Genomic DNA, 114644 nt, shown 5'->3' with positions numbered 1-114644 from the left:
ATCCACAACGGCAACCTGTATGTGCAAGCGGCGGCCGGCGTCGTCGCGGATTCGGTGCCCGAATCCGAATGGCAAGAGACCGAGAACAAGGCGCGCGCGGTGCTGCGTGCGGCCGAACAGGTCCAGGACGGCCTCGATAGCGACTTCTGACCGGAGACTGACCATGCTGCTCATGATCGACAACTACGACTCGTTCACCTACAACCTGGTCCAGTACTTCGGCGAACTGGGCGAGGACGTGCGCACGTACCGCAACGACGAAATCACGCTCGACGAGATCGCGCGCCTGAATCCCGACACGATCTGCCTGTCGCCCGGCCCGAGCAACCCGCAGCATGCGGGCATCACGCTCGACGTACTGCGCGAATTCGCGGACAAGAAGCCGATCCTCGGCGTGTGCCTCGGCCATCAGGCGATCGGCGAAGCATTCGGTGGCCGCGTCGTACGCGCGACGACCATCATGCACGGCAAGGTGAGCCGGATCGAAACCGACTGCCGCGGCGTGTTCGCCGACCTGCCGAAGCATTTCGACGTCACGCGCTACCACTCGCTCGCGATCGAGCGCGAATCGCTGCCCGACTGCCTTGAGATTTCCGCATGGACCGACGACGGCGAAATCATGGGCGTGCGCCACAAGACGCTGCCGATCGAAGGCGTGCAGTTCCACCCGGAATCGATCCTGTCGGAGCACGGCCACGCGCTGCTCGAGAATTTCCTGAAGCAGGCGCGCGCCGCGACTGCGCACGCCGCCTGACGGGAGCTGCACGATGACGATTACCCCGCAGGAAGCGCTGCAGCGCACGATCGAACACCGCGAAATCTTCCACGACGAGATGCTGCACCTGATGCGGCTCATCATGCGCGGCGACATGTCGCCCGTGATGGCCGCCGCGATCATCACCGGGCTGCGCGTGAAGAAGGAGACGATCGGCGAGATCGCCGCCGCCGCGACCGTGATGCGCGAATTCGCGAACCACGTCGAGGTGCAGGACAACTCGAACTTCGTCGACATCGTCGGCACCGGCGGCGACGGCTCGCACACCTTCAACATCTCGACCGCGTCGATGTTCGTCACGGCGGCGGCCGGCGCGAAGGTCGCGAAGCACGGCAACCGCGGCGTATCGAGCAAGTCCGGCAGCGCCGACGTGCTCGAAGCGCTCGGCGTGAACATCGACCTGCAATCCGACCAGGTTGCCGCGTCGATCGCCGAAACGGGCATGGGCTTCATGTTCGCGCCGAACCATCATCCGGCGATGAAGAACATTGCGGCCGTGCGCCGCGAGCTCGGCGTGCGCACGATCTTCAACATCCTCGGCCCGCTGACCAATCCGGCCGGCGCGCCGAACCAGTTGATGGGCGTGTTCCACCCCGACCTCGTCGGCATCCAGGTGCGCGTGATGCAGCGCCTCGGCGCGCAGCACGTGCTCGTCGTCTACGGCAAGGACGGGATGGACGAGGTGTCGCTCGGCGCCGCGACGCTCGTCGGCGAATTGCGCGACGGCAAGGTGCACGAATACGAGGTCCATCCGGAGGACTTCGGCCTGCAGATGGTGTCGAACCGCACGCTGAAGGTGGAAAATGCCGACGAATCGCGCACGATGCTGCTCGGCGCGCTGGACAACCAGCCGGGTGTCGCGCGCGAGATCGTCACGCTGAATTCGGGCACCGCGCTCTATGCGGCGAACGTCGCCGAATCGATCGCGGACGGCATCCAGCTCGCACGCGAAGCGATCGCGAGCGGCAAGGCCCGCGCGAAAGTCGACGAACTCGTGCGCTTCACGCAGCAGTTCAAGCGCTGACTCCCCTTACGAATCAAGCAGGAACCCACATGAGCGACATTCTCGACCGAATCATTGCCGTCAAGCGCGAAGAAGTCGCGGCGGCCCTGCGCAGCACGCCGCTCGAGGCGCTGAAACTGGAAGCATCCGCACGCGACCTGCGCGACTTCGTCGGCGCGCTGCGCGCGAAGCACGCGGCAGGCAACGCGGCCGTGATCGCCGAAATCAAGAAAGCGAGCCCGTCGAAGGGCGTGCTGCGCGAGCATTTCGTGCCGGCCGACATCGCGCGCTCGTATGCGACGCACGGCGCCGCGTGCCTGTCGGTACTGACCGACGAGCAGTTCTTCCAGGGCGGCGTGCGCTATCTCGAGGAAGCGCGCGCGGCCTGCACGCTACCCGTGCTGCGCAAGGACTTCATAGTCGACGCATATCAGATCGTCGAAGCGCGCGCGATGGGCGCCGACGCGATCCTGCTGATCGCCGCCGCGCTCGACACGCCGCTGATGCAGGATCTCGAAGCGTATGCGCACTCGCTCGGCCTCGCGGTGCTGGTCGAAGTGCACGACCGCCACGAGATGGAACAGGCGCTGACGCTCAAGACGCCGCTGCTCGGCATCAACAACCGCAACCTGCGCACGTTCGAGACGTCGATCCAGACCACGCTCGACATGCTCGACATGATCCCGGCGGACCGCATCGTCGTGACCGAATCGGGGATCCTATCGCGCACCGACGTCGACACGATGCGCGCGGCGAACGTGAACACGTTCCTCGTCGGCGAAGCGTTCATGCGCGCCGAGCAGCCGGGCGAGGAACTCGCGCGGATGTTCTTCTGATGGCGATCGAACAGGAAATCAAGCTCGCGCTGCCGGCCGGCCAGGCCGATGCCGCGCGGAGCTTCTTCGAGACGCTGACCGGCGAACCCGGTCACGACATCACGCTCGCGAACGTCTATTACGACACGCCCGATCTCGCGCTGGCCCGCTCGAAGAGCGCGGTGCGCGTGCGCCGCGCGCCGCAAGGCTGGCTGCAGACGTTCAAGACGGTCGGCAGCGCGGAAGGCGGGCTGCATCGCCGCCACGAATGGGAACTGCCCGTGGCCGGCGACGCGCTCGAAATCGATGCGCTCGTCGCGGCCTGCGACGTGCCGGAAGCCGCCGCCGCACTGAGCGATGCGGCCGGTGCACTGTACGCGCTGTTCCGCACGGATTTTTCGCGTACGCTGTGGCGCATCGCAATCGGCGGCGCGACCGTCGAAGCCGCTGTGGACCTCGGCGAAATCGTCGTCCAGGCGGAAAACGAAACGCGCCGCGAACCGATCAGCGAAATCGAACTCGAACTGATCGACGGCCCGGAAGCGGCGCTCGCGACGCTCGCCGCCGAACTGCAGCAAGCGCTGCCGGGCCTCGTTCCCGAAAACATCAGCAAGGCGCAGCGCGGCTACCGGCTGCGCGCGCAATAAACTCGCATCACGCATGGCAACCCGCAAGACTTCCCGCGCGCCGCAACAAGCGTCGCTGTTCGACGATCCCGTGCCGGAAACGGCACCGGCCGATACTCCGTCCCCGGCTTCCGCGCCGCCCGCCGCCAAGCGCAAGCCCGCGAAGAAGGCTGACGCGCCGGCTCCGTCCGCCACGCCACAGCCCGTTGCCGCCGACGTCCCGCACCTCGCCGCGCAATTCGATGCGCTGCCGACCGTCTGGCGCGACGTGCTGAAGCCCTTTACCGACAGCGACGCGTACGCGCCGCTGTGCCGCTTCGTCGACGACGAGCGCGCGGCCGGCAAGACGGTCTACCCGACCGACGTCTTTCGCGCGCTGCGCCTGACGAGCCCGGACGACGTGAAGGTCGTGATCCTCGGCCAGGATCCGTACCACGGCGACGATCGCGGCACGCCGCAGGCGCACGGCCTCGCATTCTCGGTGCCGCCGGCCGTCCGCACGCCGCCGTCGCTGCGCAACATCTTCAAGGAAATCGCCGCGAACTTCGGTCACGACACGCCGCGTCACGGCTGTCTCGACACGTGGGCGCGTCAGGGCGTGCTGCTGCTCAACACCGTGCTGACGGTCGAGCGCGGCGCGGCCGCGAGCCACGCGAAGCGCGGCTGGGAGCAATGCACGGACACGCTGATCCGCGAACTCGCCGGCCGCCATCGCGGGCTCGTGTTCATGCTGTGGGGCGCGCACGCGCAGGCGAAGCGCGCGCTGTTCGATGCGAGCGCGCATTGCGTGCTCGAAGCGCCGCATCCGTCACCGCTGTCCGCGCACCGCGGCTTCCTCGGCTGCCGTCATTTCGCGCTCGCGAACGACTATCTCGTCGAAGCAAGCCGCGAGCCGATCGACTGGCGCCTGCCGGAAGTGGCCGAAACGCTCGCGTAACGGCCGCGCCGGTTCACTTGCCGGCCTGAATGCAAAAACGCCGCGCCCCTTCCGGGACGCGGCGTTTTTTATCGAACGATGCAGCAGGTGCGGCGCACCTGCGTCAACCTTACGCGGCGGCGATCGCTTCGCGGGCGCTGGCGAGCGCGGCGTTCTGCGCATCCGGCCCGAGGTTCAGGCCTTCCGCGAAGATGAAGCTCACGTCGGTCATGCCGACGAAGCCGAGGAACGTGCGCAGGTACGGCGTCTGGCTGTCGTTCGGCGTGCCGGCGTACTTGCCGCCGCGGGCCGTCACGACGTGAACCTTCTTGCCCTTGATCAGGCCTTCCGGACCGTTCTCGGTGTAGCGGAACGTGACGCCTGCACGTGCGATCCAGTCGAAGTACGTCTTCAGTTGCGACGAGATGCCGAAGTTGTACATCGGCGCGCCGATCACGATGATGTCGGCGGCTTGCAGCTCGGCGATCAGCGCGTCGCTCTTCGCGACGATCGCATTCTGCTCCGCGGTGCGCTTGTCGGCCGGCGTGAAGAACGCGCCGAGCACCGATTCGTCGAGGTGCGGCAGCGCATCGGCCAGCAGGTCGCGAACCACGACGTTCGCGCCGGGGTTCGATTGTTGCAGCTTTGCCGTCAGTTCGTTGGCCAGCAGCGTGGATTGCGCACCTTGCGAACGCGCGGCGGAATTGATTTGCAGAATGGTCGTCATGTCATGCTCCGGTTGGGTTGCGCTTCGGTAGCGCGAGTGACGCCATTGTGCGTGGCCGCATGACCGCGAAAAAGCGGGTTCAGGGCGACGGATTGTTGCAGCAGCAGAACAATCCAGGATCGCGCCCCGATTCCCGCGACCGCGTGTTCAGCCCTTCAGCCAGGCTTCCCGGGCCTTGGAAAGCACAGCCGGCTTCGCTGCCGCCGTCAGCCGGTAGCGCGTGACTTCCGGGCCATCGAGCTTCAGTTTCGCGGTGCGCAGCTCGTCACGGCGGAAAGCGTGAAGCTCGACCTTGTCGCCCGGCCGGTAGCGCGCGAGCAGCGCGTCGAGGTTCGTGCCCGTGACGCGCAGCCCGTCGAGCGCGATCAGCGTGTCCCCGGCCGACAGCCCCGCGCGATGCGCGGCGCCGCCTTCGTAGACCGCCGCGAACGTGCAATCCGCACCGCCGCGCAGGCGCGCGCCGATCGTCGGCTTCGCGGCTGCGCCGGTCGCGACATCGGGTGCGAGCGTCACGCCGAACGGCTCGAGCAGCTCGCCGAGCGGCAGGTCGCGCGTGCCGTGCACGGCATCGGCGAACAGGCGGCCGAGCGCGACGCCGGTCGCTTCCTCGATCAGCGCCTCGACTTCGTTTTCCGCGACGCCCGCCTGCTTGCCGCGGTAGAAATCGCGGCCGTAGCGTTGCCACAGCAGGCGCATCACGTCGTCGAGCGACTTCCGGTTGCGCGTCTGCGCGCGGATCGCGAGATCGAACGCGAGCGCGACGAGCGAACCCTTCGTGTAGTAGCTGACGATCGCGTTGGTCGCGTTCTCGTCCTGGCGGTAGTACTTGATCCACGCGTCGAACGAGCTTTCCGCGACGCTCTGCTTGAGCCGGCCCGTGCCGCGCAGCACGCCGCCGATCGTGCGGCCGAGCGCCGCGAAATATTCGTCCTGCGACATCAGCCCGCTGCGCACGAGCATCAGGTCGTCGTAATAGGACGTGAAACCTTCGAACAGCCACAGCAGCGACGTGTAGTTCTCGCGCGCCAGGTCGTACGGCACGAACGCGGCCGGCTTGATGCGCTTCACGTTCCACGTGTGGAAGTATTCGTGGCTGCAGAGGCCGAGATACGTGCGGTAGCCTTCCGTCGTTTCGGGCCGCCCCTTCACCGGTAGGTCGGTGCGGTTGCAGATCAGCGCGGTCGACGCACGATGCTCGAGGCCGCCGTAGCCGTCGCTGACCGCGAGCGTCATGAACACGTAGCGGTCCATCGGCGCCTTCTTCGATTTCGGCTCGAACAACGCGATCTGCGCTTCGCACACGCGCTTCAGGTCGGTACGCAGCCGCTCCATGTCGAGCTGCGTCACGCGCCCCGCGATCACGATGTCGTGCGGCACGCCGTGCGCGTCGAACGTCGCGAGCGCGAATTCGCCGATCGTCACCGGATGGTCGGCGAGCTCGTCGTAGTTCGCTGCGCGATACGCGCCGAAACCGTAGCGCTTCGTGCCGCGCGCCTCGGGCAGCGCGGTGCCGACGCGCCATGCGCGGAACGCCGGGCCGGCCGGTTTCGCGATGTCCACTTCGCACGGTGCATCCTCGCGGCCGGCGACGCTCAGGAACACGGCCGTCGCGTTGAAAAAGCCGCCCGCTTCGTCGAGATACGCGGAGCGCACCGACAGGTCCCACGCATACACGTCGTAGCGCAGCGTCAGCGCGCCGGTCACGGGCGCGGCCTGCCACGTGTGCTTGTCGGTCTTCGCGATCCGCACCTTGCGGCCCGCGTCGTTGAACGCGCCGAGCGTCACGATGTTGCGCGCGAACTCGCGCACGAGGTAGCTGCCCGGAATCCACACGGGCAGCGAGAAGCGCTGGCCTTCGGGATCAGGATCGGCGACCGTCACCGTCACTTCGAACAGGTGCGCGGCAAGATCTTTCGGGGCAATCGAATAGCGGATCGGCTGGGTCATCGTGGCAATCGGTCGGTCGAATACGGCGGCGAAAACGAAGAGAGGCGCCGGCAGATCATGCGGGCGCCCCTCGCTGGCCGGGCCATGCGGCCCGGCGTGTCGGTCGGTTACTTGCTCGAGGCGAGCGCCTGATTGAGCTGGTCGGCCGAGACAGCGCCCGGCAGGCGGCGGCCGTCCGGCAGGAAGATCGTCGGCGTGCCCGTGACGTTCATCCCGCGGCCGAGCGCGAGGTTCTTGTCGAGCGCGGTGGTGTCGCAGGTGCCGGCGCCGGACGGCGCGCGATGGTCGAGCATCCAGCTCTGCCACGTTTTCGCGCGGTCGGTCGCGCACCAGATCGCCTTCGACTTCGCGGTCGAATCCGGCGACAGCACCGGGTACAGGAACGTGTAGACGGTCACGTTGTCGATCGACTGCAGCGTCGTCTCGAGTTTCTTGCAGTACGGGCAGTTCGGATCGGAGAACACTGCGATCTTGCGTGCGCCGTTGCCCTTCACGACCTTGATCGCATTCGCGAACGGCAGGCTCGCGAAGTCGATCTTGTTGATCTCGGACAGGCGTGCGTCGGTCAGGTTCTTGTGCGTCTTGGTGTCGACGAGATCGCCGAGCAGCACGTAGTCGCCCGCCGCGTCGCTATAGATGATCTGCGAGCCGAGGTTCACTTCGTACAGGCCCGCGACCGGCGATTTCGACACGCTCTTGATCGGCGCGTCGTTGCCGAGACGGGCCTGCAGCGTGGCTTTCAGCTTGTCGGTGGTTTGGTCGGCCTGCGCGGTGCAGCCCAGCGTCGCCATCGTGACGGCCAGCGCCAGCGACGCGATGCGGATCGTTTTTTTCATCGAAATCTTCCTTCAGCTCAATCGGAGTGCACGGCACAGTGTACGCCGTAACGGAACCGAGTCCGACCGGCGATACGGCCGAAGGTTCGCTCAACCGAGCGCGGAGGACACGAGCCAGCGCTTCACGAACGGCTGCGCACCGACGAAAGCCATGCCCGCATTGCGTACCGCCTTCGCGAGCGGGCCCGGCACCGCGAACAGCCGCTGCAGGCCGTCGGTCGCGACCATCAGCGCGCGGATGTCCTCGCGGCGCGAACGCTCGTAGCGGCGCAGCAGCACCGTATCGCCGAGGTTGCGGAAGCTTTCCTTGCCTGCGATCGCATCGGCGAGCGCCGCGACGTCGCGCAGCCCGAGGTTCATCCCCTGCCCCGCGAGCGGGTGAATCAGGTGCGCGGCATCGCCGACGAGCGCGACGCGCGGCGCGATCAACTTGTCGACCGTCTGCAGCGCCAGCGGGAAGCCGGCGGCCGGCGTCACGCATTCGAGCGTGCCGACCTGGCCGTGCGACACGCGCTCGACCTCGGCCGCGAGCTGCGCCGGATCGAGCGCGAGCAATTCGTCCGCATGCGCGGTGTGCGCGGACCAGACCAGCGACACGTGGCCGTCCGGCAGCGGCAGCAGCGCGACGATCTCGCCTTCGTGGAACCACTGGTAGGCCGTCTCGCGATGCGGCAGCGACGCCTTGAAGTTCGCGACGACGCCCGTCTGCCGGTAATCGCGCCGTTCGACCTTGGCCCCCATTTGGGAGCGCACCCACGAATGCGCGCCGTCCGCGCCGACGATCAGGTCGGCTTCGAGCACCTGCCCCGACGACAGCGTCAGCACGGCCGCATCGGTGCGCACGTCGAAGCCCTGTGCGCGCGCATCGAACCACGTGAGGTTCGGCTGGAACCGCAGCGCGGCGTCGAGCGCGCTTTCGACCAGCGACGATTCGGCGATCCACGCAAGCTGCGGCACGGAGGCCTGGTATGCGGAGAAATGCAGTTCCGCGTGCGCGTCGCCGTACACGCGCATGTCGTAGACCGGCGCGAGCCGGCCGTGGTCGAGCGCCTGCCAGACCCGCAGCCGCTCGAGCAACGCCTGCGAACTGGAGGACAGCGCGTACACGCGCGTGTCGAACGCGAGATCGGCGGGGCGCGGCGTGGCCGGCTGGGCGAGCAAGGCTGTCTTGTAGCCGGACTGGGTCAGTGCGAGCGCGGCCGTCTTGCCGACGAGCCCGCCGCCGACCACGGCGACGTCGAAGGTATGGTGGGCAGTCATGGCGGGCATTATAGCCGCGGGGCCAAACCCTTACGCGGCCGGACTTTGCGGGAAATCAGCAGAATCGCGCGCGGACACGGCGGCGCGGCGGCCCGCCGCATCGGCCGTTCGGCACAAGCCCGGAAACCGGGGCGTCGGCACGGTACAATAGCGTCTTTGACCGTCGGCCCGCCGCGCCCCGCGCGCCAGCCGCCCTTTTTTCCCGCGCCGCCGTGCCCTGTCCGGCCGCGCCGCCCCACCCGTCCGAAGGATTCCATGAGTCTCAAATGCGGCATCGTCGGCTTGCCCAACGTCGGCAAGTCCACCCTGTTCAATGCGCTGACCAAGGCCGGCATCGCCGCCGAGAACTACCCGTTCTGCACGATCGAGCCGAACGTCGGCATCGTCGAAGTGCCTGATACGCGCCTGAAAGCGCTCTCCGAGATCGTCAAGCCCGAGCGTGTCGTGCCGGCCGTCGTCGAATTCGTCGACATCGCCGGCCTCGTCGCAGGCGCGAGCAAGGGTGAAGGCCTCGGCAACCAGTTCCTCGCGAACATCCGCGAAACCGACGCGATCACGCACGTCGTGCGCTGCTTCGAGGACGAGAACGTCATCCACGTCGCCGGCAAGGTCAGCCCGATCGACGACATCGAAGTGATCAACACCGAACTCGCGCTCGCCGACCTCGGCACCGTCGAGAAGGCGCTCACGCGCTATTCGAAGGCGGCGAAGTCGGGCAACGACAAGGAAGCGGGCAAGCTCGTCGCGGTGCTCGACAAGGTGCGCGCACAACTCGACCAGGGCAAGGCCGTGCGCGGCCTCGCGCTGTCGGACGACGAAGAGGCGCTGCTCAAGCCGTTCTGCCTGATCACCGCGAAGCCCACGATGTACGTGGCCAACGTGAAGGACGACGGCTTCCAGAACAACCCGCACCTCGATGCGGTGCGCAAGTATGCGGAAAGCGAGAACGCGCCGGTGGTCGCCGTGTGCGCGGCGATCGAAGCGGAAATCGCCGATCTCGACGATGCCGACAAGGAAGCGTTCCTTGCCGACATGGGCATGGAAGAGCCGGGCCTCGACCGCGTGATCCGCGCAGGCTTCAAGCTGCTCGGCCTGCAGACGTATTTCACCGCGGGCGTGAAGGAAGTGCGCGCGTGGACGATCCATATCGGCGATACGGCGCCGCAAGCGGCCGGCGTGATCCACACCGATTTCGAGCGCGGCTTCATCCGCGCGCAGACGATCGCGTTCGACGACTACGTCACGTACAAGGGCGAGCAAGGCGCGAAGGAAGCCGGGAAGATGCGCGCGGAAGGGAAGGAATATGTCGTGCACGACGGCGACGTGATGAACTTCCTGTTCAACGTCTGATATCTGCATCGGCGCGGTGCCGTGCGATCCGCACGGCACCGCGCAACGCGTGCTCCGGCACGAAAAAATGGCCCGACCGGCAAACGCCGTCGGGCCATTTATCATGGCGGGATCGCCCCGCCGGCCGGCGGCGAACGCTTCGCGCCCGCCGCCGCTTCGTTACTTCGTCACGTCGCCGACACGCGCCGCCCCGCACTCGCCTGCGCATCGCGGCCGCGCTTGTTCAGCCACGCAGCAAACACCACGATCAACGCCAGCACGGCCGTCGCGCCCACCTCCATCCGGTGCTCCTCGCTGACGAACATCACGGTCAGCGTGCCGCAGATGAACAGGATCACCGCCCACGTGAGCCACGGGAACAGCCACATCCGCAGCGTCAGGTCGGCGCCGGTCGATTCGAGCGTCCGGCGCATCCGCAGCTGCGAGATCGCGATCACCAGATACACGAGCAGCGCGATCGCGCCCGACGTCGCGAGCAGGAAGCCAAACACCTGTTCCGGCATCAGGTAGTTCGCGATCACGGTCACGAAGCCGAACGCGGTCGACGCGAGCACGGCCGCGCGCGGCGTGCCGGTCGAATCGGTGCGATGCAGGAACGCGGGCGCGTCCTTGCGCCTGGACAGCGAGAACAGCATCCGCGAAGCCGTGTAGAGCGCCGAATTCAGGCAGCTCGCGACCGACACGAGCACGATCACGTCGATGATCGCCTTCGCGTTCGGGATGCCGATCAGCTCCATCGCACGTTGATACGAACCGTGCTTCGGCAGCAGCGGGTCGTTCCACGGCACGATGGCCGCGACGATCAGGATCGAGCCGAGATAGAACAGCGTGATACGCCAGATCACCGAGTTGGTCGCACGCACGATCTGGCGTTGCGGGTTGTCCGATTCGGCGGCCGCGATCGTCACGATCTCGGTGCCGAGGAACGAGAACATCGTCGTCAGCATCGCCGCGAGCACCGCGCCGGCGCCGTTCGGCATGAAGCCTTGATGCGCAAACAGGTTCGACACGCCCGATACGGCCGGCGCGGGGATGATCCCGACGATCGCCGCGCCGCCGATGCACAGGAACACGACGATCGCGACGACCTTGATCAGCGCGAACCAGAATTCGAATTCGCCGTAGTTCTTGACGGAAAAGAGGTTGGTGATGGTCAGCAGCAGCGTGATGCCGAGCGCGAAGATCCAGGTCGCGACGCCGGGGAACCATGCATTGAGGATGGTCGCGGCGGCCGTCGCCTCGATCGGGATCACGAGCACCCAGAACCACCAGTACAGCCAGCCGATCGTGAAGCCGGCCCAGTGGCCGATCGCGCGATCGGCATAGGTCGAGAACGATCCGCTGTCCGGATGCGCGACGGCCATCTCGCCGAGCATGCGCATCACCAGTACGACCAGCACGCCCGCGATCGCATACGCGAGTATCGATGCCGGGCCGGCTTCCGCGATCGCGTGACCGGACCCGACGAACAAGCCTGCGCCGATGACGCCGGCAATCGACATCATCGTCACGTGACGCTGCTTCAGGCCGGTGCCGAGGCCTGTGTTGCTTCCACTCATCTGTCTCTCTCCAAAAAACGGTTCCGGCATGACCGGGTGTCGCGTGAAGGCGGCGCGGGGAGTTGTCGTTCTTGAACCGGGCCGGGCGCGGCGCCTGCATCGCATGCAGGCCCGAGGCCGGACCGGGGGCCGTTCCGGGGTGGCGCGCCGCGCAGTCTGCGAAGCTGCGGGAGCGATGCGGCGCACGAGGCGCCGGCGCATCGCGTGCGCTCTTTCCGTCGGCTTTCGTCAGCCGCCTTCGAAGCGGAGGAGTGTAAGCATCAAACGGTTCGTCACTAAGAACCAATTGAAGAATTTCGATGGAACCACTTGTTGCATCGATGCAAATCGATGCAACGCTTGATCCGGTTCGACACCTGCCCGCGAGCCGTTACGGGCCACCCGGCATCGCGCCGGATGCCGGATCGCTACTTCACGTCACCCGCCGCTTCGTCCCGCCATTTGGCCGGCACGATGGCGCGCCATTCTCGCAGAAGCAGGTTTTTCACGGCGTCGGGATGCGCGGCCGACAGGCGCACCAGCACGATCGGCCAGCCCACGTAGTGATCGGTCACGTAATACACGTCGGGTTCCGATTCGATCAGCCACGCACGCTCGTCGGAGCCGACGCCCTTCACGACCAGCGTGTCGCCGTCCTCGCGCAGCCGCGCGAGCATCTTGCCTTTCACCTTGAGCGCGGGCGTGCCGTACGACGTGCCCTCCTCCACGCCGCGCCACGCCAGTGCGATCTCCCGGACTTCGTCGAATGTCACGATGCCTCCCCGACCGTTCGTCGATGGTTGACGGTCCGGCTACCGTAACCGAAATCGCTCGGCGCACCCAGCCGGGTGCGCCTATCCGCCGGACGCGCTGAACGTATATGCGCTGCCGAACCCGACGAACGTGACGGCGAACGCGGCCGCAACCACGTACCAGCCATAGAAGAGGCGCGATGCGCCCGGGCGGTTCATGACGGTGCTCCTCTCAGATCGCACCGGCCGCCGGGCGGCGTCCGGATTGCCTCGTGGATATAGTTGAACTATGTTGATCGCATCGGCCGCCGAAACGCAGCCACGCAGAATACGATCCGATGCGAGAACGGTACTCGCGCGTACACGTCGCCTCAAACGATATTTCGTCGGCCTTTCGCTTTAGAAAAACTCAATGAATCGTTCCCGCCTGCCGCCGCTGAACGCGCTGCGTGCATTCGAAGCAGCCGCTCGACACCTGTCGGTGAAATCGGCGGCCGAGGAGTTGTCGGTCACGCCCGGCGCGGTGAGCCAGATGATCCGCACGCTCGAGACGCATCTCGGCGTGCAGCTGTTCGAGCGCGTCAACCGCGGCATCCTGCTCACGGCCGCCGGCCGCGACTACCTGCCGCCCGTGCGCAACGCGTTCCGGCAGATCGCCGATGCGTCGCAGCGCGTGTCGGGCGCCGCCGACAGCGGCGTGCTGACGGTGAGCGTCACGCCGTTCTTCGCGTCCGCATGGCTCGTCCCGCGCCTCGCGCAGTTCCGGCACGCGTGCCCGGACGTCGACCTGCAGGTCGTCACGAGCCACGCGCTCGCGGATTTCTCGCGCGACGGCGTCGACGTCGCGATCCGCCACGGCCTCGGGCGCTACATCGGGCTGTGCAGCGAGCGCCTGCTGACGGTGGAAATCGTCGCGCTCGCGTCGCCCGAGCTCGTCGCGCGGCTCGGCATGCCGGCGACGCCCGCCGATCTCGTCGGCTGGCCGCACCTGCACGACGCCGAGCGCAAGGGCTGGCACATCTGGTTCGGCGCGCAGCGGATCGACGATTTCGGGCCGCCGCGCGGCCCCGCGTTCGATGATTCGGGCCTGCTGCTGCAGGCGATCGTCGCCGGCCAGGGCGCCGGGCTGCTGCCGGCCGCGATGGTGCGCGGCGAGCTGGCCAGCGGCCGGCTCGTGCAGCTCGCCGACGTCGCGTGGCTCGACGATTTCGCGTACTACCTCGTCTATCCGCCGCACCACGCCGAACGGCCGAAGGTCGCCGCATTCCGCCGCTGGATTCTCGACGCCGCGCAGGCCGACGGCGCGGCGTCGATGTCGGGCGCGGCGTAACGCCGCTTCGCTGCGCCAGCGACGATCCAGAACCGATCGGCTAACATGCGGCGCGGGCGAGCGGCCCGCCATCGACAACAACATACCGAACGAGAGAGACCATGCCTGCCCTGCTGCGCCGCGCGACGCGCATCGCAACCCTGTCGGCCGCGCTCTTCGCCGCGTGCGCCACCCTGCCCCATCCGGCGTACGCCTACCGCGCGCCGCCCGGCTACGGCAACGAAGCCGATCTCGACCGCCACGACACGTATCGCAACCGCGACGGCGAATCCGTGCACGCACCCGCGCATTCGAAATCGGGCCGCGTGCCCGAAGGCGCGAGCGCGCGCTGCCGCGACGGCGCGTACAGCTTCAGCCGCCACCGCCGCGGCACGTGCTCGGGACACGGCGGCGTCGCCGCGTGGCTGTGAGCGCGGCGTGCCCGAATGCCGATGCGCCGCGCCAGCGGCACGCGGCGGCGAAGTACAATACGCGCTCGCGCCGCCGACACGCGGCGACAGCCGCCGCGCCCCGCGCGGCACGCTCCGTACCGAATCACCCGACGCCGCCCCGCCAGCGCGCTGCGCGGCAGTCTCAACCACTTCTGACTTTCACACCGAAATGGCCCAATACGTTTTCACGATGAACCGGGTCGGCAAGATCGTGCCGCCCAAGCGCCAGATCCTGAAGGACATCTCGCTGTCGTTCTTTCCCGGCGCGAAGATCGGCGTGCTCGGCCTGAACGGCTCGGGCAAGTCGACGCTGATCCGCATCATGGCGGGCGTCGACAAGGACATCGAAGGCGAAGCGACGCCGATGCCGAACCTGAACATCGGCTACCTGCCGCAGGAACCGCAGCTCGACCCGACGAAGACCGTGCGCGAAGCCGTCGAGGACGGTCTCGGCGACCTGTTCCAGGCCAACAAGAAGCTCGAGGAAATCTACGCGGCGTACGCCGAGCCGGACGCCGATTTCGACGCGCTCGCGGCCGAACAGGCGAAGTACGAAGCGATCCTCGCATCGAGCGACGGCGGCAGCCCCGAGCAGCAGCTCGAAGTGGCCGCCGACGCGCTGCGCCTGCCGGCGTGGGACGCGAAGATCGAGCACCTGTCGGGCGGCGAAAAGCGCCGCGTCGCGCTGTGCAAGCTGCTGCTCGAAAAGCCGGACATGCTGCTGCTCGACGAACCGACCAACCACCTCGACGCCGAATCGGTCGACTGGCTCGAACAGTTCCTCGTGCGCTTCCCGGGCACCGTCGTCGCCGTCACGCACGATCGCTACTTCCTCGACAACGCAGCCGAGTGGATTCTCGAACTCGACCGCGGCCACGGCATTCCGTGGAAGGGCAACTACAGCAGCTGGCTCGACCAGAAGGAAGAGCGCCTGAAGCAGGAAGAAGCGTCGGAATCGGCGCGCCAGAAGGCGATCAAGAAGGAACTGGAGTGGGTGCGCCAGAACCCGAAGGGCCGCCAGGCGAAGTCGAAGGCGCGTATCGCACGCTTCGAGGAGCTGAACAGCCAGGAATACCAGAAGCGCAACGAAACGCAGGAAATCTTCATTCCGGTGGGCGACCGCCTCGGCAATGAAGTGATCGAGTTCAAGAACGTCAGCAAGGCGTTCGGCGACCGCCTGCTGATCGACAACCTGAATCTGAAGATCCCGGCCGGCGCGATCGTCGGCATCATCGGCCCGAACGGCGCCGGCAAGTCGACGCTGTTCCGGATGCTGACGGGCAAGGAGCAACCGGATTCGGGCGAAGTCGTGATGGGCCCGACGGTGAAGCTCGCGTACGTCGACCAGAGCCGCGATGCGCTCGACGGCACGAAGACGGTGTTCGAGGAAATCTCGGGCGGCGCCGACGTGCTGACGGTCGGCAAGTACGAGACGCCGTCGCGCGCGTACATCGGCCGCTTCAACTTCAAGGGCGGCGACCAGCAGAAGATCGTCGGCAACCTGTCCGGCGGCGAACGCGGCCGCCTGCACCTCGCGAAGACGCTGATCTCCGGCGGCAACGTGCTGCTGCTCGACGAACCGTCGAACGACCTCGACGTCGAAACGCTGCGCGCGCTGGAAGACGCGCTGCTCGAATTCGCCGGCTCGGTGATGGTGATCTCGCACGATCGCTGGTTCCTCGACCGGATCGCGACGCACATCCTCGCGTTCGAAGGCGATTCGCAGGTCACGTTCTTCGACGGCAACTACCAGGAGTACGAAGCCGACAAGCGCGCGCGCCTCGGCGAAGAAGCCGCGAAGCCGAAGCGGCTGCGCTACAAGCCGATCAGCCGCTGAAGCGGCGCGGCCCGGGCGCCCGGCACTTGCGGCAACGCGGGGCCGGCGCCGAAGGTGGCCGCCGCCCTTTCGGACCGGCAAAACGAAAAAGCGGGCCTTTTTGGCCCGCTTTTTTTATCTGCCGGCGATTCGCGCGCTGCCTACGCGAGCGCGCCCAGCTCGCGCAGCCGCGCCTCGGTCGCCGCCGCACTCGTGTGATGAATGCCGTGCCAGCCGAGCGCCGTCGCGGCCGCGGCGTTCTTCGCGTTGTCGTCGATGAACACCAGCTCGTGCGGCGCGATGCCCGGCAGGTGCGGATCGATCCGCGCGTGCATCTCGTGGTAGATCGCCGGATCGGGCTTGATGAGCTTCACGCGGCCCGACACGACGATGTCCTTGAAGCGCCGCAGGACCGGGAAGTTGTCCCACGCATACGGAAACGTCTGCGCAGACCAGTTCGTCAGCCCGAACAGCGGCATCCCCTGCGCGTCCAGCCGGTCGACGAGCGCGGCACCCTCGTCGATCACGCCGCCGATCATCTCGTGCCAGCGCGCATAGAACGCGCGGATCAGCGGCTCGTGCTCCGGAAACTTCGCGACGAGCTCGGCCGTGCCCTCTTCGATCGTCTGCCCGCCGTCCTGGCGGACCACCCAGTCCATCGCGCAGACGTTCGTGAGGAACCAGCGACGCTCGGCGTCGTCGGGAATCAGTTGCCGGTAAAGGTAATCGGGGCTCCAGTCGATCAGCACGCCGCCGAAATCGAATACCACTGCCTTGATCGTCATGCGAACTCCGTGGCGAGCACGTCGGCGAGCGGACGCGGTGTCACCGCGTTGCCCGACAGCGAATTGTTTTTCCACACGAAGTGGTGATGCGCGACGATCTGCTCGGCCGACAGGTGCGCGCGCTCGTTCGTCGTGTGCAGGTCGGACACGACGGTCGTCCGGTAGCCGAGCAGCGCCGCACGGCGCGCGGCCGAATCGACGCAGAATTCGGTCGCATAACCGCAGATCAGCACCGAACGGACGCCCTCGCGATCGAGCAGCGCCGCGAGCGGCGTATCGTGGAACGAATCGCTCACCTGCTTGCGCACGCGCCAGTCGTCGCTTCCGACGACCAGCCCCGCATGCAGCGCCCAGCCCGGCGTACCGGGCACGATGTCGTCGTCCGCGTCGCCGTCGTGCTGCACGAAGCACACGGGCGCGTTCGCCGCGCGCGCCGCCGCCGTCAGCCGGTTGATGCCCGACACGACATCGTCGAGCCGGTAGGCGGGCTGCGCCCGCTCCACCAGCCCGCGCTGCATGTCGACCACGATCACTGCTGTGTCCGCCATCGGTTGCCCTCTCCGTTGTTGTCCGGCCGTCGTCCGGCCGTTGCCGCGCGTTGCGTCAGATCGGTTGCGTGCGCATATCGAGCCACGCCTTCGCGTCACCGCTCAGGTGCCGGCCGACGCGCTCGCGCACCGTCGCGTGATACGTGTTCAGCCACGCGCGCTCTTCGTCATGCAGCATTTCGATCAGCACGCAGCGCGTGTCGATCGGGCACAGCGTCAGCGTCTCGAACGCGAGGAAATCGCCGAACTCGGTCTGCCCGGCCGCGCGGTTCACGACCAGGTTCTCGATCCGGATGCCCCACTGGCCGGGGCGGTACACGCCCGGCTCGATCGACGTGATCATGCCCTCTTCCATCGCCGTGTACGGCTCGGCCGGCGCGTAGTGCGAGATGACCTGCGGGCCTTCGTGCACGTTCAGGAAATAGCCGACGCCATGCCCCGTGCCGTGGCCGTAGTCGAGCCCGGCCGCCCACATCGGCGCACGCGCGATCGCATCGAGCATCGGCGAGCGGATGCCGCGCGGGAAACGGGCACGCGACAGCGCCATCATCGATTTCAGCACGATCGTGAAATCGCGGCGCTGCAGGTCGCTGACGGTGCCGACCGGCACGACGCGCGTGATGTCGGTCGTGCCCGTCATGTACTGGCCGCCCGAATCGATCAGCAGCAGGCCGTCGCCGGCGATCGTCGCGTGCGACTCGGGCGTCGCGTGATAGTGCGGCATCGCGCCGTTCGCGTTGAAGCCGGCGATCGTCGCGAAGCTCGGCGACACGTAACCGGGGCGCCGTGCGCGCGCGGCCGTGAGCTTCTCCTCGATCGTCAGTTCGGTGATCGTCTCGCGGTTCACGGCCTTTTCGAACCAGGCGAAGAATTCGGCGAGCGCAGCGCCGTCGTGCTCCATCGTCACGCGCACGTGCTCGATCTCGGTGGACGTCTTGCGCGACTTCGCGAACGTCGACGGATTCACGGCCTCGACGAGTTTCACGCCGGCCGGCACGGCCTCGAGCGTGCCGAACGTCACGCGGCGCGGGTCGACCAGCAGCGTCGCGCCATCGGGCAGCGCGGCAAGCGATGCGCGCGCGGCGTCGTAGGCGCGGACGTCGACGCCGTCCTTCGCGAGCGACGCGGCCAGCGCCGGCGACACCTTGCCGTCGGCGACGAACAAGGTCGCGCGATCGGCGCCGATCATTGCGTGCGCAACGAATACCGGATTGAAGTTGACGTCGGCGCCGCGCAGGTTGAAGAGCCACGCGAGATCGTCGAGCGTCGACACGAAATGCCACTGCGCGCCCTGCGCGTGCATCGCGCGGCGCACTTCGGCCAGCTTGCTCGCGCGCGTCGTGTCGGCCTGCGGCGCCGCATGTTCGAACACCGCGTCGCCGGGCAACCCCGGCCGCTCGGGCCAGATCGCGTCGAGCAGGTCGAGATCCGTGCGCAGCGCGATGCCGCGCGCGCTCAGCGCGGCCGTCAGCCCGCGTGCGGCCGCAACGCCGAGCACGGCGCCGTCGACGCCGACCGTCGCGCCCGCCGCCACGTTCTGCGCGAGCCAGTCGACGTGCGGCGCGCTCTGCTGCCCGCCCGTCATCTTCATCAGCTGCACGCCCGTGCCGGCCAGCTCGGCGTCGGCCTGCACCCAGTAGCGGCTATCGACCCACAACCCCGCGAAATCCGCGGTCACGACCAGCGTGCCGACCGAGCCCGTGAAACCGGACAGCCAGCGGCGGGCCTGCCAGCGTTCGGGCAGGTACTCGGACAGATGGGGATCGGCGGACGGCACGAGATAGGCGGCCAGGTCCTCGCGGGCCATGGCACCGCGCAGCAGCGCAAGGCGGGCCGGCACCGGCGAGACTTCGGGAAGACGGGCATTCATGATTTCACCTGAGAGCATTCAGCGACGGGCCGACCACGCGACCGTCACGGCTACGGCGAGGAACGCGACGCCGGTGCAGACCGGCCATTCGAGCGTCTCGCCATCGTAAAACAGTCCCGAGAGATTGCCGGCCATTCGGGCGGCGGCCGCGCCCGCGATGCCGACGAGCACCGCGATCCACCACGCCGGCCGGCCCGTGCGCCGCATCGGATGCAGCCATCGGCCGAACAGCCCGACGGCCGCTCCCAGGACAAGGATTCCAAACCAGTTCATTCGACGCCTTCTACAAATTCAGATTCGTCCCATAGGCGTGAACGTTGCCAGCGGCTAGCATCGATTCATCCATCGAACCCGAGACCAGCCGGGCGCCGCGAACATTCGAGTGTAGGGGCCGACTCGACGTTATGGCAAGCGGGCACCGGCTGCTGTTTTGAAGAAACTCTCATGCGAATCGCTCTGATCGATCCGGAGGCGCGTCATGCCGCACTCCTGAACCGCCTGCTCTTCGCAGGCGGTCATGTGTGCCACGCGTTTCCGTCCAGCGCGGCATTCTTCGAATGGCTCGCCACCGACACCTGCGACATGCTGATCACCGGCAACTGGGCCGGCGACCAGCCGGCCGAAGAGGTCATTCCGCGTGCGCAGACGATCCTGCCCGGGCTGCCGGCCATCGCCGTGATGCAATTGCCGCGCGAAAGCGAAATCGTATCGTGCCTGCACGCAGGCGCCGACGATTGCCTCGTGCGCCCCGTGAGCGGGCCCGAACTGCTCGCGCGCGTCAACGCGCTGAGCCGGCGCGCCGGCGTGCGCCGGCCGCCCACCCGCTCGCGCGAAATGTATGGCGAATACGCATTCGACGCCACGCACTGCCTCGTGCGCTTCGGCGAAGCGACCGTTTCGCTCACGCCCAAGGAGTTCCGCTTCGCGCAATTGCTGTTCGCGAACCTGTCGCGGCCCGTGTCGCGCGCCCATATCCTCGAAACGGTATGGGCCCGCCGCCGCGACATGAAGTCGCGCACGCTCGACACGCACGCGTCACGGCTGCGCAGCAAGTTACAGCTGCTTCCGGAGCGCGGCTACCGGCTGTTGCCGCTCTACGGCTACGGCTATCAGCTCGATCGCGTGCCGGTCGAGCCCCCAAATTCCCGGCCCCGCCACGCTGATGCCCGGTATGCGGCGAGTGAGGAAATCGCTGAAACGCTATAATATGGGGCTAAACGATAGCCCTCGATATGCAACTCCTCACGATCGGAATCAATCATCACACTGCGCCTGTCGCCTTGCGCGAACGCGTGGCGTTTCCGCTCGAGCAGATCAAGCCGGCTCTCGTCACGTTCAAGAACGTGTTTCTCGGGCCCCAGGCGCCCAATACGCCCGAAGCGGCGATCCTCTCCACCTGCAACCGCACCGAACTGTATTGCGCGACCGATGATCGCGCGGCGCGCGAAGGCGCGGTCCGCTGGCTGTCGGAGTATCACCGGATTCCGGTCGACGAGCTCGCACCTCACGTGTATGCGCTGCCGCAGTCGGAAGCGGTCCGGCATGCATTCCGCGTGGCATCCGGCCTCGATTCGATGGTGCTCGGCGAAACCCAGATTCTGGGCCAGATGAAGGACGCCGTTCGTACCGCGACGGAAGCCGGCGCGCTCGGCACCTATCTGAACCAGTTGTTCCAGCGCACGTTCGCGGTGGCGAAGGAAGTGCGCGGCACGACCGAGATCGGCACGCAGTCGGTGTCGATGGCTGCCGCCGCGGTGCGCCTCGCGCAGCGCATCTTCGAAAAGGTGTCAGATCAGCGCGTGCTGTTCATCGGCGCCGGCGAGATGATCGAGCTGTGTGCGACGCACTTCGCCGCGCAAGGCCCGCGCGAACTCGTCGTTGCGAACCGCACGGCCGAACGCGGCCAGCGGCTCGCCGAACGCTTCAACGGCCGTGCAATGCCGCTCGCGGATCTGCCGACCCGCATGCAGGAATTCGACATCATCGTGTCCTGCACGGCGTCGACGCTGCCGATCATCGGCCTCGGCGCGGTCGAGCGCGCGGTGAAGGCGCGCCGCCACCGGCCGATCTTCATGGTCGACCTCGCGGTGCCGCGTGACATCGAGCCCGAAGTCGGCAAGCTGAAGGACGTGTTCCTGTACACCGTCGACGATCTCGGCGCGATCGTGCGCGAAGGCAACGCATCGCGCCAGGCGGCGGTTGCGCAAGCCGAAGCGATCATCGAGACGCGCGTGCAGAATTTCATGCAATGGCTCGACACTCGCAGCGTCGTGCCCGTGATCCGTCACATGCATACGCAGGCCGACGCGCTGCGCCGCGCCGAAGTCGACAAGGCGCAGAAGCTGCTCGCGCGCGGCGACGATCCGGCCGCCGTGCTCGAAGCGCTGTCGCAGGCGCTGACCAACAAGCTGATCCACGGCCCGACGAGCGCGCTCAACCGCGTGAACGGCGCCGATCGCGATTCGCTGATCGACCTGATGCGCGGCTTCTACCAGCACGCACCGCGCTCGAACGACCAATCCGGCCACTAGCGCCGGCCGGTCGCCCCTGCCGCCGGCCGCGCGCCGGCCTATCCTTTCCGAATACCCTTGCCCGGGAGCGCCGCTCCACACCATGAAGACGAGCATGCAACGCAAGCTCGACCAGCTGTCCACACGGCTGGCCGAACTGAACGACCTGCTGAGCCGCGAAAACGTCACGGCCGATCTCGACCAGTACCGCAAGCTGACGCGCGAACACGCGGAACTCGGCCCGGTGGTCGAGCAATACGCGCTGTGGCGCCAGTCGCGCAACGACGAAACCGCCGCGCAGGAGCTGCTCGCCGATCTGTCGATGCGCGACTTCGCGGAAGACGAGATCCGCAGCGCGCGCGAGAGCATGGCCCGTCTCGAGGTCGAGCTGCAGAAGATGCTGCTGCCGAAGGATCCGAACGACGACCGCAACATCTTCCTCGAAATCCGCGCGGGCACGGGCGGTGACGAATCGGCGCTGTTCGCGGGCGACCTGCTGCGCATGTACCTGCGCTTCGCGGAACGCCAGCGCTGGCAGGTCGAGATGATGTCGGAGAGCGCGTCGGACCTCGGCGGCTACAAGGAAGTGATCGTGCGGATCGCGGGCCAGGGCGCGTACTCGCGCCTGAAGTTCGAATCGGGCGGCCATCGCGTGCAGCGCGTGCCCGCGACCGAGACGCAGGGGCGCATCCATACGTCCGCGTGCACGGTCGCGGTGATGCCGGAAGCCGACGAGATCGGCGAAATCGAGATCAATCCGGCCGACTTGCGGATCGACACGTTCCGCGCGTCCGGCGCCGGCGGCCAGCACATCAACAAGACGGATTCGGCGGTGCGCGTCACGCACATCCCGACCGGAATCGTCGTCGAATGCCAGGACGACCGTTCGCAGCACAAGAACAAGGATCGCGCGCTGAAGGTGCTCGCCGCGCGCATCAAGGACAAGCAGTATCACGAGCAGCACGCGAAGGAAGCCGCGACGCGCAAGAGCCTGATCGGCTCCGGCGACCGCTCGGAGCGGATCCGCACGTACAACTTCCCGCAGGGCCGGATGACCGACCACCGGATCAACCTGACGCTGTACCGGCTCGAGGCGATCATGGACGGCGATCTCGACGAACTGATCGGCGTGCTCGTCACTGAACACCAGGCCGAACTGCTCGCGTCGCTCGGCGAAACCGACTGAGGTCGCGATGCCCGACATCACCGCCGACGAACTGCTGCGTGCGTCGCCGCTCGACGCGGTCGATGCGCGCATCCTGCTCGCGCATGTGCTCGGCTGGACCCGCACGCAACTGATCACGCGCGGCGACGCACCGCTCGACGCCGCCGCGGTCGAACGCTACCGCGCGCTCGAAGCGCGCCGCGTGGCCGGCGAACCGGTCGCGCAGCTCGTCGGGATGCGCGAATTCTTCGGCCGGCCGTTCGACGTGACGCCCGACGTGCTGATCCCGCGCCCCGAAACCGAACTGCTCGTCGAAGCCGCGCTCGATGCGATCGACGGGCTGCCGCAGCCGGCCGTGCTCGATCTCGGCACCGGCAGCGGCGCGATCGCCGTGTCGATCGCCGCCGAGCGTCCCGATGCGCGCGTGTGGGCGCTCGACCGTTCGCCGGCCGCACTCGCGGTCGCGCAGCGCAATGCCGACAAGCTGCTCGACGCGCACCGCCCCGGCGGCCCGCTGCACTGGCTGCAAAGCGACTGGTACGCGGCACTCGATCCGGCACTCGCGTTCGACACGATCGTCAGCAACCCGCCGTACATCGCGCAGCACGATCCGCACCTCGCGCAGGGCGACCTGCGTTTCGAGCCGCGCGGCGCGCTCACCGACGATGCCGACGGCCTCAGCGCGATCCGCACGATCGTCGCGGGCGCCGGCACGTATCTGAAACCGGGCGGCACGCTCTGGATCGAGCACGGCTACGACCAGGCCGAAGCCGTGCGCGCCTTGCTCCTGTCGCACGGCTTCGTCGCGGTCGAATCGCTCGCCGATCTGGCCGCGATCGAACGCACGACCGGCGGCCGCCTGCCGGGCTGATGCCCGGCCCGCCCGGTTGAAATCCGCTATCATTTCGATCTAACGCCCCGCAAACACGCAAGGTCAGTCATGGACACCCAACAACGTATCAAGCAAATCGTCGACGAAAACCAGGTCGTGCTCTTCATGAAGGGTAACGCGCAATTCCCGATGTGCGGCTTCTCGGGCCGCGCCGTGCAGGTGCTGAAGGCCTGCGGCGTCGACCAGTTCAAGACGGTCAACGTGCTCGAGGACGACGAAATCCGCCAGGGCATCAAGGCATTCTCGAACTGGCCGACCATCCCGCAGCTCTACTTCAAGGGCGAATTCATCGGCGGCTCGGACATCATGATGGAGATGTACCAGTCGGGCGAACTGCAACAACTGTTCGCCGCCGCGTAACCGCCCCTTCCGATGGCATCTCCCAGCGCGCCGCCACGCCGGCTGATCGTCGCGATCACCGGCGCCACCGGCGCGATCTACGGTGTGCGGCTGCTCGACCTGCTGCGCGCCGCCGGCGGCGTCGAAACGCATCTGCTGATTTCGAACGCCGGCTGGCTCAACATCCAGCATGAACTGAAGCTGCCGAAAGCCGACGTCGAAAGCCGTGCGGACGTCGTGCATTCGGTGCGCGACGTCGGCGCGACGATCGCGTCCGGCTCGTTCGCGACCGACGGCATGGTGATCGCACCATGCTCGATGAAGACGCTTGCGAGCGTCGCTCACGGGCTGTCCGACAACCTGATCACGCGCGCAGCCGACGTCACGCTGAAGGAACGCCGCCGCCTCGTGCTGATGGTGCGCGAAACGCCGTTCAACCTCGCGCATTTGCGCAACATGACCGCCGTGACCGAAATGGGCGGCATCGTCTTTCCGCCGCTGCCCGCGTTCTACGCGATGCCCAAGACGATCGAGGAACTGGTCGACCAGACCGTCACGCGCGTACTCGACCTGTTCGCGCTCAGCGCACCGCTGACGACACCGTGGCAAGGCATCCGGCACGCGCAATAGCGCCGCCCGACACAGCGCCGTTCTTCACGCATCTTCGCCGATCAACGCGGCAATTCATTCGATTTCACCCAGACAGGCGGCTTCCCGCTTAGGCACTCGTCGCATCGCCGCGATTATCAACAACCAAGCGTCAATCAAATTCCGTAACGCGGATTTATCAATACCCGGTGCGCGCCTATAGTCACAGACAAACCCTTTTCGCAGGCCACCACCATGAACCGCTTGCCTTCGCTCTACCTGTCCCACGGCGCCCCGACGCTGCCGATCGACCCGACGCTGCCGTCCGGTGCGTTCACGCACCTCGGCGCCGAATTGCCGCGCCCGCGCGCGGTGCTGATGCTGTCCGCGCACTGGGGCACGCAACAGCCGGTCGCGAGCATCGCCGCGCATCCGGAGACGATCCACGATTTCTACGGCTTTCCGCGCGCGCTGTACGAGATCCGCTATCCGGCGCCGGGCGCCCCCGACGTGGCCGAGCGCGCGGCCGCGCTGCTGGACGCGGCCGGCATCGCGACCGCGACGACCGAACATGGCCTCGACCACGGCGCGTGGGTGCCGATGCTGCTGATGTTCCCGGAGGCCGACGTGCCGGTCGCGCAGTTGTCGATCCAGCCGCGCGCGGATGCGGCCCATCACTTCGCGCTCGGCCGCGCGCTGCGGCCGCTGCGCGACGAAGGCGTGATGGTGATCGGTTCGGGCCAGATCACGCACAACCTGCGCGCGGCCGATTTCGGCGCGGCGCCCGAAGATGCGGACCCGCGCGTCGCGGAATTCACCGACTGGTTCGAGGCGAAGCTCGCTGCCCGCGACGTCGACGCGCTGCTCGACTACCGCCGGCAGGCGCCGCATGCTGCGCTGATGCACCCGACCGACGAGCATCTGCTGCCGGTGTTCACAGCGCTCGGCGCGGCGGACGACGATTACCGGCTCGGCATCCAGTCGCTCGGCACTTACCAGCGCGTGCTTGCGATGACGAACTACGTGTTCGCGAGCGCGGCGGCCTGAGCGCCGCGCGATAACCGCCTGCCACAAACAAAAAGCCCGCCCGAGCAACGCTCGGGCGGGCTTTTTTTGCTGCTCCCTGCCGCCGCCGAATCCGGCAGCAGGTCAGGCGTCAGGCACCGACCCCTTCGAGGATCTCGTCGTGCGACTCGCGCTCGTCGAGATACTTGGTCCGGTAGCCCGTATTCACGCCCCAGAAGTAGAACACCAGCGCGATCGCCGCGACGACCAGCATGTCCCAGCCGTACGGCAGGTAGCCGTGACCGCCGAATTCCTTGCTGCCGATCAGCGACAGCACGGCCATCGTCGGCAGGTACGCGACCAGCCACCATGCGGCCTTCAGGTCCTCGCCCCAGCCGGTCCAGCCCGACTTCGCCTGGAAGAAGAAGTACACCGGCAGCGCGACAACCATCAGCAGGATGATTTCGCCCGTCAGCGGCCACTTCGCCCAGTACAGGATCAGCGATGCGCAGACGAACGCGAACGGCGCGATCAGCTTCATCAGCGGAATCGACAGCGGACGCTCGATGTCGGTCGCCGCACGGCGCAGCGCCATCAGGCTGATCGGGCCGGTCAGGTACGAGATCACCGTCGCAACCGAGATCACCGCCGCGAGCGAGCTCCAGCCGCGGAAGAAGAACAGGAAGATGAACGACACGAGCAGGTTGAACCACATCGCCTGGCGCGGCACACCGTAGATCGGGTGCACGTTGCCGAACATCTTCGGCATCGTGTTGTTGCGCTCCATCGCGTAGATCATCCGCGTGGTCGTCGCCATGTAGGTCGTGCCGGTGCCGCTCGGGCTGATGAACGCGTCGACGTACAGCAGGATCGCGAGCCAGTTCAGGTTCAGCGCGATCGCGAGTTCCGCGAACGGCGACGAGAAGTTGAAGTGCGCCCAGCCCTTCGCAACGTCGGCCGGATTCACCGAGCCGATGTAGGCCATCTGCAGCAGCACGTAGATCACGAGCGCGATCAGGATCGACGAGATCACCGCGAACGGCACGCTGCGCGACGGATTGCGCGCTTCACCCGCGAGGTTCACCGGACTCTGGAAGCCGTTGAACGCGAACACGATGCCGCTCGTCGCGACCGCGGTCAGCACGGCCGACCAGCCGTACGGCGCGAAGCTCGCATTGGATGCGGTGCCGAGGTTCTCCGAGTGGAAGCTCGTCAGCATCAGGCCGAGGATCGTGAGGCCCGGGATCAGGAACTTGAAGATCGTGATCGCGGTGTTCGCACGCGCAAAGGCTTTCACGCCCCAGTAGTTCAGCATGAAGTAGATGACGACCAGCACCGCCGACAGCAACAGGCCGGGTGTCGTCAACTCGCCGTTCACGAACAAGGCGTGCGCCCACGGATACGGCCACGTGCTCATGTACTGGATCGACGCTTCGGCCTCGATCGGGATCACGGAGACGATCGCGATCCAGTTGACCCATGCGCTGATGAAGCCCACCAGCGAACCGTGCGAGTAGCGCGCGTAACGCACCATGCCGCCCGACTCCGGGAACATCGCGCCCAGTTCGGCGTACGTCAGGGCAATCGCAAGAATCACGACAGCGCCGATGATCCAGGCGCAGATCGCCGCCGGACCAGCGATCTTCGCGGCCTTCCAGGCGCCGAACAGCCAGCCCGAGCCGATAATCGAACCCAGCCCCGTCAGCATCAATGCAAACGGGCCGATGTTCCGTTGAATAGAACTCTTCACATCCTCTCCTGTGTCTCAAAAAGCATGGTCGGCCTGCGGTCCGGGATCGGCTCGGACAGCACCGCGCACGCATTCTTGGGGGGACGCGCCACCCGATCAGGGCAACCCGTCCACGCGGCGCGTAGTTTAACGGTTGCACCTCGAACGTGGCGCCAAAATCGTTCAGCCCCTACAAAAAATTCGCATCGCTTGCAAGCTTTGTAAACCCGATCTCCGCAATAACCCTGAGTGCATGGAAATACGGTTGACCACACGATCGATTAGCCGTATAAAGGACTTCGCAGGATTTCAAGCGGCGAGTGAATTGGTTCTTTCGTAGTTCGCCCATCAACGGTACTCCGGTTGGTCCTATTACCCCTTCCTTGATTTTCCGCACCCCATGGGCTTCGGCCCCGTTTTATCTTTTTAGGAACAAGTAACATGGCAACCGGTACCGTCAAGTGGTTCAATGACGCAAAGGGCTTCGGCTTCATCACCCCGGAAGGCGGCGGCGACGATCTGTTCGCGCACTTCTCGGAAATCCGCGTCGAAGGCTTCAAGACGCTGCAAGAAAACCAGAAGGTTGAATTCGAAGTGAAGACGGGCCCGAAGGGTCTGCAAGCTGCGAACATCCGTCCGGTCTAAGCTTGGCGCGATAATTCGTGTAAAAAAGCCCCGCTTCGGCGGGGCTTTTTGTTTTTATGCGCCAATTCGGCGCGATGGCAATACAACCGTTCAGCCAAATAACCGCTGCGCGTGAATGCCCAGTCCCGTCGCAACGCTCGCAAGGCGGTCGCCGAATACCGGCTGCGCATCCGGGAATGCGCCCGCGAGCGCACCCGACAGGAATGCGAGACCCGTCGAGCCGCCGGTGAAATACAGTGCGCCGACATCGCGCGGCGCGATGCCCGCGAGCCGCACCGTCTCGCGCGCGGCGTCGACGATGCGCGCGGTGTCGTCGCGGCTCGCATCGACGAGGCGATCGGCATCGAACGCGATCAGCAGATCTTCTTCCACGTCGTTCAGGTCGATCATCGTCTCCCCGCCAGCCGCCACGCCGATCTTCGCTTCTTCCGCGCGCGCCATCAGCGCATGCCCGAGCCGCTGCTCGACCACATTCGTGAGCCGGTCGTACTGCCGCACATCCTGGTAAAGGTGCTTCATCAGCGTCAACTCGCCGACCCGCTTCGGCGTGTAGACCGTGTTGATCAGGTGCCAGGTCGCGAGATCGAAGTAGATCTTGTTCGGCAGTTCGCGCCCTTCGGGATCGAGCGAACGGTAGCCGAACGCGGGCAGGATCGCGGCCAGTTCGACACGCCGGTCGTAGTCGGTGCCCGCGACGTGCACGCCGTGGTGGGCCAGCACGTCGTCCTTGCGCTCGAGCCGCGCCATCCGCTCAGGGCCAACGCGCACCAGCGAAAAGTCGGACGTGCCGCCGCCGATGTCGGCCACGAGCACGAGGCGTTCGGCCTGCTGGCGCGATTCGTAGTCGAACGCGGCTGCGATCGGTTCGTACTGGAATTGAACGTCCGCGAAACCGACCGATTGCGCGGCGGCCTCGAGCTGATCCTGCGCGAGACGGTCGGCGCGCGGATCGTCGTCGACGAAGAACACGGGCCGGCCGAGCACCGCACGGCCGATCGGCGCGCCCGCGCGGGCCTCCGCCTTGCGCTTCAGGTGCGTCAGGAAGCGCGCGATGATTTCGGTGTACGCGATCGCACTGCCGTCGCCGAGATCGGTCGTCGTTTCCGCGAGCGGCGAGCCGAGAATGCTCTTCATCGAGCGCATCAGCCGGCCGTCGAAACCGTCGATATAGGATGCCAGCGCCGCACGGCCGTATTCGACCGTCTCTTCGTCGTTGTTGAAGAAGATCGCGGTGGGCAGCGTCAGGTGGTCGCCCTCGACGGGCGCGAGGCGCATGCCATCGCCGTCGGGCAGCGCCACGGCGGAATTGGACGTGCCGAAATCGATCGCGCAGTAAGTCATGGGAAATTGCCGCAGCAGGGCCGGCGCGAAAACGGAAAGGACGGGCTTTTTAACATGAAGCCCGCGGGATCACAACCGGGGCCGGCCATCGGTGCCGCGCAACGGGCGCCGCTGGTAACGGCGCGCGGGTTCGCGCGCCGGGAGCAAGCGGCCGGGATGCGCGACGCAGCCCGCCCGCCGGACAGGGTCAGGCTGCCGCGTCGAAGCTCTTCTTCCACGCGCCCGCATACACGACTTCGCCGATCGCATGGCGCGTGCGCGGCGCCTTCTCGCGATCGCGCAGCACCGGATCGAGCTTGTCGACGTTGCCGTAGTGGCCGATCGAGATGATCGACAGAATCGCGACGTCGGCCGGGATCGCGAACGCGTCGCGGAACGCCTTCGCGTCGAAACCGCTCATCTGGTGCGCGGCGAGGCCCAGCGCGTGCGCCTGCAGCACCAGCGACATTGCGGCGGCGCCCGCATCGTACAGCGCGGTCGGCGCCGGCTCGCCCTTCGGCGTGAGCGTGTGCGCGGTCGCCGCGATCAGCACCGGCGCCGGCGCATTCCAGCCCTGGTTGAACGGCACCAGCGTCGCGAACGCGCGTTTGAATGCGTCGTCGTCCTGCGTGCGATCGAACACGATGAAGCGCCACGGCTGCGCGTTGTAGGCCGACGGTGCCCAGCGCGCGGCTTCGAGCACCGCGTGCAGATCGCCGGCGCTGACGGGCTCATCCGAATACGCGCGCGGGCTCCAGCGGCCCGCGATCAGATCGTGAATCGAAACAGTGGTGGGAGCAGGTTTGACGGACATGCGGTTCCTCGCTGACATCGATGAAGGGGCGCGAACGCCCGGCGAACCGCAAGCATACCCGCTTGAGCGTTTGCGCGCCCGATCCTCCCGCGCTATGCAAATCGCCATCCGTGCATTGGCCGGCCGCACGCCGCGCGGCCGGCCGGGGCGCCGCGTTCAGGCCGCCTGCGCGGTCGCGCGCGACGGGCCGCGGTTGATCCGCAGCACGATCAGCGCGCCGACGATGCACAGCCCGCCCGAGATCATCGACGCGATCGTATAGGTTCCGAGACTCGCGCGCAACAGCCCCGCGCCGAGCGCCGCGAACGCCGCACCGAGCTGGTGGCCGGCCACGATCCAGCCGAACACCACCGGCGCCGCAGCCTTGCCGAACACGTCGGTCGCGAGCCGCACGGTCGGCGGCACGGTCGCGATCCAGTCGAGGCCGTAGAACATCGCGAACAGCGGCAGCCCGAAGAAATCGATCCCGAACGCGTGCGGCAGGTAGATCAGCGACAGTCCGCGCAGCCCGTAATACCAGAACAGCAGCACGCGGTTGTCGTAGCGATCGGACAACCAGCCCGACAGCGTCGTGCCGAACAGGTCGAACACCCCCATCGCCGCGAGCAGCGACGCGCCCTGCACTTCGGTCATCCCGTAGTCGCTGCACATCGCGATCAGGTGTGTGCCGACATAACCGTTGGTGCTTGCGCCGCAGATGAAGAAACTGAAGAACAGCAGCCAGAAGTCGCGTGAGCGGCTCGCCATCAGCAGCGTGCGGAACGCGACCGCGAGCGGGTTCTCCTTCGTCGCCTCGGGCGCGGGCGGCGCATCGGCCGGCTCGCCGTACGGGCGCAACTGCACGTCGGCCGGCCGCTCGGGCAGCAGGAACGCCACGAGCGGAATCACGATCGCGGCCGCCACTGCGACGACCAGCACGACCGGCCGCCAGCCGTGGTGCTGCGCGATCGCCGCGAGCATCGGCAGGAACACGAGCTGGCCGGTGGCGGTGCTCGCGGTCAGGATGCCCATGATCAGCCCGCGCCGCGCGTGGAACCAGCGCGTGACGAAGGTGGCCGACAGCGTCAGCGCGACGACGCCCGTCGAGCAGCCGACCATCAGGCCCCAGATCAGCACCATCTGCCAGCTCTGCGTCATCATCGACGACAGCGCGACGCCCGCACTCATCGTCACGAGCGCGGTGAGGATCGTCGGGCGCAGCCCGAAGCGCTGCATCGCGGCGGCCGCGAACGGGCCCGTCAATCCGTACAGCGCGATGTTCACCGAGATCGCCAGCGAAATCGTCGCGCGGCTCCAGCCGAGCTCGCGCTCCAGCGGCACCATCAGCACGCTCGGCGTCGCGCGTGTGCCGGCCGCCGCCAGCAGGATCAGGAATACCACCGCCGCCGCGAGCCATCCGTAGTGGAAGCGCCCGCCGATTCGTGTCACCGCCCAATTCATCTTCGTGTTCTCCAGTTGACGGACCCGGCGCCATCGCGCCCGCGCCGCCCCACCCAGTCAGGCCACCTCCGCCGCACGCTGCGTCGGCTGACCCGGGCCGACGCTTGGCATTTGTCTGTTGATCCGGACGGCATTGTTACCGATCGGTCACAACTGTGTTGCGATCGTAGTTACCAGTCGGTAACATGTCAAGCAATTCATCACGCAGTCGAGGGTCATCATGTCCGGCATCGAAGTCGCCAAACCGCTTGCGCGCCGCACGCGCCGGCCGATCGACGGCGCGACCGCGCAGGAGCACCTGCTGCGCGCCGCCGAGGAGCTGTTTTACAAGGAGGGGGTTCGCACGGTCGGCATCGAGGCGGTCGTGGAACGCGCGGGCGTCAACAAGATGAGCCTGTATCGCCAGTTCTCGTCGAAGGACGAGCTGATCCTCGCGTACCTGGAGCGGATGGACGCGTGCTTCTTCGAGCGTCTCGACACGAGCGCCGCCAAGCATCCGGGCCAGCCGAAGGCGCAACTGATCCAGTATTTCGTCGATCTGGCCGAGCGCGCGACGCAGAAGGACTATCGCGGCTGCCCGTTCGTCAACGTCGCCGCGGAATTCCCGGATGCATCGCACCCGGCGCGCGAGCGCGTCGCGCAGAACAAGGAACAGTTGATGAAGCGGCTCGTCGCGCTATGCGAAGGCGCCGGCGCGCGGCAGCCGCAGGCGCTCGCCGATGCGCTCGCGCTGGTGGTCGAAGGGATCTACGCGGCGAGCCAGACCTATCGGCACGGCGAAACGCCAATCGGCATCGCGCCCGCGCTCGTCACGCAGTTGATCGAAGCCGCATGCGCATGACGGGCCGCGCGCGTCCGCACCCGGCGCGCCCGCTACAATGCGGCCCTCACCGCTCTTCCGCCTGGCTGGTTTCCCGATGACCGATACCCGACCCGAATCGCACGACGACATCCTCGCCGCCACGCGGCACTGGCTCGCGCGCGCGGTGATCGGGCTCAATCTGTGCCCGTTCGCGAAAAGCGTCTACGTGAAGGAGCAGGTGCGCTACGCGATCAGCGAAGCGACGACGCTGGAAGACGCGCTCGCCGAGCTCGAAACCGAGTTGCGCGCGCTCGACGCGGCGGACCCGCAGCAAGTCGACACGACGCTCCTGATCTTCCCGCACGCGTTCGCCGATTTCGTCGACTACAACGATGCGCTGTTCTTTGCCGACCGGCTCGTCCGGCAGTTGAAGCTCGACGGCGTGCTGCAGATCGCGAGCTTCCATCCGCAATACCGGTTCGAAGGCAGCGAAGCGGACGACATCGAGAACTACACGAACCGCGCGCCGTACCCGATCCTGCACCTGCTGCGCGAGGACAGCATCGCGCGCGCGGTCGACGCGTTCCCGGACGCGTCCGCGATCTACGAAAAGAATCAGGAAACGCTGCGCCGCCTCGGCCACGACGGCTGGCGCGAATGGATGCGCCGGCCGGGCGACGACGTCTGACGCGCCGCGCGGCGCGCCGGCCGCCCGCGCGTCAGCCTTCGGCGGGCTCGACGGCTTCGCCGCCCGCCGCCGCGGCTTCCGGCACGAAGAAGCGCGCATTGAGTTCGGCAAGCCCGAACATCCCGAGGATCTCGTTCAGCCGCTCGCCGGGCCGCCGGCGCGGCAGGTTCTTGTACTGCGCGATGATCAGCTCGTTCTTCATCGAATGCTCCCAGCCGACCAGTTCGGTCACGCTGACCTGGTAGCCGTGCGCTTCGAGCTGCAGGCAGCGCAGCACGTTGGTGATCTGGCTGCCGAATTCGCGCGTATGCAGCGGATGCCGCCACACCTCGGTCAGCGCGCTCGCGAGCGACTTGCCCTTGTTCTTGCGCAGCACGCCCGCGACTTCCGCCTGGCAGCACGGCACGAGCACGATGTGCTGCGCGCGCTTCGCGAGCGCGAAGCGGATCGCGTCGTCGGTCGCCGTGTCGCACGCGTGCAGCGCGGTGACGACATCGACCGTTTCGGGCAGCTTCGGCGACGTGATCGAATCCGCGACCGACAGATTCAGGAACGACATGCCGCCGAACCCGAGGCGCGCGGCGAGCTCGGCCGAGCGCGTGACGAGCTCTTCGCGCGTCTCGATCCCGTACACGTGCGACGCGAACGCCGGCGTGCCGTGCCCTGCCTGCTGCTTGAAGAACAGGTCGTACAGGATGAAGCCGAGATACGACTTGCCCGCGCCGTGATCGGCGAGCGTCACGCCGCCCTTGTCGGCCTGCACGCCGGCGAGCAGCGGCTCGATGAACTGGAACAGGTGATAGACCTGTTTCAGCTTGCGGCGGCTGTCCTGGTTCAGCTTCCCGTCGCGGGTGAGGATGTGCAGTTCCTTCAGCAGCTCGATGGACTGCTCCGGACGGATTTCGTAGGTCTTGTTCGACATCGTGAAGCGGCGCCGGGCCACGGTCGGTCGACCACGGCCCGGCGGCGGGAATTCGTGAGGAATGGCGACAGTTTACCGAAAATACGCGGTCAGGCTCGTGCGCCGAGCCGCCAGAGCGACGTAACCTCGGCGCGACGGGCCGCATGCAGCGGATCGTCGGCATCCGCGGACTTCGGGTGGGCCGGGCGGATGTCGTCGCGGCCGAGCACGACGAGGCCTGCCTCGTCGATCCACTGCAGCAGCGTATCGCGCGGCCGCAGGCCGAGATGTTCGGCGAAATCGGACAGGATCAGCCAGCCCTCACCGCCCGGCTCGAGATGTGCAGCGAGCCCCGCGAGGAAGCCGCGCAGCATGCGGCTGTCGGGGTCGTAAACCGCGTATTCGATCGGCGCGCTCGGCCGGGCCGGCACCCACGGCGGGTTGCAGACCACGAGCGGCGCACGACCGGCCGGAAACAGGTCGGCCTCGACGACGTCGACGCGATCGGCATGACCGAGCCGCGCGAGGTTCTCGCGCGCGCAGGCCAGCGCACGCGCATCCTGGTCGGTCGCGACGACGCGCTCGACGCCGCGCGACGCGAGCACGGCCGCCAGCACGCCGGTACCCGTGCCGATGTCGAACGCCAGCGAAGTCGTCGGCAGCGGCGCGTGCGCGACGAGTTCGACGTATTCGCCGCGCACGGGCGAAAACACGCCGTAGTGCGGATGGATCGGCGCGCCGCCGAGCGCCGGGATCGGCACGCCCTTCTTGCGCCATTCGTGCGCGCCGACGAGGCCGAGCAGTTCGCGCAACGACACGACCGACGGCGCGCCGCCGGGCCCGTACGCCTCCTCGCACGCGGCACGCACGTCGGGCGCGCGGCGCAGCGGAATCGTGTAGTCGGCGTCGAGCGGAATCAGCAGCATGCCGAGCGTGCGGGCGCGCTGCGACTGTGCGAGACGATGCAGGTTGAACGCGTCGACGCCGGCCGCGGCTTTCGCCTTCTTCGGCTTGCGCTCGACACGGCGCGCCATCGCCTGCACGAGCTGGCGCGCATTCTGGAAGTCGCCCTGCCAGACGAGCGCGGTGCCCTCGCAGGCAAGGCGGTAGGCCGCGTCGGCGGTGAGCTGGTCGTCGGCGGGCACCGCGCGTTTGGGCGGCTGCACACCGGCTTCGGAGCGCCAGCGCACGGCATGATCGGCGCCGTCGGCGTCGGTCCAGTGGAAAACGGGGAAATCGGTCACGCGAACTCGGTTACGGTTGGCTTCAACGGGCGGCGAGAATTCACCGCGCGGCCCACACCATACCGCGCTTTGCCCGACCCGGCAAAACAGGCGCCGCGACGCCCGCCCGAAGGCGTTCGCCGCGGCGCAACCATCAGTCGATCACGCGAGATCGAAGGTTTCCGCGCCGGGCGCATCGCGCTTGACGGCGGCAATACCGTTCTCGCGACCTTGCACCTGCTGGTACGTTTCGCTCGTGCCGATGACCTGATGGTTTGCCGCTTTCAGGTTGAACATGTGCTCGCCGTTGTGTGCGCTCTTGCGCTCGTAACGCTCATCCAGCGGCGCATTTTCACGGACGGACGCAATCCCGTTTTTCGCGCCGCCTTTCTCGTCGTAGCGCTGGCTCGCGAGGATGATCTCGCCGTTCGCCGACTTCAGGTGGAAGAAGTACTGACCGTTGGTGGCTTTCTTGATCTCGAATTTTGCTGCCATGTGGTTGCTCTCCTAAAAGGACGTCCGACCCTCGGACACGGATCAGTGTAGGAGCCGCACCGGCAAAAATCGACCTCGCGCCAGGATGAAGGTTGAAGACCGTCAAATGGTCAATTTTTGGTGACATTTGAGCGACGTTGTCCCGAGCAGCGCGCTCTAGCCGCCCCACCCCGGCATCGTCGGCATGCGCAGCGTGCCGGCATCGTTGAAGCGTACGGTGCCGAGCACGCCGCCCGCGAGCCGGCCGCGCAGCGCATACGGCAGCTCGCCGTTCGCCGCCGCGCCGGGCAGCTTCCACGCCTGCCGTGCGGCCGCGAATGCCGATACGGACACCGGCACGTCGAGCACGGCTTCGCCGAAACGCGGCACGGTGCCCGAGCGATCGCTGACGCCGCTCGCGAACGGCGTGCCGTTCAGGTCGAGCGCGACCGAGATGCCGTCGTATTCGATCGGCGCATCGTTCGGGTTCTGCACGCGCAGCTTCAGGCTGAAACGCATCTCGAGCCCCTGCCCGACGAGCGGGTCGAGCCCGGCGACCGTCACGCTCACGGGGTCGCGCGTCAACCCCGCGCAACCGCCGAGCAGAAGCACGGCGACGAACAGCGGCAGCACGGCGCGCAGCGGCGCGATACGGAACAGGGTTCGTGGCATGGGAAGGCCTCCTGGCGGCAATCGGTGAGCGGGTCGTCGCTGCATTGTACCGAGCACGCCCGCGCACGCCGGATTTCGTAGTTTTCGCATGCCGGCAAGATCGTTAATAGATTAAAACTACGAAATCATCAGCTAAACGGAAAGCGAATTAATGACTCCCAGCATTCAATGAAGCGCGCAGAAATCAATAGGCGCACTTTCTAAATTTTTCGTTTCCTTTACCTAAAACCATCAAGTATATTTACGCATCCTTCGAGCAGGCCGACAAACCTTGATGCCGCATGACGGCGATTTTACGGAATGGCGACACGCCTTCCTTCCGTCCTGCGGACTGGCCCGGCCAGCCCCGTAGGTCGTCGGTTCAAAGGGATTGCGCGCCCGTGCAGGGCGTGCGGCCCCGTGTCGTGCGCGCGAATTCAACCCAGTACAACACGCGCCCGTCCATTTTGAACCGGCAAGTTAACCGACATCCGGAAATCCAGAGGGGGCAGTAAACCATGATTACCTTCACGTAGTCGGCCGCCGTCTTTTCGAATAATCCGTCATTAGCATTTTCATCGCCATTGATTAACGGCGAGGGGATTGCTTTTGCCGGCGTTTTCGCAGCACTGAACGATTCTTTCTACAATCGAGGTTTCAGTCATGTCGATCAACATTCGCAAGATGCGTTATCTGCCGCTCGTTGCCGCACTCGCGCTAGCCGGGTGCGGCGGCGACGATGGCGGCGTGGGCTCGGCTTCCGCGCTCAGCTCCGCCGGCGCGCCGCAACCGGGCTCTTCGCCCGCCGTCACCGCGCCGCCGAGCGCATCCAACGTCGACAAGAGCGTATCGCCTGTCGAGCTGCCGGACACCGTGGTGCCCGTGAACTACCGGCTGTGGTTCCGCCCGAACGAAGCGCTGAACGCGTTCGATGGCCGCGCCGACGTCGAGATCAAGGTGTTGAAGCCGGTCAACAACATCGTGATCGCCGGCCACCGGATCAAGTTCACGAATGGCCGCATCACGCTGCAGCCGGGCAACATCCAGTTGATCGCGACGCCGCAGGACAAGGGCGACTTCTACCAGCTGCGCCCCGTCAGCGGCTCGATCTCGCCGGGCAACTATTCGCTGCACATGGAATGGTCGGGCATCATCAACTTCAAGTCGTATGACGATCCCGTCAAGAAGACGGGCGGCAGCTGCGGCGACGATCCGTATCCGGGCTGCTCGGCCGCGGAAGGCATCTTCCGCGTCGACCTGAAGAGCACCGACGGCACGACGAGCGGCGCGATCCTCACGCAGGGCGAAACCAACCTGTCGCGCCAGTGGTTCCCCGGCTGGGACGAACCGGCGTTCCGCCCGACCTATGAAGTGACGGCCGAAGTGCCGCAGAGCTGGCGCGTCGTGTCGAACGCGGCCGAGAAGCCGTCGACCAGCATCGGCGGCGGCTACAAGCTCGTGCAGTTCGAGAAGACCCCGCCGATGTCGTCGTACCTGCTGTTCTTCGGCGGCGGCCTGTTCGACACGTACGAGGACGACTTCACGAGCCCGCTGCCGGGCGGCAAGGGCGGCCTGCACCTGCGCGTGTTCACGCCGCCGGGCATGAGCGACTGGGCGAAGCCGGCGATGGACCGCACCAAGCAGGCGCTCGACTTCTACTACCGCTACACGGGCATTGCGCTGCCGCTCACGAAGTTCGACACGGTGGCTGCAAACGACGCGTTCAAGGACCAGAAGGACCTGAACTTCGGCGGGATGGAGAACTGGGGGTCGATCCTCGAGTTCGCCGACGACATCCTGCCGCAGCCGGGCCAGCCGATGTCGCACTACGGCAACGAGGTGCTGACGCACGAAGTCGCGCATCAGTGGTTCGGCGATCTCGTCACGACCGACTGGTGGGACAACGTGTGGCTCAACGAGTCGTTCGCGACATTCTTCGAGACGAAGACGACGATCCAGTTCTTCCCCAACGAGTTCAGCTGGCTCGACCAGGTGAAGAACAAGTACCGCGTGATCAATCGCGACATCGGCCCGAACGCGTTCCCGGTCGCGCCGAACTTCAACGGCTGGGCGTCGAACGACTTCGTGCTGAGCGCGAGCGCGTTCACGTACGACAAGGGCGGCCACGTGCTGAAGACGCTCGAGAACTATCTCGGCGAGCAGACTTTGCGTAAGGGCCTGCAGCAATACCTGGTCGACTATTCGTTCGGCAACGGCACGCCGAAGCGCCTGTGGGATGCGCTGTCGAAGGAAAGCGGTCAGGCGATCGGCGCGATCGGCGACAGCTACGTGCGCCAGACCGGCGTGCCGCTGATCTCGCTCGACACGCAGTGCGACCTGACGAAGAACCAGACGGTCGTCACGCTGAAGCAGCAGCCGTTCCCGAACAAGAACGCGTATCCGGGCCTGCAGTGGACGGTACCGATCACGCTCGCGTACGGCCAGGGTCTCGCGAAACGCACGACGCTCGCGCTGAAGGACACGCAGACGCAAACGCGGATCGACGGCTGCACGGGCGTGGTCGCCGACCCGAGCGGGCTCGACTATTACGTCGTGAACTACAGCGACGCGGCATGGAGCGGGCTGCTCACGCAGGTCAACCGCTCGACCGATCCGGTGCTGCTGTCGAACCTGCAGAGCGAGGCCGCGCTGCTCGTCGCGAACAACCTCGCGCCGGCTTCGCGCTCGACGTCGATCGGCTCGGTCGCTTCGCCGGCCGCGATGAAGCTGCGCCAGACGCCGACCTTCGGCGGCATCGAGCTGACGACGAAGGAACGTCCGGCACTGCACTATCAAGGCGTATTCAAGCCGCGCAAGGTACTTACGCAGTAACGGTGCTCACCCGGCCGGCGCCGCACAGCCTGCGACGCCGGCCGGCGTACCGGTGTCTCCGACCTTTGACGGGCCTCGCTTGCGAGGCCCTTTTTTATTTCGGCACGCTGCGCGCCGCGCGCCGCGCGCCGCCGTTGCCTGCCGCCATCACGCCCACGCGGCGTCCCACGCCGGCTGCGCGAACCACGTCGCCAGGAACGCGACGAGCCGCGATGCGCGCGCGCTGCCGCGCGCCTGCTGGCGCAACACGTGGATCGTCGCCTGCTCGGGCGCCGCCGCGTATTGCGGCAGCACCGCGCGCAGCCGCCCGTCGCGCAGCGCGTCCCCCGCGAGCCAGGTCGGCAGGTGCGCGAGCCCGAGCCCGTCGATCGCGGCTTCGAGCAACGCTTCCGAATGATTGCTGCGAAACCGGGGCTGCGCCGGCACGTGGCGGCGCCCGTCGAAACGCCACGCGCCCGGCGGCGGCGCGCCATGCCACGCGAGACAGTCGTGCCCGGCCAGCGCGTCGGGCGATTCGGGCTCGCCGCGCCGCGTGAGGTAAGCCGCGCTCGCGCACAGCACGCGCCGCTGCGGCGCCAGCACGGTCGCGACGAAGCGCGTGTCCTCCAGCGGGCCGATGCGCACCGCGAGATCGACGTCGGCGCCGAGCCGCGCGCCCTGCAGGTCGACCATGCTGTCGGTCAGCATCAGATCGACCTGCAGCGCCGGATGACGCTGCATGAACGCGGCCAGCGCGGCCATCAGGTGCAGCCGCCCGAACGGCGCCGGACAGTCGACGCGCAACAGCCCGCTCGGCTCGTCGTGCTGGCTGTGCAGGTCTTCCTGCAAGCCGCGCAGCTCCGCCAGCATCCGCATCGCGCGCTCGTACAGCAACTGCCCGGCCTCGGTCGGCCGCAGCGCATGGGTGGTGCGATGCAGGAGACGGATGCCGAGCTGCGCCTCGAGCCGGTCGATGCGCCGCGTGACCGACGATGCGGCAACGCCCAGCCGGCGCGCGGCCGCCGAGAAGCTCTGCTGGTCGACCACGTCGACGAACAGCGCCAGATGCGGGGAAAGGAAGTCGTCCATTCGGGGGCCTCGGGTTTTGCTGTGCATGAATCGCAAAACAATCATCCGCCTTTGCGCGTTTCCGCGTCAAACCGGGCCGACTAGACTGCGTTCATCCTTTTCACGCGTTGCACGCGCCGCCCGCCGGGCCGCGCGGCCACCATCCGCCACGGAGATCATCATGCGCAGCATCCGCTTCGACGCCCCCGCCGCCGACATCGAGTCGCTCGACGCGCGCGTCAGGGAAATCGACCCGCCGGTACCGGCCAACGACCAGATGCTGATCGAGGTGCGCGCGGCCGGTGTCAACCCGAGCGACGTGAAAGCCGCGCTCGGCCGCATGCCGCACGCGGTATGGCCGCGCACGCCCGGCCGCGACTGGGCCGGCATCGTCCGAAACGGTCCGGCCGAATGGATCGGCGCGCCCGTGTGGGGATCGGGCGGCGATCTCGGCGTGGGACGCAACGGCTCGCACGCCGAATGGCTCGTGCTCGATGCCGCGCAGGTGCGCCGCAAGCCGGCCGTGCTGACGCTCGACGAAGCCGCCGGCGTCGGCGTGCCGTTTGTTACCGCCTACGAGGGCTTGCGGCGGGCAGGCATGCCGGCCGCCGGCGACGTCGTACTCGTGTTCGGCGCGAACGGCAAGGTCGGCCAGGCCGCGATCCAGCTCGCGACCGCGCGCGGCGCGACGGTGATCGGCGTCGAGCGCCGGCCCGGCGGCTATCGCGGCCACGCGTCGGGCGACGTGAGGATGATCGACGCGTCGAGCGGGCCGGTCGCCGACGCCGTGCGTGCGGCGACCGGCGGCCACGGCGCGGACATCGTCTACAACACGGTCGGCAGCCCGTATTTCGAAGCGGCGAACGCGTCGATGGCGATCGGCGCGCGGCAGATCTTCATCTCGACGATCGACCGCAGCGTGCCGTTCGACATCTTCGCGTTCTATCGCGGCCAGCATACGTATGTGGGCGTCGACTCGATCCAGCTCGCCGGCGCCGCGGTCGCGCAGATCCTCGACACGCTCGCGCCCGGCTTCGGCAACGGTACGCTGCGCCCGTTTCCGATCGGCGACGACTACGTGTACCCGCTCGAACGCGCGCAGGATGCATACCGCGCGGTGCTGGCCGGCGCGCGCGAGCGCGTCATCCTCAAGCCCTGACGCCGGGCCGCACGGGAGACTGCCATGATGGATTACGTGATGTCGCTCGCGGTGGGACTCGGCGTGGGCGTGCTGTACGCGCTGCTGCACGTGCGCTCGCCGGCTCCGCCGCTCGTCGCGCTCGTCGGCCTGCTCGGAATGGTGATCGGCGAGCGCGCGATCGCGCTGCTGCGCTGAGGCGGCGCGGGCGGCCCGTCAGCGGGCCGGGCCGCCGCGCCGGCGGAGCCAGTACGCGTATGCGCCGATCGCGACGAGCATCAGCGCATCGACCGCGCCGAGCATCGGCAGCGGATCGCTCCATTTGTCCATGTTGACGGTGCGCGCGTAGTACGGCGGCCCGTCGCCGTAGGCTTCGCTGACGTTGACGACGTTGAACGCAACGACGAGCGCCAGCACCACGAGCAGCACCGCGCCGACCAGGATGCGCCGTACCCGCATGTCAGTACCGCACCGTCAGCGGAATGAAGCAGTCCGGCGAATCGGCGATCGCCGAATCGATCTCCTTGACGAAGTTTTCCATCCCCGCATGCAGGTTGATGCAGCCTGCCGACCCGGGATGCGTGCCGCCGTGGATGAAGAATCCGCCGCGGCCGAAAGTCTGCGTGCCCGGCAGCACGTGGATCGTGAGCCGGTGATCGCCCCCCACCCGTCGCGCGGCGTCACGTTGTACCAGTGGTTGGTCCATACCTGCGACGGCTGGACCCAGTAATTGCCGGCCGGAATCGGGCCGCCGGCACCCTTTTGCTGGCGCTCGGCGGAATAGTCGAACCGCCCGTTGGCGTCCGGCTGCCCGGACACGGCGGGGTAGACCCTGCTCAGTCCGCCGGATACGGTCAGCACGCGGCCGTCGAAACGCAGCGTGATCGTCGAGCGGCCGCACATCGGCACGCTCGGCATGCCGCGTTCCGCGGCGTATCGGTTGGTCATGACGTTTGCCCTCGGTTTGTTTTTTTGCGGATTGTAGGCATCCGGACGAATGCCGTCCAGCTTGCGCCGCACAACCCGCGCGCCCGCGCTAGCGGTCGTTGCGGCGGCGGAACGCCCACCACGCGGCGAGCGCCGTGAAGCTCGCGACGAGCACCACCATCAGCCAGAAGCCGTGCTTGTTCTCCGCAAGCGGCACGCCGCCGACGTTCATCCCGAAGAAGCCGGCGACGATGTTGATCGGCAGCGCGATCACGGTCACGAGCGTCAGCGTGAACAGCGTGCGGTTGTTCTGCTCGTCGAGACGCGAACCGATCTCTTCCTGCAACAGCTTGATCCGCTCGTTGAGCCCCGACAGATCGGCGAGCACCAGCGAGAACTCTTCGGTCGATTCGCGCAGCTCCTTGCACGTCCTCCGCGTGCAGCCACGCGGGCGGCTTCGCGAGCAGCCGGAAGATCGAACCGGGCTCGGGCGCGAGCATGCGCTGCAGGCGCGTCAGCGTGCGGCGCATCGCGCCGAGCTCGATGCGGCTCGACGTGAGCCGCTGCGACAGGAAGCGATCCTCGATACGGTCGACGTCGACGCTCGTGCGCCGCATGATCTGGATCAGCAGGTCGGCCTGGTCGCGCAGCAGGTGCACGAGCAATTCCGCGGGCGACCGGAACTGCTCGCCGTCGCGCACGCATGCGCGCAGCGTGTCGACCGAGCGCAGCGGCTTGAGCCGCGCGGTGACCATGATGCGCCGCTCGCAATGGACGAACAGCGTCGCGATTTCCGACGGCGTCAGCTCGAGGTTGAACATCACGTCGTTGACGACCGCGCGCAACGCGCCGTCTTCCTGCTCGATGCGCGTCGAGCGCGAACCTTCGTGCAGGAATTCGAAGAAGCTGTCCGGCAGCCCGAGATGCGTGCGCATCCAGCGCTCGCTCGCGCCGTGCGCGAGGTTGAAGTGCAGCCAGACGAAATCGTCCGACGCAGTCGCCTCACGCTCGCGGCACGCGTGCAGCCATGCGGCGGCCGCATCGGCATCGAGCACCGCGCCGGACCCGCCGGGAACGAAGCGGAATCCGCACACCATGCCGGACGTATCGGCGCCGTAAGTCTGTACGATCAGGTCCATCGTGTCGAAGGTCGTGCGGCGCGCGGCGCGCCGCACATCGCGGGTCGCGGGCCCGCGCCGGGAAAAGAAAGGAGACGTATGCCCGACGGGCGTGACGCGCTCGTGACAGCGTCACGCGGCATCATACCGGCAGCGCCGGCGCCCCAAAAGCAACGCGCCGCCCGGTGGGCGGCGCAGGTATGGCATCGCGGCATGCGCGAGACGGGTTACTGCCGCGTTTCCGACTGCGCGGCGCTCGGGCATGCGGGGTCCTTGCCCCAATGGCCGTCGCATACGCGCCAGCGGCACAGCTGATCCTCGAAGAAGCCGCGCTCCGCACACGCCTTCACGCGCGATGCCAGCGAGCCGGTCGCCGCCGTCTTGGTCGGCACGGCCTGTGCATTCTGCGCGGCGAGTTTCTTGTCGGCCGGCTTCGTGCGCGCGACGAGCGCCGCGAGCAGATCGGCATCCGGATCGTCCTTGCCGCCCGCCTTCGCGCTCGCGGTGCGAGTCGACGCCGCGTCGCGGCGCTTCTTCGCCTGCGCGAGCTCGGCTTCCTGTTCCTTGCGATGCTTGCGGGCTTCGGCCTTCGTCTCCGCCTTCGTGTCAGCCTTGCCGTGCGCCGCGATCTTCGCACTCTTCGCGGTGTCGGCCTTCGCGGTTTTCGTCGTCGCGGCGGCAGCAGCCGTGGCGGCGGCGGCAGCGCCAGCCGTGGCGGCACCCGATGCGTCGTCGGCGCCGCCGGCGAGCGCGCGCGACAGGCGGCTGTTGTCGGCGCCGGACGCGGACGATGCGGACGCAACGGTCTGGGAGGCCGCATCGTCGTTGACGATCGTGGCCGGTTGCGCGGCGGACGCGCCATTCTGCGCGACCTGCGCGGCGGCATCGCTGGCCGGTGCGGCCTTGGCCGGCGCGGTGGCTGCGGGCGCCGCGGCCACCACGGCGGCCGGTTCACCCGCCTGCTGCTGCCAGCGCCACGCGCCCCAGCCGCCGACGGCGACCACCAGTGCAACGACGGCCGCGATCGGCGCCTTCAGCGAACGGCGCGGCGGTTCGGCCGGCGGCGTGACACGTCCTTCCAGATTCGCGAGAATGCGCGACTGCTGAGCTCCTCCGTCGCCTGCCGGTTTCGTATCGGACAGCAGGCTGGGCGGAGTTTTCGAATTTGAATTTTCCGGCGCACTCATTCAGCGTCTCATTGAATCCTGGTTTAATTCACCGCGATAATATAGCCCGGCCTCTCGAAGCAGCCTGATTCTAAGAGCAAGCATTGCAAAACACAATCAATTCCAATTTCCGGGGATTTCTTTGATTGCCGTCGCACTCGTCGCCTATTTCGCCCTTGCCGTAGCAGTTGCGGCACTGTTGCTTTTACCGGGTATCCGCGCGACCGTTTTCGAATCCGTCGCCCAGTTTCACGGCCGTCTTACACGCCGTGCGAACGATCGCGCCGCACGCACGCGGAGTCAGATTGTTAAATCGGCAAGCGTTACGCGCGGTGCTTTAAACGACGTGCAAAATTTACTGGTTCGGCGGCGCTTGATGATTATGGTATCGGCAGGTATTCTTGCGACGCCGCCATTGGTCGCCATTGCGTTACGCGGCCGGCAATTGTTCCAGTACGACGACACGGCGCGCGTGCCCGACGAGAAAATCGCCGCGCTGCTGCAGGGCGAACAGCTCGTGCCGCCGCCGCCGCTGCCGCCGGAAGTCTTCGCCACCCGGGAAGTCGAGCAGGTGCGCCCGGCGCTCAAGGATGCGAGCCGCGACTGGAACCTGCTGGATCCGGATTTCCGTACGCGTTTGCTGCTGGTCTACAAGATCATGCACGAACAATATGGTTATGAAATGGCGCTGCTGGAAGGTTACCGGAGCCCGGAACGGCAGAACCGGCTGGCAGCGATGGGCGGCAACGTGACCAACGCGGCGGCCTTCCAGAGTTATCACCAATTCGGGCTGGCGGCCGATAACGCATTCCTGCGCGACGGCAAGCTGGTCATTTCCGAGAAAGATCCCTGGGCGATGCGCGGCTACCAGTTGTACGGCCAGGTCGCCGAGCAGGTCGGCCTGACCTGGGGCGGCCGATGGAAAATGATGGATCTCGGGCACGTGGAATACCATAAACCCGGTTTTAAACTGGGACGCGGCAGCTAGCCAGGGCTGCCGGACAGGAAATAATGAGGGCGGCATGGGGCTTTTTAATATCCCGGCAGGAAACGATATGGGCGGCGTAGAAAATCGTGCATTCCGGTGCGTGATTTTTTCCGGCCGCCGCTTCCGTTTTAAATCTCACAGCGTCCTTTCATTAATGCGCGCGCCTTCTCCGATGCCGCGGGCGCATTGATGCCAGCCCCCTTCATCCCGTTTGACAGCATGGCGACACATCGCGGCCCCACCCTTGCCGCTCGGCGCGCCTGTGTCGCCTTACCGAATCGCACCGGAACCTGAACGTCCTATGCAACGCATCCTCAACGTGCTGACTCATCCGCGAACGCTCTCGATTGTCGGGATCGTCGCGCTAGCGGCGATCCTCTTCATCGTCGCCGACATGCTGCAGCTGCCGCTCCTGTGGGCGGCGATCGCCTTCGCGGCGATCCTCGCGCTGTGGCTCGTCGTCGCGCTGTGGCGCCGCTGGCGCGTGAAGCGCGCGAACCAGCAGCTCGGCCAGGTGCTGGAGGAGCAGGCGGAAACCGGCAAGATCGCCGCGCCCGCCGCCGCCGCGCTCGCGCCCGATGCGAAGACGGCCGACCTCGACGTGCTGCGCACGCGCCTGTCGGACGCGGTGAAGACGATCAAGACGTCGAAGATCGGCCAGGTCTCGGGCGGCTCCGCACTGTACGAACTGCCGTGGTACATCGTGATCGGCAACCCGGCTGCGGGCAAGAGCAGCGCCGTGCTCAATTCCGGCCTGCAGTTCCCGTTCGCGGACAAGAACAGCGCCGTCATCCACGGCATCGGCGGCACGCGTAACTGCGACTGGTTCTTCACGACCGAAGGGATCCTGCTCGACACGGCCGGCCGCTATTCGGTGCACGAGGAAGACCGCAGCGAATGGCTCGGCTTCCTCGGCCTGCTCAAGCGTTACCGTCCGAAGGCGCCGATCAACGGCATCATCGTCACGGCGAGCATCGCCGAACTCACCGGCAACCGCCCCGAATTCGCGATCAACCTCGCGAAAAACCTCCGCCAGCGCGTTCAGGAGCTGACGGAAAAGCTCGAGGTGTTCGCGCCGGTGTACGTGATGTTCACGAAGGCCGACCTGATCACCGGCTTCACCGAATTCTTCAGCAGCAGCGACAAGCACGAGTACGACCGCGTGTGGGGCGCCACCCTGCCCTACGAGCCCGACGACAAGCGTGACGTCGTCGCGCAGTTCGACACGCACTTCGAGGAACTCTACGAAGGGCTGAAGGAGATCAGCGTCGCGCAGCTGTCGCTGTCGCGCGGCAACCAGCTGTCGCCGGGCCAGTTGAGCTTCCCGCTCGAATTCTCGACGATCAAGCCGTCGCTGCGCGCGTTCCTCGCGACGCTGTTCGAGAACAACCCGTTCCAGTACAAGCCTATTTTCCGCGGCTTCTACTTCACGAGCGCGCTGCAGGAAGGCGAAACCAACAGCACGGCCGCGCAGCGCATCGCGCATCGCTTCGGCCTCGACGCGAACGCGCTGCCGAAGCCGCACAGCGCCTTCTCGAAGAACGGCTTCTTCCTGCGCGACCTGTTCTCGAAGGTGATCTTCGCGGACCGCCAGACGGTGCGCCAGTTCGCGAGCCCGACCAAGACGCGGCTGCGCTACGCGACCTTCTTCGGCTTCGTCGCGGCGCTCGCGATCGCGCTCGGCGGCTGGACCTGGTCGACGATCGGCAACCAGCAGCTCGTCGCGAACGTGCAGGCCGACCTCGACAACGTCACGCGCCTGCAGCAGGGCCGCAACGACCTGCAGTCGCGCCTGCAGGCGATGGACATCCTGGAAGACCGGATCGAGCAGCTCGAACAGTTCCGCCGCGACAAGCCGCTGTCGGTTTCGCTCGGCCTGTACCAGGGCGACCGTCTCGAACAGCATCTGCTGACCGAGTACTACAACGGCGTGCGCCAGATCCTGCTCGCGCCGGTCTCGCAGAACCTCGCGTCGTTCATGAAGGACGTGAACGCGCACCCCGAACAGCTCGTGCCGATGACGCGCCCGCCCGAGTCGGGCGCCGTGCAGGCCGGCGCGCTGCCGGTTTCGACGAACGCCGCGGGCGCCGCGCCGCTGGCCGGCGCCGCCCTCGCCGCTTCCGGCGCCGCGCAGGCCGCCGCCCCGCAGCAGCAGGCCGCGCCGCAAGGCGGCCTCTACAGCGATGCGTCGCCGACCAACGTGCAGGACGCGTACAACGCGCTCAAGACGTACCTGATGCTGTCCGACAAGCGTCACGTCGAGCAGGCGCACCTGACCGACCAGCTCGCACGTTTCTGGCGCGGCTGGCTCGAGACGAATCGCGGCAACATGCCGCGTGACGAGATGATCAAGAGCGCCGAGCGCATGATCTCGTTCTACCTCGCCCGCGTGAACGACGACGACTGGCCGATGATCGACGCGAACCTCGCGCTCGTCGACCAGACCCGCGAGAACCTGCGCCGCGTCGTGCGCGGCATGCCGGCCCGCCAGCGCGTCTACGAGGAAATCAAGGCACGCGCGTCGACCCGCTTCGCGCCGATGACCATCGCGCGCATCGTCGGCGACGGCAACCAGGGCCTCGTGGCCGGCAGCTACGCGATTCCGGGCACGTTCACGCGCGAAGCGTGGTTCGACTACGTGCAGCCGGCGATCCGCGACGCGGCGACCAAGGAACTGCAGGCGAAGGACTGGGTGCTGAACACGTCGACGCAGGACGACCTGACGCTCGAGGGCAGCCCCGAGCAGATCCAGAAGACGCTCGTCGGCATGTACAAGACCGAATACGCGCAGCACTGGCAGAAGTTCATGCAGGGCATCGCGGTACAGGGCTTCAGCAGCTTCGGCCAGGCCGTCGACGGGATGAACCGCCTCGGCGACCCGCAGGATTCGCCGATCCGCAAGATCCTCGAGACCGCGTACGACCAGACGTCGTGGGACAACCCGTCGCTCGCGAACGTGGCGATCAAGAAGGCGCAGACGGGCGTCGTGAACTGGGTCAAGCAGCTGTTCACGCGCACGCAGGCCGGCCAGGTGGCGGCCGCCAACATCGACATCAACGGCAATCCGGCCGAGGTGCCGATGGGTCCGATCGGCCAGGAATTCATCGGGCTCGCGCGGATCGTCGCGACGCATGACGGCACGTCGATGCTCAAGGGCTACATGGATTCGCTGTCGAAGGTCCGGACCCGCTTCAACGTGATCAAGAACCAGGGCGACCCGGGCCCGGGCGCGCGCCAGCTGATGCAGCAGACGCTCGACGGCAACGGTTCGGAGCTCGCCGATTCGCTGAAGCTCGTCGACGAGCAGATGCTGACGGGCCTCACCGATTCGCAACGCAAGTCGCTGCGTCCGCTGCTGGTGCGGCCGCTGATGCAGGCGTTCGCGGTCGTGATCCAGCCGGCCAGCGCCGAAGTCAACAAGGTGTGGAACGCGCAGGTCTACCAGCCGTTCCAGAGCTCGCTCGCGACGAAGTACCCGTTCGCGGCGAGCGCGAAGGTCGAAGCCGGCGCCGGCGAGATCGCGCAGGTGTTCGGTCCGGACGGCTCGATCGCGAAGTTCGTCGGCACGACGCTCGGGCCGCTCGCGGTGCGCCGCGGCGACACGCTCGCCGCCCGCACGTGGGGCGACATGGGCATCGGGCTCACGCCGGACTTCACGAACGGCTTCGCGCGCTGGGTCGCACCACTCGCCGGTGGTGCGGCAGGCGGCGCGGCCGCGGCGTCCGAGCCGCAGACCGTGTTCCAGATCCTGCCGCAGCCGAGCACGGGCACGACGGAATACACGATCGCGATCGACGGCCAGCAGCTGCGCTACCGCAACACACCGCCGCAATGGACCAACTTCGTGTGGCCGAACCCGCAGGGCTCGCCGGGCGCGACGCTGTCCGCGACGACCTTCGACGGCCGCACGGTGCAGCTCGTCAACGAGCCGGGCCGCTACGGTCTCGAGAAGCTGATCAACTCGGCGCAGCGCAAGCGCCGTCCGGACGGCACCTTCGACCTGACGTGGGTACAGGGCAGCGTGAACGTGTCGGTGACGATGCGCATCATCAGCACGTCGCAACCGTCGGGCGGTGGCGGCGACCAGCCGCAGCAGCAGAGCCTGCGCGGCCTGCAGCTGCCGTCGTCGGTCGCCGACGCGAGCGCGGGCGCCGCGCAGAACGCGACGCAGTCCGGCACGGGCACGCCGGGCGCAGCGCCGGCCGTCGCGGCCGCCAACGCAACGAATGCACAGGGGGCGCAATGACGCAAACCGTACAGGCGCAGATCGCCTACTTCGGCAAGATTCCGTCGCGCGGCGACTTCGTGAAGAGCCCGCACAATCCGCAGCTGCTGCAGACGCTCGATCGCTGGATCGCGCAGGCGCTCGAACTGCTCGCGGAAGATCCGCGCTGGAAGCTCGTCTACGAGGATGCGAAGCCGATGCATTTCGCGTTCCTCGGTTCGCGCAGCAAGCTCGCGATCGCGGGCCACATGGTCGCGAGCCACGACGTGTCGATGCGCCGCTTCCCGTTCCTCGGCGCGACGGCGCTCGAAGTCGACCGGCCGCTCGCGTTCCTCGCGCGCAGCCCGCTCGCGTTCGCGCGGCTGTGGTCGCGCGTCGCGTCGCAGATCCCGCCGCTGCTCGGCAAGGACGAACCGCCCGGCGCGCTGCAGGCGCTCGGCGACACGCAGGTGCCGATCGACGTCGGCGGCCCCGGCACGTCGCATGACGGCGCCTTCAACGATTTCGTCGAACACCAGTCGCTGTACGGCCTGCAGGAAATGCTGCTCGAAAGCGGCCACCCCGTGCGGCTGCGCGGTGCGATGCTCGCGCTCGGTTCGCTGCTGCGGCCGGTGATGCAAAGCGGCTCGTCGCACATCGAGCGCGGCCTCACGCTGCCGCTGCCGGTCGATCCGTTCTACCGCAGCCTGGTCGCCGCGTTCTGGCTCGAACTGATCGCGCCGTTCGTCGCGCAGGCCGACTTCGAGCTGGCCATCTTCATCGGCACGATCGCCGAGCGCGAACGGCTCATCATCGGTTTCAACGGCGCGTCGGCGAAGACCCTGCTGAGCGTCGTCGATCCGCAGACCTACGCCGCCCACAACATCGACATCGACGATCCCGAGTGGATCGACGCCCATGCGCAAAACGATCACCAGATCAGCAAGCTCGTCAGCTACCTCGACCAACCGCAACTCTCGCTGCGCGTCGCCATCGACGCGTTCCGCGAAGCGTTCATCGGAGGCTGACGGGATGCGCCGCACGATTCACGCCAGACGCGCGCGCTTCTCGCCCGTCCTCGCCGCCCTCTTCGCCGCCGGCCTCGTCGCCAGCGGCGCGGCCTTCGCGCAGAACACGGGCGCGACCGTCACGCCGGTCGGCAACGGCACGGTCGCGACGACCGCACTGCCTTCGTCGAACGCGAACCCCGGCGCCGTGCCGGCGAACGCGTCCGGCACGGTGGTGCACGGCACGGCCGGCACCATCACGCCGCCGCCCGCGAACGCGGCGCCCGGGCAGGTGGTCGTCGGCGGCAAGGTGCCCGACGAGGCGACCAAGGCCGCCGTGCTGCAGAAGCTGCGCGATACCTACGGTGCGACGAACGTCGTCGACCAGATCGAGGTCGGCGACGTCGCGACGCCGCCGAACTGGAGCGCGAACGTGCAGAAGCTGCTCGGCGCGCAGCTCAAGCAGATCAGCAAGGGGCAACTGAAGATCAACGGCACGCAGATCGAGATGAAGGGCGAGGTGCACAACGAGGCGCAGCGCCAGCAGCTCGCGAGCGACATGGCGAACACGCTGAACCCGACGTATACGATCAAGAACGGGCTGCGCGTGTCGGCGTCCGAGCAGGGCGTGCTCGACCAGACGCTCGCGAACCGGACGATCGAGTTCGAAACCGGCAGCGCGACGCTGACGCCGCAGGGCAGGCTGATTCTCGACCAGATGGCGGCCGCGCTCTCGAAGATGCAGAACCGCACGGTCGACATCATCGGCCACACGGACAACTCGGGGAACCGGACGTCGAACATCGCGCTGAGCCAGGCGCGTGCGGACGCGGTGAAGGGTTATCTGATCACGAAGAGCATTCCGCCGCAGCAGATGACGACGACGGGCGTCGGGCCGGATCAGCCGATCGCGCCGAACGATACGGCGGATGGGCGGGCGAGGAATCGGCGGATCGAGTTCCGGGTGGGGCAGTAGGCGAGGCGGCGGCCCTTTTATGCGGGCCGCCTGCCGTCATTCCGTGGTGCCGGCGGAAGCCGACCGCCGGATGACATCTGCTAGAACGATGCGTCAGGCGCCATCAGCACCGGCTTCCGGTATTTGCGTTCCATCGTGCGCGGCAACTGGATCATCGTCACGCCGACCCGGACCATGATGCCGATCAACCACAGCGATGCGGGGAACGTGACGGCCGCGACAAAGAACAGCACGCCTCCCGTCCCGAAGTACATCGACAGCAGTCGGCCGAGCACGAGAAAGAATGGCGCAAGCGCCATGACGATCCATGAATGCCATTTGACGAACGGGCTTCTCTCGGCATAGATCGCGTCCAGAATCTCGAAGAAGTCCTTCCGGCAGACGATCGCATCGTCATCGACATCGAACGCCCTGCTCTCGAAATCCGAAGAGACGACATGGCGGGACAGTGCGACGCAGGAATACGCCAGCCAGTAGAGGGTGAGCCCGCCTCCGATCACCAATCCGGCGATTCGCGCGAGGATCGGCATCGGGGCAAAAACGAAGTAGTAGAAGTAAAAGGCGAGCCCGATCAGCGCATAAGCCGACAGCAAGCTGATCAACCTGAGCCATCCATAGACGATGAATTTCTGTGTGCCCCGGCACGCGACCCAGCAAATCACCGGCGTTGCTACGCATACCACGGCAATCGCCACGCTGATTTTCCCGGGCAAGCTCGACACACCGTAATCGAACTGGTAAGCGGTAAACGCCAGCGCAACCGCCAGCGCGTTCAGCAGAATTCCTGCCCATACAGCCTGAGCGACGGCTGGCGACAGTGATTTCTCCGTGCCTTTAGCGACGACCTCATTGCTCATGGCATGGCTCCGAACATCGACGGGCGGCGACAGGAATGTCGCCGCCCGTTTTTCATGGCCGGCTGCCGACCGTCAATGAATGGGCGGCGTCGCGCCACCCTTGTAGCCCTTGGCCCATTCCTGGCTCTGCTTCGCCGCCTGATCGATGCGCGCGGCAGCGAGATCGTCTTTCTTGCGCTGCTTCGCTTCCTTGTCGAAATTGCTCGAACCGAATTCGTCCTTGTCCCGCGTGCGGAAGTACAGCGACGGCGCAAGCACATGGTCCTGCCAGCTCGTCAGCAACGTGTCGTGAACGAGCATGTCGAACAACGCCATCACGTCCGGCGGAAGCGGGTGCTTGCCTTCGATCCCCTCTTTCCAGGCCGACACCAGCTCCATCTGGGCTTCGGGCAGCATGGCCGCTTCGACTGCATCCGCGCTCGCCTTGTTGTTGGAATCCCACGAATCCGGCGTGTTCCGAATGCGCTCCGCGGATTGCCGCAGGCCGTCCTGATAAGTTGCCTGGCGCAGCTTCTTTGCCGACTCCTTTTCGAGACGCTCCCAGACCGTCGTATAGTCCTTCGGCGCTTCGGCGATCAGTTTTTCGTAGCGCTTCTGCGCCGCGTCGCTGGCCGCTTTCATCCCCCGCAGCGTCGACTGATCGGCCGGGCTGCGGCTGGCCAGCATGCTCATGTTGATGCCCTGCCGCTGCAGTTCCCAGTCGAGCTGCGACTTCGCCGTCTTGCGCTGCAGGTCGGCATCGGCCATGTTGCGCTTCCAGTCCGCGACCGGATCGGACATCGTGCGTCGAAACTCGGGATCCAGGTAGCGAGCCGCGATCCAGCGCATGAAGACTTTCGAATGCTCCATGAAGTCGACGCCCGGTTTACGGGGGACGAGGGCGCGGTAGGCATCGACGAGTTGCTTGATGCGGTATTGCTTGCCGCCACTGTTGATGGGTTGGGCGATCGTGAATTTCTTGAAGGTGTCCGGCTTCTTGTCCCGCAGGTCCTCCATCGTGTCCATGACGGAACCTGCCTTCAATGCCTCCAGTAGCATGTCTCTCAGAGGAATTCGCATCAGTTCCGCATTGAAGCCAAATGAGCCGTTGGGTGCACCGCCCACGACATCGCAACTTGTGCCTGGATAAAGAAACTGCTCACCACGTGTTTTCTCGAGGCTGTCGAGACGCTGATAAAAGCGCATCTCGTGGGCAGCGGCAAAATGAACGCAGCGCTGCACGCTGGCCGGTATGGCGAGAGGACGATCCTTGAAGCTGGTTTTGAGCATTCCCAGGTAAGGCACCATGCCAATCAGTTCGCCGGCCTCTTCCGACATGACCGACGAAACGGCATCGAGCAGCCCGACAAACTTGATCTGGATCGATACACCATCGATGGCGAGATCCGTGTCGTCCCTGCGCTTGTATTTCTCCGCCAGATCATTGATGAACGCACGCGCGAGCACGCATCCGCGGTCCGCGCCGAACACCGATACCTCGATGGTCCGGATTTTCTGCCTATGCGTCTTGACGGCGTCGTACGCAGCCTTGAACTGGTCTTTGGCCGCGATCAACCGGGTATCGACACCCGTCCCGAAAGCCTTGGCCATGACGGAATTGTCGCGGACGATCGGCACATTCTCCATCGCTATGCCGACGAAAAGACTGCGCGCAACCGCCCAGCCCGCCTTCATCGGCGCGCCCTTGACGTTGTTCTTGAAGTCGTTCTTCGCGTTGCGCCACAGCAGCGTTCCGGTCGCCTTGGTTCGCTCCCAGTATCGTTCCGGCGACGCATTCAATACGTTCATGACACGCCGCGCCTGAGCGGGAATGTGCTCGATATCCTTCCGAAGATCCTGGAATGCCTTGTCGATGGGGCGAAGCGAAAAATCCCCTTCGAGAAATCCATCGAGTAACTGTTTCTTGACGTCGTCGACACGCTTTTTGACGCTGGCCTGTTTGATTGCCGTATTGACGCGCATGAACGACTTGGCGGTCGACTCCGCTCCGCTCAACGCCTTCTTGCCCGCCATCTTGGCTGCAGCTACGCTCGCATTGATCCACTCGTTAGCCTTGGCCGATTCGTTGACCGGCGTGCCCAGTCCCGAATAATAGAAGCGAAACCAAAACTGATTCGCGGGGCACTTCGGATCCTCGGTGTCGCGATGCGCGTCCCAAAGCCGCGCGATATTGGAGTACTGCGAACTCGATTTATCGTCGATATCGCGATGGCGTCCAAATGCATCGAAGAAAAAACCCATACGAATCGTCGCCCCGCAAGGCATGCAATCGCCCTTCGGGTACATGGTCGCGTTCTGGTTGGCGATTTGCGCGTATACGGATGCCGGTGTCGCGTCATCCGGATCGAGCTTGATTCTCTCAGCCATGCTGCTTCTCCTCTACCCGCTGTGGCGGCAATAACCCGTCGGGGACGGCAGGCACGGTAACCGATCTGAACTTATCGCTCACCAACTCAGCGAGCACGTTCTTGGGCAGTGACTGCATCGATTTTGCGAACGCGCCAGGCTTTCCGGCGGCTGCCCGCAAGACACGCTGTATCTCCGGGTGAGCATCAAATCGACCGTTCACGAGCAAGCCAAAGTACGCATACTGCTCGAGATCGTTCCGGTCGGTCAGCCGGTATTTCAACCACGCCGAAGCCACCACGCGTGCAATGCGACGATGCGACTGCCCATCGGTGTCATCGAACTTTTTATCCAGTTGCTCCTGATAGTGACTCGCCATCCATCGCGAAACATCCACGATCGGAACGCGTGACTCGTCCAGAAGCTCGCCGGGAAACTGAAACTCGACGTGATGATCCGGGTAGAAATGAACTTCGAGAATACGACTACCAACTTTTTCGGGGAGGGCCGACGGTGGCATCACGACCTTTGTTTCGACTTGCTGCGTATGCGAATCGCCCATCGTCCATCGATCTGCGTCGTAATACTTCCACTTGACCGTGAATTCCGTGCCCTTGAGCTTGTAACAGCACGCGACACTCCCGCCGCCGCTGCCGGGCGGATCATCTCCGCCACCGCTCGCTTTGTTGCCGTAAGCGTCCGTAATGGTGAAACCGTTCATGTTGTAGGGAAGATAATTCCGCCCCATCACCGAAATCCCACTGTAGATCGGTTCCGATTTCCCGCATGCAGTTACGGCCACCGCGAGCAAGCACCCTGCCAGAACACGACTCACCAGACTCGACAGTTTCATTGCTCTATCCATTGATGTTTCCCTTCCGAATCGTGCCCTGCACGCCATACCGACATCGACCAGCCTCAATCATCCGAATATCGTCAGCGACATAGGCCTCTGAGCACGCCACATATACTTCCGCCGTCGCGCCCCTACCTCGTGCCGACGCCTACATTTCATCGATCCCGCCCGTCTACGTCGCAAATCGCATCCAAAACGCACCCGATGCGATCATCCACGCGCCGCATCCTCTGCACGTGGCGGCGGCAGCAGGCCATCGGGAATCGTCGGCACCGCCACCGCTTCGAACTCGTCAGTCGACAACACGGACAACACACGCTTCGGCAACGACTCCATCGCTCTCGCAAATATCCCCGGCTTGCCGGCGGTCGACTGCAGCACACGCTGAACCTCAGGATGTGCATCGAAACGGCTGTTTACGAGCAGACTGAAGTACGTGTACTGCTCCAGATCGTCACGGTCGGTCAGTCGGTATTTCAACCACGCCGCCGCAACGACACGCGCGATGCGACGAAACTGCTGGTCCTCACGCTCGTCGTATCGTTTGTTCAATTGCGCCTGATACCGGCTCGCCATCCAGCGCGACACGTCGATCATCGGAATACGCGATTCATCCATCAGCGCGCCGGGAAACTGAAACTCGACGTGACGATCCGGATAGAAGTGCACTTCGAGAATTCGATCACCTACCCTCTCCGGAACCTGCGACGGAGACAACGTAGCCTTCGCCTCGGCGTGAAGCGTTTCGTCGTTGCCTTTGTGCCATTGATCGACATCGACATAGTCCCATTTGACCGTGAACTCGGTACCCTTGAGCTTGTAGCAACAAGTCACCCCACCTCCGCCACCCGGCAAGCTATTCCCTCCACCTGCCTTGTTTCCATAGGCATCGATGATCGTAAATCCATCCAGGTTGTACGGCAGATAGTTGTGAGCGATCACCGAAATCCCGCCATACACCGGCTCCGATTTCCCGCATGCGCTAAAGGCCACTACAACCAGGCCCACCACCAGCACGGACCTAAGCCACGCCACCACGCGCCTCCAGCAATTCCCGCTCATGGGCATCGCGAATCGCATCCCACGTCGCGTCGTCGATCGCCATCAGCGCCGCATCGACACCGGTTTCCCCGCGCGACGCCGCTTCGAGGCTCGCCTTCACCGCCGGATGCTCGTCGAACTTCGGCGCGACCTGCACGCCCATCACGACGTAACACAGCAGTTCCGCTTCGCCGGAGACCCCGTGCCCCGCCGCGCGATCGAGTTGCTCGACGACCTGCTCGTACAGCGCTCCGTCGGACAGGTGATCGACCGCCGCCGCCATCGTCTCGCGAAACTTCAGCACGAGCTTGTCCGGATAGCCGAGTTCGATCAGTTGCGCATGCTGCTTCTCGCTCAAGCCCTGCACGTCGCCTGCCGGCGCAGCGTCGGCAGACGCTGGCGCAGCGTTGCGCCACACGACCTCCTCGAGCCGCCGGTTGCGATAGCGAATCTCGCCGAACGGCGCAACGAACTGCTGCGCCTGCGCGTCGCTCCACACCTGCCGCAGCCGTCCGAACACGTGATTGTCGAAAAAGAACAGGTAATACGCGCGACCGTTCGGCAGCGCGTACTTCACATATCTGCGCAAATGCGCGTCGAGTGCATCGAACGACCACGCCGACCAAAGCCACGTCACCGCGTGCAGATCAACCGCGTCCAGCCACAGCTGACGCAGCAGTCGATATTGCTCGCCCCCCTCGTCGTCGAGTGCCTGACGGTCGAAGGCAATCAGGTACGGTGCGATATCCGTATAAGCGTCGAGACCGGTATCCGTCCAGAGCGACGCGTAGCGCAGGCCGCGCACCGTCACAAGTTGCGTGTCCAGCTCCTGATAACCGCGCGTATCGACGATCGCATAGAGTCGAATCGGCTGGCTCTCGCCGGCCTCACCCGCCAGCGACGCTTTCAGCATCTCCAGAAATACCGGCCATTCCGGCTCGCGCGGATTCGGCGCAGCGTCGACGGCCTCGTTCACGTCGACGACATCTCGCCCGTCAACTATGTTGCCGCTGTCACTCACATCACTCATCAATCTGCCTCGACCATCGATTCGCGCCCGCTATGCGCGTTGAGCACGCATTGCTTGCAAGTGCCGCTCGGCATGGCGGGCAACGGATACGGCATGCTCGCCGGACCGCTGAACTCGTGCTGGGCACCCTTGAAGTCGATCTTCCCCGGCGCATGAATCTCGATATTGCCGCCCTTGATCCGCACGTACGCGCCGCCCGAGGTCAGCAGGATTTCCCGCTTGGCGGCCACATCGACGTTCTCGGTCGACGACACGAGCTTGACGAGCTTCTGCGCGGTCATCTCGATACTGTCCGCATGCGCCTGAATCTCGACCTTGCCCTTGCCCGCGAACAGCTTGATCCCGGCATTCTGGGCAAACAGGCTGATGCGATCCCGGATGCCGGCGACCAACGACTTCCCGCTGGTAATGAACGTGCTTTGACCGCTGACGATGCTGGCCTGCTGATCGCCCGACAGGTGCACCGACTGCTGCGACGCCATCCCGATCCCCGCCGGGCTCGCGAACAGCATCACCGGTTCCTTGAACGCATTCGCGTTACCGGTCCCGCCGCCCGCGGTCCTGCCGCCCGACGACTCACCCGCCACGCTGTTCCTGGTCGCATCGGCGAACTGCTTCAACGCATCGCGACCGGCACCGAGGTTTTCGGCCTGATGCGACTCGCTGACCTGCGACATCGATTCGATCAACCCGCCGGCCCCCGCGAGCTGCTGCTGCGCTTCGTTCACGTCGAGCGGCTGGCTGCTCGCCTGCTTCGGGTGCGTCGTGACGTACATCCCCTGCCCTGCACGCACGGCGCCATACGCATCCGTGCGCAGGTCGAAACCCGAGCCGAGATACGCGCCGCGCGTGTTGCCGTTCTGCTCGATCAGATAGCCGAGATGAAGCAGCGAATTCGCGCTGCTGCTGAACAGGCGCGTACGGTTCTGCCCGGTCGCGTCGTCGAGCACCATCTCGTTGTGCCCCGATCCCGCGTACTCCTTCGACCGGAAGCCCGACAGGATCCCGTCGCTGTGCCACTGCGGGCTGGCGGCTCCGTTGTAGACGCGATGCATCACGATCGGCCGGTCACAGTCGCCGCCGAGATAGCCGATCATCACTTCCTCGCCGACCCGCGGAATATGCACGCCGCCGTACCCGCCGCCGCTGTCCGACTGCACGACGCGCACCCAGCACGATGCGGTTTCGCGGCCTTCGCTCTGCCGGTCCCAGACGAACATGACCTTGATCCGGTTCAGCTCGTCCGTATAAACCTCCTCGCCCTTCGGCCCGACGACGACGGCCGTCTCGAGCCGCATCTCCGGCTTGCGATGCTCGAACGGGCTGCGATACGGCACGCTCGCACGCTGCGCCTCGACTTCGACGAGATAGAACCCTGCCGATCCGTCGTCATGACCGACCTCGAATGCAGCCGCTTCGCCGTGACCGGCCTTCGCCTGCGCCAGTGGGTCCTGCAGGCTGTGCGGGAAATTCGCTTCGTGGTCCGAGATCGGCAGGTTGTTCTCGATGTAGCGCAGCACCTTCAGGGCCGCGAACTCCCGGTCTTGCGCCGAATCGCGGTCGTGCTCGGGGTGATCCGCCAGCGTGAAGCGTCGCCCGGCGTCGATCCCGCGCACGCCGCCCACGCCGAAGAAGCGCTTCGCGCGCGACTCCCATTCCTCCAGCCGGATCTTCGACAGATGTTCGCCACGGTCCTGGCCTGCGTACGTATACGCGCCGGTGTACTCGTAGATTTCCGCCTGGTCCGGCAGATCGCCCTGGCCGGCCTTGGTCGGCAACGTCGTGCCGTTCGGATTGCCGGCCGACGACGGCGATTTGTAATCGAACGTGCGCGTCGTGTGCAGCGTGCTCTGCAACGTCCGCGACGCGGCCCATTGCGTAAAACCGGCGGTCTCCGTGCCCGTTCCCGAGCGGTCGAACCGGACGGTTTTCTCCGGCAACGCGTCGACCGCATGCAGATCGTCGGTGATGACGAGCGTGTGCGCCTTCCCGTCTTCGCTGTGTCGCCAGAAGCAGAACAGCCCTTCGTCTTCCATCAGGCGATGCACGAAGTTCCAGTCGGTTTCGCTCTGGCGACAGTACGAGCGGGACGGCAACGGCTTGGACAGCGCGAACTGATAGTGCCCCCTGGCCTGCGGATGCGCGTCGAACACGTCGGAGAGGATCGCGTCGACGCTCTTGTCCTGCCAGTACCGCATGTCGCTGCGGAACTTCAGAAAATGCATCCACGACGCGAAGCACAGCTGGTAGCTCGACAGGCTGCCGTCGGCGCCGAGCCGGCGCGCCGTATGGATATACCCGTTGATCGGCAGATACGACTTGTCGGCCTGCTGGATCCACAGCGTGATCGGCTGCGCGATCAGCGTCTTGAGTTCGACGTCGCTCGCGGTGGACACAAGATCGAGCGCCACGCTGAAGTCGCGTCCCAGTTCGGAACAGGTCACGGCGCGGCGCGGCACGAGCGCATTGTTCGGCAACGACGGGATGTCCGTCTTCAGCAGGCGATCCTGCTGAATCAGGCCGCCCCGAATCGCCTGTGCGATTTCGGTCACGTTCATGCGATATCCATCTTGTTGTTTGCCGCGAACCCGACGGGGCACGCGCTCTCAGGTTAGCCGGCCATCGCTTACGACTGCTCGTCCGGCCTCACGCCCAGCAGCTCGCGAATATGCGACAGCGAGCCGTCGTCCTTCACGACGCTCTCGAGCCACTTGTGCAGCGGCATGTCGGCCCATTCGGCCGCCTTGTCGGCAAGGTACGCGACCGGGCTGTGCGGCTCGGTCTGACGGAAATAACGTGCGACCGCGCGCAACTGGTCGACGGCCTGCGCGCGGTTCTGGATGCCGGCGATCATCTGCGTCACCGGCGGACGCGGAGCGGTCTGCGACTGCACGTGAGTCTCCTCGATCTGGATCGGGTCGCCGAAGCTCGGCTCGATACGCTCGGGCTGCGCGGGCGGCGCCGCCTGCGTGTGCGGCGCGCTGCCCGTATAGCCCTGCTCGCGCGCAAAGCGCTCGGCGAGCCGGTACACGGTCTCGAACGCGTCGCGCGCCTGCCGGAAGCTCGGCGCCAAATCGCCCGCGCGCTCGACGAGCCGCTCCTCGAACGCGTCGAGCGCGAATTCGAACGCCTTCAGGTTCGCCAGCAGCGCCGTGTAGAACGCGATCGACGTGACGCGCCGCGACGAATCGATCTGGTCGATCGACGGCTTGCCGCGCGCGATGTCGTCCGCGTGTTCGGGGTCGCGCTTGATGGACTGCGCAACGTGCTGCGCCACTTCCCAGTCGAGCGTGCTGAACGCATTCGACGCGCCGTCCGTCATCGGCACCGCGCGCAGCAGCTCGGCCGTGCGGCCGGAGAGCCACGCGACGTTGCCGAGCCGGTACTCGGTGTCATCGCCTTCGGGCAGCGGGTGCACGGTGTCCCAGTACTCGCGGCACAGGCCCTCGAGCAGCGCATAGCCTTCGGTGAGGCCGGTGATGCCGTCCTCGAGCGCGAGCGCCTCGGTCAGCCACACCGCGAGCCGCAGGTCCTTCGTGCGCGTGCGCAGCAGTTCGCCCGCATGGTCGACGACGAAGCCCCAGTCGGCCTCCTTGATCTCGGTCACCCATTCGCCCTGGTCGAGCGTTGGGTCGTCGTAGCGCCGCGCATCCTGGATCGCGTCGAATTCGTTCGAAAACAGCAGGTCGTCGCCGCTGGGCGACGATTCGCTGATCGGCGTCAGCAGCTCGGGGAGATTGATCGGCATGGTTCAGTGAATCCGTTGATGCATGAGATGTCGCGCGCGGGGGCTCATTCGACCGTATAGGCGAATTCGCCGGCCTCGTCCGCGCGCACCGTAATGCGCGCGATGGCCGCGCCGTCGGCGATCCGGCCGAGCACGTGGCCCGCGATCTCCGGCAGCAGCGTACCGTTCAGGATATGGTCGACGTTGCGGGCGCCCGAATCGACTTCGGTGCAGCGCGCGAGCACCGCCTCGACGAGCGATTCGTCCCACTCGAACGCGGCCTTGTGGTTCGTCTCGATCCGGCGGCGGATCCGCTCGAGCTTCAGCTCGATGATCTCGGCGAGCACGTCGTCGGAGATCGGATAGTACGGCACGACCTTCATCCGGCCGAGGAACGCGGGCTTGAACGTCTTGTACAGCTGCGGGCGCAGCGTCTCGGCGAGCGCGTCCGGGTCGGGCAGCTCTTCGGCGGGCTTGTTCAGGCACGCCGCCATCACCGCGGTCGAACCGACGTTCGACGTCAGGATGATCAGCGTGTTGCGGAAGTCGATCTCGCGCCCTTCCGCATCGTCCATCGCGCCCTTGTCGAACACCTGGAAGAACATCTCGAGCACGTCGGGGTGCGCCTTCTCGACTTCGTCGAGCAGCACGACCGAATACGGGTTGCGGCGCACGGCCTCGGTCAGCACGCCGCCTTCGCCGTAACCGACGTAGCCCGGCGGCGAGCCCTTCAGGCCCGACACGCTGTGCGCTTCCTGGTACTCGCTCATGTTGATCGTGACCATCTTGCGCTCGCCGCCGTACAGGATGTCGGCCAGCGCGAGCGCCGTCTCGGTCTTGCCGACGCCCGACGGCCCGACGAACATGAACACGCCGCGCGGCTTGTTCGGATCCTCGAGGTTCGCGGTCGCGGTGCGCACGCGCTGCGCGATCGCGTCGAGCGCGTGGTCCTGGCCGATCACGCGCGCGCCGAGCAGCGGCTGCAGGTTCAGCACGGTGTCGATCTCGTCCTTCACCATCCGGCCGAGCGGAATGCCCGTCCACGCGGCGACGATCTCGGCGACGACGTGGCCGTCCACCTGCAGCGGCACCATCGGCTCGCCGCCCTGCAGCGCATGCAGCGCCGCGACGCGCTCGGCGAGCTTGTCGCGGGTCGCCTGCACGTCGACCGGCTGGCCGTCCTCGGACGGGCCGCGCGCCTTGTCGAGCGCTTCGCGCAGTTCGGTGATTTCGGCGACGATCGCGCGCTCGTCTTCGTAGCGCGCCTCGTCCTTCGCCAGTTGTTCGAGCGCCGTCCCGCGCGTGCCGCGCAGCTCGCCGAGCCGTTCGTCGTGCGACGCGCCGCCGGCCGCCTCGCGCTCCAGCGACGCGATTTCCGCGTCGATCCGCTCGATGCGCTTCTTCGTGTCGTCGATCGCCGCCGGCGTCGCGCTGTGCGCGAGCGCAACCTTCGCGCAGGCGGTGTCGAGCACGCTGATCGCCTTGTCGGGCAGCTGACGGCCGCTGATGTAGCGGTGCGACAGGCGCACGGCCTCGGTGATCGCATCGTCGAGAATCCGCACGTTGAAGTGCTTCTCCATCAGGCCGGACATCCCGCGCAGCATCGCGGCCGCGAGCGGCTCGCTCGGCTCCTCGACCTTCACGACCTGGAAGCGCCGCGCGAGCGCCGCGTCCTTCTCGAAGTACTTCTTGTATTCGCTCCACGTGGTCGCGGCGATCGTGCGCAGCTCGCCGCGCGCGAGCGCCGGCTTCAGCAGGTTCGCCGCATCGTTCTGGCCGGCCTGGCCGCCCGCGCCGATGATCGTGTGCGCTTCGTCGATGAACAGGATGATCGGGTGCGCGCTCTTCTTCACTTCGTCGATCACGCTCTTCAGGCGGTTCTCGAACTCGCCCTTCACGCTCGCGCCGGCCTGCAGCAGCCCCATGTCGAGCACGTGCAGCGCGACACCGCGCAGCGGCGGCGGCACGTCGTCGGCCGCGATGCGCAGCGCGAGCCCTTCGACGACCGCCGTTTTGCCGACGCCGGCCTCGCCGGTCATGATCGGGTTGTTCTGGCGGCGGCGCATCAGGATGTCGATCGCCTGGCGAATCTCGGCTTCGCGCCCGATCACCGGATCGATCTTGCCGTCGCGCGCGCGCTGCGTGAGGTTGGTCGTGTACGTGTCGAGCGCGGGCGTCTTCGACGGGCCGGCCGCAGGTGCCGCGCCGTCGCCGGCCGGCGCCGCGCCACCATCGTCCACATCGGCCTGGCGCGGCTCGGCCTCGTTCGACCCGGACACGATTTCGTCGAACTTGTGCTTCAGGTCCGTCACGTTCACTTCCGCGAACTGCGACGACATCCGCTGCGCGAACTGCGCGAGATCCGGCGCGGTCAGCAGCGCGAGCAGCAGGTGGCCCGAGCGGATGCGGCCGAGCTGCGAATCGAGCGACGCGATCAGCCATGCCTGCTCGAACAGCGCGATCAGGTGCACGGAAAACACCGGCGTGCGCGTGTTGCCGGTCTTCAGGTGCGTCAGCTCGCGCTCCAGATCGGCGCGCAGCGCATGCGGATCGACGCGGCTCGCGCGCAGCGCGAGCGGCAGGTCGCCCGCCGGCTCTTCGAGCAGCGCGAGGAACAGGTGCTCCAGATCGACCTCGTAATGCCCGCGCGCCAGGCACGCGCTCGCCGCGCGCTCGGCCGCATGCCGGCACAGCGGATTCAGTTTCGTGATCAGGGTCTTCAGAGGCGTGCTCATGGCGTCGATCTCAGGTTCGATTGCGTGTTTGTTGTCGTTTGGAATCAGTGAATCACGTGCAGTTCGTAGCGTGCGTCGGAACGGTCGACGATCGCGTCGCGCGTGCAGAGGAACGCGTCCCAGCCGAGCCGCGAGCCCGCGCCGAGCACGCTCGCGCCCACCTCGGTGCGCTTCAGCACGAGCTTCACCTCGTATTCGAGCGTGACGCCGGCAAGCAGCGTCAGCATCCGTTCGAGCGCGACGGCCTGCGCGCCGCCGGGCAGGAACGCCTCGTAGTCGCGCTTGGACAGCGGGCCGACGACGATCCGCGCGCGCATGTCGCGTTGCCACACGCGCTCGCCGACCAGCGCGGTTGCGCCGAGCACCGCGTTGACCTCGCCGAGCACGCTCAGCTGGTCGGGCGGCACGTCGTACCACTTGCCGACGAACTGATCGATCTTCACCGGCACGCGGAAATAGTCGGACAGCGTGCGCTGCAGGTACGCGGCCGACATCGGCCGGTGCCGCGCGGCCAGCGCGTAGCCGGCGACGGCCTCGTCGAGCACGCCGCCCGCGCCGGCCGCGAGGCTGTCGCGCACCTCGTCGCTCGGCACCCCCGCGATTGCGAGCAACAGCGGCAGGTAGCGCTCGTCACGGTCGAGCTCGTAATGGAACGGCAGCCGGTATTTCTTCCACGCCGCATAGAACAGCGCGGTCGCGCGGTTCGAGAACACGTCGAAGAACGCGCGCGCCGCGTGATCGCGCCGCAGGTGCTCGCGCGCGACGATCTGCTCGGTGTAATGCAGCGGCAGCGCGCCCTGCCCGCCGAGCAGCCCGAAGAACGCGGGCGTCAGCTCGACGTGGCCGAGTTCGCCGGCCGCGAGCGCGGCGCCGCGCTGCTCGCCCGAGTCGAGCAGCGTGCCGTCGTCGTCGAACGAGCGCACGCCTTCGATCTCGCTCGGCGGAAAACCGAGCGACAGCGTGTTGCGGAATTCGATGCGCTGCGCGACGACGTCGCCCTGCCGCCATGCGCCGGGCGCGTCCGACGCCTGTCGCGCGAACAGCCCTTCGAGCACGCGCACCGCCTGGAAAAACTCGAAGCGGTGCGGCTCGTCGAGCAGCGCGTCGACTACGCCAGGATCGATTCGCCGGTCCGGGGCTTGCATCGGATGATCTCCTCGCCGGTGCGCTTCGACACGACGACTAGTTGAACGAAACTGTTGAGGTGGACATACAGGCCGAAGAAGCTGTCGAGCACGCGCACGAACGACGCAAGGCTCGCGCCGACGAAATGCTCCTCGTCGATCGTCAGCCGGATCTCGACGCCGCGCACGAAGGTCGCGAACGGCTTGCCGGGCAGCCACTGCACGGCGCCGCGCTGCTCGACGCCGACCAGGCCGTCGATCTGGCGCATCGACACGGCGGTGCGCCGCAGGTCGTACAGCGTCAGCATTTCCTTCAGCGGCGCGAGGCCGTGCGCGACCAGCGATACATGATTGAGCGCGAGATGCGACACGAGGCGCCAGTGCGCGGCGCGGCCGCGCTCGAAGCGCACGCTCTGCGTCGGCCGGCGCAGCAGCGCGATGCCGCTCGTCTGCGCGCCGCCTTCCTGGAACAGGTCGCCGCCTTCGAGGCCGAACGCGAGCATCGCCGGCAGGTCGCGGTTCGTGCAGGTGAGGTCGAGGCTCAGCGTGTCGGTCTGCGGCGAGGTCGGCTCGAAATCGATGTCGACGATCGAAATCTCGGTTTCGTAGCCGGGGCTCTTCTGCGCGACCCAGTCGTTGCGGCGCGCGAACCAGTAATGGCCGATCCGCGCCGCTTCGCCGTGATGCAGCGAATAGAACGGCCGGAACTCGATCACCGACTCTTCGTGCGCCTGCTGCCTGACGAGCTTCACCGAGTCGATCGAGTACACCTCGTACGCGAACGCGCGCCGCGCCTCCGCGATCACCGGGTAGGACACCGCGCGGTGCGTGATGCGGATCGGCTCGCCGTGCTGGCGGAACAGGTTGACGATCGGCGTGCAGAACAGCCGGAAATGGCTCGCCGTCAGCAGTTCGAGCAGCCGCGCGACGTGCGAATCGCTGCGCACGTCCTGCAGCACGAGGTGCAGCGTCGCGCGCTGGCAGCGGCCCGACGCGCGCGCAATCGCCGCGAGGTCGAAATCGACGAAATCGAACTTGTCGGGGAACGCGAAGTATTCGGTGAGCAGGCGATACGCGGGATGCGATTTCGCCGGGTAGTCGATCAGCGCGTCGTCCTCGGCGAAGCCGGCCTGCGCGATCGGCAGCTTGCGCAGCGGCGTCCAGCGGCCGTTGCGTTCGGGCTCGACGTACGCGCCGAGCACGTTGACGAACAGGCAGTCGGTCAGCGCGGCGACGAACGACTGCTCGCCGTGCAGGTGCGCGCGCAACGTCGACAGCTTCAGCGCGCCGAGATCGAGCTGCGCGGCGAGCGATTCGAACGTGATCGAGATCACGCCCGTCGCGTTGGACGGCAGCACCGTCGCGCTCGGCGCGAGCGCGACCGGCGTGTAGCGCGCTTCCGAGATGCGGATCGGCGCGAGCGTCACGTCGTAGGCGGTGCGGAAGCGGCACTGCACGCCGCGGATCGGACGGCTCTTCAGCTCGGTGCCGCGATCGATCACGACCGGTTCGGTCTGCTGGCCGGGCGATGCAGGCGTGAACTGCGCGATCGAGCACGACGGGAACGGCCGCAGGTAGTGCGGATACAGCACTTCCAGCAGCGCTTCGGTGAATTCGGGGTAATCGTCGTCGAGCTTCTTGTTGATGCGCGCGCCGAGCAGCGCGAACGACTCGATCATCCGCTCGACGTGCGGATCCTCGCAATGCTCGCCGGACAACGCGAGCCGTGCCGCGATCTTCGGATAGCGTTCGGCGAAATCTCGCGAATAGCGCCGCAAAAACGATAATTCGCGCTCGTAATACGGCAGCAATTCTTCCATCGACGACCCCGAACCTCAATATTTCCTGCCGGACCCTGAACCATCACCGGGCGGTCCGGCCCGCTCGGCGGCTTGATTTACTGCATTCTTGCGGCGCGTGCGCGCGTGACCGAATACTGCAGCGTCGACGGTTGCAGCATCGCGTCGAAACTGACCGGCTCCTCGGCCGGATGCACGACGAGCAGCGCCTGGATCGCGAAATAGAGCGCGTTGGTGGCCTGCTCGTTCAGCTCGAACGTCACCTGCACCTGCTGCAGGCGCGGCTCGTGGCGCGCGATGGCCTGCTGGATCGACTTGCAGATGAACGCGCGGTCGTAGTGGCTCGCGAGGCTCAGCCCCGCGAAATCGTTCAGCCCGTAGGTCAGCACCGATTTCTGGCATTCCGGCAGCGCGGCCAGCTCGTTTTCGGTGTGCGCGATACGCGTGTTGAGAATCGCCTCGACGTCGCGGGCGACCGTGTTCTTGAGCTCGTCCAGCGACAATTGCCGCATCGCGGCCGAGGCCGGCAGGTGCGGTTCGTCGTCGAACAGCTTGTCGAGAAAACTGGGTTCGAATCGCTTCATTGGCCGGTATTTGCAACGAAAACGGCAACGGGACGCCGCGCGCCCCGTTGCCGCAACCGACCTTAGACCGCGTAGGTCTTGTCGTTCTTCGTCAGACTCCAGGCGCCTTGCGTGTTGCCGCCCTGGTTGCCGCCGATCTTCTGCTGGGTTTGCTTCCACTGCACGGCTGCGTACTTCAGCGAGAACGTTTCGAGGGGCAGACCTTCCTCGCGAACGCTCGGCGCGATGCTCGAGATGATCACGTACTTGAGCTTGACTTCCAGATACTGCACGCGCTTGCCTTCACCGTCTGCGCGCGAGAAATGGACCGTCACCTCGTCGAACGTGGTGCCGCCCGAAGCGTGCTGGTACAGCAGCGGGCTCGACGAATCGATTTCCTTCGTGAAAATCATGTCGCCGTGCTCGCAACGCGTCATCGTGTGACCGCCTGCGGTCGATGCGGTTGCCGAACGCGGCTGAACGATCGAGTGATCCCACGATTTCAGTTCGATCCAGCCCTGATGGTCCTTGTCCGCGGATTCGCCCTTCACCGCCGGACTACCAAACTGCAAGTGCATATGTAACATGGCCCTTCGACTCCCCAAAGAGGTGGTTTTAACGTCCTACCCAGGCGGCCCGCCCGGGCGATTTTTACTCGCTTATGAATTTGCCGGTTTGGGCAGATCAGCGACAAGTCGCAGAGAAATCGAGAGTTCGTCGAGCTGAAAGTGCGGGCGCAGGAACGCGACCGAACGATACGAGCCCGGCTTGCCCGGAATCTCCGACACTTGTATGGATGCCTCGCGCAGCGGGAATTGCGCTTTCTGTTCCTGCGAGGCGTTGTCGTCGAGCAGGACGTACTGCGAAATCCACCGGTTGAGGAAAGTCTCCACGTTCGTGGCCGATGCGAAGCTGCCGATCTTGTCCCGCATCATCGCCTTCAGGTAGTGCGCGACACGCGATACCGAGAAGATGTACTGAAGCTGGGCAGACAGGACGGCGTTCGCATTCGCGCTGTCGGTGCTGTATTTCTTCGGTTTCTGCACCGACTGCGCAGCGAAGAACGCGGCGTAATCTGAGTTCTTGCAATGGACGAGCGGGATGAAGCCGAGGTCGCTCAGTTCCTTCTCGCGGCGATCGGTGATCGCGATTTCGGTCGGGCACTTCAGCGCGACTTCGCCGTCGTCGGTCTTGAACGTGTGAGTCGGCAGATCCTCGACGAGGCCGCCGCCTTCGACGCCGCGGATCGCCGCGCACCAGCCGAAGTCGTCGAACGCTGCCGTCAGGCGCGCAGCGAACGCCCATGCGGCGTTGCACCACAGATACTTGTCGTGATCGGTGCCATCCACCTCTTCGACGAAGTTGAAGTTCTCCGCGGTCTGGCCGTCCTTCGGATTGAACGGCAGGCGACCGAGGAAGCGCGGCAGCGTCAGGCCGACGTAGCGCGAATCTTCCGCGTCGCGGAACGACTTCCACTTCGCGTATTCGACCGTATCGAACACCTTGCCGAGGTCGCGCGGCTTGCCGAGGTCGGAGAACGACTCGAGGCCGAGCAGCTCCGGCGACGCCGACGCGATGAACGGCGCGTGCGCCGCCGCCGCGACGTGCGACATCTGCTCGATGAAGTACATGTCTTCCGGCTGGCGCGAGATCTCGTAATCGCCGATCAACGCACCGAACGGCGAGCCGCCGAACGTGCCGAATTCTTCTTCGTAGACTTTCTTGAACAGCGCGCTCTGGTCGAACTCGCTCGCACCCTTGAAATCGCGCACGAGGTCGCGCTTCGGTGCGTGCAGCGCCTTGATCTTGATCGTCTGGCCCGTATTGCTTTCCTTGACCAGATAATCCATCCCGCGCCACGTGCTTTCGAGGCGCTGGAATTCCGGCGCGTGCATCACCGCGGAAAGCTGCGTGGAAATCAGGCGGTCGAGTTCCGCGACGCGCGCGTCGATCGTGGCCGACAGGTTGTCCGACACGATCACCGTGCCGTCGAGCACCTGGTGCACGAGTTCGCCGATCAGGTCCTTGGCGCGCGCATGCTCGGAATCGGATTTCGCGACCTTGCTCTTCTCGACGATGTCGTCGAGCAACGAAGTCCCGGCGGCGTATTCCGCGCCGCTCGCTTGGGCCGCAGCCGTTTGCTGGTTCATCTCAACACTCCGTCGTCATTCGCCGTCTTTGTCGCCGCCGGTGCCCTTTGCGAGCTCCTGCAGCTGCTGCGTGTTCTTCAGCACCTCGGACAGCAGATCCTCGAGCTTGTCGTTGCCGGCGAGCTTGTTGCGCAGGTCGGCGAGCTTCGAGCGCGCCTCGAGCAGGCGGCGCAGCGGCTCGACCTGTTCGACGACTTCGTCCGGGCTGAAATCCGACAGCGAGCGGAACTTCAGGTCGACCGCGAACTTGCCGCCGCCTTCGCTCAGGCGGTTTTCCACCTGGAACGCGGCACGCGGCTCGATCGCCTTCATCACGTCGTCGAAATTGTCGCGGTCGATATTGACGAACTTGCGGTCGCGCAGCTTCGGCTGCTCGATTTCGGACTGGCCTGCCAGATCGCCGACGACCCCGACGACGAACGGCAATTCCTTCACCTCGATCGCATCGCCCTTCTCGACCTCGTAGGTCAGCTGGACGCGCGGCGGCCGTATTTTCTGCAAGCTTTTCTGAATGCTTTCTTTCTTGGCCATCTCGACGGCTCCCAGGTTAGTTGTGGTTATCGCGTCAGTTGCGCTCAGTTGCGCAGTGCGCCGAACGGGTCAGCGCTGCCCTTTTGCGGCGGGGTGGTCGGCGTCGTCGCGGTGGCGGTAGCGGCGGCCGCCTCGGTTGCCGGCGCGGCCCCGCCGCCCTTCGGACGGTGGACGACCCGGCGCGGCGGGCGCGGCTTCACGGCCCGCTGCTCCGGCGGGAACAGCGCCGATTCGCCCAGCGTGTCGCGCAGCTGCTTCGCGAGCGCCTGCGCATCGGACTTCGCGTCGCCCGCGAGCGACGAATCCTGGCGCAGCTCGCCGAGCGACTGCGTCGCGATCCGCAGGCCGGCGACGGCCAGCACGCTCTTCGCCTGACGATCGGTCGCGTCGCGCTGCAGTGCTTCCTGCGCGGCGACGATCGCCTGGCCGTAATGGTTCTGTGCGAACTGGATTTGCGCGATGCGCGACCACGGTTCCTCGCGCGTCGGGTCCGACTTCGCGAGCTGTTGATACAGGCCGAGCGCCTTGTCCTGGTCCCCCGCCTTCGCAACGGCGTCCGCATCGGCCAGCGACTTGTTGAACACTTCCGCAGTCGGCGGCGCGGGAGGCTGGCTTGCACAACCGGCGATCACGCCGCAAGCCACCACTACCCCAGACAGTTTTGCGAAGAGACGGTCTTTCATCGTTATATCCACCGGCGCGTGAGTTTTAAATCGTTGAGAATCTGGTTCTTTTGCTTTGCAAGAAGCGCGCGGGTATAGTACCGATCAATTTTTCATAATTCAATCGTCGTGTGAAGAGTAATTCCTTTTAAAACCGGGCGCTACCCCCTCGAATGGCCTCTCGCTGCTGGCTCGCAGCGGTTTTTCTTTCGGCCGGAATGCGCAAGTTTTACTGGTTTCGCGACGCACCGCCCGGACGGCGGAAAAAATTTCCGGACGCTTGCCACGACGCGGGCGTGCTTAATAGTTGAACGGTGCAATGCCGGGGATACGCAGCGAACGCGGAAATACCCGGCAGTTATGACAGGGATAAAGGCGGCACGCCGGAAACAACGATGAGATCGTCCATGATTCGCTACGCGCTGCCGCTCATTGCCTGCGCCCTTCTGGCCGGATGCGCGGCCGCCCCGCTGCTCGGTTCGGCCGCGAGCGCCGTGATGTCGGCAGCCGGCATCGGCAAGCCCGAGTTGCCCGACGCGCAGAAACCGCCGCGCAACCTCGGCATCACGCTGGCCGCCGCGCCGAACCTGAATGCCGCGACCGACAACAAACCGCTCGCGCTCGTCGTGCGGCTCTATGCGCTGAAAGACCCGACGTCGTTCCAGCAGGCGCCGTTCGACGCATTTACCGATCCGACCAAGGAAAAGGCCGCGCTCGGCGCCGACCTGCTGAATGTGCGCGAAATCACGCTGATTCCGGGCCAGCGCTATACGGCGACCGAGAAGGTTTCGCGCGAAGCGCAGGCATTCGGCATCGTCGCGCTGTTCCGCGATCCCGCACTACAACGATGGAAACTGACGTTCGATCCGGTGAAGTCGGAGAAATCCGGCATAATCATCGGCCTGCATAATTGCGCGATGACGGTCACCGATGGCACCGTCATCGCACCGCAACAGGGTGCGCCTTCACAACCGCTGAATATGCTTTCTTCGGTCTCCTGCGGTTAAACGTGACGCACGAATGTCAATTAACAAGAGTTAAGGAAACGCTGATTTATTCGGCTCGGCGGTCATCGCAGACGTAGCCGAGGACGTTTAGAAGACAGCTCACGGAACGGACCCACGACGATGAAGAGGCAGATCGGCTTCGCGGAAGCGGAAATTGCAGGCAAGAAGCGAGTGACGAGGCGCCAACGCTTCCTGGAAGAGATGGAGAAGGTCGTTCCGTGGCAGCGCTTGCTGTCGGCCATCGAACCGCACTATCCGAAGGGCACGCGAGGTCGCCCGCCGATTGGCCTTGAGCGGATGCTGCGAATCTACTTCGTGCAACAGTGGTACGGACTGTCGGACGAAGGACTGGAAGACGCGCTGTATGACAGCATCACGCTGCGAGCCTTCGCCGGCATCGATCTGGCGATCGAGAACGTGCCTGATGCAACCACGCTGTTGAAGTTCCGGCGCCTGCTGATCGAACACGAACTGACACGGAAGTTGTTCGACGAGATTGGCATCTCGCTGTGCGAGCGTGGGCTGATGATGAAGGAAGGCACGCTGGTTGACGCGACGATCATTGAAGCGCCGCCGTCGACCAAGAATGCCGGGAAGAGCCGTGACCCGGAAATGCATCAAACGAAGAAGGGCAACGAATGGCACTTTGGCATGAAAGCCCACATTGGCGTCGACGCCGACTCGGGCCTGATTCACAGTGTGGTTGGCACGGCGGCCAACGTGTCGGATGTATCGCAAGCTCATGCCCTGCTGCACGGGCATGAAGAGCAGGTGTTCGCCGACGCGGGCTACATTGGCGTCGACAAGCGCGAGGAAATGGCGGGCAAGGCCGTGAAGTGGCACGTCGCTGCCAGGCGGGGAAAGATCAAGGCGATGCAAGAAGGAGCGCTGAAGGACCTGGTGATCGCGCTCGAGCGAACCAAGGCGCAGATCCGTTCGCGGGTTGAGCATCCGTTTCATATCGTCAAGAATCTGTTTCAGCATCGCAAGACCCGATACAAGGGCTTGGCCAAGAACACCGCGCAACTGTTCAGCCTGTTCGCTCTGGCGAATCTGGTGATTGCGCGAAATCTGTTGCGATCGGTCCATGGGAGCAGTCCGTCATGCGTATGAAAAATGCGAGCAGGGGAGGCTCGCTTACGCGCCAAATTCACTGAATTGAGCGCCGATTCGCTTCGTCATCCAGAAAATTTGAAGCCATCTCGCCTGCAACTTCGGAAGTTGGTCCATTGATCAGCGTTTCCTTAACAATTGGCGATTTAATTCGGGCACGAACAAATCGATTACATCGCAACGCGACATTAACCGGATTTGACATGAGTTATTCGGCCAAGGTGCTGTGGGGGAAGGGCTGTTCCTCCGGCCTCAACACTTTCAGCGACAGGATGCGTACCACGAGGCGCGCCTGTTCGAATCCATCCAGGCGATCCAGCCGTACAACTGGGGCGTGCGCTCGGTGCGCATCGACCGCGACGCGCTCGGCAGCAACGTGCTGCGGGTGGCGGAACTCGCGCTCGTGTTCCCGGACGGCGCGCTGTACGCCGCGCCGCAGGCCGACGACCTGCCGCCGCCGATCGCGCTGGACACGCTGCCCGACGGCATCAACGAATTCGTGTTCTACCTCGCGCTGCACCCGCTGCGCGAGAACGGCACCAACTACAGCGACGATCCGGCCGCCGGCTTCATGACGCGTTTCGTCAGCGAGCAGACGAGCGTCGCCGACAACTTCACCGACGCGGCCGAAGCCGACATCACGTTCCTCAAAACGCAGGTCAAGCTGATCGCGCACAGCGAGCCGCGCGACCAGCTGCTGTCGGTGCCGCTCGTGCGCGTGCGTCGCACCGCGACGTCCGGCTTCGAGATCGACGACAGCTTCGTACCGCCGTGCCTCGCGATCGAGGCCTCGCCGATCCTGCACCAGCGGCTGCGCCAGCTGGTCGATGCGCTGCAGGCGAAGGTGAACGCGCTGTACGGCTTCCACCGCGAGCCGTCGAAGAACATCATCGAATTCCGTTCGGGCGACATCGCGTCGTTCTGGCTGCTGCACACCGCGAACGCCGCGTTCGCCACGCTCGCGCACCTGCACCAGCACGCGTCGCTGCATCCCGAGCGGTTGTTCCAGGAACTGCTGCGCCTCGCGGGCCAGCTGATGACGTTCTCGAAGGGCTACACGCTCGCCGACCTGCCCGTGTACCGCCACGACGATCCGGGCCCGAGCTTCGCGCGCCTCGACCTGATGCTGCGCGAGTTGCTCGATACCGTGATCTCGACGCGCTACTTCGCGATCACGCTCGACGAAGTGCGTCCGTCGTTCCACCTCGGCCGCCTCGATTCGGGCAAGATCGACGACAAGACCGAGTTCTACCTGGCGGTGTCCGCGGACATGCCGAGCGTCGAGCTCGTCGATGCGGTGCCGGCCCGCTTCAAGGTCGGCGCGCCCGACGACGTCGACAAGCTGGTGCTGTCGGCCATGCCCGGCGTACGGCTTTCGTACACGCCGCAGGTGCCGCCCGCGATTCCGGTGCGGCCCGGCGCGTGCTACTTCTCGCTCGATTCGCGCGGCGCGCTGTACGAGCGCATGCTGCAGGCCCAGTCCGCGATGATCTACGCGCCGACTGGCATCAATGACCTGAAATTCGAACTGATCGCGGTCACATCATGAGCTACGCGCCTTCCCTGTTCGGCGACAACGCGCCGGCCCCCATGCATACGCCGTCGTCGACGGACTCCGCATTCCAGGCCCGTTCGCTGCTCGACCTGCTGTACGACGGCTTCTTCATGCTGTTCCTGCTCAAGAACGGCCGCGAGCCGGACAGCGCGAGCGAGTTCAGCACGCGAATCCAGGAATTCCTGTCGGATTTCGAGCGCGGCGCGAAGAAGCTGAATATCGCCGCCGAGGACGTGTACGGCGCGAAGTTCGCGTACTGCGCGGCCGTCGACGAGATGGTGCTGTCGTCGCAGTTCAAGATCCGCGCGGACTGGGAGCGCCGGCCGCTGCAGCTCGTGCTGTTCGGCGAACAGCTCGCGGGCGAGAAGTTCTTCCAGTATCTCGAGGATTGCCGCGCGCAGGGCGCGGCGCGGCTGCAGTCGCTCGAGGTGTTTCACATGTGCCTGCTGCTCGGGTTCCAGGGGAAATATCTGCTCGAGGGGCCGGAGAAGCTCGCTTACCTGACGGCGCGGCTCGGGGATGAGATCGCGCATATGAAGGGCAAGCGCGCGCCGTTCGCGCCGCACTGGCCGTTGCCGGATCAGATTGCGCACCGGTTGAAGCGCGAGGTGCCGGTGTGGGCGATTGGGGCCGTGTTCGCGCTGGTTGCGCTGCTCGGGTACGTCGGGCTCAACACGTATCTGAAGGACAAGACGCTGCAGGCGCTCGCGCCTTATTCGCAGGTCATCAAGGTCGGGCCGGAGTCGGCTAATTTGACGATTTCGTTGCCTTGAGCGGTGCCGGTTGTCGGGGCAACGCTTCATGAAAAAAGGACCGCTGAGCGGTCCTTTTTTGTTGCTGCGCGCGGTGGGGCATCAAGGGCTTACCCGCGAGGCGTCGTCGGCCGGCGAATCCATCCAGACATCTTCGTAGCCCGTGTCGTCGATGATGAAGCGCGCACCCGGCGGCAACCTCAGGTACGGTCGAACCAACGGCAAGTAAGTCGACAGATGCCCGGCGTGCAGCGGCTGGTAAAAATCGGCGGCGTCGGAAAATTCGCCGCAATGGAAAAACCAGCCGATGTTGTCACCTTCCGATAACGCGATGCGCGTGCCGTAGACAGGCATCCGCCCAAGCGTCGACATCGCGACGGCGACCATGTCTTCAGGTTCGACGACGGATAGGCCATATCGCGTGCAGATAGCTTCCTGATGCGCAAGCATTGCCGACGGATCGTCTGTCATGCTCATTCCATTTTTTCCCTGTCGTGCGGCGAGTTATCCCGATTGAGAAGCAGGTTGGCGCTCGGCGTGTGGTCGCTCCGGTCGCTCGATCGGTACTGTTCCGTTATCAGTCGATCCACCAGTCGAGCAACGTCTCGTCGTCGGGATCTTCGAAATTCCGGTAGATGTTCGCGTAGTACCACGCGAGACCGGTTCTCGCGGTGAAGCCATCGAATACCGCGCGAATTCGCTCGTCGGCGGCCTTCGACGGTACCGATAGCGCAAGCGAGCCGCCGTAGCGACCGTCGAGCGTGCCGCCGAGTTCGGTCTCCACTTCGTGTGCGAGCCGGTCGATTTCGTCGTGCGGAATGGTGTCGCCGTAGACCTGGATGCAGTAGTTGCCGCCACGCTTCAACACGGTCGCGGGACGATCGCGATCGTCGATGCGGATGATGTCGCCTTTGGCGAGATTCAGCGTGAGCCCGGGGGACGCCAGCAGTTCGTAGTCGCCTGGGGCGATCTCGCGCGCGGGGAGTTCTTCGTGAACCGGATGCCCGTCGCTGGAGGCGCCTGCGTAGACGTAGATCACTTCGAATTCGTGGTCGTGCATGTCATTCGCATCAAGTGTGAGGCGGTGTTCCGGTCTAAAGCTTGCCCGAAGTGTAATAGGCAGCGCGTTTCATCGCGATGCTCGCATGTCTTCGTGAAGCTCACGACATCGCCCTGTACACCGGCTTCGTCGTGCGTCAGCCTGGCGAATACACGTCAGTCGATCTCGATCGCACCGTAGCAAGCCAGATAAGCAACGAAAGACGGTGGAAACGCGATCAGCAACGCCGTCTCCGCGGCACGGATCGTTGCATCGGAGGCTGCCCCCCGAACAGACGATTTCCGTGCCACCTTCGCGCGCGTGTTCGATTTGGACCTCCAGATCTGTCGAGTGCATAGGTATTGATCGTTCATCGCTGGCTGTCGTCGCAATGCATCAACTGCGGTCGATCTAACCTGCAGCCGTATCGTCGAAATACCACATCAGGAACGCCGAGAACGTCGCCCAGCGCGCATCGATTTCGCCGGCCATGAATCGGACATGCGTGCCCAAATCGTAGTCGTGAACCGCGCCGGACAGCGCATCGTACAGGTACATTCCCTCGCCTTCGTCCGACGTCAGCGGCAACAGGTGGTCCGGAAATTCATAGCGATCCCGCACGTAGTCGAGCGACGCGACGATACCCGAGTAATCGAGCAGATCCCACAACTCTGCAACTGGGCGACGGCTGATGAAAGGCCCTTGGTATGTGAGATAGAAGACTGCGAATTCGGTGTCGCGCAAGATACCGAGATGGTCGAGTGCGTCGAGCACCGCTTTTGGGTCGTCGCGCTCCACATTACCGGTCTGTTTCAACAAATGGGCATGCACATCATCGGGAAGCGTCATCGTGTTCTCGCCCAAAGTTCACTCGTTGCCGATTCTGTTTGATAGCCCGATGTCAGACGAATCATGGCAATGCATCGGCCTACCATTACGCAACCAACCCATCGTCAGAACAGGATAAATGCGTCGTTCTCGACATAGAAGACGAACGCGTCGAGCAATTGCATAACGCTCGGTTCGTCGACCTGGTCGTGTGCATTGATCACGATGTCCTCGATTGTCGCGCTGTCCAGGGTGACCTGCCAGCCGGGTTGGGTTGCAATGACGGGCGCCGTGTTTTCGTCGGTGTCTGCGCCCTTCGTGTCTTCGGAGAAAATGCCCTCGGTATCGAGCGTCCACGGCATCGGTGGCAGGCAGAGCCATCCGGAGAAATCGCCAGGGTGTTCAAGAATGTGCTTCAGCGACACTTCGGTCGCGGTGGAGATCGACATGGGTAGTGCAGTTGTAACTGGGTGAATCGTCGGGGTGGCCGAGAAATCGCGGCAGCAAGCCGTGATTATGCCAATTCCACGCTGGTGGGCTTGGCTGGCTATCTTTCGTTGCAGACATTGCGCGTCGCCCGATGCTCGGCGGCGCATTCCCGACGAACAGCAATCCGCTATCTCGGTTGCCCGAAATACACGATATCGAAGGCATCGATCCACTCCGAGAATTCGTCTGGCAGCACATCACGCCAGATCCGGTCGGTGTCGATTCGTCTGTCGCATGCAAACAGCACGCTGTCACACGTTGAAGCAACGTCAATGGTCAACACGATCAGGTTGCCGGCCCTTCCCGCAAACGCGGCGCGCCGGCAGCACCCAGGATCTTCTACGTCGTCGAAAAACGCTGCGCCCGATGCGGCGAGCTCGACCTCTCGGCAGAGCATGTATCCCCAGTCTGCGATCCGGATCGGATGTGCCCGAAACGCAGCGTCGAGAGAAGAGAAGTGGACCGTCACCGACGCTGAAAATCAGGGTTGGTAGCGGATCGTTTCATAGATCTTGGCCATACCCTGCTTTACAGCACTCTCGTTAGCGGCCAATCCCGACGAGAAGACAACGCAAGTCCAACCTTTGCCGCAGACCTTGCTCGTAACGATATCGAGACGATGTGCGTAGAGCTCATCGTCGTTGAAGATCTTGTGCGTATAGCGTGACACCAGCGCCGGATATTTGTCGTTCAGCATGAACGGTGCAAAGTCCGGCTTGGTGTATTGCGTGGGCTTGTCATCTACCTGGCTCTGGTAGAGGTACTGCGCCGTACCTTCGAACGAAGGTGCGACCTTGGTTCGCAACACCTGAACGACGACGTCCAGATTCAACACCTCGAATGCGGCCTTGTCGGCTTCGATGCTGACGCCTCGGCCGTCGGTATCCTGAAGGCGGTCGTTTGCCGTCACCCGCCAGTCTGCCGGAAGCTGGAAGCTCAGGCCGTTGGCTTTGAAGAGCTTTGGATGAGCGAGGTCCGGAGCTGCGGCAGCTCTGGGACGAAAATCGTCGGCCTAAGATGCTGTCGCAAATGACAGGAGAATAAAACTTATGATAGCGGTTCGCGAAGCAACCATGTCAATTCGCCCCATTCAATTTTCGAGTCCGAATCTGTCAAGAGATTCTTTAAAAATTACATCACACCATTCCAATCATCTATTCCAGCAATCGCATATACCCGACTCGCTCGGTAACCTTCAATCGGTTTGACATCAACCATCACCCGGAGGGATATCAGTAGCGAATATGGCGACTTTCTTCGTGGCACTCAATACGATACTTGCCAGCTGATCCTCAACGACAATATATGTAGCTCGGATAACCAGACAGCCACAACGCCAGCGATCCGCGCGGGTCTGCACGACTCAGCAGCCCCTAGATGAATCGCGTCCGCTCCGTTCTCCAGCATGGACGTTGGGGTGCTACACAGCGTGCCCCCAACGACCGACGACTATGCACCAGCAACAGTCAACCTCAGTCTGGTGCAAATTCACTATGAAGATCGACGGCGGCATCCTCATTGAGTACCACGCTGCCCCCATCATGCTTCAAAGCGGTAATGATAAATCGATCGACATCTTCGTCCACGACCCTTGCACCATCGATCACCGCAAAGAGACCAAACAAAGCAACTCTCACTGATTCTGCAATCACCTCGTCCAGTATCTGTTGCTCATCGCTATTCAATTGCGCACGCCACTCTGACACCCTGACCAATTGAGCACGGGGCCTTTTGCCCGGCGGGGCGGTAAACGTTTTGATCAGATCATTCACCGCCTGCTCTTGCACATATCTCTTGATATCGGCAACGAATTTCTGCGTATCCATGACTGAAGCTCCTTATAACAAAATGTTATTTCTTGAATGCGCCAGGGTACATCGTCTTATTAAGAGCAATGAGGCGTTGCAAACACTCGTTGGGCGCACTCGTGTTTTGCCTCAGATCTCTAATATCTTTAGCTAACAGATCTCTAGGGAAACGCTGATTTATTCGGCTCGGCGGTCATCGCAGACGTAGCCGAGGACGTTTAGAAGACAGCTCACGGAACGGACCCACGACGATGAAGAGGCAGATCGGCTTCGCGGAAGCGGAAATTGCAGGCAAGAAGCGAGTGACGAGGCGCCAACGCTTCCTGGAAGAGATGGAGAAGGTCGTTCCGTGGCAGCGCTTGCTGTCGGCCATCGAACCGCACTATCCGAAGGGCACGCGAGGTCGCCCGCCGATTGGCCTTGAGCGGATGCTGCGAATCTACTTCGTGCAACAGTGGTACGGACTGTCGGACGAAGGACTGGAAGACGCGCTGTATGACAGCATCACGCTGCGAGCCTTCGCCGGCATCGATCTGGCGATCGAGAACGTGCCTGATGCAACCACGCTGTTGAAGTTCCGGCGCCTGCTGATCGAACACGAACTGACACGGAAGTTGTTCGACGAGATTGGCATCTCGCTGTGCGAGCGTGGGCTGATGATGAAGGAAGGCACGCTGGTTGACGCGACGATCATTGAAGCGCCGCCGTCGACCAAGAATGCCGGGAAGAGCCGTGACCCGGAAATGCATCAAACGAAGAAGGGCAACGAATGGCACTTTGGCATGAAAGCCCACATTGGCGTCGACGCCGACTCGGGCCTGATTCACAGTGTGGTTGGCACGGCGGCCAACGTGTCGGATGTATCGCAAGCTCATGCCCTGCTGCACGGGCATGAAGAGCAGGTGTTCGCCGACGCGGGCTACATTGGCGTCGACAAGCGCGAGGAAATGGCGGGCAAGGCCGTGAAGTGGCACGTCGCTGCCAGGCGGGGAAAGATCAAGGCGATGCAAGAAGGAGCGCTGAAGGACCTGGTGATCGCGCTCGAGCGAACCAAGGCGCAGATCCGTTCGCGGGTTGAGCATCCGTTTCATATCGTCAAGAATCTGTTTCAGCATCGCAAGACCCGATACAAGGGCTTGGCCAAGAACACCGCGCAACTGTTCAGCCTGTTCGCTCTGGCGAATCTGGTGATTGCGCGAAATCTGTTGCGATCGGTCCATGGGAGCAGTCCGTCATGCGTATGAAAAATGCGAGCAGGGGAGGCTCGCTTACGCGCCAAATTCACTGAATTGAGCGCCGATTCGCTTCGTCATCCAGAAAATTTGAAGCCATCTCGCCTGCAACTTCGGAAGTTGGTCCATTGATCAGCGTTTCCCTAGCCGTCCCCGTATATGGGCCCTTAAGCGTCGGAATCTGCTCATGCTCGTGAGCGGGAACCGCTATGGCTGGACCAGTCTTGGGATCGTAGCCAGCAACAACTTGAGCAGCCGGTTGTTTTTGCATAGCGTGGTGAATGTCAAGATTGTCGCCAGAAGCTGAACGCCGCTTGAGTTCGTCGTATTGACCGACATCGTATTTTGAGCATGGATTGCAGGGGCATCGAGCCAGCCCCAACGGGTCGATCCAATCTACGGGGTTTGGCGCGTATTGATAGATGTTGGCCCCACCCGCCAAACCAATCGGGTCTTTGCTAATGAATCTACCGCTACTCGGATCGTAGTATCGATTCCGGTTGTAATGCAGCCCCGTTTCGTCATCGACCTGTTGCCCCTGGAACCGTAACGGATTCTTCGACGTGACCTCCATCGCCTGCGACGCCCGTGCGATCACATCCCGCGCTTCGCCCCACGCCTTATACGACGCCTCCCACACCACATCGCCGTCATCATCTGTCAGCAAATGCGGCGTGCCGATCTGGTCGCAGTGGTAATAGAACGCATGTGCATCACCAACCCGTTCCGGCAATCGTTGCAGCGGATCGTCCTCCGGTACATAGCGATCCGTATCGGCACGCACTGGCGTCTCGACCCCATCTACCGGTGCGCTGACATATTGCACCATCGGCACGAACGAACCGACTTCATAGAGGTAATGCGTGCTGCCTTGCTCCCCGCTCTCATACGCCAGCGTATCGCCATCCCAACCAAACACCGTGCGTTCGCCGTTCACCTCTTTCGCGATGCGCCGGCCCAGTGCATCGTAGTAGTACCGTGACTCGCTCCTGCGGGCGACCTCCTCCACCATCGCTGCCGTCAGCCGATTGAACGCGCTCCACTCGTAACGTTGTTCGCCCGCCGGCGATCTGCGGTGAACGAGATTACCTCGCGCGTCGTACGCGAAATGCTGCCCCGCATATTGCTGGAGCAGATTGCCCAACACCTTGGGCACTTCCGGAGGAAGCGTACTTTCCGCACGTACCGGACTCGGCCTGTTCTCCTGGCGAGGCGTTTCAACGCGCGCCGGATCGATGATGTTGCTCGCCGGATCGAACGCGAACCGCTCCTTGCCTGCCGGCCCGATCGACTCGAGCAACCGGCCAACCGGGTCGTAACGGTAGTCGGTCAACCCTTTGCGATTGTCTTCAATCTGCACGAGCTGACCCGCCGCGTCGTAGCGGTACCGACGTTCTGCAAGCGGCGCAGGTGCATTCGCACGCTGCACGGTCCGCTGCGCCAACCTACCGGCACGATCGTATGCGGTGTGTTGATCGATCTTGCTCGGCAAGGTTCGCAATGTCTCCCGATGCAGATCGTCACGCTCGATCTGCACGAGTTCCTTGCCGTCCAGCATCATCCCGTGGACATGCCCGGAGCCATACGTGAGCCAGTCGACCACATGACCGTCGGGCCTGACCGTTCGGATCCGGTTGCCGATTTCATCGTACTGGTGATGCCATACGAAACTCCGACTTGCGCCAAACAGGTCGTACGCATGATGCTCACGTACCAGATTCCCGGTCGGGTCGAAGAACCGCTGGACACGACTGTATCGATTGCTCGCTTCGATCAATCGCCCCAACGGATCGTACGTAAAGCGCTCCGACTCGTCGCCGACCGAGCGGCCATGCAGCCGCCCGCCACGATCATGGCTCATCGTCATGACCTGACCGGCCTCATCGACCGACTCCAGACGGCTGCTCGCCTCGTCGTACGAGTAGCGCGTCGCTTTCCCGTCGAAATCGATCTCTTCGATCAATCTGCCTGCCGCGTCATAACGGAACGCGTAAGTTGCGTGATTCGGATCAGTCAACGCCACGAGGCGTCCAAGCCTGTCATAGCGATATGCCAGTGACTGCCCCAATGCATCGGTGCGGATATGGACACGCCCTCGTGCGTCGTATCCATAACGCGTATTGCGATTCAACGGGTCGGTGTGTGTCAGCAGACGCCCTTCCGCGTCGTGGCTCAATTGCTCGCGACCCGCAGGTGTCACGACTTCGACTAGCTGACCATTCGCACCGTAGCGGTACGCAGTCACCCCACCCGCCGCGTCCTTCGCTTCCGAGAGACGCCCTTGAGCGTCATACATCCACTGCGACGTCTTGCCCGAGCAATCGGTATAGCTGGTCAACTGACCGACATCATCGTACTTCAGGGCCTTTACGCCCCCCTTCGCATCCTTGATCTCGGTAACGAGCCCGCGCGCGTCGTATGCATATTCAGTCTTATGGTCAAGCGGATCGGTCAGCGCAACCATGTTGCCCGCATCGTCGTATTCGCGCAGCCACGGATGTCCAAGCGGATCGGTTACACGAACGAGCTGGTCCTTCTGGTCGTACGCCATCTCGATCACGCTACCGTCGGTGCGTTGATGGCGTACGAAGTTGCCGCGCGCGTCGTATTCCATATGCTCGACGGTGCCGTCGCGATGAATGTACTGAACGAGCCGATCGTGATCGTCCCGATACATCCACTCTTCGCTACCGTCAGGATGAATCACACGGAACGAATGGCCGTTGCTGTCGTAATAGTGATGGGTGACATTGCCAAGCGCGTCGGTCACGCTGACCATCCGGAAGTTCGGATGCCACGCGAGATGCACTTCGTCGCTACCGTCGTCAGCGTATTCTCGGAAGCACTTTGCCTTTGGTCCGTCGCCGTTCCACTCAAGGTTCACGCCGCGACCGGTACGATCGGTGTATCGCGTCACGAGGTGGTGACGATAACGATATTCGCGACGATTACCGTATCGGTCCGCCGCTCCGATCAGATCGTTCTCGTCGTTGTACTCGTAGTTCGCGAGTGTGCCGACGTATTCGCCCTCCGCGTCATGGTGAACGATTCCAACGATCCGCCCCCGTGTGTCATGTCGGAACGCAACTTGCACGTGTGATGCAATCAAGCGATGCAACCGTCCGTCAGCATCGTAATCGAGCGTCAATTGATTGCCTGCGCGATCCTTGATGAACGCGAGACGAAACACGTTGTCGTGTCGCTCGTACGCCTCGAGCATCGCGTGTCCACGCGTCACCGTCAGCCATTGCTCGTCCAGTCGCAGCAGCGTTTGCATCTCGGACAGATCATCGTGTGCACTTCCGACGCTGAGCAACGGGTATTCAAGACTGCGCCCGGTGGCGTCGTGATATACGAGTTTGTCCTCTCCAATATCAAAACGGGTCGTATATGGCGTAATCCAGCGCGCACCCAATTCGCCATGCTTGTCGTTCGCATCGAAGAACGAACGATAGGTACGTTGCCAGGTAATAGGCAACGGCCCGTCGATCACGAAGTCCTCGTGATTGATCTGCTCGTCGCCCAGCGCAAAACCGATTGAATTCAGCGTGGCAGCCGGCGGGGTTTTGACCGGAAAATTCGTGTGACAGCAACTCGGTCCAGGATGTTGCGCCTCGGTGGTCGTTCGCACCGTATCCACCCGATGCTCGGCCCGCTGGGCGTCAACCTTCGTCGTCTTGTGCTCTTGAATCCCCGTCGAATGCGGTTTCGGATTATGCCGACGCCAGCTCCGCATGCCGTCTTCGCCGATCGTGATAATCCAGCCGATCTTTCCCGCATCGTTACCGTCCAGCTCACGAATACGCTTCTGGACCGTCGGGATTTGCTTATAAATATCATCGGCGAAATGCTGCAGTTTCTTCGGCGCCTCGTCGTCCACCATCTTCGCGACCGTGGTGACCGTGTTCACGACGGCCTTCCCTTCGATCTTCGCGAAATCCGTGAGAAACCCAAGCCCGCTACGGAGCACCTTCCTGCCGTCGTACGCAACGAGCGCCTTCCCGACATCTTTCAGATGCGTTCCGGCCGACTGCACGTTGTGCCCGACTTCGTACTTCTTCCCCGCCGCATGCGCGAACACGTCGGCGATCGCCTTCATCAGATCGCCGATGAATTTGGCACAGTGATCGAGCAACTCCTTCAGCCCGTCACGTATCACCTTCAGGAATTTCTCGATCTCGCCTGCATAGCGTTCCTGAACGTTCGCAACGATCGCCGAGATGATCGAATCGCGCAGCACCTGCAACGCTGCCTCGCCCGCCGCCTTGCCGCTCTTGACGATCTCCTGTCGGATCATCTTCAGCACCGGGCGCGCACCCAGCCGAAGCTCGGCCGTGGCCGGCGGCAACGGCACGACGCCGATCAGATCGAGGCCGAGGTTGACCCAGTCGAACATGTCGATCGACTTGTTGCCGCGCTCGATCATCTCCTTGATATCGAGCACCGCGTCGACTGCCGCAAAGATATTGGCCAGAACCGGCACGTTCTCCGCGACCATTTTCAGCCGGCCGACGTTGACGACTCCACCGCTGACACTGATCAGCCACTTGTCGAAAACATCGATGCCGGCTTGTACGTCGGCCTCCGTGATCTTCATGATCGGAGACACGAACACATCGGTAGGTTTGGGTTGAATGACGCCCGCAGCGGTCATGATTTTTCTGTTCCCGGATATTTGAAAGGGGCGACGCTCAGATCATTTTCAGCGCGGCGGCGGCGCTACGCGCCGTCTGCGCGAGTCCACCGACCTGCTGGGCAGCGGCACTCAACTGGCCTGCTTGCGACAGCGCTGCCTGCGCACCCGCCGGCAGCATATTGGTCGCCGCCTGCTGCGCGATACCGAGGCCCTGGCCTGCTACCGCCTTCGCCAAGGCAACTCCTCCCTGTGACGCCGCACTCGCCAATCCCGCTACCGTTTTCGCTGCGCCAAGTGCATTCGACGCACCGGCCGGCAACATGCCGCCCAGCGCCTGCTGGGCCATGCCCATGCCTTGACCGACGGCTGCTTTCGCCAGTGCCGCGCCGCCCTGCGTCGCCGCGCCTGCCAAACCCGTCAGTGCGCCTGCGGCGCCCCCGGCTGCCGGCAGGAACGAACCAAGCTGTGCCTGCGCGGTTTCCGCGACATTTGCTGCCGGTGCCGGCTTGGCCGGCCACGGCGCCACGTCGAACCGGCTGGACATCTGGTCCTGCGAGCGCGGGTCCTCCCCGAACTTCACCTGCACGGCACCAGGCGGCAGACCACTGACGATCATGTGCCCGTTGTTGTCGAGCGCGCCTTTCTTCAGCAATCCGCCATTCGCATCGAACACCGAGAACAAGCCGCCCTTCACCGCCTCGCCGTTCCCGTATCGATGCAACAACTCCAGTTGCCCCGGCTGATCCGGCCGCGGGCTCGGCAACGGATACCCCATGCTCGCCGGCCCCGCGAACGTATGCGACGCACCCTTCACATCCACCGCGCCCGGCGTATGAATCTCGATGTTCCCGCCTTGAATGCGGATATACCCGCCGCCGCTCGTCAGCAAAATCCCCTGATCGGCCGCGATCTCGATCCGGTCCGTCGCCGACACGATCTTCACCGCCTTCTGCGCGGTCACCTCGACGTTGTCCGACTGCGCCTGGATCTCCACCTTGCCCTTGCCCGCGAACAGCTTCATCCCCGCGTTCTGCACGAACAGGCTCAGCTTCTGCCCGATGCTGCCGATCAGCGACTTGCCCGCCGCAACATGCACGCTCTGCCCGCTCGCAACGTTCACGTGATCGTTCGCGACCATATGCACCGACTGCTGCGTCGACATCCCGATTCCCGACGGGCTGGCGAACAGCATCACCGGTTCCTTGAACGCGTTCGCGTTGCCCGTGCCGCCGCCTGCCGTGCGTCCGCCTGACGCGCTGCCCGCTGCGCTGTCCTGCGTCGCATCGGTGAACGCGCGCATCGTGTCCTGCGCGTCCTTCAGGCTTTCCGCCTGATGCTGCTCGCTCACGCCCGACATCGCCTCGACGAGGCTCTCGCCCGTCACGAGCTGCTGTTGCGCCTCCTTCACGTCGAGCGGCTGGCTGTTCGCCGCCTTCGGATGCGTGGTCACGTACAGGCCCTGGCTCGCCCGCACCGCGCCGTAAGCATCCGAACGCAGGTCGAACCCGCTGCCGAGATACGACCCGCGCGAATTGGCGCTGTGTTCGATGATGTAGCCGAGATGCAGCAGGCTGTTCGCGCTGCTGCTCATCAGCTGCACGCGGTTCTGCCCGGTCGCGTCGTCCATCACGAGCTGGTTGTAGCCGCCGCCCGAATACTCTTTCGACCGATATCCGGACAGGATCCCGTCGGTATGCCACTGCGGCTGGTTCGCGCCGTTGTACACGCGCCCGACCGCCAGCGGCCGGTCGCAGTCGCCGCCGACGTAGTCGATCAGCACTTCCTCGCCGATGCGCGGCACATGCACGCCGCCGTAACCGCCGCCCGTATCCGACTGCACGACGCGCACCCAGCACGATGCGTTCTCGTCGCCCGGGTTCAGGCGGTCCCACACGAACTGCACGCGAATCCGGTTCAGCGGGTCGGTATAGACCTCTTCGCCCTGCGGCCCGACGACGATCGCCGTCTCGAGATGCATCTCCGGCTTGCGATGCTCGAACGGGCTGCGGTACGGCACGTTCACGCGTTGCGCCTCGACTTCGACGAGATAGAAGCCGGCCGACCCGTCTTCGTGCGGCACGCGAAACGCGGGATCGGCACCGTAGCCTTCCTGCGCCTGCGTCAACGCTTCACGCAGGCTGTACGGAAAGTCGGCGCTGTCGCTCGCGACGGGCAGGTTGTTCTCGATCCACCACGCCACCTCGATCGCCGCGAATTCGCGCTGATCGGCCGGATCGCGATCGTGCTCGGAATGATCCGACAGCGTGAAGCGCCGGCCCGCCTCGATCGCGCGCACGCCGCCTGCGCCGTGGAAGCGCTTCGCCTGCGACTCCCATTCCTCCATCTTGACCTTCGTCAGATGGTCGCCGCGCGTCTGGTCCAGGTACGTATAGGCGCCCGTGTACTCGTAGACTTCGAGCTGGTCGGGCAACTCACCCTGGCCGCCCATCGTCGGCAGCGACGTGCCTTTCGGGTTCGATGGTTGCGAAGGATTCTTGTAGTCGAAGGTGCGCGTCGAGCGCGTGACGCTCTGCAGCGTGCGCGTGCCCGACCATTGCGTGAACGCGTCGGCCTCGCTGGCCGCGCCGCCGTGATAGAAGCGCACAGCCTCCGGCGACAGCGGCGCGAACGCCTGCAGGTTGTCGGTGATAACGAGCGTATGCGACTTGCCGTCGTCGGCCTGCTGCCATGCGCAGTAGAGCCCTTCGTTCTCCATCAGCCGATGCACGAAATGCCAGTCGGTATCGTGCTGGCGCGTGTACGAACGGTTCGGCAGCGGCTTCGACAGCGCGAAGCGGAAATGGCCCTGCGCCTGCGGATGCTTGTTCAGCACGTCGCTGATGATCTGGTCGACGGTCGTATCGTTCCAGAGCCGCTGGTCGCGACGGAACTTGAGGAAATGGGTGAAATCGGCGAATGCGAGCTGATAGGTCGTGAGCCCGCCGTCGTCGCCCAGCCGGCGCGCGGTATGCACGTATCCGTTGATCGGGCGGTAGCTGCGATCGCCCTGCTGAATCCACAGCGTGACCGGCTGCGCGATCAGCTTTTTAAGTTCCAGATCGCTATCGGTCGACAATACGTCGAGCGTGAATTCATACGCGCGCCCGATGCGCGAACGGCCGACCGCCCGCTGCACGGTCAGGACATTGGCCCCCAACGGCGTATCGAGCTTCAACAGCCGGTCCTGCTGAAGCAACCCGCCGCGCAATGCGGCAATTGTGTTCTGCATGTTCATGAACGGCCTTTTGTTCTTTTCGACGCGCCCTCGGATGGCGCGAGCACTGGACTTCGCTCGCGCGATTTTACAGACAAAATATCCAGCCCCTCCGAAAACTGACCTGATTTAAAAGAACGTCATTCGATCGATCCATGGCCGCTTGTGCCGATACCGGCCGTGTTTTACCCGCGCTTTCGCGATGAAATCGATTGCAATCAGGGCCAATTCGACTTTCGGCACGGCGCGGTTGCGAGTAGTGTCTACGTGCCCGTATTGCGGCCCGCCGGGCGCGACCGACGCGCGGCGCTACTACACGACACTGAACCCTGGAGATCTGCGATGAAACGTTCGAAGTTCCTGCTGTCGGGCCTGCTGCTCGCGTCGGCCCTCGGCTTCACGGCCGTCGCCGCGCACGCGGACGATCTGCTCGATTCGGTGAAGAAAGCCGGCGTGCTCCGCGTCGGCCTCGAAGGCACCTATCCGCCGTTCAACTCGCGCGGCACGTCGGGCCAGCTCGAGGGTTTCGACGTCGACGTCGCGAACGCGGTCGCCGGCAAGCTCGGCGTGAAGACGCAGTTCGTCCCGACGGAATGGAGCGGCATCATCGCGGGCCTGCAGGCCGGCAAGTTCGACGTGATCGTCAACCAGGTCACGGTCACGCCGCAGCGCAAGGAAGCGCTCGATTTCAGCCAGCCGTACACGTACTCGGCCGCACAGCTGATTCAGCGCAAGGACGACGCGCGCAACTTCAAGTCGCTCGACGATTTCAAGGGCAAGAAGCTCGGCGTGACGCTCGGCACCAACTATGACCAGATGGCGCGCACCGTGCCGGGCATCGAGGTGCAGACGTATCCGGGTGCGCCGGAGAAACTGCGCGATCTCGCCGCGGGCCGGATCGAGGCGACGCTCGACGATCGCCTGATGCTGCCGTACATGATCAAGACGTCGAACCTGCCGCTGCGCGCGGGGTCGATCGTAAACGGCGGCAAGCAGGAAATGGCGATACCGTTCCGCAAGGGCAACCCGAAGTTCGAGAAGGCGATCAACGACGCGCTGGATTCGCTGCACAAGGACGGCACGCTCAAGAAGATCTCGATGCACTGGTTCGGCAGCGACGTGACGGTGCCGGTCGCGCAATAAGCGGGCAGGCGTTGCAACGCGTCACGTCCTTCGCGTCGCCGAAGGCGTGACGCCTTCTCCTCAAGCCGCTTCGTCGAAGCGCGCAAGCAGCATCTGGCCGATCGGCGTCAGCGCCGGTCGCGCCGCCACCGCGTTCATGCGCGCCTGCGTATCGTCGACCAGCCGTTTCTCGACCAGCACGGCGAAAGCCTGGTTCGATTGATCGACGCTGTCCGGCGCACGCGCGACGCGCAACAGCATCGAGAATTCATGCGGACTCAACATGGTCCTTGTCTCCTGATCGTCCGCGATCCGGTTCGAATCGGCGTCGATCCTGTTTTCGAATGAAATGGCGCGAGGCATGACCGCTGCGCCGCCGGGAGCGAGATCCCGGTGGCCGGCCTGCGACGCGGGCACGTCGTCGCGGGCAGGGTGCGCGCGTCCCCCGTCCGGCGATGCCGCCGTGACGGGAACGTGCAACCTTATGGGCGCACCGTGACGCGACCATGACAACAAAACGGGGGCGCAACGGCGCGCGTTACGTGCCGTTTCGGTTCAGTTCCGGACGGGTTGACGGACGATGGACCACATCTCGTGCACGGCCACCGGTCGCCCGCTTTTCGTTTTTCTCGATCAGCGCGGATCGGCCGGATACGGGAAGCCATCACGTCCCGATCCGCCCACATGACGCATGCAACGCACGACCACGTTCACCGCGCGCCCGAGCGGCATCCCGACGAGCACGCCCCATACCGCGAACGACAACATCACGAAACCGTTCGTCACCGCCCACGGCGCGCGCACGGCAACCGCGTAATGCATGCCGGTTTCGGCGACGAACGTCAGCATCAGCGTGACGAGCAGGCTCGCGTCGCCGGGCAGGCGCACGCGCAGGCCCGACGGCTTCGTCCGGTACTCGAGCCGCCACCGGCTCGCGTGCAGCCAGCCGAGCGTCGCGCCGCCGAGGACGGCCGCCAGCGCAATCGCGTTCGCGTCGATGCCTGCATGCGGAAAACGTCCGTTCAGGCTGACGATGCCGAGCATCCCGAACGCAACGGGCGAGATCAGCGGTCGCGCCGCCGGCACCTCGCGCGGAAAACAGCGTTTGATGCCGATGTAGAGCAGCACGCAGAACATCACGTACACGTAAGGCTTCAGGTGAAGGAGTGCGGACATGGTCGGAGTCGCCTGGTCGGAGTGAGCACGGCGACACCGTACTGCGCCGCGCCGGCGTCCGGCACGGCATGCGACGGGCGGCAGGAATTCGCGGACGAGCGGCATGTCGTGGCGACGATCGTTCGGAGAATCGGGCAACAGCAATCGACGCGCCATCGAATCCGGCGAGCGGCAATCCTTGAAAGAAACGCACCGTTCGGCCCGCTGTTCGCGCTGCGTCCTGCACGGCACGAACCCGGCGCCCCGGTGTCCTTCCGCGACACGTTCCACTACACTCGTGACGGAAACCGGCCAGCCGTCGGCGGCGACGGCGCTTCGTCGAAGCCGCGCACCGTTCGTCGCAACGCGCACGCAGTCGCCGCATCCAGCGGTAAGGTCACGTCGTACGCGCATCGCGCGCCCACACTCACCCGACACCATGCGAGCCACGCCCGACACTTCGCCGATCCCGCAGCCGCCTGCCGGCGCCGCGCCGCGGCTGCTGCGCGATCCGGCCGCGCTACTCGCGTTCGCGTGCTTCAACTCGGCCGTCGGCCTGGGCTTCTGGGTCATCCATTTCAGCGAACCGCTGTTGCCCTATCTCGTCGTCGCGAACGCGATCGGGTTCTGCGCGCTGCTGTTCAGCCGCGCCGCCGACCGGCTGCTGCCGCGCAAGCCGGGGCTCGCGCTGAAGGCCGTCGTGATCGCACCAGCCAGCGTGTTCGTCGGCTTCGAGATCGCGGCGGCGATCGTCGGCGGGAACGTGCCGCACGTGTTCGGCCACCCGCGCATCGCGACGTGGGACAACTACGGGCCCTCGTTCCTCGTCGCGGCGGTCCTGTTCGTCTGCGTGTCGCTGTACCTGCAATCCACGCGCATGCGCGCGACGCTAGAAATCGAGCGCCGCGAAGCCGCCGAAGCGCGCCAGGCCGAGACGGCCGCGCGCCTTGCGCTGCTGCAGGCGCAGATCGAGCCGCACTTCCTGTTCAATACGCTCGCGAACGTGCAGAGCCTGATCGAGCGCGACCCGACGCGCGCAACGACGATGCTCGACAGCCTGAACCGCTACCTGCGCGCGAGCCTCAGGCGCACGCGCAACGCGACGTCGACGCTCGGCGAGGAGCTCGAACTGATCGAGGCGCTGCTGAAGATCGCGTCGATCCGGCTCGGCGAGCGGCTGTCGTATGCGATCGACGTGCTGGCGGATCTGCACGCGCTGCCGTTCTCGCCGCTGCTGCTGCAACCGCTGGTCGAGAATGCGCTGCTGCACGGCATCGAGCCGTCGATCGACGGCGGCGTGATCGTCATTCGCGGCAGGATGCGCGGCGACCTGCTCGAACTGAGCGTGATCGACACGGGCGTCGGCCTCGGCCAGGGCGACACGCGCCTTCACGGCGGCGTCGGGCTCGCCAACGTCGCCGCGCGCATCAGGACGCTGCACGGGGAGCGCGGCCGCGTCACCGTCGGGACGAACGCCGGCGCCGCGCATGGCGTCACCGCCACCCTGCTGATTCCGATCGACTGACATGCCGACCGCCCTCATCGCCGACGACGAACCGAACCTGTCCGCATCGCTTGCGCAGCGGCTGCGGCAGCTCTGGCCCGAACTGGAGATCGTCGCGATGCCGCGCAATGGCGTCGAGACGCTGGCCGCGTTGAACGCGTCGCCGCGCCCGGACATCGCGTTCCTCGACATCCGGATGCCCGGCATCGACGGGCTGAAGCTCGCTGCGCTGGCGCCCGACGTGCATGTCGTGTTCGTCACGGCCTACGACGAATATGCGGTCGACGCGTTCGATCGCGCGGCGGTCGACTACCTGCTGAAACCGGTGACGGACGAGCGGCTGTTGCGCTGTATCGCGAAGCTCCAGCGCGGCGGGCCGGCGGTCGCGCACGCCGATGCGCTCGCGCAGGCGGCGCACGCGCGGGACGCGGCGCCGATCCGCTGGCTGACCGTGGGCGTGAAGGACGCGACGCGGCTCGTGCCGGTCGACGACGTGCTGTATTTCCAGGCCTCGGATAAATACACGGAAGTCGTCACGACCGGCGAACGGCTCGTGATTCGCACGCCGCTGAAGGAGCTGATGCAGCGGCTCGATCCGGAGCGGTTCGCGCAGGTGCATCGCGGCGTGATCGTCGCGTATGCGGCGATCGATCGCGTCGAGCGCGATCTGCTGGGACGATTGCGGATTCGCGTGCACGGGCAGCGGGAGATGCTGCCGGTCAGTCGCGCGTATGCGGGGTTGTTCCGGCAGATGTGATGGGTGTCTGGTTGCTGATCGAGCTCGATCAGCGGGATTACGCTGCGACCGCGAGTAGGCGACGCTTTGGCAAGCCGCACGACGCATCCGGCACAATCACGCGAGCACCCGGTGCTCGGCTGCCTTGCGTCGATGCCGGCACGATGCGCGCTCGACAGGCCTGTCATGAAAACGATGCGTGTTGCAGCATGCGAGCGGCTGCGTCGCGACTTGACAGCGTGGCCCGGCCGGAAAACGCTCGTAGAAAAGACAAAGGGCCACGAGACGAAATCTCGTGGCCCTTCGTTCAATATGGTGCGGCTGCAGGAATGGCATTTACGTCTTAAGATGCTGATTCAAATAAGAATTGCCTCAGACAAAGATCCGATACACCCCCAAACGTACCCCCATACACCGAGAGACCTGTGAGAGCGGCCTCACGGAGCATATGTGTATGCTACAGGCGTCAACGTCATGCACACGCCGACAGTGGAAAAATCAGGAACGATGGTCAGTTTGACCCCGGACGAGATCGCCAAGCTCAAGGCGACGGCAGTGCGTGGACGACCATACGCGCCGCGCATCAGTATCGCTCTCGCGGTCCGGCTTCTGGATAAGAGCGATCGGTACTTCGACCCGTTCGCCGTGTTGGACGAACTCGACTATCTCGAAGGCATCCGCCCGACATCCAAAACAAAGCGTGAATCGCCATTCAAGGGACCTCACCTCCAACCCTTTTGGCATAAGCACTTCAGCTCGGCCCGACACCTTGTCCGAAATATCGGAATCCGCTGGAATCTCGCCGACGGCGGGAACAGAGATCTAGATCGGATGCTGCGCGAAGTCGCGGAGACATACGGCGAAGATCCCGAACTGTGGCAAGCCTACCTCGCGCACCGCCTCGTAGTCGGCGGATTCGAGGAACGAGCCCAAAGGGGGCTAACTGGCGATTGGATCATCTACGCGAAACACGATGGCGCGAACTATTACTTGAATCTCGCCACGCACGAAGAGGGTGAGCCGGAGCACGCTGAACAGCTATCGAAAAAATTGCGCGATGGCTGCTTCGCGGATTTTCCCTTCGTCTTTCCATGACGCACCGCCAAGGAAACATGCGTTCCGTACGCCGCCGGAACGAATTTTTGTTGGAGATTTGGAGACAAGCGCTCATTTCGGCCGGTCTGCCGCGACTGGCAAGGCTCCGACTATCTCCAAGTATGTCTCCAAAAACCCTCTTTTCTTGGAGATAAGTTTGGAGACAGACGCCGGGACAGGGCACTGCGGCTCACTCGGCAGTTGCCCCGATCTGGAACGCTGCGCGCAAAGAATTCCCCCGCGCCGTCGCCCTCCGCGCCACGGGCTATTCGGCGCAAATGCGCCAAGAGCGGTGGAGGGTTCGGTCGAATAGCAGTCGAAACGGCGAACGTGCTAGAGTTTTCGAGCAGTGAGACCAAGTAGATTGTTATAAAAAACGGGGGCAATATGGCCGAGAAACTGTACAAGGCGTACGTGAAGACGCTAGATCATCCTCATGTGCTGGAGATGATTGTGTCAGCATCAGACGGCGAGGCTGCCGCGAAAAAAGCTTTGAGCCACGTCAAAGAAGCCAATCCAGAGAAAGGTAGATCAGTCGCGGAGTCTCAAAAGAACTCGGTCGTGCTAGCGGTCAAGGCGGCCGGAAAAAACGGCTGCATTGTCATTAACAAGCTTCCCCTTGGGAAACGCTGATTTATTCGGCTCGGCGGTCATCGCAGACGTAGCCGAGGACGTTTAGAAGACAGCTCACGGAACGGACCCACGACGATGAAGAGGCAGATCGGCTTCGCGGAAGCGGAAATTGCAGGCAAGAAGCGAGTGACGAGGCGCCAACGCTTCCTGGAAGAGATGGAGAAGGTCGTTCCGTGGCAGCGCTTGCTGTCGGCCATCGAACCGCACTATCCGAAGGGCACGCGAGGTCGCCCGCCGATTGGCCTTGAGCGGATGCTGCGAATCTACTTCGTGCAACAGTGGTACGGACTGTCGGACGAAGGACTGGAAGACGCGCTGTATGACAGCATCACGCTGCGAGCCTTCGCCGGCATCGATCTGGCGATCGAGAACGTGCCTGATGCAACCACGCTGTTGAAGTTCCGGCGCCTGCTGATCGAACACGAACTGACACGGAAGTTGTTCGACGAGATTGGCATCTCGCTGTGCGAGCGTGGGCTGATGATGAAGGAAGGCACGCTGGTTGACGCGACGATCATTGAAGCGCCGCCGTCGACCAAGAATGCCGGGAAGAGCCGTGACCCGGAAATGCATCAAACGAAGAAGGGCAACGAATGGCACTTTGGCATGAAAGCCCACATTGGCGTCGACGCCGACTCGGGCCTGATTCACAGTGTGGTTGGCACGGCGGCCAACGTGTCGGATGTATCGCAAGCTCATGCCCTGCTGCACGGGCATGAAGAGCAGGTGTTCGCCGACGCGGGCTACATTGGCGTCGACAAGCGCGAGGAAATGGCGGGCAAGGCCGTGAAGTGGCACGTCGCTGCCAGGCGGGGAAAGATCAAGGCGATGCAAGAAGGAGCGCTGAAGGACCTGGTGATCGCGCTCGAGCGAACCAAGGCGCAGATCCGTTCGCGGGTTGAGCATCCGTTTCATATCGTCAAGAATCTGTTTCAGCATCGCAAGACCCGATACAAGGGCTTGGCCAAGAACACCGCGCAACTGTTCAGCCTGTTCGCTCTGGCGAATCTGGTGATTGCGCGAAATCTGTTGCGATCGGTCCATGGGAGCAGTCCGTCATGCGTATGAAAAATGCGAGCAGGGGAGGCTCGCTTACGCGCCAAATTCACTGAATTGAGCGCCGATTCGCTTCGTCATCCAGAAAATTTGAAGCCATCTCGCCTGCAACTTCGGAAGTTGGTCCATTGATCAGCGTTTCCCTTGTGATATTTGAGGAAATCTCGAAGACAGTCGAGAAAAAGGGAGCCTAGTTTTGGACATCGGCGCCGCCGCCGAACGAAGCGCTTAGCGACCGTCAAAGGCCCTACGCTCATTGATTCGGCGGTGGATCGACCGTTGCAGCACCGGTCCTACGTCATGTCCCCGATATCGGCACGCACCTGGGCGGACAAGGTCGCTGCCCACCGCGCAAAAAGTAACTTTGAGCGGGCGCACATTACGCCGCGTCGCGTACCCGCATGATCGTCTGACGGCTCGTGCCATACCGTTTCGCGAGACTCGCCACGCTCGCCCCCTCGCTCAAATGCTGGCGCACATCGTCTTGCTGTTCCTTAGTCAGCGCGGACGGACGGCCCATCGCCTTCCCTTCCGCCCTTGCTCGCGCGATGCCGGCTTGTGTCCGCTCTATCAGTAGATCTCGTTCAAATTCGGCCACGGCATTCAATACCTGCATCGTCATACGGCCGGCCGCGCTCGTCAGATCGACACCACCAAGAGCAAGGCAATGAATTCGGATGCCGCGATCTGCCAGCGTCTCAACGGTCTCACGCACATCCATCGCGTTACGACCAAGTCGATCAAGCTTGGTCACGATCAACACATCCCCTTCCTCCATCTTGAGGAGCAGCTCCGCAAACCCTGGTCGCTGTTGCGCGCTAACACTACCGGAGATGCTCTCCGTGACGACCCGACGCTTATCGACCGAAAAGCCGGCCGCCTCGATCTCGCGAAGTTGATTAGCTGCCGTATGGTCGGTCGTGCTGACGCGGGCGTATGCGAAGGTCCGGGACATGCTGCACTCTCAATATGTTCGAAAAGGATGTCCGAATCATACCTTATGTCCGGAAACAAGAAAGCCTTATTTTCGGACACTCCTGAACACCCATGTCCGTAAGGGATCGGTTTCGGACAACCGGAGCACGCAGCACGCACACTGATCACTTCGTATTTTGATCGGCTTCGTCGATCGAGCATCCACTCTTCGGGACGATTGGGCTGTCTGCCCCATTCGCTCACACCTCGAATCCTCCCGAGCGCCGGGCCAACTATGAAACTGCCTCGACCTCGGCTATGTCAGAATATTATTTGTCTTGCAGTCAGCGTAAATTTAGCTCAGCACGCGCCGTCAGCATCGAATTTTGCGAAACGATCTCGATTACAGGTGCGCTCTGTCACAAAAATAATCCTCAGAAGGGGCATGAACGATGGCGACCAGCGAATCAAAAATAATCTCGTACGTCATTAGATCAATACTGATCATTTGCTTTATCCTCGGCATCGCCGCATGCATATACGTTATTAGCAAAGGCAAGATGACAGATCGCGAATCTGCGATGCTCGGAATTTTGGTAACGATTCTATCGATACTAGCGTCATGGATAATTACAGATATGTATGGATCCGCTCAGTACAGGGAGAACATTCAAGAAGTCAAAGAGGAGCACAGAAACAATCTGCGCACCTACGCCCTCAAGGCAGCAGAGAAAGTCAACAATCTGTCAAACGAGCTCAACAGACTTTCGATATATCTTGAAGAAGAATTAAATTACACCGATTACAGAACAGTAGACGAAGAGCTTCTTGCCAAGGAAGAACGCATTGAAAGCGCCATCCATCTTATCCGAACGCTTAAATCCGTCAATGATACAGGTCTCAGTGATTGGGAAGGAGTTATTGGGGAGGAGCTTGACCAACGAAGAGAAGAGCAGCAAGAGAAGGAAGAAGCTCTTAAAGAGCTTGTCGAGCGTGTTGAATCTCTAATTGAGGATCGGCGACAAGACTCTCTTGGCAGCTTGAACGACGCGAATATCGTTCGACAAGAAGTCGAAAGTCTCAAGCACGAACTACGCTTCGCGACATTTCAGCTCGGCGAAGCAACTATCCCCCGGCGCATTCGCAAGAAGGAACCAAAACAAGAGGTACAAGCCATTTGCCCGGCATGTGGTAATAGCATCTCCTATCATCAACGCTCGTCACTGCGAAGCGTGAAGCTTGTTCCCTGCAAGGAATGTGGAACCAAACTCGTCTCACGGTATACCGGTGCAAGCGGCTTTTCACTGGTACCGCGCCAGGAAGAACCCGTGAAAGCCGTTTGCCCAAATTGTGAATTTCAGAATACTGTGTCTCTAGACAATTATCCGGGTTCGAGCATCACGACATCATGCTCGTCTTGTCACCATTCGTTTCGAGTAGTTCGCTCGCTTAACGCCGTGGAGGTTACACCAATTCGGGCAGCAACTACTCCGCCGCCACCCGCTGAGAAAATAGTGGTGAGTGACGAGGTTCTTGAGAAAGTTCGTCAATTGATGCCCGCTCAACCATGGCCAACAGGTATTCATCATCAAGTGGCAACCAAGCTCGGCATTCCGTCAGCCGACGTGAGGCGGGCCATTGAAGAGTTAATTAAGCGCCGAGTGTTCTTACTACAAATCGACGGAATTCTCTATGAAGCCAAAGGAACTTAAAGACAGCACGACAAACTATCGTTCGATTCCAACCTGAAGTATTATCACATCAGGTCTACAATGATCATATAAAATCGCTCAACCATTTGCGAGCCTCAGAGGGAAATATGCAAAGCAAATCCATGACATCCTCTGCAAGATTGGACACGCAAATCAGCCGACTCGATTTCTAACATCAACTCAAGGAGAGAATGCGTTGTTCGTTATTGCTGGCAGACGACTCGGATCAATCGACAACCGTCGTCACGTACGTAGTTGGTTTCGCATTCCTGATTGGCGCGACTCGTCGGCGTACCCATTAGCCTCGGTTAGTGGCGACAGATGGGCGTGGGAGTTCTTAAGGCGCAACGATGTGTTTTGTAAAGCTCAACAGCAATTTCACAATCGTCTTGCGCGCATTCCGCGCTCGCAGCGCCAGCAGTCACATCCCGAATTCGCAGAATATGAGAAATTCCTCACGACCTGGGGGATCGACTGTTGGTATCCGGCTGCTTGGATCTGGGGTTGGCCGGTAATATCTGACGGTGACGGTTCCCACCAATTCCTAGACATGGAGCTGGACGCGCCATGCGGCTTCATCAGCGGTCCGGTCGACTCGTCACGCTACTTTGACCGACCAATGCGGGACACTGAATACCGAGTAATCTTCGACGCCTCTATGCCGATTGCGCCGCAGCTCGCGCAGGTAAAAGCCATACTAGAGTTTCGACAATCGCAGCTGCCGACGGCACGGAAAGCTGTCCGCCCACGGTGGAATTTGTTACCTCGGTACTTGCGCGCATTCGACGGATTCCGAGCAATGACGGATCTCGGATTGTCCGAGGCTCAGGTATTGAACGAACTAGCGGATCAGTTCATGGGCGAAAAACTCCAAGTCGATGACATTGACTATGTTCAAGATGTGAGAAACGCCCTCGATGCAGCTCGCCGGTATATAGAACACGACTATCGAGTATTGCCGATCATGCGGGGTAGACCTGTGTCAAGTTAGAAGTCGAAGCGCTATAAATACAACGCGCCGAATCTGACGTTCGCGCTTTCGTGGAAATGAGGACACTGCCCTCGTGCCGTGCAGTCCCGCGCGGTTTCATTTCACCGGAGCGCACATGGAAGTACAAAAAAACGATCCTCCCGTCACTACGAATCGAGTAGTTCGCCTGCGTCCACTTACCGAGCGCATCGGATTAAGCAAAAGCGAAATTTATCGCCAAATTCAGGCCGGAACGTTTCCCCGGTCTATTTCGCTGGGTGTCCGCGCTGTTGGTTGGCTCGAATGCGACATCGAGGCGTGGCTCGCTGCTCGCGTAAAGCAAAGCGAGGCGCAATGACAAACACCGCAACTAGCGCGCGCGCAGCGGCACGCCGAGCGAAGAAGCAGGCCGACGCAGCTTTCTACGAAAGTGAGCTGACGCTCCAGCGCGAGAGGTTCGCCGAGGCGCTCGGGCGCAGCATTGACGAAGGTCGACGCGAGGCGGCTTGCTGGATCGCGGCGGCTGCGACGGTGTTCGAACGCGATGCCGAGCGTATTCCGTCTCGCGCCAAGCGCGCAGTCGAACTCCTCAAACACGCGGTTTTCATGCTCGATCCGAAGGCCCCGGCATGACGTCCCGTCAAAGTGACTTTGCCTTGGTGAAGGAGCGAGAAGTCTGCCTCGTTGTACCGCTTCCGCTGGCTCATCGCTCCCTCGATTTGCGCTTCGCGGCGGTGCGCAGTATCCTGTGCGAGTCGCTGAGACAACAGCGACCCGGATTGGCGTCCGGCAATCTCCAGAGGCGGATGACCGCCTCAGCGCGGTTTTTTTACGTCCGCACACTAAGCGCCTTCTACGGTCGGGCCTTGGTGGTGGAGCGCTCGCGCTCGCCGGTTTCCTCTGGGTCCGGTACGCCAACGCCGCCATGCGCCCGGCCACCTCAATTGGCGTTGAGGTCCGGGTGGTTCAACCCACCAGAGGAGGTCGCAATCCATGCGCCAGTCCACGCACGCCCGTACCGGGCAGCATTCCCACCTCATTCAATCCATCGTCCGCGCAGCACTGCGCGACGCGGCAACCGCCAGCACGTATCAGGACGCGCTCGACGCAACCGGCGCGGCACTGGCCGCGATCGCTGCGCTCGTCCGTGCGGAGGTGCGTCATGGCTGAGCTGCGCTGCAAGATTGGCGATCTGGCAATCGTCACGCAATGCGACGCTCGCGCGCGCATCGGCATGCTGGTCGAGGTGGCATCGGCGCGGCCGACGCCCGATCACGATTGGCGCGTGCGGATCTTGGGCGGTCCCGTCTCGGGGCGCAGCGTCTACGGTCGGCGGTTCGGCGAATTCACGCATGCAGCCGTCCACGACTGGAACCTCACGCCGATTCGCGGCGAAGCGGAGCTGGATTGCACGGTCGACGTCGGGCAACTCCTCGCGTCGATTCTGGAGGTGCGCCATGTCTAAATACCGCCTGCCGAATGAAGTCACGATGATCGCCATGTGTGCGGCCCATCAGTTCGCCCAGCTCGAAGCCCTGTTCGATGCCGTCCGTTCGCATCTTGCGGAGGGCACCTACGAGCGGGCGCTCGTCGACATGGGGCAAAGCGTCGCGAGCCGCTATTCGGCCGAAATGCGCCGTACTGCGCAGCCGGAGGTGTGCCATGACTGATCAGCGCATCCGAACCGCGGTTGTCGACGGATTCGACAACGCACCGCCTTTGGATACCGGCGCACCGATCGAGCTGCAATTCGCTGTCGACCTGGGCGCGATCTGCGCCGACGCATGGCTCGACCTGAAAGGCAACGTGCGGCTGCACGACTACGCGGCCCATCAAGCCGCCGCGTTCGCGCGCGGCATGGAAGCCGCCATGAAGGATGCGGGCGACGTCGACGCGCACCGCGTGACGATCAGCCGCCAAGCGTTCGCGGCCGGCCTGATGGGGCGCGTGCAGCAACATCTGTTCGCGGCGCTCGGCCTTGTCACGCGCGAACCGCGCACGACGCATTGAGGGGCGGCCATGGCAAAGACGAACAAGAATGCCGTGCAACCGCTCGCGTCGCACTTCGTGGCCGAGGTGAACCGTCTCGACCGCAACCGCATCGGCACGCGGATCAGTGACGCTATGGAGCTGCTGGACAGCCTGCATTGGGCGGCCGACAAGGCCATGTCCGATGACGACTACTGGCTCGTGCTGAGCCTGTTCCGCGCGTCCCTGCCGTCGATCGGCGCGGCGCTGGAGGCGGCCAACGACGCCCTTGGCGAGTCGCGGCTCGGCCGCTACGTCTACAGCAACGACGTCACGGCCGGCGGAGCGGTCCTGTCGGTGCCTCGCGCGGCCGGCTGACGCTCCGCCGCTAGGCATCGTCGCATCATTCAATTCTTCGCGCGTCGGGTAGCTGCTTGCCCGATATGGACTACTAATCGGAAGTCGACCGACGCGCGTCCAATGGGAACCTATGAGTAACGCACCTATGTCCGAATTCGAGCGGGCGAGAGTCGCGCTTGGCTATGTCCCGCCCGACGACCGCGACACGTGGCGTCAGGTGGGGATGGCGCTCAAGGCCGAGTTTGACGAGGAGGGCTTCGCCCTCTGGAACGAATGGAGCCAAGGCGCGCAGAACTACAACGGCAAGGACGCACGCGATGTGTGGAAGTCGTTCAAGGGCGGCAAGATCACCATCAACACGCTGTTTCACCTCGCCAAGCTCGGCGGCTTCGATCCGCGCGCGCATCGAGCCAAGCCGGTCGATCCAGCGAAACGCGGGCGGCAGAAAGCCGAACGCGCGGCCCGCGAAGCGGCTGAGCTGGCCGAGCTGACCGAGAAACAGCAAGCCGCGTCGGCGCTCGCCGAATCGATCTGGTCGGCGGCCGAGCCTGCGCCGGCCGATCACCCGTACCTCGTTCGCAAGCGAATTCCGGTCGACGCGCTGCGCGTCTATCGCGGCGGTTTGTGCATCGGCACGGCCGCGTGCGACGGAGCGCTCGTCATCCCGGCGCGTGACGCGGACGGCAAGCTGTGGACTCTGGAATTCATCCTGACGGACGGCCAGAAACGCTATCTGCCGAACGGCCGCAAGGCGGGCTGCTTCTCGCTGATCGGCGGGCCGGTATCGTCCACGCTGCTGATTGGCGAGGGTTACGCCACGTGCGCAACGCTCGCGGCCGCGACTGGCTATCCGGCCGCCGTCGCGTTCGACGCCGGCAACCTGCACGCGGTCGCAACGGCGCTACGTGGCCAGTATCCGGACGCCCGTATCGTAGTTTGCGCCGATGACGACCACACGACGAAGGGCAATCCGGGCGTGACGAAGGCCCGCGCGGCGGCCGAGGCCGTCGCCGGCATCTTGGCCGTGCCCGACTTCGGCTCGAACCGCCCGGCGAACGGGACCGACTTCAACGACCTGGCTGCGCACGTCGGCCCGGATGCGGTGGCCGCCGCCGTGCGTGCTGCGCTCGCGCCGGCCGGCTCGTCGGATGCCGGCAAGGGCAAGGCTGCACCGCCCGCTGCGAAGCCCGCCAAGCGCCCGAAAACGGCCCGCGCGCAGGACGGCAAGTCGCGGTTCGTCGTCGACGATAAGGGCGTGTGGTTTCACGGCTTCAACAATCAGGGTGATCCGCTCCCGCCGCATTGGGTCAGCACGCGGATCGACGTGATCGCGGAGACGCGGAACGAGATGAACAGCGAGTGGGGCTACCTGCTCGAATTCACCGACCGCGACGGCATCCTGAAACGGTGGGCGGTGCCGGCCGGCCTGTTTGCCGGCGACGGCACGGAGCTGCGGCGCATGCTGCTCGATATGGGCGTGAAGCTCGGCGTCACGCAGATCGCCCGCACGCAGATCGCGAACTATGTGCAGATGGCGCAGCCGGACGAGCGTGTGCGCTGCGTGCCGCGCGTCGGCTGGCATCACGGCGCGTTCGTGCTGCCCGATCGCGTCATCGGCACCGGCAAAGAGGCGCTGATCTATCAGGCTGATACGCCGATCCAGAGCCAGTTCAAGGAGCGCGGTACGCTGAACGACTGGCAACGCGAGGTCGCGGCCTACTGCGTCGGCAATAGCAGGCTGCTGTTCTGCGTCGCAACCGCGTTCGCTGGTCCGCTGCTGCACTTCTCCGGGCTTCAGTCGGGCGGTTTCCACTTGCTCGGCACGACGTCCAAGGGCAAGTCGACGGGCGGCGTCATCGCCGCGTCCGTGTTCGGCTCGCCGGACTATGTGCGGAGCTGGAAGGCAACCGACAACGCCCTCGAAGCCGTCGCGACACAACACAGCGACGCGCTGCTGATCCTCGATGAAATCGGGCAGGTCGAGCCGCGCTTGGTCGGCGATGTGATCTACATGCTCGCGAACGAGTCGGGCAAGGCCCGCGCGTCGCGTAGCGGCTCGGCAAAACCCGTTCTCACGTGGCGGCTGCTGTTCCTGTCGAATGGCGAAAAGAGCGTGTCCGCGCTGATGGCCGAGGGCAACAAGCCGATGAAAGGCGGTATCGAGGTGCGCTTGCCGGCGATCCCGGCCGAGGTCGGCGAAATGGGTGTCGTGGAGAAGTTGCACGGCTTCCCGACCCCGGCCGCGCTGATCGAGCATCTTGAGCGCCATGCAGGCATGCACTACGGCACGGCGGGGCCGGCCTTCATCGAGTGGGCGTCGTCGCAGGCCGGCGAGCTGGCCGAGCATCTGCGTGTTCGTGTCGATGAGCTGGTCGGGCAATGGGTGCCGGACGGCTCGCATTCGCAGGTTGCCCGCGTCGCTAAGCGGTTCTGCCTCGTTGCGGTGGCCGGCGAACTGGCGACGGCGCACGGGCTGACCGGCTGGCCGCAGGGCGAAGCGGTCGAGGCTGCGCGCCGCTGCTTCGAGGGCTGGCTCGAACTGCGCGGCGGTACGGGCAATTCGGACGAAGCGGAAGCCGTGCGGCAGGTACAGCATTTCCTCGCCGCACACGGCGACAACCGTTTCGTGTGGATGAACCGGGCGCAGGACGACCATCGGCCGAACGTGCCGCATCGAGCGGGCTTCAAGCAGCACGTAAAGCGCGACGAGCGCCGCACGCCCATCGCGTCGGATCGCGAGTATTACGCCGAGTTCGGCGGCAAGATGAGCGCCGACGATGCCGAAAGCGTCGAGACGGAATACCTGATCGAAGCGGCCGTGTTTCGCAAGGACGTGTGCGCCGGCTTCGATCACAAGATCGTCGCCAAGGCACTGATGAAGCGGGGCGTGCTGATGCCGCGTAGTGACGGCTATCCGTACCGGCAGGAGTACATCCCCGGCCACGGGAAATTCATGGTCTATCGCGTGCTGCCGTCCATCTTCACGCTTGAGCTGTGAAAGACGCCGCCGCCGTCCGGGAGGGCGGTGGCGGGCATTCCTTTGCGCGGCATTTTGGCCCGCGCGTCAAAGTTACTTTGAGCGATCCGCTCCAGATGGAACCGGGCCGGCGGCTGCCGCGATTCTTGCCGCCTCCGTAACAATCCCGGCCGGTTTATCTCCAGTATCTCCAGCGTTCTCCAAATCGTTTGGAGACACACGAAGCCTTACCCCATAAGGCTTTGCAGCCGATTCAGGCGTTTATCTCCAACTCTCCAACTCATTTTGCACTGAGCGGACAGGCGTCGACCGTCTGCGTCGACCGCGAAGCTAGACGGGGTGCGGCTCTCCGGGATTTGACGGGCGTCGGATGCGTGTTTTTGAGGGGGGTGTTCGCGATGCGCCCCGCTCGGGCATTGTTGCGCCGGCCGCAAGTGTCGGGGCGGCCGGAAAGCGGGGGACCCTGCGTCTAGGGCAAAGACGCGGGGGCTCACACCCGCGTCTTTTCTCTACCCCCGACACGCCAAGGGGGGTCATATTCATACCGACATGCAGGGGACCAGCAGTGCGGTGCCAACTGTGAAAAATCGGTGGGAGGTGCGCGGCAAGGGGGTCATACGCGTGGTGGCACGGGTTTATCTTGCAGCCGCGATCGGGATGATCTTCGCCCCACCCTGTTTGTCGAGATAGTCCGCCCACCACTGCATCATGCGATGGCGCTCGGACAGATACTCGGCGTGGTTGTATGCCGCCCGCACACCGTCCTGCTCGGAGTGGGCGAGCTGACGCTCGATCCAGTCGGAATTGAAGCCCTTCTCGTTCAAGATCGTTGAGGCAAGACCACGGAACCCGTGCCCGGTCATGCGACTGCGATAGCCCATCCGGTATAGCGCGTACAGGATCGTGTTCTCGCTCATCTGCTGCAACGGTCTACGGCTGTTCGGGAACAGCCAGCGACGGTGGCCCGTCAGCGCGCGTAGCTCGGAAAGCAGCGCGATCGTCTGGTCAGCGAGCGGCACGATATGCACGCGGCGCATCTTCATCTTCTCAGCCGGAATTCGCCACTCTCGGCGCTCCACGTCGATCTCTGTCCACTCGGCCTGCCGCAGTTCGATCGTACGAACGAACGTCAGTGCCAGGAATCGCAGAGCGAGCCGTGTCTCCGGCTCGCCCTCATATGCAGCGATCGAGCGAAGCAGCTCCGGCAGCTCGCTTTCGCCGACTCGGGCCATATGCTTGACGGGCACTGCCTTCAATGCGCCTCGCAGGTCCGGCGACGGATCTCGCTCGGCACGGCTCGTTGCAACGGCATAGCGAAAAACTTGGCCGCATGTCTGCAACGTCTTGCGCGCAGTCTCGAACGCCTCTCGACCTTCGATTCGTCGAATGACCGCGAGCAAATCCGGTGCGCCGATCGAAGAAATCGGACGCTGGCCGATCAGGGGAAACACCTCGCGATCGAGCTGTTTCTTGACTCGGTTCGCGTGCGAAGCGCTCCATGTCGCTTGCTGCGCCTCGTACCACTCCAGCGCGACAGCCTCGAAGGTGTTCTGTGCGGCAATGGCGCGAGTCTGCTTCTCGACGTCACGCTCGAACGCAGGGTTCTTCCCTTCCGCTAACAGCCGCTTCGCTTCGTCACGCCTCGACCGAGCATCGGCGAGCGACGTCGCGGGATAGTCGCCGAACGTCAGCAGGTTTTCTTTGCCATTGAACCGGTATTTGAGCCGCCATTTCTTCGAACCACTGGAGCGCAGATCGAGATACAGGCCGCCGCCGTCGAAGAGTTTGTTTCCCCCGGCCTCATCGAATCTAGCGTTGCGGCACTTGGCGTCGGTAAGAGGTTTGGTTTTCATTGTTCGTCGGGGGTACGGCATACCCCCAAATCCCGGAAGTCATACCCCGAATCTTACCCCCAAATTTTGGGGATGCCCCGGCCTCTCACGGGACGTCCTGAAACAAAAAACCCGCGTCAGCGCTAGGCTGGACGCGGGTTTTGGGACTTCCGGGTACTACTTGAAACTAGTGTTTGGTGCCGGCTGCAGGACTCGAACCCGCCACCTGATGATTACAAATCAACTGCTCTACCAGATGAGCTAAGCCGGCGTAAGCGCGAGATTCTACCTCATTTCACGATCTTGAGGCGAGGTCTGCTGCCACCTTTCGAGCCGTCGCCGTCGGTTTTCGGCGGTTCGTCGGCGCCTTCGGACGGTTCCTCGTTCGCGCCGCTGTCGGCGACCGGCGTCAGCACGGCAGGCGACTCGTCGCGCTGCACGTCATCCGCCTGCGCAGCCTCTTCGTCGAACGTGCCCGAATCCTCGCCTTCACCTGCGACCGCATCGACCTGGAACGCCATCCCCTGCCCGTTCTCGCGCGCATAGATCGCGAGCACGTTGGCCACCGGAATCTCGATCTTGTGCGCCTTCCCGGAGAACCGGGCAGTGAACTCGATCCACTCGTTGCCCATCTGCAACTGGCTCGTCGCCTCGAAGCTGATGTTGAGCACGATCTCGCCGTCACGCACGAACTGACGGGGCACGCGCGTCGAGTTGTCGACCCTCACCGCGATATGCGGCGTGTAACCGTTATCGGTGCACCACTCGTACAGCGCGCGCAGCAGATAAGGCTTCGTTGAAATCTCTTGCATCACAATCCTCGAACCCGGAGCGGGCGCGCGGCACGCCGCGCCGCCCTCTCCGTCATGCCCTATTGCATCATCAACGACGCATGACCTTTTCGGACGGCGTCAGTGCTTCGATATAGGCCGGACGGCTGAAGATCCGCTCGGCGTACTTCATCAGCGGCGCGGCGTTCTTCGACAGTTCGATGCCGTAGTGATCCAGACGCCACAGCAGCGGCGCGATCGCGACGTCGAGCATCGAGAACTCTTCGCCGAGCATGTACTTGTTCTTCACGAAGATCGGCGCGAGCTGCGTCAGGCGATCGCGGATCGCGAGGCGTGCCTTCTCGTGATTCTTCTCCGCTGCCTTGCCCTTTTCGTTCTCGAGCGTGCTGACGTGAACGAACAGCTCCTTCTCGAAGTTGAGCAGGAACAGGCGCGCGCGTGCGCGCTGCACCGGGTCGGCCGGCATCAGTTGCGGATGCGGGAAGCGCTCGTCGATGTACTCGTTGATGATGTTCGATTCGTACAGGATCAGGTCGCGCTCGACCAGGATCGGCACCTGACCGTACGGGTTCATCACCGAAATGTCTTCCGGCTTGTTGAACAGGTCGACGTCACGGATCTCGAAGTCCATGCCCTTCTCGAACAGCACCAGCCGGCAACGCTGGGAGAACGGGCAAGTTGTGCCGGAATACAGAACCATCATATTTGCGTTTCCTCAAAAAAGCCGAGGGCCGGCACGCGGCGCAACCCCTTTCACGGGTTCCGCCTTGCGCCGGCCCCACGCCGGTCAGGCGTGTTTACTTGATATCTTTCCAGTACGCGGCATTGAGCCGCCAGGCCAGGAAAGTCAGGACACCGAGAAAGATCAGCACCCACACGCCGAGGCGTTTGCGGGTCTGCTGGGCCGGCTCGGACATCCATGTCATATAGGCCACCAGGTCGGCAACCGCAGCATCATAATCCGGCGACGAAAGCGTCCCCGGCGTGACCTGCTGGAAGCCGACGAGCGTGTGGACCTTCTCGCCCGTCTCCTCGTCCGTCTTGTCTTCGAATTTGGCAGTGCGCTGCCCCTGCAGTTGCCACAGTACATGGGGCATGCCGACGTTCTCGAACACCGCGTTGTTCCAGCCGGTCGGCCGCGTATCGTCGCGGTAGAAACTCCGCAGATACGTATACAGCCAGTCGCGGCCGCGCGCCCGTTCCTCGACCGACAGGTCGGGCGGCGAGGTGCCGAGCCAGTTCTTCGCGTCTTCGGGCCGCATCGCGACGGACATCGTGCTCCCGACCTTGTCGGTCGTGAACAGGAGATTCGTTTCGATCTCCTTCTGGGATATGCCCAGATCCGTCAGACGGTTGTAGCGCATCAGGTTCGCGCTGTGGCAGTTCAGGCAATAGTTTACAAACAATTGCGCGCCGTGCTGAAGCGAAACGAGATTTTCCGTGTTATCGGGCGCCCGGTCGAGCGGAAAATTACCTTCCGCCCGCACAGCCGGCGCCGCCAGCAGCGCACACGCGGTCGCCCCGATCAGCGCGAGTGTCGAAAGCAGTTTCTTCATGTCGTTCTCTCCTCGCTCTCGTTAATGGGGCTTGAAGCGCACCCGCTCCGGCGGCTGCTTGAACGTGCCAAGCGGCGTCCAGACGGGCATGCCGAGGAAGAACGCGAAGTAGATCAGCGCGCAGGCCTGCGCGATCAGCGTCGCCGCCGGCGATGGCGGCCGCGTGCCGAGGAACGCGAGGGTCAGGAACGCCGCGACGAAGATCCCGAGGAACACCTTGTGGAACAGCGGCCGGTAGCGGATCGACTTCACCGGGCTGCGGTCGAGCCACGGCAGGAAGAACAGCGTGATCACCGCCGACCCCATCACGACGACGCCCCAGAACTTCGACTCCGTCAGGTACATGAACACGACGATCGCCGCGGCCAGCACCGGCAGCCCGGCCTTCCACTTGCCGCGCGCGCGGATCAGCGCAAGCACGCCGAGCAGCGCGATCACGATCATCAGCACGATCTTGAACGGGTCGGTGGTCGCACGCAGCATCGCGTAGAACGCGGTGAAGTACCAGACCGGCGCGATCTCGGGCGGCGTCTGCAACGGGTTCGCCGGGACGAAGTTGTTCGCCTCGAGGAAGTAGCCGCCCATCTCCGGCGAGAAGAACACGATCAGCGCGAAGATCATCAGGAACACGCACACGCCGAGGAAATCGTGCACCGAGTAGTACGGGTGGAACGGGATGCCGTCGAGCGGAATGCCGTTCTCGTCCTTCTTCGCCTTGATCTCGATGCCGTCCGGGTTATTCGACCCCACTTCGTGAAGCGCAACCAAGTGCGCAACCACGAGGCCGACCAGCACGAGCGGAATCGCGATCACGTGGAACGCGAAGAAGCGGTTCAGCGTGACGTCGGACACGACGTAGTCGCCACGAATCCACAGCGACAGGTCCGGGCCGACGAACGGGATCGCCGAGAACAGGTTCACGATCACCTGCGCGCCCCAGAACGACATCTGGCCCCACGGCAGCAGGTAGCCGAAGAACGCCTCGGCCATCAGGCACAGAAAGATCGCGCAGCCGAAGATCCACACGAGCTCGCGCGGCTTGCGGTACGACCCGTACAACAGCCCGCGGAACATGTGCAGATAGACGACCACGAAGAACATCGACGCACCGGTCGAGTGCATGTAGCGGATCAGCCAGCCCCACGGCACCTCGCGCATGATGTACTCGACCGACGCGAACGCGAGCGTCGAGTCGGGCTTGTAGTTCATCGTCAGGAAGATGCCCGTGACGATCTGGTTGACGAGCACCAGCAGCGCGAGGGAGCCGAAGAAGTACCAGAAGTTGAAGTTCTTCGGCGCGTAGTACTCGGAAACGTGCTTCTTCCAGGTGGACGTGAGCGGGAAGCGCTGATCGATCCAGCCGGTGAGACCTGTCGTGGAGACTTCTTTGTTGTCGGCGGCCATCACGCTTCTCCTTTCTCGTCCTTGCCGATCACGAGGGTCGTCGCCGACGTGAACATGTAGGGCGGGATGTCGAGATTCTGAGGCGCCGGCTTGTTCTTGAACACACGGCCGGCGAGGTCGTAGGTCGAACCGTGGCACGGGCACAGGAAACCGCCCGGCCAGTCGTCCGGCAGGTTCGGCTGCGGACCCGGCGTGAAGCGTTGGCTTGGCGTGCAGCCGAGGTGCGTACACACGGCCATCACGACGAGAATGTTCTTGCGATCGGCCCGCGAGCGATATTCGTTGGCGCAATACGCGGGCAACGGCATCGAATACGGGGATTTCGTGGTTGGATCGGCCACTTCCTTGTCGGCCTTGACCACGTCGGACAGCATGTCGTCCGTGCGATTCAGGATCCAGACCGGCTTGCCGCGCCACGGCACCGTGACCATCTCGCCGGGCTTCAGGCTGCTGATGTCTACCTCGACCGGGGCTCCGGCCGCTTTCGCTTTCGCGGACGGCGCAAGCGACGCCGCGAAAGGTATGACGGTGGCTACGCCTCCCACGCCACCTGCTACGGATGTCGCAATCAGCCAGGTACGGCGGCCGCTGTCGACGCGTTTCTCTTCCTTGTCTCGCATCACACGCCCCACTTCTGAGTTGGATTTTCCGTCACGACTTTCGATTCCGCCGCTAGTTTGCGCGAATGGAGTCGCCATTTACAAGGCCCGGAGATGAAAATCCCTTCGAAGTGATTGATAGTTAAGGGTTTTCCCGCACTATCGGAGCGATTAAATCATTTCACTTTTAAGCATTCGCTACATTGTGAAATTTCGATGCACCGCCGCAAATCCGTCATTCAGACCGGATTATGAATATCGATAAAAAGGTGTTCGAGATCGAATTCTTCGGACAAGTGGGCGCCCAGCGCCTGGATTCCGTAGCGTTCGGTCGCATGGTGCCCTGCCGCAACGAACGCAACGCCGCTCTCGGCAGCCGTGTGCGTCACGTATTCGGACACTTCGCCGGTCAGGTACACGTCCGCGCCGGCGTCGATCGCCGCGTCGAAATAACTTTGCGCGGCGCCCGTGCACCACGCGATGCGGCGCAGCTGCATGTCCGGATCGCCGAGCACGAGCGGCGTGCGGCCGAGCGTACGCTCGACCTTCGCGACGAAGTGCTCGAGCGTGACGGGCATCGGCAGCGTCGCCATCCAGCCGAGGTCGCCGTCGCCGAAACGCTGCTCGCCGATCAGCCCGAGCTTTTCGCCGAGCTGCGCGTTGTTGCCGAATTCGGGATGCGCGTCGAGCGGCAGGTGGAACGCGAACAGGTTCAGGTCGTTTGCGAGCAGCAGCTTCAGGCGCTGGTACTTGCGGCCGGTGATCTGCGGCGCCTCGTTGCGCCAGAAATAGCCGTGATGAACGAGCACGGCATCCGCCCCCCATTCGAGCGCGGCTTCGAGGAACGCGGCCGACGCCGTCACGCCGGTGGCGATCTTCCCGATCTTGCGACGCCCTTCGACCTGCAGGCCGTTCGGGCAATAGTCCTTGAAGCGCGCGGTTTCAAGGGTATTGTTCAAGTACAATTCAAGTTCGATCCGATCCATATAAACCTCTAATCCATTCAGATGCTTAGACGCTTCTGGCTGTTCTTCGCGCAGGCGGTTACCGTGCTGCTCGCGCTGATGTTCATCGTCGTGACGCTCAAGCCGCAATGGCTGCAACGGCAAGGACAGCTCGGCAAGCAGCTCGCCACGCCGATCGTTGCGCTGCGGGAAGTCGCGCCAGGCATCGGCGGCGCGCCGGCGACCACGTCGTATGCGGAAGCCGCGCAAAAGGCGATGCCCGCCGTCGTCAACGTATTCTCCAGCAAGGACGGCTCGCTGCCGCCCGACCCGCGCGCGAAAGATCCGCTGTTCCGCTATTTCTTCGGCGACCGCAACGCCCGCAAGCAGCAGGACGAACCCGCAGCCAACCTTGGCTCGGGCGTTATCGTGAGCCCTGAAGGTTACATTCTAACGAACCAGCACGTCGTGGACGGCGCCGACCAGATCGAGGTCGCGCTTGCCGACGGCCGCACGGCCACCGCGAAGGTGATCGGCAGCGATCCGGAAACCGATCTGGCCGTGCTGAAGATCAACATGACGAACCTGCCGACGATCACGCTCGGCCGCTCCGACCAGTCGCGGGTCGGCGACGTCGTGCTTGCGATCGGCAACCCGTTCGGCGTCGGCCAGACGGTCACGATGGGGATCATCAGCGCACTCGGTCGCAATCACCTCGGCATCAATACGTTCGAGAACTTCATCCAGACCGACGCGCCGATCAACCCCGGCAACTCGGGCGGCGCGCTGGTCGACGTGAACGGCAACCTGCTCGGCATCAACACGGCGATCTACTCGCGCTCGGGCGGCTCGCTCGGCATCGGCTTCGCGATTCCGGTATCGACCGCGCGCACCGTGCTCGAAAGCATCATCACGTCGGGCTCGGTCACGCGCGGCTGGATCGGCGTCGAGCCGCAGGACGTCACGCCGGAGATCGCCGAGTCGTTCGGGCTCCAGCAGAAGTCGGGCGCGATCGTCGCCGGCGTGCTGCAGGGCGGCCCGGCCGACAAGGCCGGCATCAAGCCGGGCGACATCCTGGTCACGGTGAACGGCGAGGAAATCACCGACACGACGAAGCTGCTGAACGTCGTCGCGCAGATCAAGCCGGGCACGCCAACCAAGGTGCACGTCGTGCGCAAGGGCAAGGAGTTCGACGTGAACGTCGTGATCGGCAAGCGTCCGCCGCCGCCGAAGCAGACGCTCGACGAGCAGGACAGCGATACCGAATGACGGTCGGCGGTCGGCACGCGCCGCCGCGTGCCCTGTCGTAGACGGAAAAGCAAAAGGGCAGCCTCGGGCTGCCCTTTTGCTTTGTATCGGTGATCGTTGGTGCTGGCGACGTGGCCTAGCCGGCTCGTTACCCGCTTTCCGGCCGGCAACGCCATCGGGCCGCACCGGGAACGGTCGCCGCAAGGCCATCCGCCGCGCGCCGCCCGGCGCATCCGTCAGCTTGCGGCTTCGCCGTTCTCCGCCTCGCCCTCTTCGGCCGGCTTCTTCGGCACGACGAACCGCGCGGCCAGCAATCCGATCTCGAACAGCACGATCAGCGGCAACGCGAGCATCAGTTGCGAAAACACGTCCGGCGGCGTAACGACCGCCGCGACGACGAACGCGCCGACGATCACGTACGGCCGCATCTCCTTCAGCTTCTTCAGCGACAGCACGCCCATCCGGACGAGCAGCACGACGACGATCGGCACCTCGAACGTGACCCCGAACGCGATGAACATCCCGAGCACGAAGCTCAGGTAGTTGTCGATGTCGGTCGTCATCTCCGCGCCGAGCGGCGCGTTGTAGTGCGCCATCACGCGGAAGATCGTCGGGAACACGAGGAAGTACGCGAACGCCATCCCGCACAGGAACAGGAAGTAGCTGCTGCCGACGAGCGGCACGACGAGCTTCTTCTCGTGCTGGTACAGCCCCGGCGCGACGAACGCCCAGATCTGGTACAGCACGATCGGCAGCGCGATCACGAGCGCGACGAGCATCGTGACCTTCATCGGCACGAAGAACGAGCCGGTGACGTCGGTCACGATCATCTTGCCGTCCTTCGGCAGGTTCTCCATCAGCGGCCGCGCGAGCAGCTTGAAGATGTCGGGCGCCCAGTAGACGAGCCCGAGGAACACGACGATCACGGCCAGCCCCGCGCGAATGATGCGATCGCGAAGCTCGACGAGATGGGAAATGAAGGTTTCTTCCGGGGCGTCGCCCGGGTTCTGCTGGGGGTCGCTCACGCCGGCCCTCGGTAGGATTGACGAGCGAGCATGC

General features: G+C 64.4%; 105 protein-coding genes, 1 tRNA gene and 2 pseudogenes (1 of these 108 only partly in view). 49 read left to right on the top strand and 59 right to left on the bottom strand.

Features of this window, described 5'->3' with window-relative positions; all coding sequences use genetic code 11:
- The 6 genes in view from trpE to BBJ41_RS12405 are tightly spaced (at most 29 nt apart) and all read left to right on the top strand, a layout consistent with a single transcriptional unit that may run on beyond the window.
- On the top strand, positions 1-150 hold the 3' end of the coding sequence (gene trpE / locus BBJ41_RS12430) for an anthranilate synthase component I (RefSeq protein WP_069746651.1). It extends 1344 nt beyond the left edge of the window; 150 of the gene's 1494 nt are visible here — the last part of the coding sequence; the start codon falls outside the window, past its left edge; its stop codon occupies positions 148-150.
- Positions 151-163: 13 nt separating this feature from the next.
- On the top strand, positions 164-754 hold the full coding sequence (locus tag BBJ41_RS12425; RefSeq protein WP_069746650.1) for an aminodeoxychorismate/anthranilate synthase component II: 591 nt from the start codon (positions 164-166) through the stop codon (positions 752-754).
- Between the two features lie 13 nt (positions 755-767).
- Positions 768-1799, top strand: a complete 1032-nt coding sequence (gene trpD, locus BBJ41_RS12420) for an anthranilate phosphoribosyltransferase (RefSeq protein WP_069746649.1) — start codon at positions 768-770, stop codon at positions 1797-1799.
- Positions 1800-1828: 29 nt separating this feature from the next.
- A complete protein-coding gene (gene trpC / locus BBJ41_RS12415) occupies positions 1829-2614 on the top strand; it encodes an indole-3-glycerol phosphate synthase TrpC (RefSeq protein WP_069746648.1) in 786 nt (261 codons plus the stop codon).
- Positions 2614-3240, top strand: coding sequence for a CYTH domain-containing protein (locus tag BBJ41_RS12410; RefSeq protein ID WP_069746647.1), 627 nt, complete (start codon positions 2614-2616; stop codon positions 3238-3240). Before trpC ends, BBJ41_RS12410 begins: the two co-directional genes overlap by 1 nt.
- A gap of 13 nt (positions 3241-3253) precedes the next feature.
- Positions 3254-4156, top strand: coding sequence for a uracil-DNA glycosylase (locus BBJ41_RS12405; RefSeq protein ID WP_069746646.1), 903 nt, complete (start codon positions 3254-3256; stop codon positions 4154-4156).
- Between the two features lie 109 nt (positions 4157-4265).
- Here BBJ41_RS12405 and BBJ41_RS12400 read toward each other — a convergent pair whose 3' ends face one another.
- The 4 genes from BBJ41_RS12400 to BBJ41_RS12385 all read right to left on the bottom strand — a co-directional run bounded on the left by BBJ41_RS12400 (position 4266) and on the right by BBJ41_RS12385 (position 8914).
- Positions 4266-4862: an FMN-dependent NADH-azoreductase gene (locus BBJ41_RS12400; RefSeq protein WP_069746645.1), complete on the bottom strand. Its 597-nt coding sequence runs from the start codon at positions 4860-4862 to the stop codon at positions 4266-4268.
- Positions 4863-5009: 147 nt separating this feature from the next.
- Positions 5010-6809, bottom strand: coding sequence for a M61 family metallopeptidase (locus BBJ41_RS12395; RefSeq protein ID WP_069746644.1), 1800 nt, complete (start codon positions 6807-6809; stop codon positions 5010-5012).
- Between the two features lie 107 nt (positions 6810-6916).
- Complete coding sequence (locus tag BBJ41_RS12390) at positions 6917-7645, bottom strand: DsbC family protein (protein WP_069746643.1); 729 nt, start codon at positions 7643-7645, stop codon at positions 6917-6919.
- Between the two features lie 90 nt (positions 7646-7735).
- A complete protein-coding gene (locus tag BBJ41_RS12385) occupies positions 7736-8914 on the bottom strand; it encodes a UbiH/UbiF family hydroxylase (RefSeq protein ID WP_069746642.1) in 1179 nt (392 codons plus the stop codon).
- A 246-nt stretch (positions 8915-9160) separates the two neighbouring features.
- Between BBJ41_RS12385 and ychF the strand changes: the two genes are divergently transcribed.
- Complete coding sequence (gene ychF, locus BBJ41_RS12380; protein WP_069746641.1) at positions 9161-10255, top strand: redox-regulated ATPase YchF; 1095 nt, start codon at positions 9161-9163, stop codon at positions 10253-10255.
- Positions 10256-10422: 167 nt separating this feature from the next.
- On the opposite strand, the gene gabP is transcribed toward ychF, so the two are convergent.
- The gene (gene gabP, locus BBJ41_RS12375; protein WP_069746640.1) at positions 10423-11814 is read right to left on the bottom strand and encodes a GABA permease; all 1392 of its coding nucleotides are present in this window, start codon (positions 11812-11814) and stop codon (positions 10423-10425) included.
- A gap of 407 nt (positions 11815-12221) precedes the next feature.
- Complete coding sequence (locus tag BBJ41_RS12370; protein ID WP_069746639.1) at positions 12222-12566, bottom strand: MmcQ/YjbR family DNA-binding protein; 345 nt, start codon at positions 12564-12566, stop codon at positions 12222-12224.
- Between the two features lie 391 nt (positions 12567-12957).
- On the opposite strand from BBJ41_RS12370, the gene gcvA reads away from it, so the two are divergent.
- The 3 genes from gcvA (at position 12958) to ettA (ending at position 16143) form a co-directional block, all read left to right on the top strand.
- On the top strand, positions 12958-13875 hold the full coding sequence (gene gcvA, locus BBJ41_RS12365; RefSeq protein WP_069746638.1) for a transcriptional regulator GcvA: 918 nt from the start codon (positions 12958-12960) through the stop codon (positions 13873-13875).
- Positions 13876-13976: 101 nt separating this feature from the next.
- Positions 13977-14285 (top strand): DUF3761 domain-containing protein, encoded by a 309-nt coding sequence (locus BBJ41_RS12360; RefSeq protein ID WP_069746637.1) that lies wholly within the window; start codon positions 13977-13979, stop codon positions 14283-14285.
- Positions 14286-14475: 190 nt separating this feature from the next.
- Positions 14476-16143, top strand: a complete 1668-nt coding sequence (gene ettA, locus BBJ41_RS12355) for an energy-dependent translational throttle protein EttA (RefSeq protein WP_014898224.1) — start codon at positions 14476-14478, stop codon at positions 16141-16143.
- A gap of 140 nt (positions 16144-16283) precedes the next feature.
- Here the strand turns inward: ettA and BBJ41_RS12350 are convergent, their stop codons facing one another.
- The 4 genes from BBJ41_RS12350 to BBJ41_RS12335 are packed head-to-tail and all read right to left on the bottom strand — an operon-like array spanning position 16284 to position 19598.
- On the bottom strand, positions 16284-16907 hold the full coding sequence (locus BBJ41_RS12350) for an HAD family hydrolase (RefSeq protein ID WP_069746636.1): 624 nt from the start codon (positions 16905-16907) through the stop codon (positions 16284-16286).
- Complete coding sequence (locus BBJ41_RS12345; protein ID WP_069746635.1) at positions 16904-17455, bottom strand: cysteine hydrolase family protein; 552 nt, start codon at positions 17453-17455, stop codon at positions 16904-16906. The genes BBJ41_RS12350 and BBJ41_RS12345 overlap by 4 nt, the downstream gene beginning before the upstream one ends.
- Before the next feature lie 55 nt (positions 17456-17510).
- Positions 17511-19325 carry an aminopeptidase P family protein gene (locus BBJ41_RS12340; RefSeq protein ID WP_069746634.1) on the bottom strand — a complete coding sequence of 605 codons (1815 nt, stop codon included), beginning with the start codon at positions 19323-19325 and terminating at the stop codon, positions 17511-17513.
- An 18-nt stretch (positions 19326-19343) separates the two neighbouring features.
- Entirely contained in the window at positions 19344-19598 is a 255-nt protein-coding gene (locus tag BBJ41_RS12335) for a hypothetical protein (RefSeq protein WP_069746633.1), read from the bottom strand.
- A gap of 171 nt (positions 19599-19769) precedes the next feature.
- Here BBJ41_RS12335 and BBJ41_RS12330 point away from each other — a divergent pair, with 171 nt between their 5' ends.
- From BBJ41_RS12330 to BBJ41_RS12300, 7 genes are all read left to right on the top strand, one after another.
- Positions 19770-20531, top strand: a complete 762-nt coding sequence (locus tag BBJ41_RS12330; RefSeq protein ID WP_069746632.1) for a response regulator transcription factor — start codon at positions 19770-19772, stop codon at positions 20529-20531.
- 26 nt (positions 20532-20557) lie between these two features.
- Positions 20558-21856 carry a glutamyl-tRNA reductase gene (hemA, locus tag BBJ41_RS12325; protein ID WP_069746631.1) on the top strand — a complete coding sequence of 433 codons (1299 nt, stop codon included), beginning with the start codon at positions 20558-20560 and terminating at the stop codon, positions 21854-21856.
- A gap of 82 nt (positions 21857-21938) precedes the next feature.
- Positions 21939-23021 (top strand): peptide chain release factor 1, encoded by a 1083-nt coding sequence (gene prfA / locus BBJ41_RS12320; RefSeq protein WP_069746630.1) that lies wholly within the window; start codon positions 21939-21941, stop codon positions 23019-23021.
- Positions 23022-23028: 7 nt separating this feature from the next.
- Positions 23029-23871: a peptide chain release factor N(5)-glutamine methyltransferase gene (gene prmC / locus BBJ41_RS12315; RefSeq protein ID WP_069746629.1), complete on the top strand. Its 843-nt coding sequence runs from the start codon at positions 23029-23031 to the stop codon at positions 23869-23871.
- Positions 23872-23940: 69 nt separating this feature from the next.
- Positions 23941-24252 carry a Grx4 family monothiol glutaredoxin gene (gene grxD, locus BBJ41_RS12310; protein WP_069746628.1) on the top strand — a complete coding sequence of 104 codons (312 nt, stop codon included), beginning with the start codon at positions 23941-23943 and terminating at the stop codon, positions 24250-24252.
- Between the two features lie 12 nt (positions 24253-24264).
- The gene (locus BBJ41_RS12305) at positions 24265-24861 is read left to right on the top strand and encodes a UbiX family flavin prenyltransferase (RefSeq protein ID WP_069746627.1); all 597 of its coding nucleotides are present in this window, start codon (positions 24265-24267) and stop codon (positions 24859-24861) included.
- 213 nt (positions 24862-25074) lie between these two features.
- Complete coding sequence (locus BBJ41_RS12300; RefSeq protein ID WP_069746626.1) at positions 25075-25866, top strand: DODA-type extradiol aromatic ring-opening family dioxygenase; 792 nt, start codon at positions 25075-25077, stop codon at positions 25864-25866.
- A 109-nt stretch (positions 25867-25975) separates the two neighbouring features.
- On the opposite strand, the gene BBJ41_RS12295 is transcribed toward BBJ41_RS12300, so the two are convergent.
- A complete protein-coding gene (locus tag BBJ41_RS12295; protein ID WP_069746625.1) occupies positions 25976-27574 on the bottom strand; it encodes an APC family permease in 1599 nt (532 codons plus the stop codon).
- Between the two features lie 420 nt (positions 27575-27994).
- Here BBJ41_RS12295 and BBJ41_RS12290 point away from each other — a divergent pair, with 420 nt between their 5' ends.
- Entirely contained in the window at positions 27995-28198 is a 204-nt protein-coding gene (locus tag BBJ41_RS12290; RefSeq protein WP_006477070.1) for a cold-shock protein, read from the top strand.
- A gap of 90 nt (positions 28199-28288) precedes the next feature.
- Here BBJ41_RS12290 and BBJ41_RS12285 read toward each other — a convergent pair whose 3' ends face one another.
- The 3 genes from BBJ41_RS12285 to BBJ41_RS12275 all read right to left on the bottom strand — a co-directional run bounded on the left by BBJ41_RS12285 (position 28289) and on the right by BBJ41_RS12275 (position 31772).
- Positions 28289-29539 carry an Hsp70 family protein gene (locus BBJ41_RS12285; RefSeq protein ID WP_069746624.1) on the bottom strand — a complete coding sequence of 417 codons (1251 nt, stop codon included), beginning with the start codon at positions 29537-29539 and terminating at the stop codon, positions 28289-28291.
- Between the two features lie 187 nt (positions 29540-29726).
- A complete protein-coding gene (locus tag BBJ41_RS12280; protein ID WP_069746623.1) occupies positions 29727-30332 on the bottom strand; it encodes a nitroreductase family protein in 606 nt (201 codons plus the stop codon).
- 156 nt (positions 30333-30488) lie between these two features.
- The gene (locus tag BBJ41_RS12275) at positions 30489-31772 is read right to left on the bottom strand and encodes an MFS transporter (protein WP_069746622.1); all 1284 of its coding nucleotides are present in this window, start codon (positions 31770-31772) and stop codon (positions 30489-30491) included.
- 220 nt (positions 31773-31992) lie between these two features.
- On the opposite strand from BBJ41_RS12275, the gene BBJ41_RS12270 reads away from it, so the two are divergent.
- Together BBJ41_RS12270 and BBJ41_RS12265 are read left to right on the top strand one after the other, a co-directional pair.
- A complete protein-coding gene (locus BBJ41_RS12270; RefSeq protein ID WP_069746621.1) occupies positions 31993-32613 on the top strand; it encodes a TetR/AcrR family transcriptional regulator in 621 nt (206 codons plus the stop codon).
- Positions 32614-32689: 76 nt separating this feature from the next.
- Positions 32690-33262, top strand: a complete 573-nt coding sequence (locus tag BBJ41_RS12265) for a DUF1415 domain-containing protein (RefSeq protein WP_069746620.1) — start codon at positions 32690-32692, stop codon at positions 33260-33262.
- A gap of 31 nt (positions 33263-33293) precedes the next feature.
- On the opposite strand, the gene BBJ41_RS12260 is transcribed toward BBJ41_RS12265, so the two are convergent.
- From BBJ41_RS12260 to BBJ41_RS12245, 4 genes are all read right to left on the bottom strand, one after another.
- Positions 33294-34184: a class I SAM-dependent methyltransferase gene (locus BBJ41_RS12260; RefSeq protein WP_069747675.1), complete on the bottom strand. Its 891-nt coding sequence runs from the start codon at positions 34182-34184 to the stop codon at positions 33294-33296.
- Between the two features lie 89 nt (positions 34185-34273).
- Positions 34274-35407 carry a methyltransferase gene (locus tag BBJ41_RS12255; RefSeq protein ID WP_069746619.1) on the bottom strand — a complete coding sequence of 378 codons (1134 nt, stop codon included), beginning with the start codon at positions 35405-35407 and terminating at the stop codon, positions 34274-34276.
- Positions 35408-35548: 141 nt separating this feature from the next.
- Entirely contained in the window at positions 35549-35881 is a 333-nt protein-coding gene (locus BBJ41_RS12250) for a YegP family protein (RefSeq protein ID WP_069746618.1), read from the bottom strand.
- Between the two features lie 156 nt (positions 35882-36037).
- Entirely contained in the window at positions 36038-36532 is a 495-nt protein-coding gene (locus BBJ41_RS12245; protein WP_069746617.1) for an LEA/WHy family protein, read from the bottom strand.
- 642 nt (positions 36533-37174) lie between these two features.
- Between BBJ41_RS12245 and BBJ41_RS12240 the strand changes: the two genes are divergently transcribed.
- On the top strand, positions 37175-39343 hold the full coding sequence (locus tag BBJ41_RS12240) for a M1 family metallopeptidase (protein WP_069746616.1): 2169 nt from the start codon (positions 37175-37177) through the stop codon (positions 39341-39343).
- A 147-nt stretch (positions 39344-39490) separates the two neighbouring features.
- Here the strand turns inward: BBJ41_RS12240 and BBJ41_RS12235 are convergent, their stop codons facing one another.
- The gene (locus BBJ41_RS12235; protein ID WP_069746615.1) at positions 39491-40411 is read right to left on the bottom strand and encodes a LysR family transcriptional regulator; all 921 of its coding nucleotides are present in this window, start codon (positions 40409-40411) and stop codon (positions 39491-39493) included.
- A 160-nt stretch (positions 40412-40571) separates the two neighbouring features.
- Between BBJ41_RS12235 and BBJ41_RS12230 the strand changes: the two genes are divergently transcribed.
- Both BBJ41_RS12230 and BBJ41_RS38950 read left to right on the top strand, forming a co-directional pair.
- Positions 40572-41549 carry a quinone oxidoreductase family protein gene (locus tag BBJ41_RS12230; protein WP_069746614.1) on the top strand — a complete coding sequence of 326 codons (978 nt, stop codon included), beginning with the start codon at positions 40572-40574 and terminating at the stop codon, positions 41547-41549.
- 24 nt (positions 41550-41573) lie between these two features.
- A complete protein-coding gene (locus tag BBJ41_RS38950) occupies positions 41574-41726 on the top strand; it encodes a DUF1427 family protein (protein WP_011350776.1) in 153 nt (50 codons plus the stop codon).
- A gap of 18 nt (positions 41727-41744) precedes the next feature.
- Here the strand turns inward: BBJ41_RS38950 and BBJ41_RS12225 are convergent, their stop codons facing one another.
- From BBJ41_RS12225 to BBJ41_RS12210, 4 genes and pseudogenes are all read right to left on the bottom strand, one after another.
- Positions 41745-41987: a hypothetical protein gene (locus BBJ41_RS12225; RefSeq protein ID WP_069746613.1), complete on the bottom strand. Its 243-nt coding sequence runs from the start codon at positions 41985-41987 to the stop codon at positions 41745-41747.
- A gap of 1 nt (position 41988) precedes the next feature.
- Entirely contained in the window at positions 41989-42234 is a 246-nt protein-coding gene (locus BBJ41_RS38945) for a DUF2778 domain-containing protein (protein WP_236872019.1), read from the bottom strand.
- Positions 42235-42564: 330 nt separating this feature from the next.
- Positions 42565-43594: pseudogene (locus BBJ41_RS12215) on the bottom strand (transporter).
- A 206-nt stretch (positions 43595-43800) separates the two neighbouring features.
- Positions 43801-44760 (bottom strand): phage tail protein, encoded by a 960-nt coding sequence (locus BBJ41_RS12210; RefSeq protein ID WP_069746612.1) that lies wholly within the window; start codon positions 44758-44760, stop codon positions 43801-43803.
- Between the two features lie 121 nt (positions 44761-44881).
- Here BBJ41_RS12210 and BBJ41_RS12205 point away from each other — a divergent pair, with 121 nt between their 5' ends.
- From BBJ41_RS12205 to BBJ41_RS12190, 4 genes are all read left to right on the top strand, one after another.
- Complete coding sequence (locus BBJ41_RS12205) at positions 44882-45727, top strand: M15 family metallopeptidase (RefSeq protein ID WP_069746611.1); 846 nt, start codon at positions 44882-44884, stop codon at positions 45725-45727.
- A 301-nt stretch (positions 45728-46028) separates the two neighbouring features.
- Positions 46029-49973: a type VI secretion system membrane subunit TssM gene (gene tssM, locus BBJ41_RS12200; RefSeq protein WP_069746610.1), complete on the top strand. Its 3945-nt coding sequence runs from the start codon at positions 46029-46031 to the stop codon at positions 49971-49973.
- Positions 49970-50959 (top strand): type VI secretion system-associated protein TagF, encoded by a 990-nt coding sequence (gene tagF / locus BBJ41_RS12195; protein WP_069746609.1) that lies wholly within the window; start codon positions 49970-49972, stop codon positions 50957-50959. Before tssM ends, tagF begins: the two co-directional genes overlap by 4 nt.
- Positions 50960-50963: 4 nt before the next feature.
- Positions 50964-51914 carry an OmpA family protein gene (locus tag BBJ41_RS12190; protein ID WP_069746608.1) on the top strand — a complete coding sequence of 317 codons (951 nt, stop codon included), beginning with the start codon at positions 50964-50966 and terminating at the stop codon, positions 51912-51914.
- Between the two features lie 80 nt (positions 51915-51994).
- Here the strand turns inward: BBJ41_RS12190 and BBJ41_RS12185 are convergent, their stop codons facing one another.
- The 15 genes from BBJ41_RS12185 to BBJ41_RS12115 form a co-directional block, all read right to left on the bottom strand.
- A complete protein-coding gene (locus BBJ41_RS12185) occupies positions 51995-52771 on the bottom strand; it encodes a hypothetical protein (RefSeq protein WP_156814778.1) in 777 nt (258 codons plus the stop codon).
- A gap of 72 nt (positions 52772-52843) precedes the next feature.
- Complete coding sequence (locus BBJ41_RS12180) at positions 52844-55138, bottom strand: DUF2235 domain-containing protein (RefSeq protein WP_069746606.1); 2295 nt, start codon at positions 55136-55138, stop codon at positions 52844-52846.
- Positions 55131-55970, bottom strand: coding sequence for a DUF3304 domain-containing protein (locus BBJ41_RS12175; RefSeq protein WP_156814777.1), 840 nt, complete (start codon positions 55968-55970; stop codon positions 55131-55133). The genes BBJ41_RS12180 and BBJ41_RS12175 overlap by 8 nt, the downstream gene beginning before the upstream one ends.
- 213 nt (positions 55971-56183) lie before the next feature.
- The gene (locus BBJ41_RS12170; protein ID WP_069746604.1) at positions 56184-57035 is read right to left on the bottom strand and encodes a DUF3304 domain-containing protein; all 852 of its coding nucleotides are present in this window, start codon (positions 57033-57035) and stop codon (positions 56184-56186) included.
- Positions 56995-58044, bottom strand: coding sequence for a DUF4123 domain-containing protein (locus BBJ41_RS12165; RefSeq protein WP_069746603.1), 1050 nt, complete (start codon positions 58042-58044; stop codon positions 56995-56997). Before BBJ41_RS12165 ends, BBJ41_RS12170 begins: the two co-directional genes overlap by 41 nt.
- Positions 58044-60602, bottom strand: a complete 2559-nt coding sequence (locus tag BBJ41_RS12160) for a type VI secretion system Vgr family protein (RefSeq protein WP_069746602.1) — start codon at positions 60600-60602, stop codon at positions 58044-58046. The genes BBJ41_RS12165 and BBJ41_RS12160 overlap by 1 nt, the downstream gene beginning before the upstream one ends.
- A 68-nt stretch (positions 60603-60670) precedes the next feature.
- Positions 60671-61792 (bottom strand): type VI secretion system protein TssA, encoded by a 1122-nt coding sequence (gene tssA / locus BBJ41_RS12155; protein ID WP_069746601.1) that lies wholly within the window; start codon positions 61790-61792, stop codon positions 60671-60673.
- Positions 61793-61836: 44 nt separating this feature from the next.
- The gene (gene tssH, locus BBJ41_RS12150) at positions 61837-64506 is read right to left on the bottom strand and encodes a type VI secretion system ATPase TssH (protein WP_069746600.1); all 2670 of its coding nucleotides are present in this window, start codon (positions 64504-64506) and stop codon (positions 61837-61839) included.
- Between the two features lie 44 nt (positions 64507-64550).
- Positions 64551-65651 (bottom strand): type VI secretion system baseplate subunit TssG, encoded by a 1101-nt coding sequence (tssG, locus tag BBJ41_RS12145; protein ID WP_069746599.1) that lies wholly within the window; start codon positions 65649-65651, stop codon positions 64551-64553.
- Positions 65615-67450, bottom strand: a complete 1836-nt coding sequence (gene tssF / locus BBJ41_RS12140) for a type VI secretion system baseplate subunit TssF (protein WP_069746598.1) — start codon at positions 67448-67450, stop codon at positions 65615-65617. The genes tssG and tssF overlap by 37 nt, the downstream gene beginning before the upstream one ends.
- A 77-nt stretch (positions 67451-67527) precedes the next feature.
- The gene (gene tssE / locus BBJ41_RS12135) at positions 67528-68013 is read right to left on the bottom strand and encodes a type VI secretion system baseplate subunit TssE (protein WP_006477092.1); all 486 of its coding nucleotides are present in this window, start codon (positions 68011-68013) and stop codon (positions 67528-67530) included.
- A 62-nt stretch (positions 68014-68075) separates the two neighbouring features.
- On the bottom strand, positions 68076-68579 hold the full coding sequence (locus tag BBJ41_RS12130; protein WP_006477093.1) for an Hcp family type VI secretion system effector: 504 nt from the start codon (positions 68577-68579) through the stop codon (positions 68076-68078).
- 72 nt (positions 68580-68651) lie between these two features.
- On the bottom strand, positions 68652-70142 hold the full coding sequence (gene tssC, locus BBJ41_RS12125) for a type VI secretion system contractile sheath large subunit (RefSeq protein WP_069746597.1): 1491 nt from the start codon (positions 70140-70142) through the stop codon (positions 68652-68654).
- A 15-nt stretch (positions 70143-70157) separates the two neighbouring features.
- A complete protein-coding gene (tssB, locus tag BBJ41_RS12120) occupies positions 70158-70673 on the bottom strand; it encodes a type VI secretion system contractile sheath small subunit (RefSeq protein ID WP_027788514.1) in 516 nt (171 codons plus the stop codon).
- Positions 70674-70717: 44 nt separating this feature from the next.
- Positions 70718-71356 (bottom strand): tetratricopeptide repeat protein, encoded by a 639-nt coding sequence (locus BBJ41_RS12115; RefSeq protein WP_069746596.1) that lies wholly within the window; start codon positions 71354-71356, stop codon positions 70718-70720.
- A 374-nt stretch (positions 71357-71730) separates the two neighbouring features.
- Between BBJ41_RS12115 and tssJ the strand changes: the two genes are divergently transcribed.
- From tssJ to icmH, 4 genes and pseudogenes are all read left to right on the top strand, one after another.
- Positions 71731-72342 (top strand): type VI secretion system lipoprotein TssJ, encoded by a 612-nt coding sequence (gene tssJ, locus BBJ41_RS12110; protein WP_069746595.1) that lies wholly within the window; start codon positions 71731-71733, stop codon positions 72340-72342.
- Between the two features lie 120 nt (positions 72343-72462).
- On the top strand, positions 72463-73455 hold the full coding sequence (locus tag BBJ41_RS12105) for an IS5-like element ISBmu2 family transposase (RefSeq protein WP_006412423.1): 993 nt from the start codon (positions 72463-72465) through the stop codon (positions 73453-73455).
- 203 nt (positions 73456-73658) lie between these two features.
- Positions 73659-75004, top strand: a pseudogene (gene tssK / locus BBJ41_RS12100) (type VI secretion system baseplate subunit TssK).
- Positions 75001-75783 carry a type IVB secretion system protein IcmH/DotU gene (gene icmH / locus BBJ41_RS12095; protein WP_069746594.1) on the top strand — a complete coding sequence of 261 codons (783 nt, stop codon included), beginning with the start codon at positions 75001-75003 and terminating at the stop codon, positions 75781-75783. The pseudogene tssK and the gene icmH overlap by 4 nt, the downstream one beginning before the upstream one ends.
- A gap of 81 nt (positions 75784-75864) precedes the next feature.
- Here the strand turns inward: icmH and BBJ41_RS12090 are convergent, their stop codons facing one another.
- The 7 genes from BBJ41_RS12090 to BBJ41_RS12060 all read right to left on the bottom strand — a co-directional run bounded on the left by BBJ41_RS12090 (position 75865) and on the right by BBJ41_RS12060 (position 79944).
- Complete coding sequence (locus tag BBJ41_RS12090) at positions 75865-76233, bottom strand: immunity protein Imm33 domain-containing protein (protein WP_069747674.1); 369 nt, start codon at positions 76231-76233, stop codon at positions 75865-75867.
- Between the two features lie 106 nt (positions 76234-76339).
- Positions 76340-76822, bottom strand: a complete 483-nt coding sequence (locus tag BBJ41_RS12085) for a DUF4265 domain-containing protein (RefSeq protein WP_069746593.1) — start codon at positions 76820-76822, stop codon at positions 76340-76342.
- 390 nt (positions 76823-77212) lie between these two features.
- Positions 77213-77650 (bottom strand): SMI1/KNR4 family protein, encoded by a 438-nt coding sequence (locus BBJ41_RS40360; protein WP_156814776.1) that lies wholly within the window; start codon positions 77648-77650, stop codon positions 77213-77215.
- 104 nt (positions 77651-77754) lie between these two features.
- Entirely contained in the window at positions 77755-78078 is a 324-nt protein-coding gene (locus tag BBJ41_RS12075; protein WP_069746591.1) for a DUF7716 domain-containing protein, read from the bottom strand.
- 167 nt (positions 78079-78245) lie between these two features.
- Complete coding sequence (locus BBJ41_RS12070) at positions 78246-78587, bottom strand: hypothetical protein (protein WP_156814775.1); 342 nt, start codon at positions 78585-78587, stop codon at positions 78246-78248.
- Positions 78588-78599: 12 nt separating this feature from the next.
- Positions 78600-79028 (bottom strand): hypothetical protein, encoded by a 429-nt coding sequence (locus BBJ41_RS12065; protein WP_069746589.1) that lies wholly within the window; start codon positions 79026-79028, stop codon positions 78600-78602.
- Between the two features lie 562 nt (positions 79029-79590).
- The gene (locus BBJ41_RS12060) at positions 79591-79944 is read right to left on the bottom strand and encodes a hypothetical protein (RefSeq protein WP_069746588.1); all 354 of its coding nucleotides are present in this window, start codon (positions 79942-79944) and stop codon (positions 79591-79593) included.
- 233 nt (positions 79945-80177) lie between these two features.
- Here BBJ41_RS12060 and BBJ41_RS12055 point away from each other — a divergent pair, with 233 nt between their 5' ends.
- Positions 80178-81170, top strand: a complete 993-nt coding sequence (locus tag BBJ41_RS12055; protein WP_006412423.1) for an IS5-like element ISBmu2 family transposase — start codon at positions 80178-80180, stop codon at positions 81168-81170.
- 37 nt (positions 81171-81207) lie between these two features.
- Here BBJ41_RS12055 and BBJ41_RS12050 read toward each other — a convergent pair whose 3' ends face one another.
- Complete coding sequence (locus BBJ41_RS12050) at positions 81208-85812, bottom strand: RHS repeat-associated core domain-containing protein (protein WP_167362197.1); 4605 nt, start codon at positions 85810-85812, stop codon at positions 81208-81210.
- Between the two features lie 37 nt (positions 85813-85849).
- Entirely contained in the window at positions 85850-89029 is a 3180-nt protein-coding gene (locus tag BBJ41_RS12045; RefSeq protein WP_069746587.1) for a type VI secretion system Vgr family protein, read from the bottom strand.
- Positions 89030-89350: 321 nt separating this feature from the next.
- Here BBJ41_RS12045 and BBJ41_RS12040 point away from each other — a divergent pair, with 321 nt between their 5' ends.
- On the top strand, positions 89351-90151 hold the full coding sequence (locus BBJ41_RS12040; protein ID WP_069746586.1) for a transporter substrate-binding domain-containing protein: 801 nt from the start codon (positions 89351-89353) through the stop codon (positions 90149-90151).
- A 60-nt stretch (positions 90152-90211) separates the two neighbouring features.
- Here BBJ41_RS12040 and BBJ41_RS12035 read toward each other — a convergent pair whose 3' ends face one another.
- Together BBJ41_RS12035 and BBJ41_RS12030 are read right to left on the bottom strand one after the other, a co-directional pair.
- The gene (locus BBJ41_RS12035) at positions 90212-90415 is read right to left on the bottom strand and encodes a hypothetical protein (RefSeq protein ID WP_069747673.1); all 204 of its coding nucleotides are present in this window, start codon (positions 90413-90415) and stop codon (positions 90212-90214) included.
- Positions 90416-90763: 348 nt separating this feature from the next.
- Positions 90764-91306, bottom strand: coding sequence for a hypothetical protein (locus tag BBJ41_RS12030; RefSeq protein WP_069746585.1), 543 nt, complete (start codon positions 91304-91306; stop codon positions 90764-90766).
- A gap of 418 nt (positions 91307-91724) precedes the next feature.
- On the opposite strand from BBJ41_RS12030, the gene BBJ41_RS12025 reads away from it, so the two are divergent.
- The 5 genes from BBJ41_RS12025 (at position 91725) to BBJ41_RS12005 (ending at position 96321) form a co-directional block, all read left to right on the top strand.
- Complete coding sequence (locus BBJ41_RS12025) at positions 91725-92810, top strand: sensor histidine kinase (RefSeq protein ID WP_083281856.1); 1086 nt, start codon at positions 91725-91727, stop codon at positions 92808-92810.
- Between the two features lies 1 nt (position 92811).
- Positions 92812-93546 (top strand): LytR/AlgR family response regulator transcription factor, encoded by a 735-nt coding sequence (locus BBJ41_RS12020; RefSeq protein ID WP_069746584.1) that lies wholly within the window; start codon positions 92812-92814, stop codon positions 93544-93546.
- 453 nt (positions 93547-93999) lie between these two features.
- Positions 94000-94620, top strand: coding sequence for a hypothetical protein (locus BBJ41_RS12015; protein WP_156814774.1), 621 nt, complete (start codon positions 94000-94002; stop codon positions 94618-94620).
- A gap of 387 nt (positions 94621-95007) precedes the next feature.
- On the top strand, positions 95008-95253 hold the full coding sequence (locus BBJ41_RS12010) for a hypothetical protein (RefSeq protein WP_069746582.1): 246 nt from the start codon (positions 95008-95010) through the stop codon (positions 95251-95253).
- A gap of 75 nt (positions 95254-95328) precedes the next feature.
- Positions 95329-96321, top strand: a complete 993-nt coding sequence (locus tag BBJ41_RS12005) for an IS5-like element ISBmu2 family transposase (RefSeq protein WP_006412423.1) — start codon at positions 95329-95331, stop codon at positions 96319-96321.
- A gap of 367 nt (positions 96322-96688) precedes the next feature.
- Here the strand turns inward: BBJ41_RS12005 and BBJ41_RS12000 are convergent, their stop codons facing one another.
- Positions 96689-97264 carry a recombinase family protein gene (locus tag BBJ41_RS12000; protein ID WP_069746581.1) on the bottom strand — a complete coding sequence of 192 codons (576 nt, stop codon included), beginning with the start codon at positions 97262-97264 and terminating at the stop codon, positions 96689-96691.
- 520 nt (positions 97265-97784) lie between these two features.
- Between BBJ41_RS12000 and BBJ41_RS40355 the strand changes: the two genes are divergently transcribed.
- The 10 genes from BBJ41_RS40355 (at position 97785) to BBJ41_RS11970 (ending at position 105232) form a co-directional block, all read left to right on the top strand.
- On the top strand, positions 97785-98936 hold the full coding sequence (locus BBJ41_RS40355) for an AAA family ATPase (protein ID WP_156814773.1): 1152 nt from the start codon (positions 97785-97787) through the stop codon (positions 98934-98936).
- 196 nt (positions 98937-99132) lie between these two features.
- Positions 99133-99927 (top strand): transcriptional regulator domain-containing protein, encoded by a 795-nt coding sequence (locus BBJ41_RS42090; protein ID WP_418222231.1) that lies wholly within the window; start codon positions 99133-99135, stop codon positions 99925-99927.
- A gap of 115 nt (positions 99928-100042) precedes the next feature.
- Complete coding sequence (locus BBJ41_RS38940; RefSeq protein ID WP_083281855.1) at positions 100043-100264, top strand: helix-turn-helix transcriptional regulator; 222 nt, start codon at positions 100043-100045, stop codon at positions 100262-100264.
- Positions 100261-100539, top strand: coding sequence for a hypothetical protein (locus tag BBJ41_RS11995; RefSeq protein WP_069746580.1), 279 nt, complete (start codon positions 100261-100263; stop codon positions 100537-100539). Before BBJ41_RS38940 ends, BBJ41_RS11995 begins: the two co-directional genes overlap by 4 nt.
- Positions 100540-100899: 360 nt before the next feature.
- Positions 100900-101076 (top strand): hypothetical protein, encoded by a 177-nt coding sequence (locus tag BBJ41_RS40350; RefSeq protein WP_156814772.1) that lies wholly within the window; start codon positions 100900-100902, stop codon positions 101074-101076.
- Positions 101069-101371, top strand: a complete 303-nt coding sequence (locus BBJ41_RS11990) for a hypothetical protein (RefSeq protein ID WP_069746579.1) — start codon at positions 101069-101071, stop codon at positions 101369-101371. Before BBJ41_RS40350 ends, BBJ41_RS11990 begins: the two co-directional genes overlap by 8 nt.
- Complete coding sequence (locus BBJ41_RS11985; RefSeq protein ID WP_006765346.1) at positions 101364-101576, top strand: hypothetical protein; 213 nt, start codon at positions 101364-101366, stop codon at positions 101574-101576. Before BBJ41_RS11990 ends, BBJ41_RS11985 begins: the two co-directional genes overlap by 8 nt.
- On the top strand, positions 101569-101916 hold the full coding sequence (locus BBJ41_RS11980; RefSeq protein ID WP_069746578.1) for a hypothetical protein: 348 nt from the start codon (positions 101569-101571) through the stop codon (positions 101914-101916). The genes BBJ41_RS11985 and BBJ41_RS11980 overlap by 8 nt, the downstream gene beginning before the upstream one ends.
- A gap of 9 nt (positions 101917-101925) precedes the next feature.
- Entirely contained in the window at positions 101926-102252 is a 327-nt protein-coding gene (locus BBJ41_RS11975) for a hypothetical protein (RefSeq protein WP_069746577.1), read from the top strand.
- 127 nt (positions 102253-102379) lie between these two features.
- On the top strand, positions 102380-105232 hold the full coding sequence (locus tag BBJ41_RS11970; protein WP_069746576.1) for a DUF927 domain-containing protein: 2853 nt from the start codon (positions 102380-102382) through the stop codon (positions 105230-105232).
- A 614-nt stretch (positions 105233-105846) separates the two neighbouring features.
- Here the strand turns inward: BBJ41_RS11970 and BBJ41_RS11965 are convergent.
- From BBJ41_RS11965 to BBJ41_RS11930, 8 genes are all read right to left on the bottom strand, one after another.
- Positions 105847-107064, bottom strand: a complete 1218-nt coding sequence (locus BBJ41_RS11965; protein WP_069746575.1) for a tyrosine-type recombinase/integrase — start codon at positions 107062-107064, stop codon at positions 105847-105849.
- Positions 107065-107238: 174 nt separating this feature from the next.
- Positions 107239-107314, bottom strand: a tRNA-Thr gene (locus tag BBJ41_RS11960).
- 19 nt (positions 107315-107333) lie between these two features.
- Complete coding sequence (locus BBJ41_RS11955; RefSeq protein WP_069746574.1) at positions 107334-107855, bottom strand: ClpXP protease specificity-enhancing factor; 522 nt, start codon at positions 107853-107855, stop codon at positions 107334-107336.
- A 70-nt stretch (positions 107856-107925) separates the two neighbouring features.
- On the bottom strand, positions 107926-108537 hold the full coding sequence (locus tag BBJ41_RS11950) for a glutathione S-transferase N-terminal domain-containing protein (protein ID WP_006400565.1): 612 nt from the start codon (positions 108535-108537) through the stop codon (positions 107926-107928).
- Positions 108538-108631: 94 nt separating this feature from the next.
- Complete coding sequence (locus tag BBJ41_RS11945; protein ID WP_069746573.1) at positions 108632-109390, bottom strand: cytochrome c1; 759 nt, start codon at positions 109388-109390, stop codon at positions 108632-108634.
- 21 nt (positions 109391-109411) lie between these two features.
- Positions 109412-110794 carry a cytochrome b gene (locus tag BBJ41_RS11940; RefSeq protein WP_069746572.1) on the bottom strand — a complete coding sequence of 461 codons (1383 nt, stop codon included), beginning with the start codon at positions 110792-110794 and terminating at the stop codon, positions 109412-109414.
- Positions 110794-111414 carry a ubiquinol-cytochrome c reductase iron-sulfur subunit gene (gene petA / locus BBJ41_RS11935; protein WP_069746571.1) on the bottom strand — a complete coding sequence of 207 codons (621 nt, stop codon included), beginning with the start codon at positions 111412-111414 and terminating at the stop codon, positions 110794-110796. The genes BBJ41_RS11940 and petA overlap by 1 nt, the downstream gene beginning before the upstream one ends.
- A gap of 218 nt (positions 111415-111632) precedes the next feature.
- Positions 111633-112379, bottom strand: a complete 747-nt coding sequence (locus BBJ41_RS11930) for a Nif3-like dinuclear metal center hexameric protein (protein ID WP_069746570.1) — start codon at positions 112377-112379, stop codon at positions 111633-111635.
- A gap of 21 nt (positions 112380-112400) precedes the next feature.
- Here BBJ41_RS11930 and BBJ41_RS11925 point away from each other — a divergent pair, with 21 nt between their 5' ends.
- Positions 112401-113606, top strand: a complete 1206-nt coding sequence (locus tag BBJ41_RS11925) for a S1C family serine protease (protein ID WP_048251399.1) — start codon at positions 112401-112403, stop codon at positions 113604-113606.
- Positions 113607-113821: 215 nt separating this feature from the next.
- Here BBJ41_RS11925 and tatC read toward each other — a convergent pair whose 3' ends face one another.
- Positions 113822-114610, bottom strand: coding sequence for a twin-arginine translocase subunit TatC (gene tatC / locus BBJ41_RS11920; protein ID WP_069746569.1), 789 nt, complete (start codon positions 114608-114610; stop codon positions 113822-113824).
- Positions 114611-114644 lie beyond the last annotated feature (34 nt).

This window comes from Burkholderia stabilis (assembly GCF_001742165.1).
Classification (GTDB): Bacteria; Pseudomonadota; Gammaproteobacteria; order Burkholderiales; family Burkholderiaceae; genus Burkholderia; species Burkholderia stabilis.
This window is presented reverse-complemented; position numbering and strand designations above follow the sequence as displayed.

Coding starts and splice junctions, on each gene's coding strand:
- BBJ41_RS12425 (WP_069746650.1), top strand. CDS start 164: ATGCTGCTCATGATCGACAACTACGACTCGTTCACCTACAACCTGGTC.
- trpD (WP_069746649.1), top strand. CDS start 768: ATGACGATTACCCCGCAGGAAGCGCTGCAGCGCACGATCGAACACCGC.
- trpC (WP_069746648.1), top strand. CDS start 1,829: ATGAGCGACATTCTCGACCGAATCATTGCCGTCAAGCGCGAAGAAGTC.
- BBJ41_RS12410 (WP_069746647.1), top strand. CDS start 2,614: ATGGCGATCGAACAGGAAATCAAGCTCGCGCTGCCGGCCGGCCAGGCC.
- BBJ41_RS12405 (WP_069746646.1), top strand. CDS start 3,254: ATGGCAACCCGCAAGACTTCCCGCGCGCCGCAACAAGCGTCGCTGTTC.
- BBJ41_RS12400 (WP_069746645.1), bottom strand. CDS start 4,862: ATGACGACCATTCTGCAAATCAATTCCGCCGCGCGTTCGCAAGGTGCG.
- BBJ41_RS12395 (WP_069746644.1), bottom strand. CDS start 6,809: ATGACCCAGCCGATCCGCTATTCGATTGCCCCGAAAGATCTTGCCGCG.
- BBJ41_RS12390 (WP_069746643.1), bottom strand. CDS start 7,645: ATGAAAAAAACGATCCGCATCGCGTCGCTGGCGCTGGCCGTCACGATG.
- BBJ41_RS12385 (WP_069746642.1), bottom strand. CDS start 8,914: ATGCCCGCCATGACTGCCCACCATACCTTCGACGTCGCCGTGGTCGGC.
- ychF (WP_069746641.1), top strand. CDS start 9,161: ATGAGTCTCAAATGCGGCATCGTCGGCTTGCCCAACGTCGGCAAGTCC.
- gabP (WP_069746640.1), bottom strand. CDS start 11,814: ATGAGTGGAAGCAACACAGGCCTCGGCACCGGCCTGAAGCAGCGTCAC.
- gcvA (WP_069746638.1), top strand. CDS start 12,958: ATGAATCGTTCCCGCCTGCCGCCGCTGAACGCGCTGCGTGCATTCGAA.
- BBJ41_RS12360 (WP_069746637.1), top strand. CDS start 13,977: ATGCCTGCCCTGCTGCGCCGCGCGACGCGCATCGCAACCCTGTCGGCC.
- ettA (WP_014898224.1), top strand. CDS start 14,476: ATGGCCCAATACGTTTTCACGATGAACCGGGTCGGCAAGATCGTGCCG.
- BBJ41_RS12350 (WP_069746636.1), bottom strand. CDS start 16,907: ATGACGATCAAGGCAGTGGTATTCGATTTCGGCGGCGTGCTGATCGAC.
- BBJ41_RS12345 (WP_069746635.1), bottom strand. CDS start 17,455: ATGGCGGACACAGCAGTGATCGTGGTCGACATGCAGCGCGGGCTGGTG.
- BBJ41_RS12340 (WP_069746634.1), bottom strand. CDS start 19,325: ATGAATGCCCGTCTTCCCGAAGTCTCGCCGGTGCCGGCCCGCCTTGCG.
- BBJ41_RS12335 (WP_069746633.1), bottom strand. CDS start 19,598: ATGAACTGGTTTGGAATCCTTGTCCTGGGAGCGGCCGTCGGGCTGTTC.
- BBJ41_RS12330 (WP_069746632.1), top strand. CDS start 19,770: ATGCGAATCGCTCTGATCGATCCGGAGGCGCGTCATGCCGCACTCCTG.
- hemA (WP_069746631.1), top strand. CDS start 20,558: ATGCAACTCCTCACGATCGGAATCAATCATCACACTGCGCCTGTCGCC.
- prfA (WP_069746630.1), top strand. CDS start 21,939: ATGAAGACGAGCATGCAACGCAAGCTCGACCAGCTGTCCACACGGCTG.
- prmC (WP_069746629.1), top strand. CDS start 23,029: ATGCCCGACATCACCGCCGACGAACTGCTGCGTGCGTCGCCGCTCGAC.
- grxD (WP_069746628.1), top strand. CDS start 23,941: ATGGACACCCAACAACGTATCAAGCAAATCGTCGACGAAAACCAGGTC.
- BBJ41_RS12305 (WP_069746627.1), top strand. CDS start 24,265: ATGGCATCTCCCAGCGCGCCGCCACGCCGGCTGATCGTCGCGATCACC.
- BBJ41_RS12300 (WP_069746626.1), top strand. CDS start 25,075: ATGAACCGCTTGCCTTCGCTCTACCTGTCCCACGGCGCCCCGACGCTG.
- BBJ41_RS12290 (WP_006477070.1), top strand. CDS start 27,995: ATGGCAACCGGTACCGTCAAGTGGTTCAATGACGCAAAGGGCTTCGGC.
- BBJ41_RS12285 (WP_069746624.1), bottom strand. CDS start 29,539: ATGACTTACTGCGCGATCGATTTCGGCACGTCCAATTCCGCCGTGGCG.
- BBJ41_RS12280 (WP_069746623.1), bottom strand. CDS start 30,332: ATGTCCGTCAAACCTGCTCCCACCACTGTTTCGATTCACGATCTGATC.
- BBJ41_RS12275 (WP_069746622.1), bottom strand. CDS start 31,772: ATGAATTGGGCGGTGACACGAATCGGCGGGCGCTTCCACTACGGATGG.
- BBJ41_RS12270 (WP_069746621.1), top strand. CDS start 31,993: ATGTCCGGCATCGAAGTCGCCAAACCGCTTGCGCGCCGCACGCGCCGG.
- BBJ41_RS12265 (WP_069746620.1), top strand. CDS start 32,690: ATGACCGATACCCGACCCGAATCGCACGACGACATCCTCGCCGCCACG.
- BBJ41_RS12260 (WP_069747675.1), bottom strand. CDS start 34,184: ATGTCGAACAAGACCTACGAAATCCGTCCGGAGCAGTCCATCGAGCTG.
- BBJ41_RS12250 (WP_069746618.1), bottom strand. CDS start 35,881: ATGGCAGCAAAATTCGAGATCAAGAAAGCCACCAACGGTCAGTACTTC.
- BBJ41_RS12245 (WP_069746617.1), bottom strand. CDS start 36,532: ATGCCACGAACCCTGTTCCGTATCGCGCCGCTGCGCGCCGTGCTGCCG.
- BBJ41_RS12240 (WP_069746616.1), top strand. CDS start 37,175: ATGTCGATCAACATTCGCAAGATGCGTTATCTGCCGCTCGTTGCCGCA.
- BBJ41_RS12235 (WP_069746615.1), bottom strand. CDS start 40,411: ATGGACGACTTCCTTTCCCCGCATCTGGCGCTGTTCGTCGACGTGGTC.
- BBJ41_RS12230 (WP_069746614.1), top strand. CDS start 40,572: ATGCGCAGCATCCGCTTCGACGCCCCCGCCGCCGACATCGAGTCGCTC.
- BBJ41_RS38950 (WP_011350776.1), top strand. CDS start 41,574: ATGATGGATTACGTGATGTCGCTCGCGGTGGGACTCGGCGTGGGCGTG.
- BBJ41_RS12225 (WP_069746613.1), bottom strand. CDS start 41,987: ATGCGGGTACGGCGCATCCTGGTCGGCGCGGTGCTGCTCGTGGTGCTG.
- BBJ41_RS38945 (WP_236872019.1), bottom strand. CDS start 42,234: ATGGACCAACCACTGGTACAACGTGACGCCGCGCGACGGGTGGGGGGC.
- BBJ41_RS12210 (WP_069746612.1), bottom strand. CDS start 44,760: ATGAGTGCGCCGGAAAATTCAAATTCGAAAACTCCGCCCAGCCTGCTG.
- tssM (WP_069746610.1), top strand. CDS start 46,029: ATGCAACGCATCCTCAACGTGCTGACTCATCCGCGAACGCTCTCGATT.
- tagF (WP_069746609.1), top strand. CDS start 49,970: ATGACGCAAACCGTACAGGCGCAGATCGCCTACTTCGGCAAGATTCCG.
- BBJ41_RS12190 (WP_069746608.1), top strand. CDS start 50,964: ATGCGCCGCACGATTCACGCCAGACGCGCGCGCTTCTCGCCCGTCCTC.
- BBJ41_RS12185 (WP_156814778.1), bottom strand. CDS start 52,771: ATGAGCAATGAGGTCGTCGCTAAAGGCACGGAGAAATCACTGTCGCCA.
- BBJ41_RS12180 (WP_069746606.1), bottom strand. CDS start 55,138: ATGGCTGAGAGAATCAAGCTCGATCCGGATGACGCGACACCGGCATCC.
- BBJ41_RS12175 (WP_156814777.1), bottom strand. CDS start 55,970: ATGAAACTGTCGAGTCTGGTGAGTCGTGTTCTGGCAGGGTGCTTGCTC.
- BBJ41_RS12170 (WP_069746604.1), bottom strand. CDS start 57,035: ATGAGCGGGAATTGCTGGAGGCGCGTGGTGGCGTGGCTTAGGTCCGTG.
- BBJ41_RS12165 (WP_069746603.1), bottom strand. CDS start 58,044: ATGAGTGATGTGAGTGACAGCGGCAACATAGTTGACGGGCGAGATGTC.
- BBJ41_RS12160 (WP_069746602.1), bottom strand. CDS start 60,602: ATGAACGTGACCGAAATCGCACAGGCGATTCGGGGCGGCCTGATTCAG.
- tssA (WP_069746601.1), bottom strand. CDS start 61,792: ATGCCGATCAATCTCCCCGAGCTGCTGACGCCGATCAGCGAATCGTCG.
- tssH (WP_069746600.1), bottom strand. CDS start 64,506: ATGAGCACGCCTCTGAAGACCCTGATCACGAAACTGAATCCGCTGTGC.
- tssG (WP_069746599.1), bottom strand. CDS start 65,651: ATGCAAGCCCCGGACCGGCGAATCGATCCTGGCGTAGTCGACGCGCTG.
- tssF (WP_069746598.1), bottom strand. CDS start 67,450: ATGGAAGAATTGCTGCCGTATTACGAGCGCGAATTATCGTTTTTGCGG.
- tssE (WP_006477092.1), bottom strand. CDS start 68,013: ATGAAGCGATTCGAACCCAGTTTTCTCGACAAGCTGTTCGACGACGAA.
- BBJ41_RS12130 (WP_006477093.1), bottom strand. CDS start 68,579: ATGTTACATATGCACTTGCAGTTTGGTAGTCCGGCGGTGAAGGGCGAA.
- tssC (WP_069746597.1), bottom strand. CDS start 70,142: ATGAACCAGCAAACGGCTGCGGCCCAAGCGAGCGGCGCGGAATACGCC.
- tssB (WP_027788514.1), bottom strand. CDS start 70,673: ATGGCCAAGAAAGAAAGCATTCAGAAAAGCTTGCAGAAAATACGGCCG.
- BBJ41_RS12115 (WP_069746596.1), bottom strand. CDS start 71,356: ATGAAAGACCGTCTCTTCGCAAAACTGTCTGGGGTAGTGGTGGCTTGC.
- tssJ (WP_069746595.1), top strand. CDS start 71,731: ATGAGATCGTCCATGATTCGCTACGCGCTGCCGCTCATTGCCTGCGCC.
- BBJ41_RS12105 (WP_006412423.1), top strand. CDS start 72,463: ATGAAGAGGCAGATCGGCTTCGCGGAAGCGGAAATTGCAGGCAAGAAG.
- icmH (WP_069746594.1), top strand. CDS start 75,001: ATGAGCTACGCGCCTTCCCTGTTCGGCGACAACGCGCCGGCCCCCATG.
- BBJ41_RS12090 (WP_069747674.1), bottom strand. CDS start 76,233: ATGACAGACGATCCGTCGGCAATGCTTGCGCATCAGGAAGCTATCTGC.
- BBJ41_RS12085 (WP_069746593.1), bottom strand. CDS start 76,822: ATGCACGACCACGAATTCGAAGTGATCTACGTCTACGCAGGCGCCTCC.
- BBJ41_RS40360 (WP_156814776.1), bottom strand. CDS start 77,650: ATGACGCTTCCCGATGATGTGCATGCCCATTTGTTGAAACAGACCGGT.
- BBJ41_RS12075 (WP_069746591.1), bottom strand. CDS start 78,078: ATGTCGATCTCCACCGCGACCGAAGTGTCGCTGAAGCACATTCTTGAA.
- BBJ41_RS12060 (WP_069746588.1), bottom strand. CDS start 79,944: ATGGATACGCAGAAATTCGTTGCCGATATCAAGAGATATGTGCAAGAG.
- BBJ41_RS12055 (WP_006412423.1), top strand. CDS start 80,178: ATGAAGAGGCAGATCGGCTTCGCGGAAGCGGAAATTGCAGGCAAGAAG.
- BBJ41_RS12050 (WP_167362197.1), bottom strand. CDS start 85,812: ATGACCGCTGCGGGCGTCATTCAACCCAAACCTACCGATGTGTTCGTG.
- BBJ41_RS12045 (WP_069746587.1), bottom strand. CDS start 89,029: ATGAACATGCAGAACACAATTGCCGCATTGCGCGGCGGGTTGCTTCAG.
- BBJ41_RS12040 (WP_069746586.1), top strand. CDS start 89,351: ATGAAACGTTCGAAGTTCCTGCTGTCGGGCCTGCTGCTCGCGTCGGCC.
- BBJ41_RS12035 (WP_069747673.1), bottom strand. CDS start 90,415: ATGTTGAGTCCGCATGAATTCTCGATGCTGTTGCGCGTCGCGCGTGCG.
- BBJ41_RS12030 (WP_069746585.1), bottom strand. CDS start 91,306: ATGTCCGCACTCCTTCACCTGAAGCCTTACGTGTACGTGATGTTCTGC.
- BBJ41_RS12025 (WP_083281856.1), top strand. CDS start 91,725: ATGCGAGCCACGCCCGACACTTCGCCGATCCCGCAGCCGCCTGCCGGC.
- BBJ41_RS12020 (WP_069746584.1), top strand. CDS start 92,812: ATGCCGACCGCCCTCATCGCCGACGACGAACCGAACCTGTCCGCATCG.
- BBJ41_RS12015 (WP_156814774.1), top strand. CDS start 94,000: ATGCACACGCCGACAGTGGAAAAATCAGGAACGATGGTCAGTTTGACC.
- BBJ41_RS12010 (WP_069746582.1), top strand. CDS start 95,008: ATGGCCGAGAAACTGTACAAGGCGTACGTGAAGACGCTAGATCATCCT.
- BBJ41_RS12005 (WP_006412423.1), top strand. CDS start 95,329: ATGAAGAGGCAGATCGGCTTCGCGGAAGCGGAAATTGCAGGCAAGAAG.
- BBJ41_RS12000 (WP_069746581.1), bottom strand. CDS start 97,264: ATGTCCCGGACCTTCGCATACGCCCGCGTCAGCACGACCGACCATACG.
- BBJ41_RS40355 (WP_156814773.1), top strand. CDS start 97,785: ATGACAGATCGCGAATCTGCGATGCTCGGAATTTTGGTAACGATTCTA.
- BBJ41_RS38940 (WP_083281855.1), top strand. CDS start 100,043: ATGGAAGTACAAAAAAACGATCCTCCCGTCACTACGAATCGAGTAGTT.
- BBJ41_RS11995 (WP_069746580.1), top strand. CDS start 100,261: ATGACAAACACCGCAACTAGCGCGCGCGCAGCGGCACGCCGAGCGAAG.
- BBJ41_RS40350 (WP_156814772.1), top strand. CDS start 100,900: ATGCGCCAGTCCACGCACGCCCGTACCGGGCAGCATTCCCACCTCATT.
- BBJ41_RS11990 (WP_069746579.1), top strand. CDS start 101,069: ATGGCTGAGCTGCGCTGCAAGATTGGCGATCTGGCAATCGTCACGCAA.
- BBJ41_RS11985 (WP_006765346.1), top strand. CDS start 101,364: ATGTCTAAATACCGCCTGCCGAATGAAGTCACGATGATCGCCATGTGT.
- BBJ41_RS11980 (WP_069746578.1), top strand. CDS start 101,569: ATGACTGATCAGCGCATCCGAACCGCGGTTGTCGACGGATTCGACAAC.
- BBJ41_RS11975 (WP_069746577.1), top strand. CDS start 101,926: ATGGCAAAGACGAACAAGAATGCCGTGCAACCGCTCGCGTCGCACTTC.
- BBJ41_RS11970 (WP_069746576.1), top strand. CDS start 102,380: ATGTCCGAATTCGAGCGGGCGAGAGTCGCGCTTGGCTATGTCCCGCCC.
- BBJ41_RS11965 (WP_069746575.1), bottom strand. CDS start 107,064: ATGAAAACCAAACCTCTTACCGACGCCAAGTGCCGCAACGCTAGATTC.
- BBJ41_RS11955 (WP_069746574.1), bottom strand. CDS start 107,855: ATGCAAGAGATTTCAACGAAGCCTTATCTGCTGCGCGCGCTGTACGAG.
- BBJ41_RS11950 (WP_006400565.1), bottom strand. CDS start 108,537: ATGATGGTTCTGTATTCCGGCACAACTTGCCCGTTCTCCCAGCGTTGC.
- BBJ41_RS11945 (WP_069746573.1), bottom strand. CDS start 109,390: ATGAAGAAACTGCTTTCGACACTCGCGCTGATCGGGGCGACCGCGTGT.
- BBJ41_RS11940 (WP_069746572.1), bottom strand. CDS start 110,794: ATGGCCGCCGACAACAAAGAAGTCTCCACGACAGGTCTCACCGGCTGG.
- petA (WP_069746571.1), bottom strand. CDS start 111,414: ATGCGAGACAAGGAAGAGAAACGCGTCGACAGCGGCCGCCGTACCTGG.
- BBJ41_RS11930 (WP_069746570.1), bottom strand. CDS start 112,379: ATGGATCGGATCGAACTTGAATTGTACTTGAACAATACCCTTGAAACC.
- BBJ41_RS11925 (WP_048251399.1), top strand. CDS start 112,401: ATGCTTAGACGCTTCTGGCTGTTCTTCGCGCAGGCGGTTACCGTGCTG.